We start from the raw sequence: 115,343 nt of genomic DNA on the forward strand, positions 1-115,343 counted from the left end.
ACAAACTTTTTTGGATATTAATATTATTTTTTTTAAGTGACTGGAAACGAGAGACATATTAAAGCTGTTGATTTCTTCTGTTCGGGAGGAGGTATGAGCTGCGGTATGCAACAGGCTGGTATAGAGGTTATAGCTGGGATTGACTTTGACATAACCTGTAAGGATACATATGAGGCAAATATTAAAGGTTCTAAATTCCTTCATAGGGACGTTTTCAAATTGAAAGAAACCGATTTGGAAAAAACTCTTAAATTAAGAAGAAATGACGACAACTTACTGTTAATTGGGTGTAGCCCCTGTCAGTTTTGGAGTATTATTAAAACGGATAAAAGTAAATCAACGAAGTCGAAAGATTTATTGAAAGAGTTTCGCCGTTTTGTAGAATATTTTAATCCCGGATATGTAGTTGTCGAAAATGTACCTGGAGTATTGCGAAGAAAAGGAGAGAGTGGGTTAGAGGATTTTATTGTATGGTTGGAAAATCATAGGTACAGAGTTCATGCAGAGGTACATGAAGTTAGTAATTATGGGGTGCCACAACATAGAAGAAGATTTACTTTAATTGCTAATAGAGTATCCGATATAGAACTTAAACCGATACCGAAAATAGGAGATAAACTCAGAGTACAAGATGTAATTGGCGAGCATAATGGATTTCCTAAAGTACCACCTGGGAATAAAGACGCATCCAAATTTATGCATACTGTGGCTGGGCTAAATAAACTAAATTTAGAACGATTAGCTTTGACAGCAAAAAGTGGTGGAACTCGCATGTCATACGTTTTTGATAAAAAACTTGCGGCCCCTTGTCACTATGGAAGAGAGGACATATTTAGGGATATATATGGGCGAATGTGGTGGGACAAACCAGCGCCAACAATTACAACAAAATTTTTTAGTATTTCTAATGGCCGATTTGCTCATCCCGAGGAAGATCGGGCAATTTCTTTAAGAGAGGGGGCGGTATTGCAATCTTTTCCTAAAAATTATATCTTTATGACGAAAAGTATTGCTACAACCGCTAGAATGATCGGTAATGCCGTTCCTCCAACGTATGCTAAAGCTGTTGGCAAAGCTATTATTTATAACCACAATGCAATTTAGAACTAAAGCAAGAGCTGTCGATTTATTAGGAAAAGGGCAAATAGCAGACTTACCAACCGCAATTACGGAATTGTGGAAAAATGGTTATGATGCTTATGCTGATAATCTAAACGCCGAATTATTTAAAAAAGAATATCGAGGATTAGAGAATGATTATTTTCTCATTTCAGATGATGGGAAGGGAATGTCCAGCTCAGATATTTTAGATAAGTGGTTGGTTTTGGGGACTGATTCTAAATCTAGAGCAGAATTAGAAATCGAATCGGAAGAAACGTTGTGGAAGAAACCTCGTGTTAAGGCTGGCGAAAAAGGGATAGGCCGATTATCAATTGCTTTTGTCGGGAATCCAATGTTAATGTTGACAAAGAAAATTGGGTACCCATTGCAAGCTGTTTACTTTGATTGGCGTTTGCTAGAGAACTATAATCTATTTTTAGACGATGTGATTATTCCTACTCGACCAATGGATGATTTAGAGGAACTTCCTCGTGTCTTTAGAACCTTAAAGGATGAGTTTTTGAAGAATTTCGACAAAGAGTTTAATTTAGATGGACAGCCAATATGGGAGAATAATCAAAAAGAATTACGTGATCAGATAATTAATGAAACTACTAAGACTCTTATCGAGGAACCTATATTAGATTTTGCTGTCAAATGGTTTGAAAAATCAAAGTATAATACTGGTACTATTTTTTTGACTTTTAATCCAATTGATCAAATCATTGATTTATCTGAAAAAGATGATGATGGTTTGGAAGACCGAAAATTTGTAATTTCAAGTTTAACTGGCTTTGTGAATCCTTTTAAAGGGGTTGATTTTCATGTTAATAGCACTTTTTTAATTAACGCTGAGCAAGAATCTTTTGACCTTTTAAACTCTAGGGGTAATTTTTTTAATAGATCGGATTTCGATTTGGCAGACGTTTACATAAAAGGTGAGTTCGACGGAAACGGTACTTTTCAAGGAAGTATAAGAATGTATGACGAAGTCGTTGAGTATTACTACACTAATCCTAGAAAAAAGGATAGAAGAAGCTTCTATGGCAAAGTTCCCATAGAATTAGGATATTCTCAAGGAGAGGAGAAATCATCAGCTCTTACAGAAATGCAGTTCGCAGCATTGAAGAGTAAGGTCGCTGAGTATGGTGGCCTTTACGTATTTAGAGATGATTTTCGAGTTTTACCTTACGGACGTGAAAATGCAGATTTTTTAGGATTTGAACAAAGGAGATCTAAAAGAGCAGGCTCTTATTATTTTTCATACAGACGGATGTATGGTTATTTAGATGTCACAAGAGAACGAAATCCAAATCTTAAAGATAAATCTAGTAGGGAAGGATTAATAAACAATGCACAGTATCGTGCCTTTACTAGCGATGCTATCAATTTTTTTGTAACATTGGCCCAAGATTATTTCGCAACTGAAGCAAAGGAGTCATTATTTTTAAATAAAAAGAAAGAATTAAACGATCAACATGAAGCTCTAAAAGCTGATAAAGCGAGGGAAAAAGCCGAAAAAATAGCATTTACTAAATCTTTGAATGAATATCCTAAAAAGCTAGAGGAACATCAAGCTAGATATGAACGTTTGTTGAGCGAATTGGACGATAAGCTAACGAGTATTGGTGTTACATATTCTGAGGTAGAGCAAATTTTAGATGAGCTTCAGAAGTTGGATATTGATCTTAAAAATTTAATTCCCAAAGTACCGAAAAGGTATAAGCCGACGGAAACTCAGAAAGAAAGACTTTATAAATTTGAAGATCGTCTAAATAATTATATAAATTTAGTAACACCAAAAAGAGAATTAGTTAATAGAAAGGCTCAAGATAAATTAGAAATAAGAGACCTTAAGATTGATTTTACGAAAAGGTATAATTCTTATATTTCATCGCTAGAAAAAGAACTTACTACAAGTCGAGTTGTTTTAGAAAATAAAGTTGATGATTTGATTAGAGAATATAAAGAACGTTCTCGACGGTTAATTAATGCTTTATCTGAAAATAAAGAGAGCATAATTAATCAAATACTCGTAAAAGATCAGGTCTTGGTGTTTTCTTCAGAAGTTGAAAATTTGTATTCTTCCTTGTTGGCTCAAGCTCAGTCAACGTTATTCCCTTTAGTAGAACACATCTATCGTCTATCCTTTGATATTAATGAGGAACAAGTCCAAGGTGCTTACAAAGCTCAATATGATCAAATGAAGTATCAATGGGAGCAAACTAGGGATACGGCTCAGTTGGGAATTGCGGTTGAAATTATAGATCATGAGTTCAATCAACTATACGCCAAGATAAATAATCAGCTTAAACTACTTGCTGACTATAATGACATTTCATCTATTAAAGAGTTTGTATTCCTTGGGAAGAACTTTAAACAGTTGGAAGATAAGTATGCATTATTGTCACCTTTGTATCGAATTTCAGGTGCATTGAATAAAGAGGTTGAATGCTATGCCATTTATAACTATTTGTTACAATTTTTTGAAAACCAGATTTCTGAGTATGACATAAGTTTTGATGTTACAGAATCTTTTAAGAAACATATTATTTACGTTAAAGAGCCTGTTATTCATACTGTATTCATCAACGTCATAAATAATGCTATATACTGGATGCGTAATAAAGAGAGTCGTGTTATTGGGCTTGATTATATCTTAGAAACTAACGAAATTGTGATCGCTAATTCAGGTGAAAAAATACCCGATTATAGACTAGAAAAGATCTTCGAATTATTTTATTCACAACGGCCCAATGGGAGAGGAATAGGACTCTATTTATCGAAGCAAAGCTTAAATGAAGCTGGTTTAGATATTTATGCTACTAACGAAAAAAAATACAATTATTTAGGTGGAGCCTGCTTCATCATTAACCAAATTAATATAGGGGATGTATAGCCAAAAAGCATTTCAAATTTTAGACAAATCAATTAATAACGCTGTTTTTATTGATGAGAAAGCAAAGGATTTCTATTCTGAAACAACAGATGTGAATGCTTTTGCCGAAGAGAAACTTTCTAAAGATTTATACAATACTTTTAAAAGTCACGGAAAAAACTTGACTGTACATAGATTTGTAAAGTCCAATATTACTGAGCCAAAAACTATTGAATATCTATTTAAAGGTAAAGATTTAATTTTATTAGATTGGGAGTTAGATGGTTCATCTGGCGTAGAGTATTCATTGAATCTTTTACATAAGGCGGTTAGTTCACCTAATATTAATTTTTGTTGTGTATACTCAAATTCGCGAAATTTTGATGAAGTACCTATGTTTTTGGATACATACTTTTCTGGCTTATCTAGAGAGCAATTTGAATCTATACAAGATACTTATTCGAATCTTGAACCGCAAGATTTGAAAAATGTAATTAATAAAGATGAAAAAGAAATTTTAAAATTTGCGGAGGAAAATTACATTAATAGCGAAACGTTTCCGATTGTAGAAAATAAGGACAAATCGATATTATATTTAGTGCGTTTAATTTATATCTCATTAGAGATAGATAGGTTTTTTATTGATAACCAATTTGCTAAATACGAAGTTTTAAACACAGGCGAGAATTCGTTTATGATTAATAATACCTTTGTATTAACTTTAAAAAAAGATTTTACAGATGATGCGGATTACGAAAAATTAGTGAAAAGGATATCTGATATCGTCATCACAAATGAAGGAAGTTTTTTTCAGCTGTTAGGACTAGAAATGCAATCTGTTTTTAACGAAAATGAAAGTTTTATTGATAATTCTATTCTAAAATCATCTACCGAAGCATTATTTCAGTTTAGAAATCATTTAGGTAATGATAAAGCGTTTGGTACAATTATAAAAAAGTTATTATTAGAACAAGCAACTTTAAAACTTCGAACTGCTAAACTGGAGCTTCTAAAAAGTGAATTTTTAGACTTTAAAACCAGAGAGTTAATACAAAAGGAGCCTACTCACGAAGCGTTATTTAATCTTAACGTTTTTTATAATTCAGTTAAAGTTAAGAGTTTGCATCCTGACGATATTCCTAACTTAAACTTTGGCGATGTATTTAAAGATTTGAATGGAAACTATCATTTGTGTATTACGGCTTTGTGTGATTGTTTGTACCCAAATGATATTGATCATAATTATTATTTTGTTAAAGGAACAGAATTTACTGATATAGAAACAGCTTTGAAATTAGGAGATACAGCTTTTTTAAGCTTTTTAGATAACGGAAAAGCAGTTTATTGGGGAAATATTAGTAACCCAAACTTGAAAAGCATAAAACAAGGATCACTTTCTAATTCTGAAGATGATATACTAAAATTGAAAAGAGATATTATTGAATTAAATAGAATTATAGATCTATATAAATTAAATTTAGGTAAAATTAGCGATATCTTATATAGACCTTTATATATTAAACCAAAAGTTTATAATGTAGAAAACAATAAAATTATAGATGAAAAAATAGTGGTATGGGATATTACTAATAAACTGAAGAAGGAACAATATGATCATAACTTAAATAGTTATGTTTTAGAGTATGTTTCAACATTGAGAACTGACTATGCTCAACGGATTGCTAATCATGCATTTGGTCATCCATCAAGAGTTGGGGTAGATTTTGTTAAAATTAAATAGAACTAGAATAGTTCTTGGCCCGGAACAAGTACTATTCTGGTTTGACTACTGTTAACCAATTATTACCTTAAATTTAGACAGTTCTATAGTTTGATTATTTGTGTACACGATTTTACTGTCTGGTGGTAGAGGCCTTTTTTGGGGAGACAGCTTTTCTATTTTATTGATGAAATCTAAAATTGGGTCATCAGAAGGTACAACAAACACGGTATCTGCGGCTTCCTCTACCTGAAACCAAGACGCCCATATAGCTCGATCATCAAGTTCTGTATTGGTAAAATGCATATGGTTTCTAGATATTACAAATAGATGAACTTTAGAGATGGATTTTTCACCATTTATTTTTAAAACCTTCAATATGTTATTATGAGATTCAGTTTTAATCCATCCATCCACTTTGTCAATCCATTCAATTGATTTGGCAATGAGGTTTGATATTCTGCTTCGTCGTTCTTTAATGTTCGTGGTAAAATTGTCTTGCCATTTTAATTGAAAAAGTCCTAAACTATTGGAATTTTTGTCATATACGATAGCGTCAATGTCTGTTAGAATTTTACCATTTGGAGCTTTTAGTATGACATTCTCGTATATTTTTATAAAATTATCCTGATTAAATATTTCATATAGCTGATTACGAAATCTAATTTCTCTATTATTTACAGCATTAAAAAAGTCTTCTGGATATCTTCTCTTTAATTCCCGGTTTAAAAAATACACTGGATTTTTTAAACATCCATAAGTAGAGACGATTAATTTATCACCTTTGATTTTGATAAAGGGAGCAGGGATTGGTTTTGGATATCCTAAATGTGTTCCTATGTTGTTTTCATTAAGAGTAAAACAGTCCACTATTTTCATCACTTTTTGAATAGGAAATCCTGTTGTTATACAATATTGATTTATAATGTCTCGTTGATCTAAAATCTGCGTCAGAACTTTACGCATTGAGATTGTGCTGTTGTTGTTGGTTAATGCAACACAACAGTCCCTGTGTACAATGCCTATTTTTTGCACGTAATAGACAAAATCGATAAAATCTTTATATGTGATGTCACCAAACTTGTCATCTTCTTCAAAGTCATCAAGTGTAAAGGTGCTATTTACGAGTAGAAAAGCTGACTCTGTGTAGAATGCTGATAATCGAGTTGGTAAGTCGTAAGTAATTCCATTTTTTTTACATATTTTTACATACTTGATTAATTCGCTTCGAACTTTGGGAGTTTCTTTTTCCACTAGTTGCAAGCGCTCTTCAAATTTTATATTTTTTTTGTAATGGTTATATTGCAGACTTAATAATTCATATTTTTCGTGATCATTTTCGAATAATTTGGTAAATCTAAAGCTATTGTCATTTTCTAACGAAATACTCATTAAACCAGCCTTCTCGAAATTCAAAGCCTGATTACAAAGTTCAATACCACCAGCAAGATAAACTACAGAATCGGCCCAATCAATAATATTTTTCTTTAAGACATTTTTCGATTTTAACTCACCAGCATATTTTTTGTAAAATAATGAAAAGGCATAACCCCACCCGTATTCGTATTTTCCTAATTTTTGAATTGCACCAAGATATTCAAAACCAAAATTAAATTGATATTGGTAATCAATCGTTTTTATAATCTGAATGACAGACGTTAGGTGATTTGCATTTGTACTATTTTCGATTCTTTTTGCTTCAAGCAATAAAAGGCTTTGTAACTTGTTTACCGGCATGATAGGATTTTTTTAGGTGTTAGGCGCATCCTCCAACCGCTTGAACAAATGAGACAATAAACTAAGCATATCTAAACAATCTTTTTCAGAAAAAAGGCCAGAGTCACGTAGGTCCACTATTTCTTCATGAGAAATAGGATTTCTGGCTCCAGATACTATCCCCATGGATAAATACTTTTGACCATCTTCAATACACTTGTAGGTATCTGCATGAAATTTGTCGCCATTAGGTTTATTATAGCTAGCTGCTACTTGAAGAATTTTTTGATGACCGAATTCTGTTCCCATCATTCCTGAATCGCTTTGAATTGTGCTTTTTGATTTTTCCCGGACCTTATTGATATACCTTTTTACTGCTTCGACGAATGCCCGGTAGTAATCTTGTCTTTCATAATCTATTCTAGCAGCTGACTTTATTTCAAGATGTAAGTGCCTCCAGTGTAGTAAAGGATATTCTGGAGCAATATTGTGCACCGCGTTTAGTAAAGACACTTGATCTGAGCTGCTTAATTCTGAATCATTCATCTTACTAATTATTGTGTCAACCTGAGTTGATATAAATACTGGGAGAGTCTTTTTCCAGTTGATTATATTGATTCCTGTATTTTCCTGTACTTTCTTTTCTTTTTTCTCCGACCGTTTGTTTCTCCAGTCCTTTTCGATGGCGGTTAAGATATTATGAAGGAACTTTTTTAATGCTAATGATTTTTCATTTTCCCAATCAATAGATTGTCTGTTTGTTGAAATAACATCTTCTGGCCAATCATCTACGAAGTCTACATCTAGCCATCCAGTTGTATAAGAATAGAAGTGACTGGATTCTGCTTTACCAAAAAACTCTGGAGAGTTGATCATTCTTCCATTAGCGAATAAGGTTACTCCTCTTAGCTCTGGTTTAATCGGTTTTTCTGTCGTTGTGATATTTCCTCTTATACTTCCTTTGTATTCATATGGTTCATTAGATATTTTTAATATATCTTCTTTAGACCATTCAAATTCTGGAGTTATATTTTCATATTTGAGTTTATTGTCAATTTTTATGGTTTGTTTGTCGTCAAGAGAAATTAGAAGCTCGAAGTCATCCGCTCTGAAGTTGAACAACCTTGCTAAGCTTGAACTATAAGAACTTAAGGAGAAGGTTGATTTATGTTTGAGTTCTTTGAGTGTGATTGTTGTGCCGAAAGCTTTTTCTGCTTTTTTTATCTCAAAAGCTGGTTTGTATTCTCCATCAGAATTTAATATTTGATCATAATTCATTGTAAAGGATACTTCGACGTGATCCTGTGTCGTAGATATTTCGACGGTATTTCCCAAGCCAAATAGGGCGAGTTTACCTAGACCTTTTTTCCCCGTTGGATTTCTACTACAATTATTAATTTGATTTTCTTTTCTTCTATTCCTTCCGATTCGTAGAAAATTGTTATTTATCTCATTAAACGACATGCCGATCCCATTGTCTTCTATTACTATTCTCTTCTGAGGATTATTGTAAAGCTTGACGTGAACCAATTTCGCACAAGCATCATAGGAATTAGCGACAAGTTCAGCTATTGCTGGCGGAATGTGGGAATACATTTTCACACCTAAATGTTCAATAGTATTGGGTTCAAATTTTAACTTTAATTCGTTTTCCATATTACAGGTTTTTAAGGATAATTGATTTAAAAATACTGAAATGTAAAGCCAAAGCCTCTTTATTAGGTTTATTTAATGTGTCGTTAAATAAAATGAAACCATCAAACTGGGAGTATTCATCTTTTACTTTAGGATGAAAGTGAACTGTCATCGTATTTGGATCAATAGCAATTAAGTTTAGATCAAATAGAGTATGTATATCTGCCCTTAACAATAATCCATTTGAAGGATGGTTATCATTTTTCACTCTGTATGGTCTTATATGTGCTGCTTCCAAGATATCCACGATTTTGCATCCTGTTATTATGCAGGTATTATTATATCTTTTTAAAAGGGAATCCCTGAATTTTTGTTGTCCTCTTCTTAACTTAATTCCACGCTCTGTAATTTCTCTTTCATCCTCATCGGAAATCTTATATTCTTCTTCGTCTTCCTCGGTATAGCTTTGATAGGGCATTAAGGGGATAGAGTTGTAATGTTCTTCATCGTCGTCCCACGACATGTCAAAGTCGGGGAATAAATCCAAAGCTTTATAATCCAGCCTTTGCATTGACATGTTTTGGTTGTAACCACTGCTATAAAATGGACGTAGTTGCTGCAAGTCATTGTTGAACTGGTTGGAAGAAACAAAATGGTCAAAGTTTGCCTTATATTTTGTTACAGATTTTAGTTCTTCGATTGGTTCATTAAATTCATGACCTTTGTTGCATCTGTATATTGGTTTTTTTGTTTTTCTTTTATCTATGGTGGTGCTAGGACATTCCGGACATCTTCTTATGGTTTTGCCTCCTTTTACGCTGTAAATACTGCTAATACTGACGAATCCAAGAATCATTTTCTTGTCAATAATGATAGCCTGATCACCTGCTTTTATCCGTTGAGAATTAGCTACAAAATTGTCATAGTTATAGTATTCTTTCAAGCTGTCTTGATAATCATCAGTTTGGGATGCTTTATCTTCTTCGGGTACAGTTTTTAGTACCCATAGCTGACTATCATGTTTTTTCAACTGAAAAGTTAAAGGGGCTGATTCTATCGTTTCAATTTTATCATTCTTTTTATCTCCGATAGCTCGTCTTATTTGTTGTTGCGTAATGTAGTTTTCATTATCGATAGGACGGAAAATATTATTAGTTTTTAATTGGTTCTCTATCTCTTTAGCGGTTAAAGGAGATGTTGCTTCTTCTAAAACTTTGATTATGTTTGGTAGTATATATTTCATATCACAATATGATGTTTCGTAGAGGAATAAATCAGACTGAAATTTTTACAAACAGCGATAAGTGTTCATCAAGGATTTAGCTATAGGAATATCAGCAGGAGCAAGCTGCCAGTCCAAAAGGGAAGAGATGAGCACCCATTCCGTTCGATCGTGATCAACTTGCTTTATCTCCGATTGCTCTGTCGAACACTTAAAAGAGATTAGTTCAATATTAGCAGTTTCATATTGATGCGTATTATCCAAAAAGTGACTGTCGATAGTCACTTCGAGACCGAGTTCTTCAAGAAGTTCACGTTTTAAAGACTCTTCGTAAGTTTCATTTTCTTCCACCTTGCCTCCGGGAAATTCCCAATAACCGCCTAAGGATTTACTGGCTTTGCGTCTGCAGATAAGGACACGATCATCTTTGTAAATTATACCACATACGACTTTGATTTTATCCATGTAAATTTTTCGTTATATCATAATTATAATGTCTCTGATAGTGTCCCGTTTTTGTCGTTCGATTCTCTGATAGCAGCAGCGATTTCCTTCAATACATCGGTCTGTATGAGTAGGGAGGCAGTATGTTGACGATTTGCCGTTAGACTACGATTTTGGAGGATGGACAATACCTTGTACAATCCGTAAAATATAGCTAGGATGAAGACACCGTAAACTAGAGGGACGAGAATAAGTATTTCTTGCGTACCAATAAATAATAGGTTCATGATTTTTGGTTGTTTTTATTAGGTGATTGTTCTCAGATTTAATCTCCCGAATCAGAGGGCAAAACTATATCACCATAGATTTCTTTAAATGTTTTTAATACATCTAAACCTAGGCCTTCGATGAAGCAGATTAGTTCAACGGCTAATAGATCTTTAGTCTTCTCATTTACTAGCTTACCTATTTTGTTATCTGCCATACCAATCTTTTCTTCGACTTCATTTTGCTTAAGTGTATGCATTTTTAGAAATCTAATCTCATTGGGCAGATGCTGGAAATTTTCTAAAAGATTGCCTCTTGATCTATTTGGATAAATAGCTTCAATCGCATTTTTAAATTCACCATCGTCATTGCCTGATAATTTGATTGCGAAGTAAACTATTTTATAAAATTCTTCTGGAGAAGATTTTGATGTGAGCTTATTGTTTAAGTCGTTCATTCTTGGCTTCAGTATGCCCGCCAATTGTCTAACTTTCTCTTTCACAACACCTAAATTCTTTAAATATTCTCCTAATAAAGTTGCCATGTTATATTCTTTTTATGTGACTTTTGGTTGTTTTTACTTTTTAAAGTCATATTATTTACTTATATTTGTTTCATAGTTATATGCGACATAGCATAAAGGGAAACCTTTATCAACGATGTCACTCGTTCGAAATCCGCCAGATTTACCCGCGAGTTGACCTTGAAGTCGCCCTATGTGCTGGATTTTTATACCTTTGTATATATCCAGTGGGCGTCTTCCTGTCAGACTTTTGTGGGTAACTCTTTGAACTTCGAGTAAGTTTAAGAGGAGGCTTCTGGCGGAGCCACGAGCAAAAGCATGGAAGACGACCTATTGGTTTTTATACCAATTTGAGTTCTTGAAGCTTTTTGAGTGTCATCGTTTCATAAACTTTTAAAATTATGATGAAACGAGTTAAAACCACCAAAATGAACCACCGAGACACGATCCAGGATCGCAGTCCTTGGTTTGCACAACTATTCCCATAAAGAATGCTATCCGCGCGCCCGAATAGTTTATTAAATCATTAAAAACCAAAATAGGAGAGGGCTGCTATCGCCAATTTTTTATGTGCCGATAGGATACAATAAGTACTCCCTTGTTCAAGGTTTTCCGATCTGTCTGTTTTTACAACATTCCCTTTAGATCAGGTTAATAATAAATTTAGTTGCTTTATTCAAGCGTCAACAACTTAAAATTAGCATTTAAAATTTATTGTTCCAAACAAATCAAAGGAATTTAAGCATAGTTTTCTATTGCTTACAGATCGGTTTTTTATCTTTCCCGACAGGATGCGCCATAATGTCCCCCTAATCAATGCTTTGTAACCGTCTCGGGGCGCTTTTCGGGATTTTGTCAATTCTTAATTTGTGAAACCTGCAAGGATCTAAAATTCCCTGCAATGACACCTCTTTGGAATGCAATTTTTTGCAATGGGGGAAGCTACGTCCAATTAAAAAGGATAGGACATAGCTAAGTCATCTTTATGAACCTTAAAAATGAATCAAAAATATTCAAATGTGCTCTCCCTAGAGCTAGCCATATATCAAGTACATGAACCTGCTTATGATCCGATTAAAAAGATCATCGAATTTTGGAATAAGTATGACATCAATACCATTCAGAATACGATCAATTTGTTATTGAAAAAAGCGGCTGGCCGATCACCAGATGAGAATGTGCTGGAAATCTGCCACAAACAGGTATTTGCTGTCGATTTGATGGCGCTGTTGATAGCTTACTTCCATATCCATAAAGACTTTATGGATATCAGTAAAATAGATATTTCAGAAGCGGAGACTACATTAAGTAGTTTGGATGAGCTGGAGATCACCAAGAGGATACACGAGTTTTTTGGACGCATAGCAGAATAATCTTTAACAATAAGTAGATGAAACACAGGTCAAATCTGATGTCTGCCTTATTGGATAAGGTAGCATATCAGGCATCTATTAAGAATGCCGAAAATAATAATTTAAAAAAAATGCAATACGCATGGGGTAAAAAGCACCCCTTCGATTGTATTGTATATAGCTTGAGGCAGATGATGTCGGCATGTACCCCTGTGCCGATGCCAAAGAGCGTAAAGGGAATGTTTAGCATAAGGACAATTCTAATCCTGTTCCTTATGATGTTCAGTTTTCATATGTTTAGTTTATCAGCTCAGACGCCCCGCAAGGACAGCGGGGCGGAAGGGTTGTTAGCCGTCAGCGGTACCCTTGTATCATCCATTGACGGAAAACCTATCCAAGGAGTATCCATCCAAGTGCAAGGTGAAAAAGGTAGGGCTTCGTCCAAAAATGACGGTTCCTTTTCATTGCCAGTTTCCAATCCTAAAGGCACAGTTTCATTCTCCCACATGGGTTTCAGGCGATTAGAACTTCCTTATGTTGTTGGGGTATCATTGCAAGTAAAATTGATACCGATAGAGAATCAATTGGATGAGGTGGAAGTAGTTTCTACGGGTTACCAAAAGATCCCTAAGGAGCGGGCGACGGGAAGTTTTGTGCAGGTGGATAGTAAGCTTTTAAATAGGAGAGTAAGTACAAACATCCTCGATCGGCTCGAAGGGGTAACAAGCGGTGTAAATTTTAACCGCTCTTCGGGTGGATCGGGTGGCATGCTTCCTCCAAACGAGCAAACGGGCCTATCAATTCGTGGAAGATCAACGATTGATGATAAGGTAAGTGCCGATCCCCTAATTATATTGGATAATTTTCCTTTTGAGGGGGGCTTGGATCAGATCAATCCAAACGATGTAGAAAGTATTACCGTCTTACGTGACGCCGCTGCCGCATCCATCTGGGGTGCCCGATCGGGAAATGGCGTTATTGTTATCTCAACTAAAAAAGCCGCTTTTAACGAAAAAACAAAAGTGGATTTTAATACGGCCACAATAATAGGATTGCGTCCAAATTTCAAGTATAGCCGAAGTTTTATTCCCAGTACGCAATTTATGGTTGTCGAGAAACAGTTATTCGATAAAGGCTTCTATGACGATATGTTTTCCAATACAAGCACTTACCCCGTTGTGAGCCCATACGTAGAATTGCTAAACAGCCATCGCTCGGGTAATCTGACAGACAATGATCTCCAATTAATGGAGAGTCAGTTTGCACGGAGGGATGCCCGCGATGAAACAGCTAAATATTTCTATCAAACTTCAAGGAAAAGCCAGTATGCACTTAATATCAGGTCGGGTGGGCCTAAATCAAATGCTTACTTTTCTTTAGGCTATGATGATAATAGGGAAACAGTACAGCGTGCAAACCTTCAACGTTGGACAATGACCTTAGCTCCACAGTTCAAAATATTATCCAACCTTTCTTTTTCGCCATCGATATGGGTAGCGCATACCAAGCAGTCGTATGGCTACAGCTATAGTGCTTCAATTCCTTACATTTCTTTAGTGCAGGAGGATGGAAGCCCGGCCAGTGTTCCGGGGCCTTATAGAGAGGCATACTTAAAGAACGTGGAAGCGAAGGGATTCAAAGATTGGTCACTTCGCCCATTGGAAGAGAAAGCCCTGAAAGATACTGGCCTGAAAAGACTAAACACCATTTTAAAGGGACAATTGAATTATCAACCCTTGGAATGGCTCTCTATGTCTTCTTTGTTTCAGTACGAACGGCAGCAGGGTGATTATGAGGATGTGAAAAATAGAAATAGCTATTATGTGCGAAACCTTGTCAATCGCTTTACTCAGGTGAATGGAACAACCATGACTTATCCCATTCCTGATGCGGATATACTCGACTATAGCCACGATCGGATGGAAGCTTATAATTTTCGCTTGAATGCCGCTGTAACCAAATCGTGGTCGGATATACATCATCTTGATGCGCTTTTAGGTACGGAGATAAAATCTTCTACAGTCAGCTCGAATACAGGGCGTTACTATGGTTATGATAAGGAAACAGGCACGATTTCTGGAAATCTCAATTTCAATCAATACTATCCTGTTAACCCTGCAGGATTGGGGTCGCAGCTGATAGATGATGGTATCGGCAACATTGGCCTGACCTCCCAACGCTTTATTTCTTATTTTTTTAACGGGGCATATCAATATCGAGGACGTTATACTATTTCGGCATCCGCACGAAAGGACGGCGCAAATCTCTATGGCGTAAAGTCAAATGATAAATTTGTGCCACTCTGGTCAGTAGGTCTGCTTTATGATATTTCCAAAGAAAACTTTTATAAACTGAGCTTTTTGCCGACGCTCAAACTTCGTTTTACGTATGGATTTAATGGCAACTCCTATAATCAGGCTGCATACTTGATCGCCAGTTTCAATCGCAACGCAGTCAATGGTTTTAGACAGGCTACAATCCAAAATCCGCCCAATCCTTCATTGCGTTGGGAACGGGTTCGTAACGTCAATTTAGCGTTAGAGTTTGCATCTAAAAACAATCGGATTTCCGGTTCAGTAGAATTATTTCAGAAGGACGGCATGGACCTGATCGAGGAAGTGCTTCTGCGGCCGTCCACAGGATTCGAAAGTTACAAAGGAAATGCCGCGGCGGTAAGGAATAGGGGAATGGATATTCAGATCAATACAACGAACGTCAAAGGAAATTTTGGTTGGAATACAGTGCTGTTATGGAGCCTCTTAAAGGATCGCGTGCAATCTTTTAGTGAAGATTATCCGACGCAATATCTCGTGTCAAATTCTGCCTCCATCAGCGGTTCTGCTCGTTATGGATTATACATCAAAGAGGGCAATTCACTATACGGTGTTTACAGCTACCGTTCCGCAGGACTCAATGAAAACGGCGATCCCCAAGGCTATCTGAATGGTGAAATTAGTAAAGATTATACGGGTATCATCGCAAGTAATACCATGGATAATGTGATCTATCATGGAAGCAGTCGACCGACTTCTTTTGGTTCTTTGCGTAATAACTTCTCCTACGGGAACTGGTCGCTTTCAGCTAACGTGCTATTTAAAGCAGGTTTCTTTTTCCGTAAGAAAAGTAGTAGCACAAATTTAACGGAAGTATTCGCTGATCCGAATGCCGACTATCTGCTTGCCTTTGACCCTACGCATCCCAATGATAAAACGTCAATGCCGTCGCTTGTTTATCCTCTTAATGTAAATCGGAATACTTTTTATCAAAACTCGGAAGCCTTGGTGTTACCGGGTGATCATATTCGTTTTCAGGATATCTCCTTGTCTTACAGGTTTACTTTTAAACCATTTAAACTGGAGCTTTATGGTTATGTCGATAACATCGGTATTATTTGGCGCAAGAATAAATGGGGGCTTGATCCTGAGGTGAACGACTATTGGGGAGCTTATCCCGTACCGCGGAGTTACTCACTAGGTGCCCGAATTCAATTTTAAGAATTAACACTGATGATTAGGATAAACAAATGAAAAAATATAGCTTTTATCTTGCTGTGATCCTGTTTTGCTGCTCATGCAAAAAAATGGATAATTGGCTCGATGTAAAATCAAAAAATAGTGACGTAATTTTAAATTCCGTCGCAGACTACCAGTCCTTATTGGATAATACAGCTGTCATGAATACGACACCGGGCATTGATATTGTCGCGTCTGATAATATTCAGCTGCTAGAAAATACAGCTTTGACAGCTGGCCTATCGGCTGAGCGTAATGCTTATATCTGGAAAGAAGATATCTATGAAGGAGCCATTGGTGTCGGAACGGGAGATTGGACCGTCCCTTATCGGGCAATTGCTTATGCTAATATTGCCTTGGAAGGGATGGAGAAATTGACCCAAACGAGTGCCGAAAGAGACAATGTGCGGGGTTCGGCCTTATTTTACCGCGGTTTCCACTATTACCAGCTGCTGCAACTTTATGCCCCGCCATATAAGGAGGGGGCAAATGAGCCTTGTGTACTACCGCTAAGGGATGTGTCGGATGTTGGCGTATCGGGCAAGTTGTCGACAGTAGAGGATTGTTATAACCAGGTGATTACCGATCTGAATGCTGCGCTTGCACTATTGCCACTTGTTCCTGCAAACAAGACCAGGCCCTCACGGCTTGCGGTCTTGGCGATGCTTGCAAAGGTGTATTTGCTGATGGAGAAGTATGAACAGGCCAAGGATTATGTAGAAAGGTATCTTGAAAATCAAAGCGAACTGCTCGATTTCTCGACCTTGAATACAGCTGCGACGTTGCCTTTTCCTACGCTAGATGTAGGGAATAAGGAGGTGATTTTTTATGCTGGTCCGATTAGTTATTCCCTGCTATCGTTTGGCAATCTTAGAGTCAATGAATCTCTTTATTCCAGCTATCAAGCCAACGATCTTCGGAAAGCTGCCTTTTTCCGACTAAACGCCGACGGGACAAAATCCTTCAAAGGGCGTTACACAGGTACTGTAGGGCTTTTTTCAGGCTTGGCAACCAATGAAATGCTGCTTATTAAGGCGGAATGCCTAGCTCGTACTGGAAAGTGGCAGGTAGGAGCCGACCTATTGAATACGCTCTGTGGAAAGCGTTATAAAAATTATTCGCCAGTAGTTGATGAAACAGATGAGGCTGCACTCCAACGGATACTTGAGGAAAGGAACAAAGAGTTGGTTTTTACCGGTACCTGTCGTTGGGAAGATCTGAGACGGCTTAATAAAGACCCTCGGTTTGCGAAGACCCTAACGCGGAAACTGGCCGGCAGCGTATATACACTTCCTCCAAATGATCCTCGATACACGTTTCCGGTAATCCCTCAGGAATTAATAACAAAAGCTAAGTAATGATGAAAACGATTAAAACCACACTATTGATGGCTTTTTTAAGCCTAAGCATCGCGTTTTGGAGCAAATTATATGCGCAGACAGCCACCGTCACCGTTAAAACGAAAGTGGCAAGCAAAGGAATAGTAGCCATTAATTGCTACTGGACTGAAGACAATTTTGAGTTTAATAGTCACATACCTTTGCAAAAACAAATAGCCAAGAGAAAAGGTAATCGATACACGATTACTTTTGATAACGATTTAAAGTTTCGCAATATCTCATTTATCGGGACAGATAAGGATAGTATCGACAAATTATTTTGGTTAGATTATTTGATTTGCCCAGGAGATCAGGTTGTCATTTTGGATGATGGTCATGGTGGCCTTTCCTTTAAGGGTAAGGGCTCGGCGAAGTTTACTTTGCAGTATAAACTGGCACAGATTGAAAAAACATTCGTATTGCTCGATAAACAACAAGAAAACAAAATAGTTTTACCTTCGCCCGCAAATCTGTCACCCGTTCTCTACGATAAACTGGTATCAAGCATCAAGTATAATTATGCAAAAAGGGATAGCCAGTTCGTGGTATTAAATGCATATAAGCGCTTGTTAAATAATGAGCTATATTCGCTATTTAAACTAAATGTGATTGGCAGATCCGAATCTAATATATTGACAACGCTGCATATGCAATTTAATTGGTTGAGTAAAAAGTTTCCTGAACTGGAAGATCAAAAGCATTTGTTATTACAGACTTATACGCAGCGGGGAACTGGTTTAGCTAATCTGAAAAATGCTCGTTTTCACTATGCCAATGATATGCAGCTGTACTTTATGCTTCGGTTTAGGTATGCCGACTGGTTAGGATCTATATTCGAAGACGAATGGCATGAAAGTATGATCGACAAAGATTTGATAAATCGGGCATTGTACCGTCATTTTTATACAAGTTACGCCAAAATGGATAGTTTGAAAAGACAAAACGTGATAAGTCAGATTTCTGATGCTAGCTATAAACGGAAGCTGGAATCCTTTTTGAAAAATATTTCCAACGGGGTAGCACTGCCTAATTTCCAGTTTCAAGATAGTTTAGGTAATCCTGTTCATCTAGCTGATTTTAAGGGGAAATATGTTTTGCTCGACTTCTGGTATACGGGCTGCGGTAATTGCCGGATTTTGAATAAAAACTTGAAACCGATCAAAGAGAAACTGAAGGATAGAAAAGATCTGGTTTTTGTGAATGTATCCATTGATGGAAACTTTGCGCAATGGAAGGCATCGGTGGCTAGCGGAGCTTATACCGATGCCACAGATGTAAACTTATATACGATGGGCCAAAAATCAAACCATCCGATCATAAAATTCTTGAACGTGATGAGCTATCCGAGACAGCTGTTAGTTGATAAGGAAATGCGTATAATTTCAACGCAGATACCACGAGTGGGAAATGCTAAAAATGACTCGGAATTTAAAGCTTTGATAGCAAAGTTAAAGTAAAAGAAAGGCGCCTGATAGATCTATCAGGCGCCTTCCATTAAATTTACTCCTTTTATTCCTCGTTCGTCTCAAACTTACCATGATCCACAGTTTGGAAATTGGCTGGGTTTCTAAACTCGTCGTTCATCGGTCCAGGTGCACTTCCAATCTTCTCATAAGAACAGTCAGCCGATGGATTTTCGGTACAATCCCCAAGAGGATAGTTGGATTTCGGCTCCCATGTTCCGCTAATCAGTACATAATCTCCTGAAGGAGGCGTTAAATTATTAGTAAAAGACTGCGTCAATATCGCGCCGCCTATTGTTGCTACACCCAGTAGCAATTGCCCATATTTTTTTAAAGTTCCCATGGGTTTAAATTTTAAAGATGATTAACTTTTGTTCTTACCAGGGCAAAGATTCCCGCAATCAGCCAAATAAGATTAAAGACGATATGCGTTTTCCAGCCCATGGATTCAATCACACCACCACAGTGACAGAGCTTATTCTCGACAAATCGGACCATAAGGCACAAATAAATTGTAAACGTTCCCATAAGTAGTGTAGCGGTCCTCAGTGCAAAGCGCTTAATCCAATATACAGGTACAATCAGCAGGATAGCAAGCACAATCTCCAAAGCGGGGATGCCATAGCCGATCAGTTTCGCATAAGCGCCCAGATAGGGGATCTTACTATTACCGCTGATGAAAGTAGCCATGTTCATAAACTTGGCCCATCCTGTATACATGTACATAAAAGCATAACCATAAATGATCAGATCAGGCAGACGACGATAGATCGAGCGCGCTATCCGGCGGATTAAACTACCGCGTTTTGTGGAGCTTGCAGACTGTTCCTGTTGATGTACCGATATTGTGATGCGCTTTTCCATAAGCTTGTTTGTGTTGTTGTGATTTATTATTGTTTGCTGCGGAGCCAGCTGCCTATCACCGCTGGATTTCCTGATTATGCTCACCTTCACCGGCATCGCGGGAATAGGGCAAATTTTCTTTTATACCGTGTTTTCATACTTTAGTTTACGACGTTAGTTAAATACGTTGATTCAAAGTTAGCCCACCAAAACGCCAAAGAGCTGTAGTTTTGGCGGTGCAAAGATCTATTTTAGGTATGCACACAATTTTTTGTCCAGTATGCGGCGCTAGCCGCTAGGCTTCCTTGTTGCGGTAATCTGTCGGCGAAAGGCCCTTCTTTCGCTTGAATAGCTTGCTGAAATAGTCGGGGTCGGTATAGCCGATCTCCAATGAAATGGCAACAATGGTCAGCTTGCTTTTCTTGAGCAGTATGCAGGCGCGCGCCATACGGGTCTCTTCGATGTAGGCTCGGATGCCTTTTTTGAGCTGTAGCGATACAATACGGTTTAGCTGATGTTTGCTCCAGCCAAATTGCTGACAGATGAAGCTGATGCGCAAGGCCAGGTCATCGTTGTAATTGCGCAACAGGTAATCTTGCAGGGATTGCCCCGCAGCAGCAAGGGAGTCGTTGTCCGCTTGCTGCAGGAGGGCCATTTGCTTATGATACCAGTTGACGCACTGCTCAAAGGTGCTCAGTAGTCCAATGGCATCTTTGATTTTTCGGAACTGGCTGAACCGGAGTTTGTCCAGCAGGTTGCCGACTGTTTTGGATAGGGGGATGTAGGGTAAAAGAAGCGCTGCAGCGCTGGAATTGAACCAGGCCGAGAGCAGATCTCCAAAAGCCGGAAAATGGAGCGCTAAGTTACAGGGCAAATCTTTGTCTATGCTGATGAACATAAAGCGATGACTACCTTCGGAAAATAGAATCATATATTCGCCCGCAGGGTGATAACCCATGCGCATGCCGTTTGGCCTTTCGATTATCGTCTGGGGTAGGCTTCCCTCCCCGTAAAGCTGCAGCCTGCCCTCAAAGAATACAAACAGGCAGCAGCAGGGGGTTGATGCCGAATAGGGAATGCACACCGTTGTGCTGCATGTAATTTCGACAAGTTTGATATGAACGCCAATACAGGCCCGCGACTGTTGCGCAATACGGCAATCGGGCAGGCTGATGAGCTCCCAGGGAACCCCCTGTAGGGGATACTTCACAAAATCGGGCCTGCTCCGTGTTGTCTTGGGCTGAATGCCGTGCTGCGCGACAAATCGGTCGATATGTAGGGGACTTTTCTTCATACAGTTTCATAATTGGTTAATGGGGGCGGTCAGCAACGGTGCCGCTTACGCCGAGGTTAAGCTCCTATCAGCCCCTGCAAAAACTTGGCGTGGATCGGAATAGGAAATTACCGGAGCCTAATTTTTTGGAGATTGCTGTTCTCAAATTGGACCGCTTCCTTGGGCTCACAATAGGCTTCGAACGGATGGTACCTGATCCAGATCTGTGCTGCTCGGGCCAGGCTACTGTTGGTCTGCGATAGGATGATATCCTTGGCATCTTTTTGTGTAAGTGGAATGTCTTTCCAGAAATCGATCGGCAGGCCCAGCCCCCAGCTGTCGGCAATGCACTTGCCCAACGCCAGCGCCTGCGCAGCAGTCATGCTCGCGATCTGCTGGAGCTGCCTTTCGCTAAAGTCAAAATAGTCGCACACAAAGTTCTTGAAATCTTGACGTATACGTTTTATCTGTAGGTGACGGAAGCCTTTGGGAGCGGATAACAATTCTTGCTGGAAGGCATTTACGCCGTCGGTATTAAATGGTTTTTTCATAATCAAGTTCTCTTTTTTTAGGTGAGGTACAAAGAAAAATGCTATTTAAATCACTGTCAAGGGCTATTGGTAGGGGATTTACCGAATGTGCTGTGTTCGGTACATTCGGTATCATTTTTTCTTTTTTCACTGGAGCCAGACCCTAAAGGGGCTAAATTAATAGTTTACACAATTATTAAATCGCTTTAAAAAATTATCTATTGGCTTGCGGGGTGTTTAAGTAAAGGTTACTTTTATTTCTATAGGTATGAGGAAAAATCAAATTTTGAAGATAGGACTATACGGCCTGGGTATATTGATTTACGCGAGTTGGATCAATGTGGGGAGCGCGATCGATCATCCATTGGAACGCTGGAACAGGCCCAATACCCTCTTTTTTATCGGGGCAACCACAGGGCTGCTCGTCCTGTATGCATACTACATCGCCCGGGTGCTGCACTTGCTTTGCTATACCAGATCCGCGATCACCGCTGTTTTTAATCAGCGGCTGCTGGGCTACAGATGGCTGCTTTTCCTCTGTATGACACTGGGCCTGCTAACGGCTCTGCAGCTGCTGCTGGTGACGGTCGTCTTGAGCCAGCACAAAGGTTATACGATTTTCAATACCTATTTTAGACATGATTTTTGGGTGTTCTTTGTGCCCTTGCTGCTCTATTGCTTATACCTGTATCGCCACCCGCAGCAGGCCTTGTTTATATTTAAACGGATGGATCAGCTGCAGGATAGTAAGGACAGGCTCGAAGATCATAATACCGTGCTGCTACAGCGCAAACTGGAGTTAAAACAGGAGAATAAACGCCTTATTGCGGAGATTGAACAGGTACGCAGCACGATTCAGCAGGGAGAGCAACGACAGGCAGACCTGATCGCGCAGCGCAGGAGCCTGCTCACGGCCAATGCCGATCTGCGCAGGCAGGAGCGTACCCTGCAGGAACAGATGGAACAGCTGCTACAAAGGCAGGCTGAACTCGCTGAGGAAATCAGCCTGCTGCAGTCGGGCATGGATAGCCCGGGGCTTCCCGATAGCCACCTGCTGACCGCCTGGCAGGAGCAGCGGAGCATGCCCGCATTACGGGCATATATCCACTCGTTGGAAGCGGCAGCGGGATCTGAGAAAAGTTGTGAGCTTCCAGTTCACCGGGTTGTGCTCTGCTACCGCAAGAACCGTTGTTTTTTTATATTCGGCAGCGATGGCGAGAAGCAGATGATCTCCGACAGGGCCGGCCGGATGCTGATTGCTTCGGACTGGTTGGTGAAGGTGAGCAGCACCCATTACATCAACATGCTTTTTTGTGTCAATCAGCTACAGAAATATGAGGCTGGCCGGGACAAGGAGGGCGCTAAAATGGTGCTCCTGGATCCTGCTGTCCGGGCTTCCATAGAAACTGTGCTGCCTGCCGCACAGCTCAATAGCATGCTGGAGGTGTCGCGTCGCCTGCGCGAAAGATTCTACAGTTTTTGGGAACATAGTAACCTTCTGAATTTGGACGAAAATGGATTGTTTTTAACTTTTCGGATCAACGCCTTATCCTTTAACCAGGGTAAACCAACTATCAAACCACATGATCGGTAGATGGAACAATAGGAGGCGAAAATAATACGTGATGGCATAAATGATAAAAGCGCACTCCTGCAGTGCGCTTTTATCATTTGTTTGGCTTGGGGAGGAAACCAGGATAGTACGATTATCCTTCAGACATGGCTAAAGTGAGGCTAGCCGTAAATTCTAGCCCCGCCGTTGTTACAGCCTTTGTGGTCACCTTATAGTTGCCAGCTTTCAAACTGTCGCTCTTTTTCACGGAAACAACGCCTGTTTGGGCATTTACACTAAACAGCTTTTCGCTATCTGTAAATGCCTGTCCATCTTTTTGTATGGAAACCAGTTCAAAAGCAGATTTATATTTTTCGGGATACAGGGTTGGCGCTGCAGAGACATAACCATTTGAGAGACCGATATGTATCAGACTAAAGTCTATGGTCAAGTTTAGATCGGGATAATATTGCCCAAACAAAAATTTAATCTGTGGAATCAGAATGACCCTGAAAGTAGTGGCGGCGACAGGAAAACCATCTTTTCTAAGTTCGGGAGTCAAATCGAACGACTTTTCAGCTTTTTTTTCCGGATCGCCCGCATCCTTTGCTAATTTGATATGCGTACCCGTTATTGAAGCAATGTTTTCTTGTCCATCCTTTTTAACCAAATTAAAGCTCGCGCCTGCAGTTGGTAGGCCGAGCGGATCGATTTCAAAATCAGTAGATTGGTCGCCATACAGTACATACGAATAAGGTAACTCGTTGCCATTTTTTAGGCCTTTGATAGCAATAGATCCAGCTGTTATCTTGAGCGAAAAACTTTCTTTCCCTACAACTTTGCCCTGAGATTCTTTGGCTATGACAGTGACTTTATAATCATCGGGAATCCGTGCGCTGCTCGATTGAGCTCCGTTTGGATAGAGTAGGGAACTGTTGATCAGTATGTTTTGTTTTTCACTGTCAAATTTGATGGCTTGGTTCAATTTATCACTGAGTTTAACCCCGTTGCCCAAATTGATGTCTGCAATCTGGGAAAAGTCAAAGCTGAACGTAAGTCCTGCTTTTGCAGATAGGTCTTTCGGCAGATTAATTTCCTGTGTTTCGCCATAGCGAAGGCTGACCTGCGATGGTAACGAAAGCGAGATTTCAGTGGGCGTAGGCGCTGTTTCCTTTTTACAGGATGATGCAGCTCCGAGCATCAGAATCAGTGCCCCGGCAAGGACGATTGGTTTGTTGATGTATTTCATGTGCAGTAAATTTTTGACGAAGGTAATGATTGTAAATTATTAATGCAACAATATTGCATTTGTTGTTATCTTTTTTAATTTTGCAGCTCAAACAGAAATAGGCTACAGGATGATACGGTATCAGAAACAAGTTTTTTTAGCATCTCTCGTGCTATTAGCGATCACAAAAACTGCACATGCGCAGCGTAAACCAACAGTGGATACATTGCGAAGCTATACACTTCCGACCGCGGAGACCACTGGCTTTGCACCGGGCTATGGGCAAAAGACGAGGCTGGATCGAAAGCAGCTCAATCGTATACAGGCACAAACGCTTGGTGAAACATTGAGCCATATCGCTGGGATACAAAATGCTTCTTTTGGCCCCAATTCTGGTATGCCCATGATACGGAGTCTAAGTGGTAGCAGGGTAAGTGTGCTGTCCAATGGGCTTTCGATCAATGATTTATCGGGTATCAGTCCAAACTTAAACCCCAATTTCGATATGGACAATCTACGCGAAATAGAATTGTACAAGGGTGCTGCGACTGTATTATTCGGCGGAAAGGCCATTGGTGGAGCGGTCAATGTTAAAGACAACACCATTCCGATGAATCGTCTGCCCAAGCAGATTGCAGGTCAGGCCAATGCGGAGTTAGGAACGAATAATGGCAATAGCCAATCGCTGGCTTTCAATGCAAACATTGGAAAGTACTGGGTGGGACATATTGGCGCAATGAGGCTCAGGCACGGAAATCTCAAGATCCCGGGCAATACAAAAGCAGCCATTGCTTATGATCCAAAGATCGATCATTTGACCGCCGCAATGGCACAGGTAAATGTCGATCGGGAGACCATTCGAAATCTGACGCTATATCCCTATTTGAGCCAGTTCGTGATCGAGCGTATGGGCGATCCAAAGTGGGGCTTATCGGAGGCCGATCTGTATACCTTTGAAGATTATTCATTTATCAATGGATCAAAGGTCCTAAATCCCCACAATGACAAATATGTCGCTGGGCAGGATCCCAACACGCCACTTTACACTGAAGTCGTTCATGGGATTACAGATTACGCACCGGTCAAGCGTGGCGTGATGCCCAATAGCCACGCCGAGAGAAATGCTGTCAACGCAGGAGCCAGCTATATCAGAGACAACTTTCAACTGGGTCTGGGGCTTTACGCGCTTGAAAGCTATTATGGTATTCCGGGTTTTGGGCAGCGCAACAAGCCTGTCCATAGTCACACGACAGTTTGGACCCCGATATATGAACCGATTAATACGCGCAGCTATTCATATGCCTGGCAGGTAGAATCTGCTTTTAAGCCAAAAACACAGTTGATCTCGGCGGTTAAATTTAATTACCGCGGTGAGGTATCAGACGACCGGGAGCTCTTGGGCAGGTACCGTGTCAATAAGTTCGATAGTGAGCGTCATGCGCTTCGATCGGAGATAACGCAACGGTTCAACCGTTTTTGGTTTGGGACGAGTGGGGTTGATTTTTCAGTTGTGACCTTAAAGGGAGAAGGCGATCGGCGTTATATCCCCAATAATCTGAGTCGGGAAGGAGGTATCTTTACCTTGCAGACAATAGAACTTAATCCAGTTGCCCTTCATGTAGGTTATCGGCACGACTGGGTTGCGCGGCGTACATTGAGCGATCCCACTTATCAGCGCAGCAGGGGGATGGCCGGAGGTGATCTTTCAGCCCGAGATTTTAGCTTAAACCATTTTTCGGGAGATATCAAGTATTCAATTTTTGACATGGCCTATGTACAAGCTACATTTTCACACGCAGAACGCGCACCGGGGGTAAATGAACTTTATGCCGGAAATGATCATTTTGCAATCCTGGTAGAAGAAAATGGAGATGATCGACTGAACAAGGAAAGCTCAAATTCCTATGAGTTATCCGCAGGGGTAAAATATGAAGGATTCAAATTATCGGCGACGCATTACCGCAGTTTTTTTAAAGATTACCTCTATTTGGCCCATACAGGCATTTCTCGTTCTGGAGGTTTTTTGGTCAAGGAATGGCGTGCTTCAGATACCGAAATTCAGGGCTGGGAGCTAGAGGGAGGCTATACCTATGCATGGGCAAAAGATTGTCATGTAGCGTTAAATGTTTTCGCTGATCTCGTCAAAAATATAAATACTTCGGATGACAACATGCGCAAATGGGCAGAAGGTGACTTTATGCCCAACCTACCAACCAGTAGGTATGGAATGTCGGCTGCACTTCACTATAAAAAGTTTTTTGGGAACGCCAATTTTGATCAGTACCTGAAACAACGTTATTTGGGTAAAAACATCAATATTGAGCCGCCGATGCCAGCTTATTCTTTGTTAACAGGACAATTAGGTTATAAGGTAAATCTAAAAAAGTATGAGTTTGTCTATTATATTTCGGGAAATAATCTATTGAATGTAGAAGCACGTCCGCAAAATTCCATACTCAAATATCTTGCCCCCCTTCCGGGACGGAATATTTCCATTGGATTGAAGCTAGTACTCTGAAGAATTTGGTTTAATCGTCAAGCGTATGACATTGAAATAGGGTATACCTCTATCTTATATCCGCTTTGCGCAGGCATTATATAACAGACATTCGATATGATCAATACTTGGGGTTGTGTTCGTACCTGCTTCGTACCACCTTCGGAAATGGACGCTAGGGTAACCAATATTGAACCATTGCTGACCAGATATTTCCTGTTCAGGGTCTGTTCAACAACTGTACAGCACCTGTTCAATATCTGTTGCTTGTCCGAAGCAGGTACGAACCTGGTCCGAAGCAGAGGTCAAACTAGGTCCTTATTTTCCGGAGATCGCTTTAGCACTTCAGCACAGGAAGCTGTCCGATCGGACGGCTTAACTCCGGACGGTGTTGCCAGAGCGGTAGAACAGATTGCGTTCTCAAATCAGCTGGAAGTTGAATCGATGAAGCGTGCGATCATTGATCAGTCTAATCCGCACATTCTCCTCCAGCGATTCATTGATCCGCAGGAAATCGCAAACCTGGCTGTTTATCTTTCCAGTCCGCTTTCGGTTGCTACCAACGGATCCAGTCTTAGAGCCGACAGCGGTGTGCTGAAGGTGCTGTAGGTTGGAAGGCCATTTTGGACGGATTGATGTATGGCCACAATAGATTTGCTAATAAAGGACTTTTGCGATATTCTCCCTCTACTTGGGGAGGCGTTAATTTTACCGCTGCTGTTTATAGGTTGAGAACCTTTTATCGACCAATGATTGTGGGGGCTTGACGCTGTTAAATCCATCAAGTTAAAATTATTCTTGAAACACAGACAGACAGGTTTGTCTGTGTTGTTTTTTTGTTATACATTTGTCTATAGCAATTGAGTAATTGATTAGAGAATTAAAGGAAATAAAGATCGGTTGTTCATGCATAACAAATAATTAGCACAATTAAATTTTAAAAAAATGGAACAGAAACACCCGCTACCACCGTTTACATTTGAAACTGCATTGGTAAAAATTCAAGCTGCAGAAGATGCTTGGAACACGCAGGATCCAGTGAAAATTTCAAAAGCTTATACAATTGACAGCGAATGGAGGAATAGAGACAAATTTGTCAATGGAAGAGAAGCCATCGTTGAGTTTCTTTCTGAAAAGTGGAAAAGAGAGTTGAACTATAAACTTAAAAAAGAATACTGGGCGCATACCGATAACCGTATTGCTGTGAGATTTGAATACGAGTATATGAACGAGGATGGTCAATGGTTCAGGGCTTATGGTAACGAAAACTGGGAATTTGACGAAAACGGCTTAATGAGAAAACGCTATGCAAGTATCAACGACTTAGCGATCGATGAAGAGGATCGCAAATTTAAATAGGCATGATTTGTATAAGTGGAACTAGTAACAAAAGTGCTCGGATTATCTAGTTCCACTTATTTCAAATTCCAAAGTCACTTGTTTACCACTATAAGTGACTTTTTTTCTAAACCAAACGGTCGACAATCATCTTTGAACGTTCGATCAATTGATTTGATTTAAACATTTTGCTTTCCATAATGGAGCTTTCAAATAGCAAATAGATATGTTCTGAGATATTTTCCTCACTTATAAGTGAGGAAAAATAGTCCCTCAGATCTTTTTTGTGCTCCTGAATTACTTTCAAGATTTTAATATTATCGTTGGGTATTTCTGCAAGGATATTTAAGAAACTACATCCTCTAAAATCCTCCTTTGCGTTCATATGGATCAAAAAGTCGAAGGAGGAAATAATTTTTGATTTTACGTCAGTTTTGTCATTTGTGAAATTGTACAGCTGATCAAACCAATACTTGTGTCTTGCCTCCAAGAATGCGGCACAAAGGTCCTCCTTAGATTTGAAATGCTGATAAAAACTTGCCTTGGCGACATTTGCTTCAGAAATAATCTGATTTATTCCAGTTGAATTATAGCCCTGATTAGCAAAAAGGTCAAGTGCTTTGTCCAGAATCCTTTCTTTTGGTAATGACATTATGCTTATTATTTAAGTATACAAAGATAACACTTTAAAATCGCAAATAGACAAACTGGTCTGTACTTTTGTCTCATATTGATGATTGGGACTATCGCATTACAATTTTGATTTTTTACATTAAAATGTATAGGCTTTCATTGAAATCTTAATCATACCTTTCCGCGCGGGTCGTCGATATGAATTTTTGAAACGTCGTAGCGAACTCCCTCGCGGTCAAGAATTCTGACGTTTTTCACCACCGTACTCAAAGCTTTCAGAAACGTTTCCGAATTTTCGTGACGTTCGTAAGCTTCTTTATCTTTCCAGCCTTCCAGAAGATGAAATGTATTTTCATCGGTCAAGTCTTGTGAAAAAGCATAATAAATACAGCCCTCCAGTTCGTTTGCGGCAATCATTTCTGGAATAACGGCATCAATGAAAACCTGTCTGTCATCGGGATGTACTTTGTAGTAAGCGCTCACCGTAATTCCTGTGGTTTGTGTTTTATCGTGATTAGTGGATGTTCCAATTTTTTGTGAATGATTCATATTATTTTATTTAAAATTAGTTATTAAAGAAAGGTCACAAACTCTTCAAAGGGTTTGCGTACTTTTTCCAGTTTAAGATTCCAGTCATTTTCCGCATCTCTGTAACCTAAAGCCAATAGCATTGAGCTTCTTAAACCTTTGGATGGAAGTTTCAAAAATTCGTCGAGCGCTAACGGGTCAAAACCTTCCATTGGTGTAGAGTCTATTCCCTCGGAAGCCGCTGCAACAATCGCTAAACCCAATGCAATATTCGCCTGCTTGGCTGCGTGATGAAAGTTGTCCTCGATACTCATATTTCCGAAAAATTGCTTTGAATATTCTCTTTGTTTGTCATATTTAGCAGAATCAACGTTGCGTTTTTCCGTCAGATAATCGAATACATGATCGATTCTCTCTTTAGCATATTCGTCCCAGACTGCAAAAACCAAAAGATGCGAAGATTCTACAATCTGAGGCTGATTCATAGCAATGGGCAATATTTTCTTTTTGATTTCGGGGTCACTGATAACGATGATTTCGTAAGGCTGCAATCCAATTCCAGAAGGAGCCAGGTGAGCCGCTTCCAAAATGTTATTGATTTTTTCAGAAGAAATTTTCTCTCCCGTCATTTTTTTTGTGGCATATCTCCAGTTCAGTAAGTCTATTATATTTTTCATTTGATTTTAGTTGTCAAACAAGGCAAATGATGGGTTATCACTTGCCTTAATGATTTTAAAGTATTTAGAAGATGCCCAATTGACCTAAAAGTATCGTTGCGGCTGTGTAACAATGAAATGATTTTATTTTTCCATTCTCGATTTTGAAAACATCACAACAAGGGGTCTGCATGGTTTTATTTGTCGGGGGAATAGTTCCGGAAGGTAACTCAAGCGGGCCTTTATGAGTTCCGTTTAAAGATAATTCCACGACTACTGTGTTCTCACTTTCCAAGACATATAGATCATACAATTCCCTGTGCATGTCCGGAAAAGCTGTTGCGTAAACATCTACAGTTTTGCCGATGTCTTGTCCATAATACTTGGTTCCTGCAGATACGTCCCAGAAATAGCCGTCTTCTGCAAAAAGATCGACAAAACCTTGTGTATCCTGTTCTTCTGCGATTCTGTACAATTCACGGATTAGTGTTTCGTTGGCTGAATTTGGATTAATTACTGATGATTTCATACTATTTTATTTTAAATGTTAAAAATGGAGTTTGATTAAATTTTTGGATAATTGAACAAGAAGCTTGTTGATGAATCCTCATTCATCGATTTGTTTATATTTAAAGTTTGTTTAAGATTTTAAGAGAGAAAACTATTTTTTGCCGTCTACAAAAACGTATAGTTTTACAGCTTTACCCTTTTCAAAAACGAATAAATCCATTCCTGTTACGGCATCTGGTTTTTCAGGAGTTCCGTTTTGCCAGTAGAGTCTTGCAATGTTATGATTAACCTCTATCGCTTTGATGTGAGAAAATTTAGAATTTGGACTTTTCTGTTGCAATCCGTCCACAAAACCATTGATTTCTTTGTGACCGACAGCGATAAAGTGACTGTCTACCATTTCAATATTGTCCGCATAGATTTTTGCCATCAAAGCTTCACGTTTTTTAAGGTCTCTCTCGTTCCATATCGCTAAATGTCCTTCTACTAAAGATTTAATTTCATTTTCAGAAAGTGGTTTTGAATCTGATTTTTCAGTTTGGTTTTTCAAAGCATCTTTAGGTGACCATAAAATCGTTGCTGGATTTTTTTTCTCGTAGCCTTTTCCGTTCGGGTAAGAAACCAATTCCATTTTAGACCCCCAAGGTGTTACAAAATAGACCCAAGTTTCACCTTCTGTATCTCCTGATGGCATCAAAAACGGTTCTCCCAAGAATTGTACGCCTTTGCTTTTAAGATAAGCTACACTTTTGTTGATATCATTTGTATAAAAAGCAATGTGACTCGCCCCGATATCGTCTCCTCCAGGTTGTTGTGAACTTCCTTTATTGTCCTGATATTCGAATAATTCGATGTTGGCTCCCGTTCCTGCTTTTACCATTTTGAAGGATACTGGACCAGTTTTGGGATTCATATGATTATTCTTTTTCCAGGCGTCATCCAAAGGAATCGGACCTAAGCTTGTTACCGCCGAAAATCCCAAAACATCCGTGAAAAAGTTCACGGCTTGTTTCATATCCGGAACGTTGATGCCCACGTGGTCGATTCCTAGAATTCCTGTTTTTTCCTGCGCTGAAGTGTTTGAAACTGCTGCTGATAATAAAAGTGCACTTGCTACTGCTGCTGCGTTGGCTTTGATTTGTTTTTTTAAATTGCTCATTGTGATATTTTTTTGTCGTTATTTTATAAAGCAAATCTCCGACATTCAGTGGTCTTCTTCCATTGACAAAAGCTTGAAAAAAAAGCAAACAAATGTCAATGAAATTGAACTTGGTTTAAGAGATATTTGAGGTTTGGTTTTAATCTTTAGAAATAAAAAAAGGTTGAAGCGTAAATTCTTCAACCTTAATCTATTTATTTTATGAGTAGTTAATCGCTATATTTAGCGAGCCATTTAGCTTTCAATTCGGCTCTTGCATTGATGAACTCTAAATCTGTTCCCTGTGCTACAGCATCCAGCGGGAAACGTAGCGGACGGGAACCTCCTTTCATCTGAATCAATTCTAAAATTCCGTCTGCAATGGTTTGCGGATTCATATTGAATTCTTTCATCTTACCAAATAATGCTGCTCCGATAGCATTGAATTGCTCAGTTGCCACCGGGTCGTAGAGCTCCGCTATTTCAGGTTTGTCTGCATTGATGCCTATTTTTTCGCCGGTATTCATTTCTGTCGGATAAACTCCGGGCTGGATGGAAACATTGTCGATATTGAACTGTTTTAATTCGTCCTGTAAACCTTCGGTGATACTTTCCACGCCGAATTTCGATGCAAAATAGGGTATCATAAAAGGAGAAGTATGCGCACTAGCACCCGAACTGATGTTGATAATCAAACCGCTTTTATGTGCTCTCATAGTAGGCAGTACTGCTTGATAAGTTCGGATAACGCCATAGAAATTCACTTCAAACATTTGTCGGATTTTGTCCAAACTGTATGCTTCCAACAATCCAAAACCTGAAACGGCGGCGTTGTTTACCAATACATCAATTTTACCATACTTTTGAAGCACTTGTTCGAAAGCATTGGTTACCGAAAAATCATCGGTTACATCGATTTCAACGACTTCTATATTGGGAAGTGTCGCCAACTCTTTGGCTACGGCTTCATTTTTTCCTGAAATGCCTCGCATTCCGGCAATGACGGTGTATCCTGCATTGGCAAGTGTTGTTGCAGTTAATTTTCCAAAGCCTGTGCTTGTTCCTGTGATAAAAACTATTTTGTCCATTTTGTCTTATTTTTAATTTTGTTCTGATAAGACAAAGATGCGGGAACTGCAGGCTTTCTTCCATTGACAAAAGCTCGAAAAAATGCCAAACAAATGTCAATGAAATGAAGCGTTTTTATTTCTTGAACATGTTTCTACGAAGTCTGGTAAGGGTTTCGGGCGTGATTCCAATGTAAGATGCAATCATGTGCTGCGGAATACGGTTGACGATATGAGGGTACTTGTCAAGGAAATTTTGATATTTTTCCTCTGCAGTGAAACTGATGTTCGCTAAAATTCGACCTTGTGAAACGATAAAGCTTTTCTGAATAATTTGATTAACCAGTTGGTTTAACTGCGGAATCTCTGTACACAGTTTTTCAAATGCTAATTTTTCAATCAAAATCACTTCCGTAGGTTCGATAGCGTCAATGTTGAGCCGTGAGGGATTTCCGCTATGGAGGCTTTCCCGGTCGCCTGTCCAATAATTTTCGGGGGCGAAGTTGATGATGTGTTCTGTCCCGTTTTCAGCGATGGAAAAGGTTTTTACCAAACCTCTGCAGATAAAAGCATTATAATGCCAAATATCTCCTTCCTGACAAAGAAACTGTTTTTTGCGGAGTTTTTTTTGTTTGCAGACAGATGCTATTAACTGCAGTTCCTCATCGGAAAGTTCTATTTTATCAGTAAGGTATTTTTGGAAAATCTCGAACATTTATTTCATTGTTATGGAACAAAATTAATTATTATACGCTAATAATTGGTTATAATTTCAAAACGTATTTATGTGCCTTTATTTCTTTCAAAAATGTGCTAAATGATTAGTTACTTTCCATAGTAATTTTGTGGAAGAAGTCTCGCAGAGCTTATTTGCGGGACTTTTTAGAAAACGTATTTTATGTCATTTTGAACGCCTGTAGCCTTATAGCGAGTATCCAGCTCAACCATATTGCGTTAAAACGGTATTCACGCCCGCGCATAGTACGCCTCACTTCGCTATGTTATTATCGGTGGCGTATTTTTTACTACGCAAAAGATGGCTGGCAGCAGGCGTATCATTATGGAACCATAGGGCACTTGATCTGCACTTTTATGGTCGGGCTGATCCTGCTATTGGTACCCGGTAAAAAAACGGTACCAGAATCTGCCAGCGAGGAAGGCTAAACTCTGCTCAAGTCCATAATCAAGTGCGGTAGATAACCAAACCAAAGGCAATCACTGCTGTAAAATGAGATCTCCGTAAATCTGTGCTATTCTTCAGCTCAAATGAGTTAGTCTCCCCGTACCAATAGTGGTAATTTTGGATAAACAAAAAGAATAACGATGAGCAAAATAGTTTTTATAACAGGAGCTTCCAAAGGATTTGGAAAATTATGGGCTGAGGCCTTACTTCAACGCGGCGATAAAGTTGCCGCATCGGCAAGAAATATCACTGCTTTGGCAGAGCTGAAAGCTGCCTATGGCGACAATCTCTTAGCCGTAAAATTGGACGTTAATAGCCGCGAAAACGTTTTTTCCGCTGTCAACAAGATTAAAGACCATTTTGGTCGCATCGATGTACTGATCAACAATGCGGGCTTTGGTTTATTTGGTACCACCGAAGAAACTTCCGAGCAGCAGGCGCGTGATCAGATGGAAACGAATTTTTTCGGATCATTGTGGGTAGCGCAGGCTGTATTGCCGATTATGCGAGCACAGAAGAGTGGTCATATTATTCAGGTTTCCAGTTTTCTTGGTCTGACCACGATTCCGTTACTGGGTTTATATAATGCGTCAAAATTTGCCATAGAAGGGCTCATCGAAACAATCGGTTTGGAAACGGCACACCTGGGCATCAAAACGACCTTGATTGAGCCAAACGGTTTTGCAACAGACTGGGCCGGAGCATCTGCTGTTCAGACTTCTTCGGAGATTACGGATTACGAGCCCGTGCGTGCAGCCTTTGCGGCGACAGGTGACAACCCTGATACCTGGGGCAACCCAGAAGCTACGGTAGCACCGGTGTTAAACATTATCGATAATGAAAATCCGCCCAAGCGCATTCTGTTCGGTAAAATTGCCTATCAGGTCATCAATGATGTGTATACGAAAAGGCTCGAAGATATCCAAAGCTGGAAAGAGGTCAGCATTGCAGCGCATGGGCATTAAAAAACCTCTAATCCGGTAGAATATTTTTTAACTTTGATAAAATGAAAACCGATGCAACATTATAGAACCCTTACAGAATTACATCTGGGCAATCGTTGGGAAGCGCCACAGCATCCGCTCTTCAGCTTGGTCGGCTGTCTTTCGGACTGTAAGCTGGGGGATAGGGAATTTACCAGCGACTGTTATGTGATCGCGTTTAAGAAGATTAAATCCGGCAATCTGATGTACGGCCGTACGCGCTACGATCACGATAACGGATGTCTCTTCTTTGCGAAACCCCGGCAGATCATCGAGATGAAAAATCTGGAGTTCGAAGAAAAGGGCTATATGTTGATGATCCACGAAGACTACCTGCATGGCCATGAACTGTTCAAGGAAATTGAAAAATACAGTTTTTTCGATTATGAAGTGAACGAGGCATTGCATCTTTCCCCGAAAGAGGAGCAGCTAATTTTGGAGCTCTACGCAAAAATCCAGGACGAATACGATACTAATCCGGACGAATACAGCCGTGAAATTATGCTGAGCCATGTTTCCTCCATCCTGAAATATGCGCAGCGTTATTACAAAAGACAGTTTATCGATCGGGCGCAGGTCATCGGCAAAACAGCATCCAAGTTTAACGATCAGCTTCGGAATTATGTAAATCAGGGCCTGCTGGCAAAAAGCGGCCTGCCCAATGTGGCCTTTTTGGCCGATCAGCTCTTTGTGTCGCCACGCTATCTCAGTGACCTGCTCAAGCAGGAGACGGGCAAAACAGCCATGGAGCTGATCCATATTTTTATGATCTCAGAAGCCAAGAACTTACTGCGCTTAGGAGAGAAAGGTGTTGCAGAAATTGCTTATGAACTTGGTTTTGAAAATCCATCGTATTTTACCCGGCTTTTTAAAAAGCAGACAGGAATGAAACCCCTGGAATTCAGAAAGTATCAGCTGAACTGATTGACGCTAATGCTGCGAAAAGCCTGACGGAAGATGAATTGAATAAGCTCGGCGAATTGCGCAATAAAGTATTGACGGCGATAAAAATTGCTGACGATGGTAAAAAAGTAGCCTGTAAACGGAAAAGGCAGCCACCGCTGGCTGCCTTTTCCCGTTTACCTATTTTTATAGTAATCCTGCTTTGTTGGGCATACCCCTAATGGGATAGCGAAACAATACAGTCTTCCGATTGCGTATTGAATAATTGATTGATCAAACCCTATTAATGGCTTAGCTGCAATTTTCCGATGAACGGACGATTATCAATCGTCAGAATAGCTTCTTTAATGGAATAGCATAGCTGGTAGCTTTCGCTCAATGCTTTTTTGCTAGCTTCTATTTTGTCTTTTTCAACCTTGTCGACAATCCAGGTTGGGTTTAACGGATCTGAACTAAATTTGGTGATTAATACGGTAAATCCTTCTTTCTGAGCACTGATTAAAGTGTCTTTTGTGATATCTACTATTTTCATAGTGAGATAATATACAAAAAAAAATACGAAACAGGGTCTGCTTCGTTGAGTTAATGGCCTTGTCAACCTTCTTACAATTGAACGAAAATAGACCCTCTTTAATGGATCCGGGCCGAAAATTAGCAGGTTCAGCGATCGGTTTAGCTAGCGTGAAGCAGATCGCAAAATAAATTAAAATGTAACAAAAGGCGATCCTGCAAAGGTTTACCAATTTATGATCGTGAGGTATCAATAAGGCTTTGCGGAGTATGTAAAGTCTACCTAACAAGCGCACTTTTTCTGCTCAAAATACCATGCACATGCAGGATGATTATGCAATTTGTGTATATTTCATTAGTTTTGGCAGCTGTGAGCTTATAAATTCTCCGCGACTACCTGAAATGAGCATTGAAATAGAAAATAGTGCAGAATTGGACGTGTTCCGCAAATTATCGGAAGGTAGTGAAAGCGCTTTTTCAGCTGTCTATGTCCGCTATAGTCCGCAGATTTTTACTTTTATCGATAGGATGCTCGGTCTTTCGGATGTCACGGACGATCTCGTTCAGGATATTTTTATAGACCTGTGGCAGAAAAGGGATTTTCTGAAAAATATAGAAAACCCCAAAGCCTATCTTTTCCGCATGGCTTCCAATAGAGTGCTCGATTATCAGAAAAAAATTGCCTCCAGGAAGCCGATTCTGGATTTTGTGATCTCCCAGCAGCCAACAATGGAAGCCATGAGTGAGCAACGTGTCCTATACAAAGAAACATTAATTCTCCTTGGTGAAGCCCTGGATACGCTTTCTCCACAACGTCGACGGATTTATGAACTTAGCCGAAATGAGGGTTTAAGTCACGATGAAATTGCCGAAAAATTAAACATTGCCAAAAGCACTGTTGCCAACCAAATGGCGAGTGTGCTCAAGCAAATTCGCCTTTACCTCGAAAAACATGCAGTCATTTTTTCCTTTGCAATATTTTATCTGCTCACACAATCTTAATTTTTTTTAAAAAAATAACGGTGATGCTAAAAATAGCTTAGAATGAGTAGTTTACGAGGCGGGTAATCGTTGTAGGTAACGATTTAGTAATGGTGCTTGCTGCATTCATCTTCTCTCAACTTCCTTGTAAATCAATAGCAAATATAAAAAATATATCAATCAACCACCCTATTTTTTAAAGACTATTTTTGCCAGCCCTATTTTTTCGGCTTCACACTATTTCATAAAATTTCACGAGAAAATCTTTCAAGAGTTGGGTGTGGAAAGCATTTCAAGCAGCTAAAAACATAACTTGCCGTGTTCCGTTGAACACAAAAATCCGCCCTGCGGGACGGATTAAAAGTAACAGGGAAAAACGGCTCGATGCCGTCTTTGTTACCCCCCGATTTGTCAAAAGCCTTTTGCATAAATCCGTTAATAAAAATCATTTTACAAAGTAAAGCCCTCTTTAAGAGAGTATTGCTATAACGTATTCGGACAAACACTGCCTTTGAACGCCAAACACTGCCACATTGATAAACTCCTTTGTTTATCTCTTTTTATTTGTACCAACAAAAGGATGTAAGTGTGTAGATAGTTATGCAGGTAACAACTTAAGTACTTAACTACCGATACAGGTAAATAAGAAAACAGGCACATAGAAAAGTACCTGTTCAGATACCTGGTTATGTTGTTCGATATGCACAAATGCAGGTATTCAGGTAAGCAAGTTTGTTTGTAGCAATCTACATATCTACCTACTGATGCAGGCGTGTATTTAAGTACATAGATAGTTTGGTTTACAGGTAGATAATTACCTGCACAAGTATATCGGTGTAGAGCAACACACCTAAATACAGAGGTGGCTATCTGCGGACATAAGCACTTACGCATATAGGTAATTGAGTAAATAAATAATTAAATAAATAGAAATATGAGTACAAAACACAAACCAGTATTCATCGCTTTTTCTTCTCAAAAAGGCGGTGTCGGCAAAAGTACGTTCACCACACTTGCTGCAAGTATCCTGCATTATCGCTTAGGTTATAATGTAGCCGTATTTGATACGGATTTTCCCCAGCACAGCCTGATGAAAATGAAAGAACGTGACCTGAAAATGGTAATGGAAAACGAAGCCCTGAAAAAACAGGCTTATAATCAATTTATGACCATTAATAAAAAGGCGTATGAGATTATACAACACGGGGCTGATAGCGTATTGGAAAAAGCTCAGGAATATGTAAACGCTTCTCCTGTTCCGATTGATGTGGTATTTTTCGATCTGCCCGGAACTGTGAACATACCCGGCATTCTGAAAGCATTGGCAGGAATGCACCACATTTTTACCCCCATCACAGCAGACCGTGTGGTAATGGAAAGCACACTTGTCTTCACACAACTTTTAAATGACGTGATTATGAAACAAGGAGAAACTTCCATTAAAACCATTAACCTGTTCTGGAACCAGGTAGATGGCAGGGAAAGTACACCATTGTATGAGGTTTATAACACGCTTATCCACCAATTAGGATTTAGCCTGATGAATAGCCAAATCAAGAGCAGTACCCGCTTCCGTAAAGAAAGCGAAGTGAATAGCAAAGTTATTTTTCGTTCTACGCTTTTACCTCCCGATGAACGATTAATGAAAACCTGTCAGTTAGACCTGTTTAAATAAAACAATGAAAAATCATTTAAAAACCTTTTGGGCATTTGCCCTGATACTCGGCTTTGCCGTACAATCTTATGCACAGGGAAGTGCGAGAACTCCGCTTGCGTTAGGCAAGATAGAGCCTTACAAAATGGAAGTAACATACGAGAAAACTTCGCACCTGATTTTCCCGACGGCTATCCGTTATGTGGATTTGGGAAGCGAATACCTGATAGCAGGAAAAGCGGAAGATGCGGAGAATGTTTTACGTGTAAAAGCATCCGTGAAGGATTTTGAAGCAGAAACCAATTTTTCGGTTATTACCAATGATGGTCGCTTTTACAGCTTCAATGTGTATTACAGTTCCTATCCCGAAGCGTTGAGCTATGACCTTTTGACAATGCAGAAAGCAGTAGATAAAGCCAACGGAAACGATGTGCTTTTTGAAGAATTGGGCAACAATTCGCCCTCATTGGCAGGCTTGCTGTTGGAAACCATTTACAAGAAAGACAAACGCATTGTAAAACATATCGGGGCTAAGAGCTTCGGCATCCAGTTTATCCTCAAAGGCATATACATCCATAACGGTAAATACTATTTCCATACAGAATTGAGAAACCGTACCAATGTACCGTTCCAGATTGATTTTGTCAATTTCAAAGTGGTCGATAAAAAAGTTGCTAAACGTACGGTAGTGCAGGAACGCTCTTTAACTCCTTTGAGAACTTACAAGACATTAGATGGTATTGCTGGAAAATCAAGTGAGCAAAACGTGTTCCTGTTAGATCAGTTTACCATTGCTGATGACAAAGTGCTGCTGATTGAGATTTTCGAGAAGAACGGTGGCAGGCATCAAACATTGCAGGTGGAAAATTCAGATTTAATCAAAGCTCGTTTGATAAACGATATGCACCTGAAATTTTAATAACACTTTAAAGCAATAAGAATGAAAAAGTATATCTATACCGTGATGCTACTCTTTGTGGCCATCACGGTTACACAGGCACAACGAATGCTGCCAAAGCAAAAAGGATTGGAAGTAAGCACGGGCATATTGTCCGATGACAAAATTGGTAATGATTATTACATCAATGTAGCAATGACCGTGAACGGCAAAAACGGTAACTACCAGCTTTGGGCATTGGAGTACACGCATCAATACCACGACTACAAAGGTATCCAAATACCACAGGAAACTTATACTGCCGAAGGCGGTTACAGTTTCTTCCTGTTAGGTGATGCCCGTAAGAACATCGCGCTGAATTTCGCCGTAACGGGTGTGGTAGGCTACGAAAGCATCAACCGGGGCGAAGCGATGCTGTACGACGGTGCGAAGATATTGAGCGAAGATAATTTTATCTATGGAGCAGGCGGTCGCCTCACTTTTGAAACGTATCTGTCAGACCGTTTTGTATTAGTTCTGCAAGGACGTACAAAAGTCTTTTGGGGTACAGATCTGGAACAGTTCCGACCGTCTGCCGGTTTGGGGTTAAGGTTTAACTTTTAAAATGTAAATAAAATGATAGCAATATTCAATAAATTCAGAACAGGATTACTGCCGATATTTATACTCTTGGCAATCCTCATAGCTTCAGCAACTTTGGTGTCTTGTAGCAAAGACGATGAGCTCGAAATAGAGAACGATTTTCCTTTTGAAGTTAAGGTAATGCCAATCCCTAAAGATGTTGCCAACGGGCAAACGGTAGAAATACGTATAACCATACAAAGAACAGGGAATTTTAGCAATACGCAGTATTTCCTGCGATACTTCCAGTATGATGGGCAAGGCACATTGCAGTACTACGGTGAACAACCGTATCAGCCCAATGACCTGTATCAACTACCAACTGAGCAATTCAGGTTGTATTACACTTCAACGTCTGCCGTATCACAATCCTTTGATGTTTGGATTTCGGACAGTTTCGGGAACGAAAAACACTTGAGTTTTCAGTTTAATAGTAGTGATTAAAGAAAAACAAATCCTGCCAATACAAGGCAGGATTTGTTTTTAGTAAACTATCGCACAATTATTTTTAGTAAATTTAAAGAGTTCAACTAAAGTGGTTTTGATATGGTTGCATCATTGGTTATAGGTATCATATTTTTGGTTGCAGGCTTGGGACTTAGTTACTGGATTAACCGTAGAAAATTCTACAGACGTGGACCTATGGGAGCAGAGGGTTTCTCATCTTATGAAAGGTCAGTTTTCATTAAATTGGTTGAAAGGATCGGCAAATGGATAGCTTACGTCCTGATTATTTTCGGGCTGTTATCGCTGTGGGTTTACTCACGTGAGAAAAAAGAAATAGTATCCTCAAATACGGAAATACACAATTCATTTTGATAGTAGTGATTGAAGTTAAAAAAAAACTGCCTAACGGCTGGTTTTTTATACTTTTACATAATAAATGTGAGATAAGAATAATGATACCTGATATAAAAAATTATGACTTTAAAACAGGACTTCCGCAAGAATTTGAAATTGTGGATTTAGTAGAATTGTACAATGAGTTTAAAGACACTTTAACTACCATACATCGAACAGGTTTTTATCATATCATTTGGTTTCAAAAAAGCCATCCGACACATTTGGTGGATTTCAATCCTATAAGAATAAAACCTAATAGTTTATTATTTTTGAATAAAGACACGGTGCAACGTTTTGACAATAAAACAAATTTTCAAGGGAAAGCTATACTCTTTACCGACAGCTTTTTCTGCAAAACAGAAGCTGACACAAAGTTTTTAAGAAATAACATTTTATTCAATGACTTGTTTTCAGTTTCACAAATTCAGATAGACAAACAAAGCAATTTATTTTCTGAACTTTTGCAACAAATGAGGGACGAATTGCAGAATGAAAAGGACAATGCCCAAGCCGACATCTTAAAAAATCTGTTGCATAACTTCTTACTTCATTCAGAAAGAGAGAAGCGTAAACAAAACTTTGTTGAACTAAAAAAAGACGCTAACCTGGATTATGTGATGATTTTCAAAGATTTGCTCGAAAGAAACTACAAGACTCAAAAGCAAGTATCTTATTATGCAAAAGAAATGTTCATTTCTGAAAAGCGCTTAAACCAAGCGACTTCAAAACTTTTCGGTAAAACATCCAAAGAAATTATCAATGACAGAGTAATGTTGGAAGCAAAAAGAATTTTGGCACATACCAACGAAAGCGTAAAAGAAATCTGCTACTCTTTGGGCTTTGAAGAACCTACAAACTTTATAAAGTACTTCAAAAAACATTCGGCAATTACACCCATAGAATTTAGAGAAAAGAACTCGGTAGCGTAAAAGTATCATTTAAAGGCACATTACTACCTTTTCCATTTTTACCATTCGTTGCAACTTTGTATTGTAATTAAACACATAGCAAAATGTACAAAATACTAATCGGTGCAACGATGATTTTAGGACTTGGATTATCAACTGCTACTGCTCAAAACAAGTCGATTTCAAAATCTAAAAAATCAGAAAAAATGGAAAACAAACAAAAAGTAGTAAGCCTTTTAAAATCTATTGAAACAGGAGCTTCTGAACCAGTTGGATACATTAATCCCAACAAATACATTCAGCACAATTTAGGAGTTGCAGATGGGCTTGCAGGTTTTGGAGCTTTGCTACAGGCATTACCACCCAATTCAGCAAAAGTAAATACTGTAAGAGCCTTTCAGGATGGCGATTTTGTGTTCACTCATACCGATTATAATTTCTTTGGACCAAAAATTGGTTTTGATATTTTTCGATTTGAAGACGGAAAGATTGTAGAACATTGGGATAATTTGCAAGATACACCTGCAAAACCAAATCCAAGCGGACATACAATGATTGACGGTTTAACTGAAATTAAAGACCTTGACAAGACCGAAGCCAATAAAACATTGGTAAGAAATTTTGTTGATGACATTTTAGTAAACGGCAAAATGGGGAAATTAGCAGGATATTTTGATGGAGACAACTACATTCAGCATAATCCAAATATTCCAGACCAACTTTCAGGATTGGGTGCAACGCTTGAAGCCTTAGCCAAACAAGGAATTTTTATGAAGTACGATAAAATCCACAGAGTCTTAGGGGAAGGAAATTTTGTGTTGGTTGTAAGCGAAGGACATTTCGGAAAAGATCACAATTCTTTCTATGATTTATTCAGAGTTGAAAACGGAAAGATTGCTGAGCATTGGGATGTAATTGAAAAATTGACCACAAAAGAAGATTGGAAAAACAACAACGGGAAATTTTAATAGTTAGGTGTTTACCTAATTGCTTAATATTTAAGAATTTTTTAATGACATATAAGTAAAAAATCGGATAGCCCAAAAAGGGTATCCGATTTTTTGTTTATGGTAAATGTAAAATGCCAAATACTACCTCTCAAAGCCAATCAATTCCACATCTCTCAAACCTATAATAAGCCTTTATAAATTCGAGTTCTACATAAAATTTGAGAAGGCTATGGAAGTTATCGCAATACAAAAATCTGCATTGGACGGAATAAAAAATGAGCTAGGGAAACTTTTGGAAATGACCGAAACAGCTACGAGAAAATACACGCCTATTTTCAAAGAGGAGAAATGGCTTGATAACCAGGAAGTCTGCCTGATGATGAATATTACCAAACGGACTTTACAAACCTATAAGGATAAAGGATTGTTGTCTTATTCCAAACTGAATCGTAAGAACTATTATAAACGCTCGGATGTATAAGCTTTGCTCGAAGCCAGACAGCCGTAAAAATACCAACTACAATGGATTTATTCACGAATGACAATGAAGAAATCATTGCCCATCAGGAAATGATAGCTAAGCTAAGAAACCGTATCGAAGAAATCCTGAAAAACTATCGCCCTGTAATGAATGGAGAGATTTACCTGTCGGGTGAAGATTTATGCCAACTGCTACACATCAGCAAAAGGACTTTGCAGCAGTATAGAGATGATAAAATCCTCCCGTATATACAAGTGGGAGGCAAGATAATTTATAAGGAAAGTGATATCATGACTGTATTGGAAAAAAATTACTGTAGTAATAACACTGATACATAATAACCAAAGTCAGTCAAGATTATGTTTTCTTATAAGGACGAGTTTAGCATCTTTGTTATTGAAAATATAGAAAATCTTAAAGTGTTTTTGCTTTAAGTCCCACATCGAAAACTGGTAATTTTTAGACAACGGGACGCGGATGATCCGCAGGTGAAATTCGTGATACTCAATTCGGGCAGTGGAAACAGCTGGGACGATGCCTACAAATGGGCAAAGGCCAATCCTGAATTTGACTTTCCATTTTATTACAACCAAGATAAAAAGCTCAGTAGTAAATTGGATATCACATCCATTCCGACAACATTGATCCTGGACAAAAAAGGGAACATCCGTTTTCGAAAGGTGGGATTTGAAGGTGAAAAGCTACTGCAGAGCCTCGATGCCATGATCGAATACCTGAAAGAACTGGAGCACTAATACTGGGATTATTTTGTTTTTTTTTCAGGAAAAAGTACCTGCTGCCGTCTTTGTAGGAAACGGCTTCGGGAAATTGGCCGGCAGCACGCAAGTGACGGAATTGGGTAATATTGAAATACCGATTATATTAACGAATACGTTAAATGTGAGCCGGCCAGGTAGTAGATATACAGTTCGTTTTTACTCAGGTTTTAAAGTGAAAGGTGCAAGTTTCGATAGGTCAGATTATTTTAGTAAATTAGTAACCATATGATAGCGTTGATGGAGGACAGGACTGTTGATTTTACCATATTTTTATTTAATGTATCAGTAGCTTTATGCGGGAAATTAATTGTCATGAGGAAAAAATTCACCTGTGTGGAAATATACAGTCTTTTGGGTATCTATTTATCTTTGAAGACGATAAGTGTATCGGGGTAAGCGAAAACTGTTCCGCTATTGCAGGTGAAGAATACTCCGCAATGCTGGGCATGACTGTAGATGATGTTCTTCATCGGATAGTTCCTTCATTTGAACTTCGAGGAGAAAGCATTGAACAGGCTGTTTCCGACAGCATGTTTGCCAGGTATGCCGATCGTGTGACTATCCTTCAAAACGATTATTTTTTAAGTCTCTATAGGTATGATGGCAAAATTTATCTTGAAATAGAGGCCTGCAATCCTCTCGCTATCAAAACGACCAAATTATATTATTATGCAAAGCATTTAGACAACCGTAGTGGCGGCAACTCTTGCTGGCAGGCATTGACTGAATTGATTAAGGACATCATTCATTATGATCGGGTGATGGTGTATCGCTTTTTGGAAGATAATAGTGGACAAGTTATTGCAGAGAGCAAGAGTGCTGAGCTGGAATCTTTGATGAATTACCGTTATCCGGAATTCGATATTCCGGCACAGGCGCGCGAGCTTTACCGTATTTTTCATGCCCGCCATACGGCGGATGTCAATGAGGAAGCGATTCCGCTAATGGGGCGGAGTGCCGATGATCTCGATCTTACACGCTGCAGCCTTCGGGCGCTTTCACCCATGCATTTACAATACCTTAAAAATGCCGGCGTAAAGGCGAGTGCAAGTTTTAGCATTATCGTAGACGATGAGCTTTGGGGGCTTGTAGCCTGTCAGAATCGGGAGCCAATGCATGTAGATCTTTCACAGCGCCATCTATGTACTTTTCTTACACAATACGCTGTAAACAATTATCTAGCAGATTTTCAGAAGAAACAGGTGAAAGTTCAGAAAAATCTATCGCAGCTGAAGCATGATCTAAAAAGTGATTTGTTGGTCAAGCGCAACTTGTATGACGTGTTGGAAAAGTATGCCCTGCGTATTATGGAGGTAATGAATGGACAGGGGCTAATCATTAAACGTGATAGCGCGATCATGGTGGTGGGTGAGGTGCCTGATAAAAAAATGCTCCGAGAAATTGATAAAAAAATAGCCACTGCGGAGTTTTTTGCGACAGATAGATTTAAGTGCGATGGTCCTTCCGAAGATGTTGAAATGTTTCCCGGTGTACTACGCATCAGTATTCTGCCCGCAAATAATTGGTACTTATATGTTTTTAGGAAAGAACGCCTGATAGAAGAGACCTGGGCAGGGAAGCCGGAAAAAGTGATGCAGGTAGACGAAGATAGAAAGATTACCTTTCCTTCGCCACGTTCTTCTTTCGAGGCATGGAAAAAAATTACAAAAGGAAAAGCCGAAAAATGGCAATTTTCAGAACTCGCTTTTATCGAAAATATTACACAGATTATACAACAAGCGATAGCACAACGTGGGGGAGAGATTGATGAATTGAACAAGAAACTGGTGCGCTCTAATAATGCGCTTGATACTTTTGGCTATACGCTGACCCATGATCTTAAAAATCCGCTGACGACGATACAACTCACTGCGCAAATGTTGCTCCATAAAAAAGACATCTCTGACGAACTGCTTGCAAAGTCAATGAAAAATATCTTGGAGGGGACGCAGCTGATGCGGGATATGATGGATAGAGTTTACCAAATGTCAAAGGTAAATCATGTAGACTTTGTGTTCGAACCAATTAATCCGCAGTCCAAGATTGTCAATATTGTTGAAAATTGCAAACAGCAATACCAAGTCCCGCATTTAGAATTTATAATGGGTGAAACACTGCCTGTATTGGGGGAGAGAACATTGATCTATCAATTATTTCTGAACCTTGTTGGCAATGCCATAAAATACAGCAGTAAGAGGCAAAACCCGCAAGTATCCGTTGAGAGCATGCGGCAGGGAAATACGATTCGGTATGATATCAAGGATAATGGAATCGGAATTGATTTGAAGGAGGGCGACAAAATTTTTGAAATCTTTGCCCGAATGGCCAACTCAGAAGGTTTTGAAGGTTCGGGGGTGGGCCTTTCCATTGTTAAACAAATTGCGAATAAGCTCAACGCAGCTATTCACGTGGAAAGCGAATTAGACGTCGGTACTACATTTTCGGTCGTCTTCAAAGATATACCTGAAGCAGATCGTATGCATTTAGTATCTTAAACAAAGGAGCGTAGACTTTTATCCAATAAATTGTCTATCTTGTAAAATCTCAAAGAAAGATTATATAAACGGTTTGGTAACCAACAATCTGCCCAGCTTAGGTCTATATTTTAAATCCCCCCCACAAGACCATATTTTTCAATCATTGCGGTGTTTTTAAACAATCAAAAAATGAAAAAGAAAATTGTTGTTTGTGATGATGAAACCATCATCCTTAACGTTTTGGAGCTGGCTTTAAAGAATGAATTTAGAGAAGTTTATTTAGTTTCAAAAAGCAGAGAACTTATTGCATCTGTCGAAGAAATTGACCCTGATATTATACTATTGGATATTGAAATGCCATGGTTGTCAGGAGACGATATCCTTCGTGAACTCCGAAGTTCGGAAAAACATCAAAATATTCCGGTGATCATGATGTCTGCGAGTTCCCGTGGGAAGCAGATAGCTTCTGAGTGTGGAGCTGACGCTTTTTTGGCCAAACCATTTGAACTGGACGATCTATTACTTCTCGTGGATAAATTGGGCCAAGCGTAAGCGATTGTCCTGAGATGATCACATCAGCTGCATAAAAGCACTTTTTTTAAAAAGTGCTTTTATATGTGCCTAGTCAGCGTGTACTTGGGGACTAGTTTTTCAGTATGCTATTAATTTTATCGGTGATATCGGTTAAATCAAAGGGTTTGGCGATAAAACCATTTGCTCCTAAGTTCCCTGCTATTTCAGGTCCATCGACGCTCGCTGATAGCACAATGATAGGAGTTTCTTTAATTTCGGGTGTACTGCGGATAATTTTAATCAGCTGGTCACCAGAAATTATTGGCATCCAGAGGTCTAGCAGCAAGAGGTCCGGCTTATGCGAAATTAATTGCTTTGTCAGGTGCGTGCTATTTATTTCGCAGATGACATGATATCCTTCTAGTTCTAAAAATAGCTCCAGCATCTCGAGTATTCCTCGATCGTCATCACAGATCATTATCTTTTTAGGCTGCATATTTTTTATTTGTTGATTACAATGGGTAATGTGAAATTAAATGTGGACCCTTCTCCTGGCTCGCTTTCGACCCACAGTGTTCCTTTGTGGTGTAAGATAATCTCATGCGAAACATAGAGCCCAATACCTAAACCGGGAAACTTTTTCTGTATATGACTGACGCGAAAAAAACGCTCGAAAATTTTTAGTCTATCCTGATAGCTTATGCCCATGCCATAATCACGTACGGAGATTTTAATAAAGTTGGCGACCTTGTGGATACTAACTTCAACTTTTTTCGACTCGGGTGAATATTTTATAGCATTGGAGAGCAGATTGTTCAGCACTTGGATAATCTGGAGCTCGTCGCCCTCGACGATACTACCTGTATTTCCTGTAAGGTGGATGTCAGAATCAGGTGCCGCCAATCGCATGCTTTCAACGGCATCCTGAATAGTCTTATCGATCTCAAAAGGCTCCATGTGCAGTTCAAGATTGCCAGATTGAATTTTTGACGTATCTAAGAGTTTTGCTATCAGCATGTTCAAGCGATCGATATAAGCTGTGATTTTATCTAAAGTTGAGACATATTTCGGATCGGTGTTTTCGGCACTCAATCGCTGTAAAATCTGGAAGAGACCCTTGATTGTTGTAAGCGGAGTCTTCAGTTCGTGGCTCGCGATGGACAGGAAATCATCTTTACGCCGATTCTGCTCCTTCTTTTCCGTAATATCTTCGATGGCGATCAGGATCCGGTCTTTGTACTGGCCCTCGAATTCAATACGATAAGCATTTAGCAGCATGACTTTTCGACCAATATGAGGAAAGATATGATCTACCTCATAATCGATAACCGGGTTATTGGTGGGCAGTATCTGAGTGAGCATCTCTTTTAACGAAGAAATATCCCACTGCTGATTACCGAGGTCAAATAATAAATTTCCTACCGTTTCTTCTGTGGTGACTTTAAACGAGTTTAAAAAATGCCTATTGGCGCTCAGGACGATGTAATTGGCATCGAGTACCAAGAGACTTTCTCGTACTGTTTCAATAATACTGGACAGAAAGCTTTCTTTATCTTGCAGTTCTTTGGTTCTTTGCTGTATTTTGAGCTCCACATGGGACTTCTCTTCCCGAAGATCATGCTCTGCTTTTTTTCGATCACTGATATCATTTTGAACACCAATGAAATGAGTTACCTGACCTTCATCATTCTTCACTGGTGAAATAAAAAGTTCGTTCCAAAAAAGGGTTCCATCCTTACGATAATTTCGAATTTCAACCTTACATTCTTCACCGCGCTCAATAGATTCTTTGATCATATTACGTTCGGCTTGCGAACGGTCCTGAGCCTGTAAAAATCGGCAGTTGTGGCCAATAATTTCGTCATGCGCATAACCACTGATGGTTTCGAAAGCTTTATTGCAATAAATGATGGGATTATCATACTGCAGATTGTCTGTAATTATAATACCCGAATAGGCAGAATTCAATGCTTTTAGATAAAGATCTAAATCATTGTTCTTGTTTTCAGTACGTTGCGTTGAATTGTTGATGCCGGAAGCATTTTTTTTCATATATTTTAAACTCCCATATTAATTAAGGTGTCCCAATTTAGTCGATAATTTTGAAATTGACGCGGATTTTGGCATGTCTAAATTCAAAACCCGTATAAATCCCTGCTGAAAATATAAGAAAATATAATCAGTGCAAATGATATCAGGACACCTATTTTTGATCTGACTGAACCGATGTAATTGGAACGCGGAACTGCGGGCATTTATTGTTGCGGTTCAGCGCTGTATACTGACCTTGGGCACTTTTTCAGCTGTAGAAATCGCTTATACTGCAAATATTTCCGTATCACTGCCTTATTGATGTCTATTGCCTTTATGGTAATACGAAATGTGTTTGTTGATCCCTTGCGCCGCATTATTTCTGTCGGGCGATACCCTGACGGGGGCATATTGCAACGATACAATATCCATGCTGTCGATTTCGGGCATGTTAAGCGGGCGGTACCAAGAAGGTGGGTTCGTTAGATTGCCCGTCTCTTTGCGATCTGTTTGTTCTGTTGATTCTTGTACAGAACGCTGTTTCCAGTGTCTGTAAATGAGCAGTGCTGCTCCGGCAACTGCCGTGATAACGAGTCCGATTTGTGCTTTCATACGTTCTTGTTTAAGAATTGAACCATTTCCTTTCAAATTGAACAATACTCAAATCAAAAAGTTCAATAAAAAAAGAATCTTGGTGGAGCTTTCCAATGGATTGGCCGGTAGTTTCCTATTGGAGCGGTTGGGAAGAGATACCTTGTTGTTTTGATTTGGAGTATACGACCTGTGATGGTTTTCTCAATTTTTGGCGAAAACTTCGGTGGGGAGCTGTTTCTTAAACAAACTGAATTTAATCACAAAGGGTACTCATTCATGAGCACCCTTTGTGATCAATTAGAAGAGACGTTATTTTGCAGCAGGAGGGAGCTCAACCTTGCCCTCAACCTGTTGTGTAACCAGCTGGTGAAAATAATCAACAATGTCTGCATACTGCTGATCGTTCGCGAGATTAATCAACTGATGGGGATCGCGAACCATATCTGTCAGCGTTTTTCCGGCGCCATGTCCGAAAAATTCCGCATATCGCCATTGTTCAGTTCGAACGGTGATCCCCGTAACACCTTTTCCATTTTCGTTCCAAACGGTATAAGCAGGTCTTTCCCAGCTTTTATCGGGTTCATAAAGCAATGGCTTTAAACTTTTTCCTTCTAAGTTCTTATAGCTGGGTAGTCCACATAAGTCGACTAAAGTTGGGTAAATGTCCAGCAGCTCTACCACACGAGGGGAGGACTGCCCGTTACCTTGTGCCCGTGGATCGTAAATAATAAAGGGCACTCGGGTACCCTGTTCCCACAATGAACCGGCTTTAGACCATTTCCCTTTTTCGCCAAGTTGATAGCCATGATCGCTCCAAAAGACCACAATGGTGTTTTCTTTTAATCCTGATTCTTCCAGTTTCTTTAGCACCCGGCCCACATTCCAGTCCATGTAACTTATGCAGGCAAGATAGGCCCTGATATATTCCTTGGCTTCCTGTGTCGACGCTGTGCGGTTGACGAAGAAATCGGCATTTCTCCGGCGGATGGATCCAGCCGGAAATCCCACCGGTATGCCGGGCATCGATGAAAAATCAGGAGGGAGCGCAATACTGTCCAAATCGTATAGATCAAAGAACTCCTTGGGAGCTACAAAGGGTGTATGCGGTTTTGAAAAACCGCAGGCCAAAAAGAAGGGTTCTTTGGCATGTTTGAGGTCTTCCAAATATTCAATGGCTCTGTCCGCCACTTTCGTGTCGCCTATTTGCCTGGCATCTTCGCCTGTGAGGGCTGCCCATTTATCTGATGATGCTGTCGCTGCATAGGGTGCTATACGGGGAGCTGAATTGCTGTAGGCTTGCCAATACGATTGTGAGTCCACCGCAGACGGAGCCGAAGCATTGATCACCGTACCGTATTGACGGTTTTCCCCGCCAATATCCCAGGCCTCGGTGTCATCTATTCCGCCATGAAAGACCTTGCCACTCCGAATAGTCGTGTAGCCGTTTTGCTTAAAATATTTTGGTAGGCTGATCCAATCCGGAAAAGATGCATTAAACCATTCTCTATTTCCATAAAGACCACTTGTGGTAGGGCGTTTCCCTGTTAACAACGATGACCTGGAGGGGTTGCATAGTGGATATTGACAATAGGCACGTTCGAACCATACGCCCTTTGCCGCGAGCTGATCTAGGTGGGGGGTATGTGCCAAAGAATGGCCATAGATGCCCATATCTGTTCGCAGGTCGTCCGCAATCAGAAACAATACATTGTATTTTTTAGGAACTGAATCTACAGCTTTCTGGTGTTGTGCTTGCCCCTGTAGACATAGAGCAAGTTGCAGGAAGCATAGTGTAAGGTTAAGATATAGTTTCATGTTGATTTATTTTTTGTTATCAGGGTCTTGTTATTCAGCTATTGGTTTTGCGGTAGTTTGGAAATGGTCATCCATTTGATCACTTGCCGGCTTGCGGTAAGCCGCAGCCCAAAATAGCCTTTGGTATTTTGGATTCCTTCTTCAACAAATAAAGGCTTGCCGTTCATCCAGACTTCTGTTTGTCTCTTTGATGCACGTACGAAAGTACAGATTGTGTCGGAGCGGCCTGCCTCCAGCAAAAAAGGTTTTTCATTTTTCTCGGCCAAAAGTATCCTTTCGCCAGATCCGTCGTAGCGGCGAAACCGGGTTGTACTGTTGTTGTTGCCCCCAATACCCACATAGAAAAGTATAAGGTCATTATAGCTGTCTAAACGACCATCTCTGGGTTTTAGTTTTATTTCGTTGTGTGGCTCCTGCGCGAGCCAGAACTGGTTCAGATCAGAGAGCCGTTTGTTCTCCCCTTTGTCAAGACTTATTTCCCGCTCGTATTGGATAACATAGTCTCCAGTTAATAAGCTGTCCAGCCATAATGTGGCTCCGCCATAGGAGTCAATGACTAGTCCTTCGCTGGTCGCTTCAATAGTCGACTTTTCGGGGTACTCCAGCTCGATGATCCATCGGTTTATTTCGTTTAATGGCACGTTCCATGTTGAATTTTCTTGTGCTGGACTAATAAAATGAATCGACAGCAGCCAAGATAATGTTAAATAGCACCTTTTAAAAAAATTGGGCATAACGTATTATTTTAGAAACTTACCTACGTAATGTAGGCACTGAACCGTACTTAAGCTCCATTGGGCCGCTTCGTTTGTTGATATATTTTTCCATTCCTGCTGATTGTTCGCTAGCCTTACCAGTGGTATAGTGGTGGTCTGTACGAAGGATCCGGTCTTGGTTCCAAGAAGTTCCTGCCATGTCCGTTCTGCCAGCAAATGATCACTCAATTTGAAGGCGGCATAAGCCGTGAGCCTGGCATGGCTGCTCCGTAGGTTAAATTTGCCTTCTCTGGTACCCAGTGCATGTAGCCGCTCCTCATCGGATGCGTTGTATAAGCGACAGTATTGCAGCCAGGCTGTTTCAAATCTTTTGTCGGGAATTACAAGCAGTATTTCCTGACAGATTTCAACAAGTCCAAACACAGCATTCAGATGTGATACCCGCACAGTTTTATCTTTTTGGCGGTCAAATTTTCCGGAAGCAATATCCAGCAAGCTCAAACCTGTGAAAAATCCCTGCGGTTGGTCGGTGATGCTTTGCATGCTGGCTTTGAGACGGACCAATAACTTGGGATCGAGGGTCCGTTCCCATTCGGTAAACCACGCTGCCTCAATCGCTCCCCAATCGGTACCAAAGCCTACCAAAGCTTTGCCTTTTTGTGTGACAACAGGTTCATCCACTCGTTTACGGAGAGCGACGATATCTTGAAGCCTATAAGCAGCTTCCACCTGCTCACGCAATAGGTCACCGGTACGTTCATCTGCTGTGAGGTAGTAATAAAATCTTCTGTTGAGCGCCGTACTGATACGGAGCTGCTTGGCACTACAGCCCCAATGCATCACATTGTGGCGGCTTCCTAAAGGGGCAAACCGCCCAAGATGATGCACATCTACTTCTCCCGTGTGTCTGCACATGGCTTCGGCAAAGCGAAAACAATCCCTATTGCCCGAACGTAGGTAATAATACCAGAGCCAAAGATCGGTGCCAAGTTCGGAGTTATCCCAGGCAAAACCCCCCACATCGTACTTCCACACATGTCGATCCGCATCATAACTATGCATGACATCTCCGTAGTTCCAGAATCCGTACCAACCTCGACGATCAACCTCGCCCTGATAGAAAGTAACGAGTGCATCCAATTTATCTTCCAGCGCCGCTTTCAAAGGCGAACTTCGGTCTGGAAGCCCCCAGTTGCCACCGAATACGTTCTGCTCGAAGAGATACGATGGGCTGGCTGATAGGAGTGGGGGGTGCTGATAAGCCTGTGCCAGTTGCCCTAATTTTTCAGGCGAAGGGCTCTGGTCAAAGATTGACAAATATAATTCAGAAGTCCGTGCTACACCGATTGGACTACCGTATCCTGCTTCGTAGTCTTCGTAGGTTATTTCCAGGCCTTCCCATTGTTTTTCATAGCTGTCCTGGCCCATGCCATCGTGGTAGAATCGTAGGTCCATTGCCTCGGCTTTCGGGGCCCATAACCAGGCTGTCAATGTAGCTTCATCGGATGCGGCACCACGGATATCAAGTTGGCCCGGATAACTCTGCCAGAAATTACGGATACCCAAAGCGACTCCAGCGAAAGGTGTCCCTAAGTATACGGTTCCCTTAGTACGGCCGCCATCATGGCTATGAATCCAAGCACGCCCGGGCTTGGTCCGTTTTTCGATACTACTGGCAGAGGGATGGGCCTGCAGCAAGGTATAATCGCCAAATTCGGGAATATAGGGTAGTCCTTTTTTTACAGCTTCAGCAATGTTCTCCCATTTGACTTCCTTTCCTTCCAGCTGGTGCTTACGTACCTCCTTGCCAGGATCACGGCGAAGTCCCGTAAGTCCTTTTACCGCCTCGGAGAAGACTTTCCCGTCTTCCCCGACAAAACGAATGTAACGATTGTAGGTGGGCGTATCCAGCAATGGCATGACAACTGACATACCTATTCCCTTGATAAAATCGCGCTGTTCATCGCCGTCATATAAAAAGGTGTGAATTACCTTTATTGTGGGCGACTTGTCGTAAAGATAAAAACGGACGATAAACGGAATTTTTTTAAGCTCGCCATACCGATGTGTTCCTTCAACGCGGACAAGGACACGCTGGCTGCCACTGTTTTCGACCTCTGCTTTTTCGATATGGGACTGCCATGTTGTCCTATTTAAATTTTCTCCAGGTTCTGCGTCAGGAGCATCCTGCAACAAAATCTGCAAGATAACAGCGTTGGCAACGAGCCGGCCATTTTGTCGAATTTCCTGTAGCAACTTAGTCCCTTGCTTTCCGAAGCTCACTTTTAAAAGCCCATTATCGACTGTGATGGACTCATCGCGCTCCTGCACTTGGATCCCTGGCTGTATGCGCTCACTCGTTGTCAAAAAAAGTTCTTCCTGGATCAGTGTCGATGGATTAGCAACGGCGCATGCAGACCATTTCACGGAACCATCCGGCCAGAAAGCCAAGGGCCAACTTTGGATGGGGACCGTATGGCCGTGATTATCACGCAGCTCGAATTTCTGCTGTTCCCTTACCTTTCCTTTTGGCCAGGGGACACCGAAAGTTGTCCCTAAAAAGGGTGCTCCCTGTTGCCGGTCGATCCAGTTCAATGGAATGGCCAAAGCGGTTTTTGATTGGTCATCACCATTTTGATCTGTAGTCCGGCTTGAAGCGCCATACAAGTTCAGACTGGCGAGCGGTCCGATGCCCAAACCGAATAGGCTGGTGTTTTTTATAAATTTTCGTCTGTTCAATTTCATGTTAAAAGGGTTAATATCCCGGATTCTGATAGGCCCGGCGGGCTGTTTCATCAAGGAGCACACCATCTTTATCGGTTAACATACTGATATACGATTGCGGAAAAGGTTTGAATGTATGGGTTGCTGAAAAGGTTCCCTTTCCATTTCCGTCCTGACCATTCAATCCCGATGGATTATCCGATTTGGGCCAGCCCGCACTTCGGCTCGAGGCAAGTTGTGCATGTTGCAGCATACGCTCCAGCTGTATACCTGCATGGTGTATCCCTTCGTATAAGATCTGCTCCGTATTAAACTCGCGCGAGTATTCATTGTAGATAAAATGGACAAAACGTTTCAATTCGGTATTTGCCTCAGACGGGTATTGTTCGGCTTTGGATTTCGTAGAGGTTCCGTCCCAATAGGAAGCGTCGACGCTGATTTTATCAAAAGTTGCCGTCGCGGAGCTGTAAGGATAGGAGCGTTCTTCTGCGTTCAATGATTCGGCTCCAGGGTATAAGCGGGCCAATACCTCGGCTCGGTTTTCTCCGGCTTTGTAAGCGGCTCGGTTTCGTAATTTATTGATATCGGCAATGGCATTGGCATAGTCTCCTTTTCGGCCATACGCTTCTGCACGGATAAGAAAAGTTTCGGCGAGTCGAAAAATTGCGACATCACGCGTACCAAAATGGTTGTCTACCGTACTACGATTCGGATCGATAAATTTACGTGAAGATGGACGGACCTTACGGTTCAATAGGAGCCCAGCGTTACCGCTGTACCTGTCTGCACCTGTCTTTCGGTAATAATATTTTCCATTGTCCTTGATCCATCGCGGATAGAGTACATAGGGTTGTGCAAGGGCCTCATTGATATCAATGGCCGTTTCTTTACTGTTTTCAAGGAAAACAAGTCCCAGATCGGCTGTTCCAATTTTCCGCTGTCCGGCCTGCGCTTTCCGTCCATTCCAGGAAGGACGTGTATAGCTGGGCTTGATATTGACATTAAAGAAATCGGCTTCATTAGCTTGCCAGGCCAGAGAAGCATTCTTCGCGTCGGTATAGGCAAGACCGGGGCCGTCCGATTGGGACGCATTATCGAAAGAAGCACTCTGATATTCGAGCTGGAATGATTTTTCAAAACGAGAATCATTTATTTTATCCGTAAATACATCATAACCCCAGTCTGAGGGTAAAAATCCCTGACCTTTTAGCAATCCATAAGACCAGGTCCAGCTTGGGATATTCCAGGCCGCATTGCGATAATCGGCGGTAAAGGCTGCATTGGTGCGCATGCCGTAACGACCATTGTCCAAATTATTACCATAGGAGGCCTGTAGGATGATCTCTGGATTTGTTTCGTTCGTCCAATTTCCTTTCTCAATGGCGAAAAGGTCCCAATAATTTGAGGCAAGACTGATTCCGGAATTTATGACCTGAGAGGAATAATAAATGGTGGAATCCAAATCCGCTATTCCTTCCCCTTTATATAATAGCCCCTGGTAGGCATTGGGACTTGTGGGGTCTACAGTGCCGTCTGCATTCCGGTAGGATTTAAAGGCTGCAGCCTGATGGCGCTGCAGGTAAAGTTTAGCCAGGAAATGCAGGGCAGCATTGCGGGTAATACGACCGCGCTGTGTCTGTCCGGCAGTAGGTAAATGCTGTTCGGCAAATCGCAGGTCTGAAATTAATTTGGCATAAATGGTCGCCGAATTTGTTTTAGGTAAATAAAAATTGGCCGGAAGACTGTTGTTGCTTTTCAGCGGAAAAGGAACATCACCCAATTGGGTAACAAGCAAGTAATAGGCATAAGCCCGAAGAAAATAGAGTTCGGAAAGCTTTTGACTGGCATATGCCGCGTCACTTGCATACTTCCCTGGTGCTCTTTCGGTAATGATTTCGATGGCTTTGTTGCAGTCATTTATAAGGGGATAGGCCCCCAATAATTGGGTTTGATAATAGCCGATCAGATTATTGGCATATTCGCCTGCTGCTCCTGATGGCGACCACACTGCGGGGCTGAAGGTAGCCCAGGCATTATCAAGTGGTTCAACGATATCGTTGCCTGTTTCAAAAAGAAAGGGGCCTTCCATAAACCCATATTTAAAACGTAAGATGTTGTAATTTGCAACGACCAGTTCGTCAAGTCCTTTTTCAGATTCAAAATAGTCTTGGGTGATCGTAGAGACCATTTCTTCTTTGAGAAAGTCTTTACAGGAACTTAATCCTATTCCTGTCGACAGTGTAGGTATAGCCCAAAGGGCAATTGTTTTTATAGTATTTTTTCCAAGTCTCATGTGTTGTTGATGCTATTGATTTAAAGACCGATTCTTAAGCCGAGAACGGCACTGCGCAATAAGATGGTATTGGCGGTCTGACCACCACGCTGGGCTGCAGCAGCATTATCCCAGCCATTCACATCGTCCGGATTGAGGCCTATTTTTACAGCTTCGCCGCCCCAGATCACGGGATTTAGGATCTGTGCATATACTTGAAGGCTTCCGATATTGAGCCGATCCAACAGGGACTGTTTGAACGTGTAGCCCAATGAGATATAGCGCAAAGAGACCAAACTGCCATTGGTATAATTCCGTGCGGCATTGTAGTTGGTAAAGGTTGCGGTCGTCTGCTGTGGGAAAGAAGCCGCGGTGTTTTCAGGACTCCATACATCGTTTTCAATCCGTCGTCCGTACGTCTGAAGTGCACCATAATAACGGCTACCGATGCGCGCATAGACAAAGAAAGAAAGATCCCAGTTTTTGTAACGGAAAGCGTTGACAATACCGCCGCTCCATTTGGGCCTGTTGCTGCCCAATAGCTCTTTATCACTGTCGTTTATGGTTCCAAAACCATTGTCAAGATAGGTCACGGTTTCTCCTGATGCAAGTGTCACGGATTTTGCGCCTTCAGTACCGGGCTGTACTTCCACCAGTTGCTGATCCTTAATCTTTACTTGCCCCGGCAGAGCAGTGATGTTGCCGATTTTTCTATAAAGTTCGATAAGACGGAGATCTTCGGGAGTTTGCTGCCACAAGCGGTCATATACATAGTCTCTAAATACCGCTATAGGTTGCCCGATAAACCAGCCATTGGCTACATCGTCTACCTTACCATCGACCAGTTCGACTATCTTCTCGCGATTTCTGCTCCAGGTCAACGTTGTATTCCAGGAGAAATCCGGTCGGTCGATATTTTTACTTGATACAGAGATTTCGAGCCCGCTATTACTTGTTTTTCCGATATTGCCCAGTATACTGTTGTAGCCTAATACTGGGGGAATGGATCGATTGAGCAAGAGATCTTTGGTATTCGCCCTATACCATTCGAGCGAACCCGATATCCTGTTGTTCAGAAATCCAAAATCTAGTCCGACATTATGCTGAACAGTTTTTTCCCAGCCAAGATCAGCATTTGGCATCGAGGATGATTTATAGCCCGGATATTGGGTTTCGTCAAAAACATAGGCTGCCCCTGCGATTGTTCCCGAGGTGGTGTAGGGAGATACAGAAGAATTTCCCGTTACACCAATTCCATAACGGAATTTGAGTTGATTAATCCATTTGACCTGTTTCAGCCAGGGTTCTTCTTCCAATTTATACGCTACTGCCAAAGAGGGGAAAAAGTCAAACTTGTGCCCCTGCGCAAGTACCGATGCCCCATCCCATCGTCCAGTAGCTGTAAGGAGGTACTTATTTTTCAGGGCGTAATTAGCGCGTAGCATATAGGAAAGTAGCGTGTATTTGTTATAGGATGTGCCATAGCTCATGGGGCGCCCCAGATCATTTGCCCCCAAGTTGTACCAGAGCGAGGAAGGAAAGGTGATATCCTGTGCCCGGATATTAATACCATTGGATCTATTTTCCTGCGATGACTGCAAGGCATCCACTTTCAGCGATTGATCAGCCCATTTCTTATCGAACGTTAACATATTCTCAAACACCCAGGAAAATCTTTTGCTATGGGAATTATAACCAATCAAAGGAGCGGTACCCACTGCCGAGAATGGGTTTGTGTAGTCAGGGCCATAGAAGGAACCATTTTCTACCCCGGTATACTGTACCCCAAATTTGAGCTGATATTTTAGCCAGGGGGTAAAATTGAGCTGCGCAAAGGCATTGGAAAGTATACTGTACTGGGTGTACTCATTTTTGCTGTTTTCAATATTCAGCAATACATTATGAGCTGACAGTCCGGTACGATTGGTGTTTAAGAGAAGGCCATTTTCGTCATAGGCAGGCGCATAAGGCATGAGTGCAAGGGCTTGGCTATAGGAATCTTTTCCACCCGAATTGGCGGAATTGTCGGCCATTCCATAGTTTTGGACTGCGTAACTGCCTATTGTCGATATGCCCAGCTTCAACCATTTTCGCGGTGAAACATCACCTTTTAATGTTGTGGTATATCGTTTGTAATCTTGATCAATCATTGCGCCCTGTTGATCGAGAAGCCCTGCAGACAGATAAAGACTCGATTTTTCATTGCCCGAAGAGAGGGAGAGGCTATGATTATTGGTTTTTGCCAGGCGTGTGACTAAATCTGTCCAATTCTGATTGAGGAGATTGTCGCCATTGTATAAGGGGACTTGTGCTGCATATCCTTTTGCAATTTCCTCCGCGGTAGCATCACGGAGTAGCGGTTTGCCGTCTGTTCCCCAGCCAAAGGCATTTCGGATTGACTCGATACCATAAGTTTCGCCACCACCGAAATTTTGAATATAAAAATCGGGATCGGGTGCAGTACCATATTTTCCGGTATAGGTGCCTCCATTAATGTGACTCTGCCGTTGCCAGTCCAAAAGCGCTTTTGAATCCATCCAATCTGTGGTCGAATGGATCTGATCGAAAGATATTGACCCATTGTACTGCACGGAGACCTGGCCTTTTTTTCCTTCCAAAAGTGAAACCAGTATAACGCCGTTTGCACCACGTGAACCGTAGATTGCCGTTGCAGAAGCGTCTTTTAGAATCTCAATGGAGGCAATGTCTTTCGGGTTAATAATAGCGGCTTCACTAGCGGATATCGGAATTCCGTCGACTACATAAAGTGGTTCATTGGAAGCATTTATGGAGCGGTTGCCGCGAATGCGTATGGTTCCTATGCCGCCGGGACGGTTATTTGAGGTGATGTCCACACCGCTTGCTTTACCTTGTATCCCCTGAACGATATTTGCAATTGGCCGATCATTTAGATCCTGCCCCTTGATCTGGGAGAGTGCCCCTGTAATATCACCTTTTTTTGTCGTTCCATAACCGACAACTACAATCTCGTCGAGTTGCCGATCATTGGGTTGCAATCTGATTTCTACGGGCGAGCGTTGTACAACAAGGGTGTCCGAGGCATAGCCGAGATGGCTCACAATAATTTTAAAAGGTAATTTTTGGCCAGTTCGGAAAGAAAAACGGCCCCAGGTATCGGTTTGTCCGCTGTGTGTGACGGCGTCTAGTTGCACGGTTGCCCCAGCGATGGGCTTATTGGTTCGTGCATCAAGCAGTGTACCAATAAGATCTGCATTGATTATAGGTGAAACTGGTTGCTGTGCAACAACTATACTTGCCTGAAATGAGGCAAATAGGGCCACAGACAATCGTTTCCAATTGTTTATGCTCATGATTAAAACAGTAGATTAGGTTGATTTTGAATTCTAAAAAAACGAAAGCTTTTCAGCTAGCCTGCATCATGCCATGCACATTCGTTCTTTCTTGAAAAAGAAGGTATTCGATAGGGAACTGTTTTTGGGAGAGATCGCTTTTCTAAAATAATACTTGCTCATAGAAATTTAAATTGTTAAAACTACATTTAAAAAAAAACGTTACCAACGCCAATTGAGAAACGGTGAGCAAATATAAAAAATAGAAACCAATAAAGTCTACTGTTTTTGTAGATTTTTTTTGATTTCTATTCCATATTGACCAATTTATTGGGCCGCTAGGGTATTCCTAGCAATCAACCAAAATTTAATCTACGAGCGTCATAAGCATATCGGCCAATTTTTTCGGTTCTGTGAGCATGGCATCGTGTCCCGTAGCGATCTCCCGATAGTGCCAGTTGAACTTGTGGTCGCTTTGCACCTTCTTACTCATCTCCTTCATAATGGGCAGTTGCGGATCTGTGCATGCGATATAAACCAAGGGTAATCCATTGCCATATGGATTTTTTAGGCACAGCTGCTGTGCGAATGTGCCAAAGGGCTGCGGACTGAGCCTATCTTTGACCCAGGAGACCATGTTGGGTGCTGTAACACCGAACAAAGCAACATCAAAAGGTGCAAAATTTTCTTTCCGCTGAATGTTTTTGAGCTGGACTTCTTGCACAGCCTTGGGTTGCAATGAAATGGGGCTCTGCCCATCTTCAATAATCATAGCATCCAGAAAAATCAATTTGTGCAATCGCGACGGAATACGATCGGCAACTCCTGCAATCACGGCACCGGCATAACTGTGGCCTACAAGATACACATCGTGCAAATCTTCCATCTCGATCAGGTTTATAATGTCCTGGATATGGGTGTCAATATCGACCGACGGATCGATCAGGTGTTTGCGCTCTCCAAGTCCTGTCAGCGTAGGGGTATAGACTATGTTGTGTGCATCAGTTAGCCTCTGTGCGACGAACTGCCAGCACCAGCCGCCATGCCAGGCACCATGCACCAGCACATAGGTCGGAAGACGGCTTTGCTTTTGAGCATAGCTAGATAACACAGCACTGAATAGCAGGATAAGCAGAAATAAAGTTCTCAGTTGTTTCATTTTTTTATAATTTTATACTGTTTTTAATACCTGACAAAGGTAGACGCGAGCTTTTGTCCGCACAATAACTCATCCTGAAGTGAGAGGCTATAAATTGATAGTTAAAATGGCAACACCCCGAAAAGAACAATCGACAAACACCGAGAATCTGCAGACTTTGGCACAGGCATGCGATGTGAACGAAGTATTGTTGCAAATATCATTGCGTTGGAAAATGCAGATCTTATATTGTATTGCAGAAGATGTATCGCAGTTCAGTACATTGAAAAAAATGTTTCCAACACTTTCCGATCAGGTACTGAGTAAACGTTTAAAGGAGCTGAAAGAAGAAGCGCTTGTCATCACCGAAGATATTGAAAATACAATACCGCCTCAGATTCGTTATAGCCCCACGGAAAAGGGGAGAGAACTGCTGAAAATTATCCTTGACCTGCATCACTGGGGGCTAAAATGGAAAATTACTGGCAATGCTTATTGCCAGCTAAATGTGGTAAGCGGAAAGCTCTAAGGATCATTTTTGTTAACGCTATTTAAATCTCATGGAATCACTCTTTCGCGCATGGATAACGAGCCGGATGGCTTACCTCAAATTCTTTGAAAACTATTCTTTGGAACAGCTCAATCGCATTCCTGATGGCTTCAGTAACAACTTGATCTGGAATATCGGGCACATCATTGCCACACAGCATAAATTAATCTATATCGGATCTGATGTAGAAGGACATACCCCTGAGGAAATCTTCAACAGCTATCAGTCCGGAACAAAGCCTTCAGCAGCGGTATCGCAGCAGGAAGCTGATCTGCTGAAAAGATTGCTCCTCGAACAGATTGAACCGACCATCGGTGATTTTAACAACAAGAAGTTTGTGACCTATCAGCAACGCACAACGGGTACGGGCTTCCATCTCACTTCAATAACGGACGCCTTCGAATGGAACAACTTTCATGAAGGCCTGCATTTGGGTTATATGATGAGTATAAGAAAGTTTATTGCTACAAAAATTCCAAGATGACCAGATTGTTTTTATTGTTAATACTTTTATTTTCTTCGAAATATGCGTTTCCGCAAACGTTTAAAAATGACAGTGTAAAATCATTTGTTGATAAATCCATTGAACTTATATCGGCCAATTCAATTCATAAAGAAAACCTTGAGGTTATTAAACGTGAACTATACAATAAAGCCCAAAATTTAAACTCGATTGATGAAGCCGCAATATTATATGAAGCCGTATTTAGGCAGCTCAACGATTATCATGGCGGTCTTAAATACAAAGGAAAAACCTACGGATGGAATAATCCTAATGTGATGACCAATATTTATCTGAAAAATAGGCTTAACACGGAGAAGAGTACGTTCAGTGAGGTGATTGATCATAAAGTAGGATATCTCCGAATAGTTGGAAACAGTGACTTTGCATTTAAAAAAGTCGATAGTATCGCTGATGATATTGTGGCCCATATCGATCGGATCAATTCAGCAGAAATTAAAGGCTGGATTATAGACCTGAGATTAAATACCGGAGGAAATATGTATCCAATATTACTCGGATTGAAAGAGTTTATCGGAAACAATGTACACTTTGGAGGTTTTAGGGACGCTGGTAATCAATCTACAGGCGACTGGGAAATTAAGGCGGGAAAGTTGCTGATAGATGGAAATATGCTGGACAGAAAATCAGCGTTGATTTATCCGATTGCAAATGATGTTCCATTGGTTGTTTTGACCAGCTGCTATACGGCAAGCGCGGGTGAAATGACCGCCATATCCTTTATTGGGCGAAAAAATACGTTTATTGTAGGGGAAAAGACCGCAAATTATACAACCGCGGTGCAGGGATTTAAAATAAATGATCATGCGGGCATTAACTTGTCAACAGATTATGTGGTGGATAGGAATTTAAAAGTTTATAAATCCTATATTTCGCCTGATTTTGAAGTCGTGGGTGGCGATAACCTCACAGCGCTGGAAAAGGATCGTAAAATAATCAAGGCCCTGGAACTTTTGGGCCAATAGCAGGCGTATGAGCTGTTCTCGGAATCTGCCGCTATTGGAGCAACGTATTTATTTTATCTTTTGCGGTTAGTGGTCGCAGGTGGTTTCCTGTTTCTAGAATTGTGCCGTCTCGGTCTATCAAAAGGTAAAATGGTATGCCACTGACCTTGAATAGGTCTCGAATGGAGCCGCTCTGTTTGGCTGATAGGAAATAATGTTGTCCGCCCAGATCATAGCTACTAACCGTTGCCTTGTACCTGTCCTGATCCGAATCAAGACAGAGGTATACAAATGAAACGTCTTTGTTCTGAAAATCGGCTTCGATTCGCTTGGAGTTGGGAAATTCACTCAAGCAGGGGGCACACCAGGTCGCCCAAAAATCGACGTAGATTACTTTACCCTTGTTGCTTTGTAAGATATCTTCCATGATCCCATGGATCGGAGAGGACTGCATATCCTTTAGAATAGCCCGGCTATTGAGTTCAGGATGCTCGACTCGGGCTTTTGTAGCGAGGTATTCCTGCTGCAGCGGATCCCGCAGAAAGGGAGAAGTAATATGCCGGGTGACAATTGTAATAAATTTTTCGTAGGTTTTGAAATCTTGTTTTCGAAAACTTTTTGAAAAGTGATGGCTCAGCATGATTTCACGTAAGAGCGGATCGCTCACATAATTAACTATCCCGTGCAATTGTAGTGAGTCAGCAATAGTAGTGGACGCAAACCGTTCCCCACTTGCTGTAATTCCCCAATTTGCGTCGCTCGTTTCCTCAAATCTCCGTCTTTCGTTAATATAATAATCATAAAATGAGGAAAATGTAGATACCGCATTTGTGTTCATTAAATGGCTTTTTTCGAGTGGAAGACGCTTTGCCAACTTGTCGTAAAATCCTATGGGGATAACAAAGGTGGTATCCATGGGGCCTAGATTATTGGCTCTTTTGTGATCTATGGAATAAAACTGGATGTTATCGTAATAAGGAGTTTCTGTCTCAAAAAGAGCCCAATTTTTACTTTCAGCATTTGGGCTATAGGTATGGACAAACTCGTCATACAACGCTTTGCCTTTTTGGCGTACGGTATCGTTGAATCGCATATACTGCACGGGATCGTAATTTTTTACGGCATAAAAATTCTTATTTTGGTCGTAGAGTTCACTAGCAAAATAAAGATTTTGGAATTGTGCGATCTGGGTATTGGTGGCGGCGGAAGTCCCGGCAAATTTGACTGTGCGCAAAAGGGAACTCCTTTGGTCAGAATTACCATCAAAAGAGACCCAAAGACTGTCTCGGGGATGAAGTACAATGCTAAAATTCGTCCGATAGCCTAGCCAAACCTGCGTAGGTATATATAAATCCACCTCCGCATAAAAATCACCTTTATCGTTGACCTTGGGGTAAATGGTGATCGCAGAAAGTCCCAGCCGATTCAGGGTTATATTCAAGGGGATCAAAGGATCATAATGTATAATCTTTCCTTGCACAATTGCTTTTTCGGCCCTTTCTTGTGCACTACTGACCGAACAGACTATACATAATAGGATGAGTAGAAATTTGGAAAAAAGATGTATTTTTTGCTCTTTTAAAGGTTTTTTAGGTTTTGGGATTGTGGCAAGCATACTTAGGTTATTTAATTAAAGATAAAAAAAAATCGGATCTTTAGATGATGCTCATCCTATTTTCCTATGCCGGTATTTTTTTTCACTATCCTTTAGGGGCGCAACTGGGAATAGTTGCTATTTGATATCCATTATATTTTACATGCTTTTTTCATTATTATACATGTTTATTTGTACTACTTTTAATATATTGGTCCGAATTTTACAATTATAAATCAATTGGCTGGCAATCGGGGATCGATCTGATGGAATTGCCAAACTTTCGTTAAGCATAGATGACAATGAATATCGATGAAGAAAAGGAAAGGTTATTGGAATTAGTTCAGGGAAATAGAAAAGCTTTCGAACTATTTTATGGCTTTTACCGTCCGCAGCTTTACGGTTATGTGTTCAAAATGGTGCGTTCCCATGAAGTGAGCCAGGAGATATTTCAGGATATATTTATTCGTGTCTGGCGCCAACGCAAATATATTGATCTAAATCAATCCTTTAGAAGCTATCTCTATACCATTGCCCAAAATTTGGTGTACGACTACTTCAAAAAAGTGGCCTCAGACCGCAATAAGATCGAAGCTTTTAAATTGCACTATGCAAAATCGTCTGCAAATAATATTGAGGAAAATATCGGTTTTAAAGAGGCTCGCGATCACCTCGAAGATATCCTCGCCATGATTCCCGAAAAATGCAGGCAGGTGTATGTGCTTTGTAAACTGGAAGGCCGGAGCTACCAGGAAGTGGCTAAACTCCTCAATATTTCCATAGCCACAGTCAATAACCATATCGTAAAGGCCACTGGTATCATTAAAAGCAACTGGAAATCAGATGTTTTCTATCTTTTTATATTTTTTTTTATTTTTCAATAGTTGGTTTTTTGTTACGATTCGTATTACCCCATAGAATCAATAGAAAACCAAAGTGAACCAAGAAAACTTTAACGAGTTATTTGAAAGATACCTGAAAGGAAACTGTACACCAGCGGAACTGGAATTGTTCTTTCAGTTTGTCCGTGATAAAAATAACGAATCCATACTGCTCGATCTGATGCATCAGCATGAGCTTGATGCCGATCTGCGTAGCGAAGAGTTCAGGCAACAGATGCAGCAAGCTTTTGATAAGACGGATGAAACGCTCGCGAAGGAGCTCTCGCAACTTCCTCTTAAAACCAAAACAGTTTACCTGAGATGGATACCTTATGCAGCGGCGGGAATTCTGCTCGTTGGAGCGACATTTTTTGGTTGGCAAAGATGGCAGGAGCACGGCCTTCAAGAAAATACAACTAAACTCGTTAATACTAAAATTGATCCTCAGGCCCAAATGACATTACCCGGTGGTGAGGTTATCTTGTTGGCCTCGGATATTAAATCTCCTAAGCTATTATTGGAAAAAGATCAGGTACAGTTGGTGCAAAAGAGCGGTAGCCAGCTTGAGATAAGAGGTCTTGGGCGTGGGCAAATTGTTCATGAACTGCTGGAACTGAAGGTCTTCAAAGGAAAGCGTATGCAGATTTCTTTTGCCGACGGTAGTTCGGTGATGCTTAACTCGATATCACGTTTTAAATTTTCCATGGAATTTGATGCACATGAACGAAAAACCGAACTTTTAGGGGAAGGGTATTTCGAGGTAGCGCATAATCCAAAAAAGCCTTTTTTCGTTAAAACACCAACGCAGCTTGTGCAGGTGTATGGTACCAAATTCAATATTCGCGAATATCCGGATGAAAATCTGGCGAGCACAGCGCTATTTGAAGGAAAGGTATCGGTACGCAAACGTCATGGGGATAGCTACGGCAAAGCAGATTTCTTAACCCCTGGAAAGAAAATCATCCTGGCAAAAGATCGTCCTGTCAATGAAAAAGTGGAAATAAAAAATGACAAGGAGATCAGGGGCTGGATCACAGGGCGCCGATACTATAATGGCGTTGCATTAAAGACTATTTTGCGCGATCTGTCGCATGATTTTGATATCCTGATCGATTGGGATAAAATACCGGATCTGCGGTTCCAGGGTACCATTCCACAGGATTTTGCATTGAATCAGATTATCGAATTGATCAATCAGACTGCAAATATCAAATTATACAAAAAGGATAACCTAATAACCATTCAATAATAAATTTATGAGAAACAAAGAGAAACCAAGCTGAGAAAAAAGCAAAATCGGACGTGGTACCAGCACATCCGATCGTTGCTAGGAGTAAAAAACAAATTTTCTAAGAACCTAACATGACAAAAGTATGAATTTTAAAGTTCAATACAAGCAATTGTATTGCCTCGTCTACCGATTAAGAAAAATTAAACGTAGACCCCTGATTTATGGTATCCTGCTTATGAAACTAATTGTCTTATTGACAGCGATGGGAACATTGAATGCATATGCTGCGGTATATGCGCAAAAAATCAATCTCAATCTGAAAAGTGCGACCTTAAAGGAGGTCTTGGATCATATCGGCGAACAGTCAAAGTACGACATGTTTTACAATATCGACTTTGTCGAAAAACTGGGCAAATTAGATGTTAAATTGGAAAACATGGAGCTTGAGAAGGCTCTGGAAAGCCTGAGCCGACGCTTGCCAATAGACTACAAGATCAATGCACATATGATCACCTTATTTCCGAAGGATGAGAATTCCATGCAGCAGCGCACTGCAAAGGGTAAAGTTATCGATGAAGAAGGTAATCCACTACTTGGCGTCACGGTGGTCGAAAAGGGGACGACTAACGGAACGACTACAGACCAAGAGGGAAATTTTTCTTTAAAAACCACCAAATCGGATGCGGTATTGACGATCAAGATTTTGGGCTATAAAGATCAGGAAATTCTAGCCAAAGAAAACTTCATGACCATTATCTTGGCTAAAGGTATAGCCCAGCTTGATGAGGTAGTGGTACAGGCCTATGGTACCACGACAAAACGAAAAACCACAAGTGCTATCGCGACTTTAGATATGGCCACTGTCGCCACCATACCGGTGCAATCGATCAATGATGGGATTGCAGGCCGGTTGCCCGGTGTAATTGTAACAGCAAGCAGTGGCGCACCAGGATCCAAAAGCAGTATTTCTATCCGCGGCGGCCTGACACCCTTGTATGTGATCGATGATGTGATCCGATCAGCTAATGACTTTTCCAACCTGAACCCTAACGATATCGAAGACCTATCTATTTTGAAGGATGCAGCAGCGACTGCACTTTACGGGGTTTCCGCAGCAAACGGGGTGGTTGTGGTGCGTACCAAAAAGGGGAAAGAAGGCAAGATGAGTCTCAACTATGCTTACAATCAGATCTTCTCTCAGCCAACCTTATTTCCAAAGCGGGTAAGTTCTTATGAACGCGCAGCTGCGATCAATCGAATTTACCTGGATGAAACGGGCAAAAGCTTCATTTCGGATGAAGATCTGGAAAAATACCGCACTGGTTCGGATCCACTAAATTTCCCGAATACAGATTGGCGAAAATTAATGATGAAAGATTTTGCGTCCGAAATGCGCCATGATCTTTCGGTTACTTCTGGTACCAAACTGCTTAAATACTATGCCGGCGTATCGTATTATGATCAGGGATCCATTCTCAAAACAGATAAGAATTACAATAAACGGATGACCTATCGTTTGAATACCACGAGCACCTTTGAAAAATTAAATTTAACTGCGACAACGGGCTTTGATGGATTCATTGAGAATAATTCTGTTCCGGCACAGGGAAATGTGTCCTTTGATGATCCCAATGGTGCTTATTATACAATCTATTCCCATATCCAAAATACGGCGACCAACGTCTTGGCAATGAATGAATTTGGTTTGCCTACTACGCATCCGGATAATCCCTTCCGGGAACTCGACCCCAAGTCGGGCTATAATAAGGCCAAGTCTAAGGTGATGACCGTCAATTTGGGCTTGGAGTATGCCGCACATTTTTTGGATGGACTGAAGTTTAAATTTAACGGAACTTACAATTCCTATTATAATACACGCAAACTGTGGAGCTACCTTGCTCCGGGCTATACGATTGGAAGTACGACACCGGTCAATGCCAATGCGCCTAGCCTAACTGCTGGACAGGCTGAAGGGGGAATGCTGACCCTGCAGGGTTATGTCTTGTACAATAAGAAATTTGGCGATCATCAGATTGACTTCACAGGTGTATATGAGCAGCAAAAGGGCGACGCTTCGAATGTCAGGGGCGGCCGTGTCAATTATCAGATTATCTACGATCAGATGGTGGCCGGTCCGGCGACGGATCAGACCGTTCAAGCGAGTGAGGGCAAGGAAGCAAGATCTGCATTTTTGGGCAGGCTATTATACGGTTACAAATCCCGTTATTCGGTTGAACTTTCCTTGCGTAGAGACGGCGATTATCTGTTTCCGCCAAAGAGCCAATGGGGTAATTTCTACGCCGTTTCCGGAAACTACATTATTTCAGACGAACCTTTTATGCAGTCGCTAAAAGACAGGCATATCGTTGATTTCTTAAAATTAAGAGGTTCCTATGGTGTATTGGGCGATAAAAAAGATTTTGCTTCAGGAAATAACATTAGCGCTTTTCAATATGTACCAGCCTACTCCATTAATCCGACAGCCTGGGTAGTCAACGGCAATCTGGTACAGGGGACTTCCGAACCGGCCAGTCTACCTAATGCGACCTATTCGTGGCAGAAAATCAATAGTCGGGATATTGCCATAGAATTTGGAACCCTCAATAACAAGCTCAATGCTTCGCTTGATTATTATTACACCGAACGGAAGGGCTTTATCGTTGGTGATCCACGTTTTGCACAAACCCTGGGTATAGGTTTGCCGCGCATCAATTTTGAAGATGCACAGTACCGTACCGAAGGGTATGATTTTAACATCAATTGGAGCGATAAAATTCAGGATTTTAGTTACCGTTTGGGCTTTAACTATACCTATTCCAACTCATTGTGGGCACGCACTGCAGATGAGAGCGATGGTGATCTAAAGAATCCATATACAAGATGGTCCGGAATTCCAGGAAGTTTTTATGGTAGTGGCTACCAAAATTTGGGATTCTATACCAATAATGCGGATTTAATGTATGGAGCACATATCGCGGGATCGGGATTTGCGGCCGGAGATTTACGCTATATGGATGCCAATGGTGATGGTCAAATCAATAGTGCTGATAATCGGAGAATCGGAAACAGTACTTTTCCGCGTAGCAATTATGGACTTACAGTCGATTTGGGCTATAAAGCCTTTTCATTGAGCACTGTCGTGCAAGGTGCAGGTAATAGGGATCGATATTTAGGCCCCGTTATCCAGGGAGATATCGCTATCGTGAGCAGATTGCCATACGCGTTTCAACAAGATTATTGGCGTCCAGATAATACCGATCCGTTGTTTCCGAGAGCTGTCACTGATGCTAGTGTGAATAGCCGTAATAATCTGGCGATGAGTGATTTTTACTTATTGAAATCAAAGTATCTACGTTTAAAATATGTTCAGGTAGGCTATGATTTTAAACATAGTCTGTTAAAACAAGCGCCATTTCAACAATTGAAGCTGTTTTTATCAGGAACCAACCTGTTGACATTTTCGAACAGTAAAAAGTTTTTTATTGACCCCGAATCGGATTCGAGTAATTATCAATATCCAATTCAACGAACATTCGCTGTTGGTCTAAACGCAACATTTTAACTGGAATCGGGCTTAATGAATGAACGTCAAGGTCGGCAGCTGTGACATAGACTTTTGTTGACCTGAAAAAGTTCATGCTGATTGAAAAAAATATAAACCAATGAAAAGAATAAATAGATATATATTGGCAGCGAGCAGCTTGCTCTTCGTTGCTTCGTGTAAAAATGTGCTGGATGTCGAACCCTATGATCGTGTTAGTGAGGACGTGATCTGGAGTACCAAGGCAAATGCTGAAACTTTTGTTTATGGATCGTATGGCATTATGGAACGCTACAATAGTGGACCGGGCCAAGATGTCTATACGTCCAATATTCAGGCAAATGATGGTACAGCACGAAACGCTTTTCAGGTATTTCGTGAAATAATCGACAATACCTTTGATGCGGGATTTAATAACTGGGGGCAGGTGCGTCGAAGCAATCTGATCATAAAAAAAGTGGGTGAGTCGCCGGGTATTTCGGACAACGACAAAAAAGCACTGATTGCAGAAGGTAAATTTTTACGGGCTATGAGCTATTATGATGTAGCCCGCAAAATTGGACGCATTGTATGGATAGACCGTGTATTGACCGAAAAGGATGAACTGTTGTTGCCTACGACAGCATCACCGACTGAATCATACAATTATATTATCAAGGATTTGGAGGACGCTGTAGCAGACCTTCCGGCCACAAAAATAGCTGGAAGAGCCAACAAATACACAGCTGCGGCATATTTGACGGAAGTTTGTCTACAAGCGCTGGCATATAAAAATTACCCCAATGCAGCGAATGTTGACGCGAATGATCCCCTATTGGAAAAAGTTATCAAATATGCCAATCTCGTGATCAATGAGGGCGGCTATGTCTTGGAAACGGACTATGAGGGGATGTTCAACCAGACCAAGAGCACTTCGCCCGAAATTATCTTTGCTGTTTACAAAAAAGGTATCAATACGATCATTCAAAGTACCCCGATGCAAAATAGTATTCCGAATATCTCTGTTGACAAAATCAAAAAGTTTGAAGGCTCACCTTTGTTTAATAAACCCGTGCCTTTTGAGTGTTGGCCGGAGCAATTTCCTGCGCAAAACTTGGCTGACGCCTACTTGACCATCGACAAAGCAGACCCAACGAAAGTGTTAGCCTGGAATCAGACTTCGCAGTACAAAGTGGCTGTTGAAGAAGGCGTGAGTGTGATGCATCCGCACAGCCGCACTAATTTTCCATTTGATAAAGTACCCAAAGCCAATGATGAAAGTGTATTGGTGCAGGGCAAAATCAAATCGGGAAGTAAGGAAACCTTGTGGACATTGACCAATGAAAATAGGGATGCACGCTGGAAAGCAAGTATCATCAGTGATTCGACTTCCTTCTATGAACAGACCGTAACGACAACCATGCGCGGTAATGCCGGACGATGGATCAGTATCAATGGTGGCGACTGGGGAGCTGGATCGACCAATATGTACTGGCGAAAAGGCATGTATACCAATGTATCACCATCCTTTTTAAATACCGTGATGACCGATTATCACTTTGTTTCGATGCGCCTGGGCCGTGTGTATTTGAATCTCGCGGAAGCCTACCTCCTGAAAAACGACTTGACCAATGCACGCCTCAATCTGAACAAAACACGTGTTACACATGGTCAGCTGCCGCCATCCACGGCCAGCGGAGCCTTTGAAGCATGGAAAGATTATAAAATAGAACGCCGTGTTGATCTGGCGGCAGAAAATGATTATTACTATAGTCTCTTACGTTGGGGAAGATATGGTGGCAACGCCAACAATGGCACGCCTTCTGGTGGAACAATTGTTGAACTGACAGAACCCATGCGTGTTATGGACATATCAAAAGACCGTAAATCATTCGCTATAGTAACGGGACCGTTTAATAGTGCTTATAATCAGCGTCTATTTAAGCCTGAACGCCGCTATCTCTTTCCGATTCCGCAATCATTTATCGACAACAACCCAAATTTTGCACCACAAAATACCAATTGGTAAGTATGAAAACACTGAATATGACCCGAAAAAAGAGCAAGTACGCGGCGCTAGTCATCATTGCAATGATCAGTATGTTGATCTCGTCTTGTCTAAAAAAGGATTTACCCGATTATCCACTATTTGATGGGAACTCCATCACTGTGGTAAATGCCGAACATCGTTTCAAAAGTAGAATAAAAACCATGCATGGTGAGCCTATCGTCGTGATGAAGGGACTCACTGTAAGTAGTCAGGTCGACGACGCGAATTCAGTCATTAATGTTTCCGTCACAGTACCCGCTGCAGAAACGGGTAGTGGTGCTGATTTTACCGCGGATGAGAAAGCTAGTGTCAAGCAAAATGCCCTCTGGTTCTATTATACCATATCGACAGCCGCTACACTAGCTCCACTCGATGGGACAGCCAAACCCGGAGATCCTGCCGATGGTACCAAACCATTGAAATATCGCGTCACCGCTGCCAATGGCAAAACGCGCGACTGGGTGATTAATGTGGTAACCTTTAAAAACTAATGCAATCACGGAAATAGGGGTGCTATCGGCCTAGTTTCGAAGGTTCTTAGCATCTCCTGTTTTCTTATATCAAATGCCTGGCATTTGAAATATTCCAAAACGGGTTGTTTGAAGGCAACTCCTAACTCTAATCGTAAGCGTACTTACATGAATTCCAAAAGAAGAAATTTTTTGAAACTGGCCGGGCTATCAAGTTTGAGTGTCCTGTCCGGTAAAATATTTGCCGAGCCCCAAGCCTTGCTGGACAAGGAAGCTTTAGCCGCGGTGCCGGCTCCAAAGCAGAAGTTTAATATGTGCGGTTATGCGGCACCCAAAATGGACAAGGTACGTGTCGGATTTATCGGTGTCGGCAATAGGGGCGCATCGGCCGTATATCGAATTGCGCATATTGATGGCGTCGAAGTCAAGGCCATCGCCGATATCCGCCGCGGGGTGGCCGAGCGTGCCACTAAACACATCAAAGGGGAAGCTCCCACCATCTATGCCGATAAGGAAGATGAATGGAAAAAATTATGCGACCGGTCCGATATTGACCTCGTCTATATCTGTACCCCCTGGCATCTGCATACGCCCATGGCGGTTTATGCCATGAAGGCCGGAAAGCATGTTGCCGTAGAAGTACCCATTGCAACGACAGTCGAAGAATGCTGGCAGCTGGTCGAAACCTCCGAAGCAACAAAAAAACACTGTATGATGCTGGAAAATTGTTGTTATGATTTTTTTGAGCTCATGACATTGAATATGGCAAGACAGGGATTATTTGGCGAAATCCTGCACGGGGAAGGGGCTTACCTCCATAATTTGTTGCAGGAAAATTTTGCCAAGGACAGTTATTACGAGATGTGGCGCCTAAAAGAAAATTTTCGCAATGGAAATTTGTATCCCACACATGGTCTGGGGCCTATCTGTCAGTTGATGGACATCAATCGTGGGGATAAAATGACCTATTTAACTTCAATGTCATCCAATGATTTCAGTATGCATGCCAAAGCAGTTGAACTTGCTGCGAAAGATCCTTTTTATGAACCGTATGCGGGCAGGAGTTTTCGGGGAAATATGAACACGACTACCATCCGCACACAGCGGGGTAGAACCATCATGTTGCAGCATGATGTCTCTAGCCCAAGACCCTATTCACGCATACACCTGGTTAGCGGCACCAAGGGAATGGCCCAAAAATGGCCCGAACCCGAAAGGATAGCCTTTGGTCATGACTGGATCTCCGCCGAAGACATGAAAAAGCTCGAACAGCAATATACGCCCGAGATTGTGCTCAAAGTGGGCGAGATGGCCAAAAAGGTGGGCGGCCATGGTGGGATGGACTTTATGATGGACTGGCGCCTGATCGATTGTCTCCGCAACGGTTTGCCGCTCGATCAGGATGTTTACGATGCAGCATTGTGGAGCGTCATCGCGCCGCTAAGTGAACGTTCGGTTAAGGATAGATCCAATAGTGTAGATATTCCCGATTTTACAAGAGGGGCATGGGCAACCAACGCCAAAATAGAACTCTCCTTAAAAGGTGGTGGAAATACAGGAATGAAATAAAAATTCAAAGACTAAAAATGAAATATCGTTATATAGCCCTCGCTAGTTTACTGTGCTCGACCGCGGTGCGTGCCCAATATCAAATGGATTTGCAGCATGTCGGAACAGTTCCATTGAACTACCTGAATAAAGAAAGTATCGGACCCAAAGGCAAGGAAATCCGCGTCAATAATATTTACATGGAAGAAGGTGGGAAGCCCGTCCTTCCGGTAATGGGGGAGTTTCACTATGTCCGTATGGATCATCGTTACTGGCGGGATGCCTTGCTCAAAATGAAAGCCTCGGGAATCAATATGGTGTCTACCTATGTCATGTGGAGTCTCCATGAAGAAACGGAAGGGCAGCAAAATTGGTCTGGCAATCATGACCTACGCCGTTTTATCCAGTTATGTGATGAACTTGGATTGAAAGTGCATCTTCGTGCTGGTCCCTATTGCAACGCCGAAATGCAACATGGGGCACTTCCCGAATGGATCATCAACAATAAAGCACTGGTGACCCGAAGCAACGATCCATTGTACCTTAATTATTCCAAAAAATGGTACGATGCCGTTTTTCAGCAGATCAAGGGATTATTGTACAAAGATGGTGGACCCATTATGGCTTTGCAATTGGAAAACGAATTCGTCAAGAAGGGACTTGTGGTTTCCCACCTGATGAACTTAAAAAAGCTGGCCCGTGAAGCTGGATTTGATGTGCCTTTGTATACCATGACACACTGGATGGATAGCGAATACCCCAAAGGGGAAGTCGTCCCTTATGGTGGTTTCTACATCGAGACTCCCTGGGTGACCAATCATGGTAAAATGACTCCACCGACAAATTTTGAATATTTTACCTACAATAGGCTCTCGGATAATATTGGTACTGATATTATAAAGATTGAAGGGGATGTGGAGTCTTTCGACGGTTCAAAAAATGATTCGCCGTTTTTTACCTGTGAAGTTGGGGTTGGGGCACCTACTTTTTATCAGCGTAGGGCTGTTGTTTCGGAGGGAATGGCTGGTGAAAATATCAACCTGCGTCTAGGGACCGGTGTCAACCTCATGGGCTACTACATGTATGTCGGGGGGACAAATCCACGGGGTGAAAAGAATACCTATGGAAATGGGCCTTATTTTGGCTATGATTATCAGGCGCCAATCCGCGAATTTGGAACCCTGGGTGCCGTAATGAAAGAAACCAAAAAACTCAATTATTTCATGAACGACTTTGGATCCCGACTGGCACCTATGCTTGCTTACCTTCCCCTGAGCAACAAAAACAAAGATAATTTGCAATGGGCTGTACGATCTGATGGTGAGTCGGGCTATCTTTTTGTATCCAATTACCTCTACCGTTATGATCGGCCCCAGTACGACCAAGTGCAGTTTAAGCTAAAGCTTCGTCAGGAAGAATTGACATTTCCACGAAAACCAGTCTCCATTGTCAATAAATCCTATTTTCTTTGGCCTTTTAATCTCGATTTGAAAGGTGTAAACCTTAAATATGCGACCGCCCAGCCTATTACCAGTCATCAGGATGGTAAGGTAAGCAGCTATTTCTTTTTTGAAGATGACGCGATTCCGGCAGAGTACTTAATCGATGCGAGCAACATCAAAACAATTCAGGCCAAAGGCGCGAAAGTAAGCAAAGAAAAGAACCGGTATTTTATTTCGGAGCTTGTAGCAGGAAAAGAATCTGTGATTACCATTACAAGGAACAACGGCGAACAGGTGAAGCTCGTGACGCTTACTGAAAAGCAATCCGATGATCTTTGGAAAGGTAAAACTGGGCAAAACGATGTTGTTGCGCTGACCAAATCAAGTCTGCTAGTCGATGCAGATAAGGTTTTTATTACCGCCGAAGATGCAACGCAAAAGATCAGTTTATACAAGTCACAGGGACTGAAGGCTTTTGAAGACAAGGTCTATCAGGGGCAAAAAGTACAGCAACTGGAGGCCGCAGCGTTGGAACTGGGGCCTATGCACGATGCGACACGCATACAGGTAAAAACAGGGAAGGTATTGACAAAAATAGTTGATTCGAGTTCGCTGGCTGAGGTTTCGGAGGCTACCCTGCGTTTTAGTTCAGACAAAACGATGAAAATCTATTGGAATGGCAAGGAGCTTTCTCCAAAAACGGTAGGCGAGTATACAATAGCTGATGTTAAAGCAGCTATCCGTTCGGGCAAGAATGAAATTCGTTTTGAATCTGCAGATGATGGCGCAAGCCTGATCGCTGAGGTTGAGCTGCTGTACAAGAACGGTGTTCGAAAAGTATGGAATACAGATAATACCTGGTTGAGTGAAGACCAAAAACCTGTCGAAAACAGTGAAAACCAACATAAGCCGGCCCGCTATGCTGCAGCAGAAAGATTGGGTCTCTTTGAGTTTACCCTACCTGATTTGACAAGGGGCAAAGATGAGGTCCGGTTGGAACTGAGCTACTTTGGTGATAAGGCCACAGCCTATATCGGTGAAGAACCGTTTACGGATAGCTACAACGACGGTACGCCCTGGATTTTGGGTCTAAGTCGAAAAAAAGAGGAGCTGGCGAATGATAAGTTAATTGTGCGCATCACAGGATTTGGGGCCGATACGCAAGAGATCTTTTTGGAAGACAATTTTGATCGTATTAAAAGCCAGTTCCCAGCAATTAAAAACGCCAAGGTGGTTAAGGACTATACCTATAGCGTCAACGAATAGTATTCGAATAATTAGGGCACCTTCCATTGGAGGTGCTTTTATGCAGCTGATCCGATGGCGGCCACGTAACAAGCAGGAAGCTTTGCTTATGGATTAGCTGTTAATTTGTGAAAATCGTTGTGCTGTTACCAAGAAGTTGACTGTCTGATGGAAAATTTCTGGTACAGTGTGATGAAAAAAGGCTATATCGTGCTATAAAAAGGCTATATAGTATTATTAAATGTGACGATAATTATAAATTTTTGATAGCATAATGAGGCTAATAATTATAAGTATATGGATACTGATTTTTTTTCAGGTAAATGGCCAAACCATTGACGTAACTCAATTTGGTGCCCATCCCAATAGTTTCGCTGACGCGACCCTTGCTGTAAAGAAGGCGATTGAAGCGGCAAAAGGGCAATCGGATGTGATCTTAAATTTTCCAACAGGGAGATATGATTTTTGGCCAGATCATGCCACCGAGACCAATTATTACATTTCGAACAGCTCGTCTGAAAGTGAATTTCCAGTAAAAAGGCAGCGCGTGGGCCTATTTTTTAAAGGCCTCAAGAACATCCGCCTCGAAGGGAACGGGTCTACCTTTGTATTTCATGGAAAAATGATTAGCTGGGTATTAGATAGTTGCGAAAATATAACATTACGCAATTACACAGTAGATTATGAGCGGCCCGGCATGTCCGAAATGACCGTCCGATCAGTATCGCCTACCGAAGTAACTGTTGCTGTCCATCCCGACAGCAGATTGACAATAATGGATGGAAAAGTACAGTGGTACGGTGAAGGCTGGATTCCGAATCCAAAAGGTTTCTTTCTGGCTCGGGTTAATCCACATGAAGATCGGATTTTTTACAGCAACTGGGGGCCTTTTCAGGCGAGCAGCGCTGAAAGAATCGGATCTACTGGCATTAGATTTAAGGGTGACTTTTCGAAGTTTAAGGCCGATACGGGTGATGTCCTTACGCTCAGGGATGCCATAAGGGATTATGTCGGTGTGTTTCAAAATCGAAGCAAGAATATCAGTCTGCAGAATGTGCATATGAATAGTATGCACGGTTTGGGTATTGTATCCCAATTCTGTGAAAATTTAAACTATGACCATATTTATGTGGAGCCGGCCAAAGGTAGCGGTCGGGTGATCGCTTCATCGGCCGATGGTATGCACTTTTCGGGCTGTCGAGGGCAGATTACCATTAACAACTGTCGCTTTAGCGGGATGCATGACGATCCCATCAATGTGCATGGAACACATCTGAAAGTGAAAGAGATTATCTCACCAACGCAGTTGAAATTAAGGTTTATGCATCATCAGAGTTACGGTTTTATGGCCTTCAGCAAAGGCGACACCATTGCTTATCTCCATGCCAAAGCGTTACAGATCTATGGGCAAGGGGTTGTGAAATCGGCCCGGTTGGTCAGCGAGCGTGAGCTTATTGTCGAATTGGAAAAACCTATACCCAGCCAGCTCCAACTGGACGATGCCCTGGAGAACATCACCTGGACACCGGCGCTTACCTTAACAAATTCAAGGTTTGAACGCACCATTTCAAGGGGGACCTTAGTGACAACGCGACGGAAAGTCTTGATCGAAAACAACGTCTATTACCGAACGGGTATGCATGCTATTCTCATTGAGAATGACGCCATGGGCTGGTATGAGTCTGGCCCTGTGAGCGATGTCACCATCAGAAACAACCAATTTATAGCTTGTGGTTTTAACAGTGCGCCAGAGAGTTATGCGATTAAGATCAATCCAGAAAACAGCGAACGCGTGAAAAACTATTATGTACACCAAAACATCCGAATCGAAAATAATAGTTTCAAACAGATTGATTCCCCGGTGCTGTCGGCGAAAAGTACCAAAGGTTTGTTTTTTGTCCATAATAAAATCTATAAATCGGATGCGGCAGCAAAGAGCAAAGGCCTAGCGGCATTCAATTTTATAGCCTGTACGGGCGTGCAAATCATTGGAAATGAATTTCATGACGAGGAGCCCGTAATACAACTAAAAGAAATGGGAAAAGTAGCTATTAAATCGGATATCAAATTTGAAATATCAGACCTGAACTAAGAAGATATTGATTTTTAATCAGGTATTTATAGAATAACTAAATGAATGATGAGAGTTTTTTTTATTGCGCTTTTGGTAAGTGTTTACACTGTTGCTACTGCACAGGAGAACAATGCCCTAAAATTATGGTATACGAAACCAGCAACACAGTTTGAAGAAGCTTTGCCTCTTGGAAATGGCCGCCTGGGAGCAATGGTTTACGGTGGAGTTGACAAGGAACGTATATCTTTAAATGAAGCTACCTTATGGTCAGGTGGCCCTATTGACGCCGCAAAGGTCAATCCAGATGCAAAACACTATTTGAAGCCCATCCGGGAAGCATTATTTGACGAAGACTATAAAAAGGCGGATTCCCTAGCACATTTTATGCAGGGGCCTTACTCGGAGGCCTTTATGCCACTGGGTAACCTTTTTTTCGACTTTGACAACAAGGGCAATATGAGCGATTATTGTCGGGAGCTGGATATTCAGCAGGCGATTTCAAAGGTGAGCTACCGCATTGGGGAGACTAGGTATACCAGGGAAACATTTGTGTCACATCCGCAGCAAGTAATTATCTTTCGTTTAACTGCGCAAGGAAAAGATAAACTAAATTTCTCCTGTCATTTTGATAGCAAATTGCTTTCCAGAAGTTCAGTAAAACAAGGGATGCTCCAAATGAAAGGTTGGGCACCAGTGCATACCGAACCAAATTATAGGGGTAATATCGCGAATGCTGTTGTCAATGATACTGCAAATGCGATGCGCTTTGTATCCATGCTCAAGGTGCTGAAAACGGATGGCAGGCAAAAACTGCTAGATTCGACCCTGAGTGTGAGCGGTGCAACAGAAGTTGTGCTGGCTTTGTCTATGGCGACCAGCTACAATGGCATTGATAAAAATCCGGGCAAAGAAGGTAAATCCGAGGATAGCTTGGCGGCTGGCTATCTTGCAAAAATCACCAATACCGATTATCAAAGTTTAAAAAACACGCATTATGCTGACTTTCGGAAATATTTTAATCGGGTGTCCTTAGCATTAGGCGATAGTGAAAACGAAAAGCTTTCGACAGTAGACAGGCTTAATCGCTTTGCAGCCGGCCATACGGACAATAGTTTGATCGCTCTTTTTTATCAGTTTAGTCGCTATTTATTGATCAGCTCTTCGCGGGAGGGAGGTCTCCCTGCCAATTTGCAGGGAATCTGGAATGAATCGGTACGTCCGCCTTGGAGCAGCAACTATACAACGAACATCAATGCCGAAATGAACTATTGGGGAGTAGAGACCGCAGATCTACCTGAAATGCACCGACCATTATTTGATTTTATCGCCCGATTGGCAAAACCGGGCCATATTACTGCCCAAAACTTCTATAATGCCAGCGGCTGGGTATGTCATCACAATAGCAATATGTGGGCAATGACCAATCCCGTGGGGGATAGCGGTGAAGGCGATCCATGTTGGGCCAACTGGCCAATGGGCGGCGTCTGGTTGAGCACACATCTATGGGAGCACTATGCCTTTACCAAAGACGAGGCTTTCCTGCGCGATCAGGCTTATCCTTTAATGAAAGGCGCAGTACAGTTTTGCCTCGACTTTTTGACGGCGGATAAAAAAGGTTATTTGGTAACTGCACCATCGACCTCCCCGGAGAATGTGTATATCACCGACAAAGGATATGTTGGTCAGACCTTGTACGGCAGCACGGCTGATCTTGCGATGATAAGGGAACTATTTGTTGATTATTTAAAATCTGCTGCCGCCCTCAATATCGATAAAGAAATACAAGCTCAAGTGAAGAAAGCTTTAGTAAGAATGTATCCTTATCGGATCGGTAAGGCGGGAAATTTGCAGGAATGGTACCACGATTGGGCTGACAACGAACCTCACCATAGGCATTTGTCTCATCTGTTTGCGGCTTATCCAGGTTATACGATTACAACGGCCGAGACTCCTCAGTTGGCCGATGCGGTGCGAAAATCGCTTCAATTAAGGACAAATGAAGGAACGGGTTGGGCAATAACATGGAGAATAAATTTGTGGGCCAGGATGCAAAATGGCGAACGTGCATACGATGCCGTTAAAAAGTTAATGCGTTTTGTGGGACAAGATGCCGCTATTAAATATGGCGGTGGTGGTGTGTACGCCAATTTATTTGGGGCACATCCACCTTTCCAAATTGACGGAAATTTTGGTGGTGGCGCGGGCATCTCAGAGATGTTGCTCCAAAGTCATCAGGGTTATATTGAACTGTTGCCTGCGCTCCCTAAGGAATGGCAGACCGGAGCGGTCAAAGGTTTTGTTGCACGTGGTAATTTTGTCCTTGACTATGCTTGGGAAAAGGGGCAATTAAAAAAGGTAAAGCTTCTTTCCCGTAAAGGAGGTACCTGCAAAGTCAAGTATAAAGATCAAGTGAAAACCCTCCGTACACAAGTGGGGAAAAGTTATGAGTTGAAGTTCTAAAAAAAAGCTCATCGTCAGATCTGAGGATGAGCTTTTTTAAATTAATAATCTTTTTTAGCAGATTTCGTTCCGAAAAGATAGTGCTCACACCTTTATTTGAAGATCTCGGTAGGAGCAGTTCCCGACCAGGATTTTGGTAGATTCTTTAATCCAAATAGGCGGGCCAAGATCCACGAGGTATTTCTATTGCTATTGAAGAAGGCGTTGGTGCGGCCTAGGTTTTTGATTTTTTTGCCCGTAATGCCAAAAGGGATCTGCATTTCGTTCATGCTTGTGCCACCGTGCCCCTTTTTGATGCCACCATGGTCGGTCAATAGTAGGAAATAGCAGTCCTCATAGAGATTTTGTGCTTTCAAAGTCTGTATAAAATTCCCGATGGCGACATCTGCTTCTTCGATGGACGCTATATATTCTGGCGACATCCAGCCGTGGTCGTGGCCGGCATGATCGGTATGCACACTGTATAGAAACAACAACATCGGATTGTTTTTATTATCACCGATAAATTTTAAGGCTTTTGCATAGTTGGTCTCATATTTATCATCCTGCTCAAAGGAGACTTCATCCAGGTATTTTTTGTTGATGGGATTGATAAGCTCAGCCCAATTATAATAGAAAGCCGTTTTTATATTTGGTTTCTGCTCCTTCAATAGTTTGAATATGGATGGCGAATAACCCTCTTGATCCACTTCCAAAGCTTGCAAGGGATGGTTGTCCAGCGTCCAGTTATTGGCCGTGATGCCGTGTTCTTCGGGGCCCTGTCCGGTTAGATGGCTCGTCCAGTTGGGGAGCGTGACGGATGGAAGGACGGGTCTGCTGGATAGTGTCAGTAGTCCTTTTTCAAACAACTTGTCGATATTAGGGTGTTTTGAGGCCCCAAAGCCTTCGGAACTAAAACCGTCCAGTCCGATGATAACAATACGCTGTGCATTTACAGCGCTGCATACAGCTAGAAATAATAAGATCAATAGGATTTTCATGCGTATCATCGCATAATGATTGACGCGGTTAAGTGGGCTGCTGCCACTAATCAAGTGATAGGTTGCTGACTTTTTCATTGAATATAAATATACGTAAGTTTTGTAATACTAAACAAAGTTTATTTATACTGTTTTTTTATGCGGTTAAATTTTTGTGAAATCGTCAGATGTTGTAGTAGGCCATGTATTACTTTACTTATGATAACATTTATTACTTATGATAAATGGATGAAAACCCATTCCAATAATGCCAATATTCCGTTTGCACTGGGCGAAGCTTATGAAAATGAGGAGAGCCCAAGGGCTAAAACATACCTGCTCAAGGCTGTTGATATCAATTCCAAATTTACTGAAGTCTGGGGTGTGTCAAATGTAAATTTAATATGCGTAAAATCCAACCAGCTAAAGGATTGGAAAGGTGATTTACTTCGATGGAGATACCCATTCACTAAGCGGTATGGTACTGCAGGGTGTACATTAATGGAGATAATAACATTTTTTAACTTCTGACTATTGTTATATAATGGTCAGAAGTTTTTATATTTACGACAGTTTAGCGAACATAGGGCTGATGACATGAAAAATCTGGCTTTAATTTCGGAATGCGCAATTATTAAAAAACTTATACGGAATATGAAATATTACTTACTGACCTTTTCTGTTTCGGCTCAGGTGCTCACCAAACGTACTGAACTGATTAATTACCTTAGTCGGCATATCGCTGATCTGAAATACATTTCGGCAGATCTTCAGGATAAACTATGCACCATTACCATCCGGACATTACGACGTGACGAAGGGGTTGTTCTTAATCTTTTGGCCATAAGAGGTTTCAAGGCATCTTTTCTATCAGCGACCGAAGGTCCCTAACCTGGGATTGGCAAATTTCTTCGGCCCTGAATAGTGGGCCGGCTTAAAATTATCTGTTCAAAATGTTCGTTCGTTCGATTACAGCGATTTCCTCTTTCGCGGCAATCTGTCGTTTTTTTGAAGTTCTGCAGTAGGTATACTGCCGTGAACGGCTAAAGCCACGGGGTAGGACTTTCCGCTCCAGATAACCGTCTGCCACATATTTACGGAGTAGTGAAGTAATGCGTTCAGCCTTAAAAGTAATCTGATAGGCTTTTTCCGCAGCAGCAATAACCTGTTCAATGGTGCGGGGATCCTGAAAATAATCCGAGTCGAAAATCAGATGCATGACGGATTCCCGCTGATGACGATGATCCAGTTTTTGCGTCGTTTGGAGTTGATTTTTATCCGTGACCTCGTCTGTAAAGAACTTTTTGCCTAAGGGAAAGAATTTAGTCCTAAATCGGCCGAAATTACTGTGGGTACCCGTAGCTATCCGTAATGGCATTGATTCATCAAAAAAATGGGCCATCGGAATTGACAGTGAATCACAGAGCTTTGCTACAGCTTCCACAGAAATCGTTGAATTTTTGTGGAAGTAGCTCTGAAGTCGGCTTTCTGATATCTCGCTAAAATTAGCCAAGCCGGCTAATGTCATTGAAGTGTTGTCAAGGATTTCTAAGATCCGCATGGATATCCATTCCGCTAAGGTCATATTTGTGATTTTTCCCATATTAATTGCAGGATTCCGTAAGGAATTTAATTGATTGTATTGTATACTCAGGATTATTTTATAATGATGTTGTTTTTCTTTCTTTATCTGGCCAGCATATCGTTTAATTATGTTGATATCCAAATCGTGTATTCTCTGTAGATGGATTTTTATGAAGATTGCTGCTTTTTTTTGAAATTCAACTGATTATCTTGATAAAAACAACACGAGGTCCGTGTTAAATAATTTATTAGGCGATATTACTAATTTTTGTTGAAAATTGAAGGATTTTTTAAGATAGATGGTGGTGTTTTTGACATAAGTATGTTTTTTATTCAATTGACTGCCCTAAATAATTTAATTCCTTCAATTGACCGCTTCAAATAATTTAAGTTCTTCAATCGTCTAGGTGAATGCATTAAAATTGCGGAGCACTAGACTTGGGCTCCGCAATAAGAAGTTTTTTTTAGGTAATCTTGCTGAAGATCTCCATTAGAACGTCAGTAGGCCTAAGGATAAACTAGCCGAGTAACGGGATTTTCCGTTGTCACCATATCCACCAGGTGTAGACAGCGCTGTTTCCAGGCTGCCCGATCCCTTCAGATAAAGTTGATTGCTTTTCTTTCCGAAGTTGGCAAGCCGGTATTGTATGCTCAGGGCATTGACTACCCGATCGCGTGTTAAATACTGGTAGATAGGCAGGGCAATGCTGTTTGCAACAAAATTGCTCGAATAGCTTTTATCTGTATAACTCCATTCGTTTTTTACGCCAAAATTGTAGTTGGATGCCACATCAAAGACCCAGCGCGACAGGACTTTGTTAAAGCGGATGCCGATATCCATGCGGTCGACGATTTCTTTTCCCTCCGGTAGGGCATAGCGATTGTCCCAGCCGGAATAACTTACGGTGGCCTTTGCAAACCAGTCGGAGCGGTAGGCGCTGGTTTCTTTGGCCAATATATACCCCAAAGAAGCCTGGCTGCGTAGTGCCGTATTCAAGCTGCCTTCAAAAATAGTTTCATAACTGCGGTCGTCCGTGCGCTGCAATTGCTGGTATTCGGTATTGGAAATATCACAATACAGCAGGTTTAAATCGAAATGATGATTGTAATCGCCACGTTTTAGATCAATGGCCGATAATACGGTGTACTGATCGTATTGATGTTTGCCAGCCTTCATCGGATAAGTGCTGCCATCGGTAGCCTTTTCCTCATTACGTAGGTAGCTTCCGGACAGCAGCCAGCTGAACTGATCGGCGGTATAACGAAAGCTGAGTTCGCTGCCATACGCATGCGCAAGATAGCTGCGGTCCATATCTGCCGTCATAATGAAAGGTGATGCCCCGAGGTATTCGGCTAAGCCCAGAAGTTTATATACGTTGTATTGTTGACTTCCGTTGGCACGTACCAGATTAAGATCATTTTTCTGATAATTATAAATGGCTGCAATCCCAAGCTGATGCCGCTTGCTGATTTTGTAGGAAATATTTGGTGCTAGCTGGATTTTATTTTCCGTATCGAGAGAACGTGGGTCCATTTGTCGCGCTCCTGTAGCGGCCTGATAGGAGAGGTCGAGGCCGGCACGCATGCGGCCACCAGCAAAGCTGGGGCTCGCTACTTTGAGCCCCATTGTATAAAACTGTTTATTCCAGTCGCCCTTTAGTGAGTCGACTAGCTGATAGGGATTGTCAGTAAATGGATTCACAAGGGATGCATAGGCCAGCTCCTTCTCTTTCAATGTGGTAAAGTCAAAGCGACCATAGAGCGTCCAGTCGCCGGAACGCTGAAATTTCTCTGTCGAAAAATTGAGTCCCTGTTTCGATTTGCCTGTAAATGGATGTCTAAAATCTCCGCCTTCATAGAAGTAGCCTAAGGTGGTGTTTCCCACAGCCGGTAGGTCAAGCTCCCCCAGTAAAGCGCTGCTTTTGAGTTTTAACAGGCTTTCCTTTTCTTTGGAGTAGCTGATATTCGGATTTTCCTGTGCTTGCAGCTGCATGAAAGAGGCTGTAAATGCCAGGGAAAAAATATATTTTATGTTCATGATGCGCCTGCTTATTTAGAATAACTTTTGGGACTCGGGGTATCGTTTATCGTAAAGTCGCCGGAGGAATTGTTGGTGTCCATCAATACTTTGATGCCATTGATTTCTTCCCTTACTTTCCGGATAACCGATTTTCCGGTGCCGGCTCCGCCGCCAACAAAGGCTACTCCAGCATCAATGGTGAGCGGTAAACGCTTTTTGTCCAGTGTAATGGTGCTGTTGGCAACGCAATCCACGCCGTCGATAACTTTGTCTGTGGCAACTTTTACATAACGTGTTGAAGCAGTCGCTCCGGGTTCGGTGACAGTTTCGTAGCTGGCATAGTCGTCGGGCGAAAGGATAACGAGTCCAGAGCCGTTGACGCCAGGTAGCCAATCAAAAACGGTCAGCGATGAGCTATAGATCAGCGTTACGTTGGGTACGTCTGGCGAGTCGGTATCATTGGAATTTCCGGGCGGATTAAAATAGGTCTCAAAATCGGCTATTCCCGCCCCTAAATCTGTGGGTGCATTGGGATTGCCTTTTGGATCTGTCTTATGATTAATGCCGTCGACAGCAATGACAATGGATTTGCCCGGCGCTACAGGATGATCTACACCTGCGGTACCCGGAATGGTCCAGAGGGAGGCAAGGTATACGTTTTGCTGGTCGTCGATAAATTTGGTGGCCACCGTTGAACCCGCTTTTGTCGCTCCGAAGGAGATTCCGCCGGCGTATAGGGTGTCGGTCGAGTTGTTGTAGATTTCCACAAAACCATCGTATAAATAAGAAGAATTATTCGGGGTGCGGCTACCGGTATAGTAAAATTCCTTGATGACAAATCCACCGATGGCACCGCCGCTCAGCTGAATGTCTGTCTTTCCGGATTCCTGAATACGCAGGGAGGGGATGGAGGCATTCAAAAATGCTTTGCCCAGGCGTCCGCTGATGCTGATGCTTTCCTCTTCGGTCACCTCCCGGCTTACCGTTACAGTGTAGATACCAGGTATAATATCCTGCAGATCGACTTCGCCCTTTGCATTGGTGGTCAATTGGGACTGTTGACCTGTAAATGTGTTTTTAAGGGTTACCGTAGCATTCGCGGCAAAAGATTCAATATAATTGCTGGGGTAGCGGACAGCCAGGGTGTAGGAAAGCGTATTGACCGTCGCAAAATCTTTGCGGCAGCCACTCAATAAACAGAGCAACGCAACCAGGTAGAGATAACAATTGATTTTCTTCATTTTTTTAGAATTTAATAGACAGTTCGGTTCCAAAAAAGATATCAATATTTCGTTTTGTGAACTGTTCGGGATTGCGTGTACTCCGTACCAACGGTCTGTTGTTGATGAAGTTGTTGGCATAGAACGAGAAGCCCATATTTTTGGCAAACTCCTTGGTCAATTTCATGTTGAACAGCCAAAGTGGTTTCCAGCTTTCGGTGCGGAAGGTTGCGTCGCTGAGACTGAGGTAAATATCGCGGTCGGCCGAGGTGATCTGCTGGCGCTCTGCCTCTGAAAAATAGACGATGTCCATGGGTTTGTCAGATCCCACAGGGATATAACCGATCGGCAGGCTGGAGTAGTCGACATTACGCTCCTTATCGATCCAGATGGTCTGTGCCGTCAGGGTCAGGATAAACCGTAGTTCGGGAATATGGTGTATGGCTCTTAAAGTGGTCATGAGTCGCTCGCTGTCGGTCCCGCGTGGCGCAAATACACCGACACGTGTCATCGTTTTGTTGGGCACCTCCTGTGCAAGGATATAAGGTATGGTGGTGGTTGATTTGGTCGACTGATAGGCTCCGGTGAGCTGAAAAGAAGTGCGGATAGCGTCGAAGCGGCCCATATCAAAATCAAATTCAGCCCCCTTGTTGATGATCTGCCTGCCGTTTGTAGGTGTGGCATAGGTAAATACATAAGGGTTATTGGTCACAACATCACTCAAAATCGGTTTTCCGCCCGCTACTTCCTGCTGCACGGTATACGTCGGAATAAGCGCATACTGCAAGCTGTTTAAGGTGGTCATATAGTCGTAGGCATTGTCGATCTTATCGTGATAAGCGGTAATGCTCAAACGCTGACCTTTGCCGACTTTCCAGTCGATACCCAATTCTTTTTTATAGGATTTGGCCAGCTTGAGCTGATCGTTGCCTGTTTCATACACGCGTGTGGTCAGGAGCGCTAGTGCCTCGTTGGGATCCTGCTTGTAATAGTTTAAGCTGAAAACATCGAAATAGGCATTTTCGGGATACAGCATGTTCAAGGTAGGTGCCTTAGTGGCGATGCCATAGCCTCCGCGTAGGGTAAAGGCAGGCAGGAGATCGTAGCTCACATTGATCCGTGGCGACACGGCGGTCTTTCCGTCGCTGCTGAAAGGCTGTAACTGATCCATACGCACACCGGCCTGTATAGCCAGTTCGCGCTTTCCAAATCGGGCCGTCATACGGTCCTCGGCATAAGCGCCGAGCTGATTCAGTGCGGGTATATCTTTGTAGGCCCGCGCACGGTATCCGTTCAGGTTATTGGTGCGGTAGGGGAAGTTGGGGTCAAAGATCTTTCCCTTTCCACTATTGGCATCCATTCGATAATCTGTACCGACAAGGACGCGGTGTGTAAAAAGGCCTGTTTTGGCATAAAACTCATCCGCTATCTTGGCAAATAAATTGATCGGTTTTCCCTCTACCCAGGCTTTATTGATATAGCTGGCAGGTAGATAGGGGGCCTCAAATGTACCATCGGTATACGAGCTTCCCACAGCTGAAATACCAGCAGTTCCAGCATTTTCCATGTATGATTTCTGAAGCGAGTAATTCAATGACACGGTATAGTTTAACTGTCGGGCCAGGGCCTTATTGACCTTCCATTTTCCATTTGTCGAAAAGCGGTAACTGTATTCCTGCGACTTGTTGAGCTGCGGAACAGCATTGGCATCGGGATCAATTTTGACATTATCCAGGTTGCTACCAAAAGAGAAATAGGTATTGGTATACAATGGTTTTTCCTGACCAAAGGTTTTGCTGTACTGCGCTGAACCGGTTACGCGGTTATAGGCGGCATAGGCCGATGTCTGCTTGTCATTGGCCCGGGTGTAGTCAAGGTCGACAAACAAAGTCCCCTTGTTTTTTCCGAGATCAAAACCCTGGCCTGCCCAGAATTGGGTAAGCTTCGGGTTTATCCGTCCTTTGATCTGCAGGTCTTCTTTTCCGGCTTTTGTCTGCACGATAATGGCGCCCGAGGTCATGTCGCCATATTCGACCCCGGCAATGCCGCGGATGACTTCAACGGATTCGACATTATCGGCCGTGTACTGCCGCATATCGGCACCCAAACCCTGGGAAGTCGAAAAACTGCCAGCCGAACCGCTTGATCCCGAAGTACCCGTTAATATCGCCGCAGAACCCATAGACTGCAAATTGGCATTGTTGGATGTTGGTGCCCCGTTGATGATTAGCGAAGTACCCAGGGAGCTCATATAATCCGAAGAACGGTTGGTCTGGTTGCTATTGCCTACATTCCGTATGCCGGTTTTATTGACATTGGTGAAACTCGGATTCGTTGTCATTCCACCGGGTAGCAACTGTAGGACTTCACCCAGGTTGGTCGCCTGCATATGTTCAATGGCCTTGCGGTTGATGATGGTCGAGGTGGCACCTTCTTTTCGGTTTTCCTGACCAACGACCACAACGTCTGCCAGGGCAATGGAGTTTTCGGCCAATGCTATCACAATAGGCTGTTTGCTGGCAGTCACGTTCTGCTCCACGGTCAGCATTCCGAGGTAGCTGACAACGAGAGTGTACTGTCCGCTTGGAGTGCGGTCGAACGTAAAATGGCCGCTTTCATCGGTTTTGGCGTACAGACCCAGCTCCCTGATTTGTACGGTAGCTCCTTTGAGTGCCTTGCCGGTGCTTTTCTCTGTGATTATGCCACGGATATCGCCGTCCTGAAAAGAGCATTCAGTCAACGGTTTTGTGTTGGTGGTTGTAGCGGCGAACGTAGTTGCTGATGCTGATAAGGTCAATAGGGCAAAGAATAGTATAGATCTTTGCCGTATCAATACTGGTTCGTTATTTTCCATGGCTATGGCCCATATTTTCGGGGTTAATCATGATGTGTGCTTTGTAAGATCCCTCGTCCATTAACCAGGGAATTCCAGGTAAACCCGGTTTGCTCGACAAGCCGATATCGGCTGCTTTCGCATAAGGAACATAGATCACATAACGTCGCTGTGCACCTTCGATTTCTCCGGTTGTGTTGTTCAGTTTGGCCAATGGTCCCCAATAGCCGTACAGTATGGTTGGTGTCTGCGGGATGGGTAATTTGCCCGCTTTGTGTTCGGCTTCGCGGATTTCATCGCGTTGTTTGCGTTTGCCTTCGGCGATTAGTTCGCGCCCGCGGGCCATAAAAGGATCCAAACTTTTTGGATAGGCATAGGCATATAAAACGGAAGATTTGTAATCCGGTGCAAGACAGATCAGGTTATTGGTGGCGGTGCCTTCCTGTAAGGTGACAAACTCGCCTTTTTCGTTATAACCCAATACTTTGGCGCCTTCGCGTTGGTCTGCCGGGGCTGCCTGTAATGCAATTTTTATCTGTAGATCTTTTGCGAGTGGGCTGCGTTCTTGTTTTTGTCCAAACACAGCCAGGGTACCCCACGATAGCGCAAGGGTGATGATAAGATGTTTCATAGATATTCGTTTAGCGATTAATGACTAATTGTTTTTGCTTGTTGATGCTAACATGTTGCAAATATATGTATTTAGATTTATTATAAATAAGTGAATTTTAAAATATTATTTCAGTTAAATCCGATTAATACGCTGTTAAATAATATATTTCAGTATAAAATATATTATTTTTAATCGTTTTAAATAAAGTTACTGTACATTTGTGTGCATCTTTATGCGTATTTTAATACATCTTAATATGAAGCATACTACGTTTACCGGTTTATCCCTCGCATTGAGTCTATTGGCTGTGAAGCAGCTCCATGCGCAATCCATACAGGAACCTACTGTAAAAAGTCCAACCAGCTTTGCGATCATTGTGGATCAGCATACCTACGATCAGGCAAAGCCTGAGATCGATGCTTATCGTGCCGCAGTGGAAAAAGATGGATTGGGCACTTATATTATTTCGAGTCAATGGGCCAAACCGGACGAAATCCGGACGTTATTGAAGAGCCTGTATGCAAAAAAGCAGCCCCTGGAGGGTACAGTGCTGATCGGTGATATTCCAATTCCTATGCTACGGGATGCGCAGTTTTTGACTTCGGCCTTTAAGATGTCGCAAAATATCCGCTGGGATAAGTCATCGGTGCCATCCGATCGGTACTACGATGATTTTGACCTGCAATTTGACTTTATCAAACAGGATACGGCCAAGTCGAGGTCCAATTATTTTTATTATAGCCTAAGTGCTGCTTCGCCGCAGTATATACAGATGGATATCTATTCGGCGCGGATCAAGCCGCCCGTGGAAAATGGCGAAGATCCTATTGCGAAAATCAAGGCATATTTAAAAAAGGTCGTTCAGCAGAAAGCACAGGCAAGCCCCTTAAATGATATGATCGCTTCAACCGGTCACGGCTATAATTCCAATTCGGTCAACGCGACAATCGGTGATGCGCTGGCACTCAGATCGCAGATGCCCGCTTTGTTTCTTCCGGGAAATTCAGTCAAGTTTATCAATTTTCGCTCCGACAACTTCATTAAGTTCAATATATTGAATGAACTGAAGCGGGAGGGGTTGGATTTTGCGTATATGACCGGACATGGTACGGCCACGCTGCAGCTGTTAAATGGTTATCCATTGGCCTCCAATCCGCAGCCTTCCATGGAGAATGTGGCACGTTACCTCCGCTCCAAGCTTCGATCTGCAAAAGAGGATGGCAGGGATGTGGAAGCGGTCAAAAAATCGTTTATGGAATCCCTTGGTGTAAACGAGAAGTGGATGCTCGATGCCTTTGACCCCAAAAGTATAGCGGCAGATTCCCTGTTCAATGACGATATGGATATGCAGATCCACGACATCAAAGACGCGCATATCAAAGCGCCTTTGGTCTACCTCAACTCCTGCCTGACGGGCTCCTTTCATCTGCCCAATTATCTGGCGGGCTATTATCCGTTTTCGGATAATGACAATATCGCAGCGGTGGCCAATTCGGTAGGGGTGCTACAGGATTTGTGGCCCGGTGAGCTTATGGGTTTGCTGCAGCATGGTGTTCGTGTAGGAAATTGGATGAAACATATGGCGTATTTGGAAACGCATATTCTGGGTGACCCAACCTTTCATTTTGCAGGTAAGGCTGATCAGCGGCTGAAAATCAATACAGCGATCGGTTCACACGATCGGAATGCAGACTACTGGCGCACGCTGCTGAAGGAAAATGATGCCGACCTGCAGGCGTTGGCCCTGGTCTATCTTTCGCGTATATTGCCTGAAAAAGAAGTAAGCCCTTTATTGAAAGAGTATTACTTTAAATCGGCATTTGAAACCGTACGTACACAGGCTTTTATACAATTGCGTCAATTGGAAAATCCGGATTATTTTGAGGTATTGCATGCCGCCAAATCCGATTCGTATGAGTTTATCCGCCGTTCGGCAGTGTATGATCTGGCGGAGTTTGGCGGAAATGATTTTGTCAAAGATATGATCCAGCTGTATCTGAGCGACCCACACTCCGAACGGGTGGGATACCGTCTGCGTACCTCCCTTAGCTTTATGGAGCCAGCGCTGGTCAAACAGGAAATCGATCGGCAGATTCGACAAAATCCTGGCTTGAGCAATGCGAAGCTTTTGGCGGACAAACTGGATCAGATCGTTCTTTCTGGCGAGAAAACAACTCAGACCTTGACCAAAAAGATCTTGGACAAGGAAGAAAAAGAAAAGGAGCGCCTCAATGATATCCGTACCATGCGTCTGTACCGTTATCACCGCATGGTGCCGGTGCTGATTGAGACCGTTCTGGATAAAAGTAACTCGGCGGATATACGTGTAACAGCGCTGGAAGCGCTGAGCTGGTTCCCACTTTCGTATCAGCGTCGCGCCATATACGATGCCTGTGAACAAATAATAAAATCAGATGCTCCAGAAACGGTAAAATACCAAAGTCTGAAAACAAAGAACATCATGGAAGGTTATTCGAAAAAATAGGGCATAGGCCTATCGTTTACCTATCGGATTATTTGTTGTTATTTTGAACATTGGATTATTTTTCCATAGTCTGTTTCAAACCGTACAAAGCCGCCTTGGACTACCCAGGCGGCTTTTTATAAAAGATTCTTTTACGCGTTATTTTGAGTAGCTATCGCTGCGTACTGCGTCTCTTTTATTCCACGAAAGTGGCGATTTCCATGTTTTTGATCAGGTTGATTCGCATTTCGCTTGATGAGATTTCGGATTCGCGTTTATTGCCCCTATACAGCGCATACTGTACCTTGTTTTCATTGGTAAACTTAACTTGCTCGACAGTTTTGATCAACGCCGGGACATTGGCACCAAACCATTGTTTGTCGGCTTCCGATTGCCAGGTGACGTAATACAGTACCGCTCCGGCAGGGTAGTTGCCGGCTCCCTGTGTATGGGCATGGTCGTACGCGATGGTATTGCCATAGAGCGTGGACAGGGTACCATCTTTGGGTTGAATGCGGCTCGTAATGCCGTGGAGCAATAGCGGATTTTCGGGTAGATCGGCCAGTTCGTGGATGGCGGCGCTCTCATTGAGCCCCAATGCGGTATCTGTGGCCGGGTTCTGTTGTGCGCAGCCCACCAGTAATGTCAGTAGCAGGGCTACTACGATATAGCTTGTATTTTTCATGACTTAGTGATTTCTAACAGTTAATTTTTTTAGATCCAGGGGTCTGGTAAAGACCAGGTCATTTGCTTTGACAGGTTGGTGACAGGCAATACATTCTGCTGTAAATAGGGCTGTGCCACCATAGGGCTTCAGATCGTTACCGCGCCAGCGCGCCCAACCCCAGCCGGATGTCGCTGCATACTGCTTTGCTTCCTTGATCATAAACTCGACCTGTACAAAATCGCCCGTTGATAGGCTTCCATCTGCATTTGCGACTTGCTTCCACGCGGCCTTGGCGAGGATGGTGCCATCGGGCCAGGGATTTGTCTGCCGCTCCTGGATAGCCTTGATAGCGATGTCATTGCCGTAGATCATGCGTAGCGTACCATTGTCGAAACGGTCGGTTATGCTAATGATAGTCCAATTGCGGTAGCCGGAAATATAGCGAATGCCATTTGGTGCGGGTTGTACAGTTTGGTCGGACTGCCCCATTTTCTGCTGTACGAAATCGGCAAACTGCTGTTTGATTTTGTCCGTTTTGATCGTATCTATCCCAATGGCTGCCTTACGGCTGCGCACAAAATCCTTTAGGGTATGGATCTCTTTTTCGGACAGTGCCGCCTGTGGATGTGCCAGCAAATAGGAAGGCAATGGCATCTGGCCCCATAGGATTTTATTGAGTGAATAATAGAGCTTGGTATTTTGTATAGCTGGCGGGAGCTGGCCCCAGTTTGAAAAATCCAACGCCTTTCGGCCGCGTGTGATATGGTCATTGACGAGATAATTGACCGGTGTCAGTTGATCATACCAGCGTAGGTTCGTCTGGCTTGAATGGCAATCGAAGCAGGAGCTTCGGAGGATTGCATTTACCTCCTGCGGAATTCCAGGAAGGTCGCTGCTGGGGGTATTGCTCGGCTGTTTGGGTCTGATGAGTTGCATAAGTGCAATAATGACCGCGATAGACAATAATACGAATCTGATTTTTTTCATTGTTCCATTAAGATTTATCTACACAAACATAGCGTTGGTGAATCGGTATGACGATAGACATGTTGATGAGAGGGGGAAAATAGCTCCTAAAAGGGAATAATCTAGCTTGAATGAATGCCCTAAAAGCACTATTTTAGTCTTATTGATTTTTTAAGGTGAACAAAACGAAATTATATATCCTCACTTTTGCGGTGATTGCGCTGCTATGCTCGCTGGCAACCATGGCCACTCTGCATTATTTCTATACGCAGGCCAAAGAAACGCTTAACGAGCAGAAAATACAGTCGGGACAGCGGGAGATCCGTGAACTGGGTATGCTGTTGGAACAGCAGCTTGAGGTCGGTCTGCCGCCGGAGAAAGTGATCGCCAATTTGCAGCAGAGCATATTAAATACCGATGTGCAAAGTGAATTTGTATGCATGTACAACAGGACGGGAATCGAATTATGTCATCCTGATCCGGCATTTGTCGGTAAGAAAATTGATGCGGGGAATTCTACTTTTTCGAATACTGCAAATGAAAAGCGTTTTCAGCAGGTACTGGAATCGGGGCAACAAAGCTCGGGTATACGTGCATTTCCTGAAAAAATGAATCGTAGCTCCGAAATTGTGAGCGTATATCCCGTCAAGGGAACGGACTGGATGCTGGCTAGCCATACCAATATCGATGTGATGCAAAAACAGCTGAAAAACCTTTACAGCCAGTTTTTGACAGGTGCAATCGTATTGATTGTGCTCATAACCGCAGGCTGCTATACCTTGATCCGATTGCTTTACCGTAAATATGAGCTTGCCATCGATTTGAAGATAGGAGGACTAAATGCTGAGGTTAACAGCCTTACCATACTGAATAAACAGCTGGAGCTAAGACAAAAGTCTGATGTACCTACAGTTTCTCTGGAGGAAAAAATCAGAAAACGACTGATAACCTACGTAAAAGACGAGATTATAAGGATTGATACAGCAGACATTGCCTATATTGTTTTGAATGAAAGCATCGTTACGGTGCTTACCTTTGAAGGGAAGGAGTATACCGTCAACAGTAGTCTGGACGACTTGATAAAAGAGCTGGACAACCGGATCTTTTACAGGGCCAACCGGCAGTATGTTATCAATGTCAATGCCATTGAAAGTATATGGATATACGGTCGCAATCAGCTTCGTATTCAAACAAAACCGCAAAGTACAGCGTCTATCCTGATCAGCAAAAACAAAGTGGCGGAATTTAAGAAATGGCTCGACCGATGATTAACTAAATTTTGAATTTATGCCGCCGAATTTTGACTGGCGCATACACTTATTGTTGTGATTGAGCGGAAAAAATTAGACCTGTTTATTTTGAAATCCTACTAAATTCGAAGGGAATCTGGAGACTGTCGCCAGCGACATTGGCCTTCAGCTTTTCACCTTCACGCCAGTAAGTGATTTTTTTAGGAAAGGGCAGCGAATCATTATTACACTCGAACAGGCCGTCTTTTAGCATGGTTATCTCAAATGCGATAAAATCTTTCTCATCGGGTGTTTTAACCAATAAATTCCAGTCGCCATCGGATTTTAATAATTGCATTTTTTCCTGATGGATGGTATCCAGGTTTTGTAGGGTAAAAGCAAAACCTGCATATTCAGTGTCTTTGATTTTCTGCCAATATTCAAAAGTCCGTTTATCTTTGGCCTCATTGGAACGTTGCCATTTTCCCAATAACCAGTCGAAGTTTTCGGATGGCTCATTCTGAATTCCTAGGCATTGCACAAAAACGAGCAGAATGAATACTGAAATCCAAACGTTGATTAATTTTGCCATCTTATATTTCGTTTTAAAGGTTTATCAACTGATGATTGTAACTTGTGAAACAGGTATGCAACGTCAACAAGGGGTTCTGTTGTCCCTATGCGAATAAATTTAATGAAAAAAATCGGAGTTTGAAAAGTGTTATCTTGGTAGTCACTTTGTTAATTTAGCTTAATGTTTGTTAAATCGGATCTACTCTAAGCAAACATTTATAAATAATTCGTTATTTAGGTATAAAAGGAAACAGGATGATGTCCGATTTTAAAAAAAATATGCACCTGGCAAATCGCGCCGGATTTGGGATGAGCCTACAGCAGATTCCGGCTTTTGAACAGCAGTCTACCGCAGTACTCTGGAAGCAATATGCTCAGGAACATGAATTTCATCCGATCAGTTTCAATACGGAGCAGACCGATGTCGACTATACCGCGCTTTCCAAGTTGAATGCCGCAGACAAAAAGCAGGTGCAGCAGCTTAATCGAAAGCGTAATATTGAAATCAACCTTAATTTCCTGAATGAAATGGTGCATAGCGAAGATCAACTCCGGGAGAAGATGGCTTTTTTTTGGCATGGTCATTTTGCAAGCCGGGTTATCAATTCCAATTTTAGCGCTCATATCCTCAACGAAATCAGGAAAAATGCACTCGGAAATTTCCGGGATCTGCTGTTTGCCGTTTCCAAAGCTCCGGCTATGCTCAATTTCCTCAACAATCAACAGAATAAGAAAGGCCATCCCAATGAAAACTTTGCCCGGGAAGTGATGGAGCTCTTCACGATGGGACGTGGCAACTATACTGAATCGGATGTCAGGGAAGCTGCGCGCGCATTTACGGGCTGGTCGTATGACAAGGATGCCCAGTTCCTGGAACGTAAAAAGTTTCATGACTCCGGCAGCAAAACATTTTTGGGGAGAACCGGAAATTTCGACGGCAATGCTATCTTGGACATTATCTTGGAGCAACCCGCTACGGCCCGATTTATCACCGATAAACTCTACCGTTTTCTGGTCAACGAACAAGTGGATCAGAAAATCGTCGACACGCTGAGTAAGGATTTCTTCGATTCAGGATATGATATCAGGCGGTTGCTAGACCGAGTATTTACGGCAGCCTGGTTTTACGACTCTAAAAATGTAGGCAACAAAATAAAGTCACCTGTGGAACTCATGGCCGGTATCATGCGCATGCTGCCCATGGAGATAGCGAATCCCGAAAACCTGATTGTTTATCAAAAGTTGCTGGGGCAGATGCTCCTGTATCCGCCGAATGTGGCGGGATGGCCATCTGGAAAAGCCTGGATCGACAGCTCTACCTTGTTGCTCCGGATGCAGATACCACAGATATGGACAGGCCTGCGGCCGCTGGACCTTGATGCACAGAATGACGACGACCTCGATATGGGGCTGAAGCAGTCGCGGGCGCTGGCTAAAGCCTACAAAAATCCCAAAATATCCATTGACTGGGATGGGGTCGAGGCTGCATTTGCAGATCGGGATCCCTTTGAGCTCTTGCTGCAGCAGCAACCTTCCTTTGGTAAAACACTCCGCGATAGCTACGCTGGCGGAAGCCGTCGTAGGACTATTATTGAAGTAATGAGTATCCCCGAATATCAACTCTGTTAATCGTAAATAGGAAGCTATGATCATCAAAAGACGCCAATTTCTCAAAGCAGGTTCACTCGCAACAGCATCTCTACTGCTGCCCAATTTGTTAAAAGCCATGTCCTTGCCTGAAGCGCTGGAAAGGGGACATAAGGTGTTGGTCATCTTGCAGCTTAGTGGCGGCAATGACGGGCTGAATACTATTGTTCCGATGCGCAATGATATCTATTTTCGGGAAAGGCAGACGATTGCGGTCGATAATGCACTAACGCTCACAGATGAAGCAGGTATTCATCCGGCTTTACCTTTTTTCAAGACACTTTATGATCGTGGCGAACTGGCTATACTCAACAATGTCGGTTATCCTGAGCCCAATAAATCGCATTTCCGCAGCATGGATATATGGCATAGTGCGAGCCGAAGCGACGAATACCTGGAGAGCGGCTGGATAGGCCGCTACCTCGATCAGGCCTGTTACGACTGCGGTCATCCGACGCAAGCTCTGGAAGTGAATGATATGCTGAGCCTTGCCCTCAAGGGAAAACAGAAAAAAGCGTTCGCGTTTAAAGATCCCAAGAAGCTTTATCAGACCAGCCGTGAAGAGTACTTTAATACACTCTATCAGGAACATAAGCATCAACATGAAGAGGAAACAGTAGCCTATCTGTATCAGACCTTGGGTGATACGATCAACAATGCCGACTATATTTTTGAACAGAGCAAAGCCAGGAAGACCGCAGCAGCGTACCCCGATTCGGTGCTTGGAAAGGATCTGAAGACGGTATCGTCGTTGATTAAATCGGATATCAATACACAGGTATACTATCTGCAGATCGGTAGTTTTGATACGCATATCAATCAGCAGCAGCGGCAGGAGAGTCTATTCCACACCATCAACGATGCCGTGGAGGCTTTTGTGGATGACCTCAAGAAAAATGGTCTTTTTCAGCATGTCATGCTGATGACCTTTTCGGAGTTTGGTCGCAGGGTAGCCCAGAATGCCAGCAATGGCACTGACCATGGTACGGCCAACCAGCTTTTCTTTCTATCCGGAGGCCTAAAAAAACAGGGGCTGCTCAATGCCTTGCCCGACCTGACCCAGCTCAATGAAGGGGATCTCCGCTACACGGAAGATTTTCGAAAAGTGTACGCAACGCTGCTGAAAAACTGGCTTGATGCGGATTCCAACAAAATATTGGGCTGGAAAAATGGGATTTATGATTTTATCTAGCGAACTGCGGTGTCTTTCTTGTTTATTTTTCTTGTCACAGATTCCATATACGGAGTGATACAAGACCATATTGTTTGATTTTCCTACGAACAATTCTACTATTTAGTTGTTTAAATTAGAGAAAATGTAATTTAAAGTGCTTTAAATTAGAATAAAAGCAACATAATACCCTTTTTGTTTCTAACCCTTACATTTTTAATAAAATAAATAGTGCTATGAACAATTTAGAATTGAACGATGTCCAGCAACATTGGAATAATTTTATTTCCTCTGCCATTGCCTGGGCGCCCCGTATTATTACTGCCGTAATTTCTGCTTTGCTTATTTATCTGATCGGATCCTGGATTATCCGCTTAATCAAACGGATGATAGACAAGGCATTTGAGCGGCGACAAATGGATGTCTCCTTGCAGCGATTTTTAAGCAATCTCATCAGTTGGATTTTAAATATCTTATTATTTATCGTTGTCGTTACACAATTGGGGGTGCAGACCTCGGCATTTGTGGCCATTATCGGTGCAGCAGGTCTGGCCATAGGTCTGGCCCTGCAGGGATCCTTGTCCAATTTTGCCGGCGGTATACTGATTTTACTCCTCAAGCCTTTCCGCGTGGGCGATTACATAACTTCCACTACAAATATCGCGGGTACGGTGACAGAAATTGATATCTTCAATACCAAGTTAAATACACCGCAAAATCAACAGGTGGTTGTTCCAAATGGGGTGTTGTCAAATAGTAGCATCACCAATTATACAAAACTTGGAACACGTCGCACATGGTTTGACATTGGCGTTGCCTACGATGCTGATCTGAAACAGGCAAAAGAAATACTCCTCAACATCGTTAGAAACAATGAATTTGCCTTTAAAGAGCCTGCGCCACAGGTGGTGGTGACAGAACTTGGCGACAGTGCGATCAATCTTTCTGTACGCGTCACGACCTCCAACGAAAACTTCTGGACCATGCAGGAACAGCTGATCATTGACTGTAAGGAAGCTTTGGATAAGGCCGGGATTGAAATACCATTTCCGCAGCGCGATGTGCATATCCGAAATAATTCCTAATTGAGGAGGGGCTATCGACTGGTAGGAGAAATCCGCGCTATGTTGACTTTTTTCTCCATGCTGAAGTGCAGCACAAAGCCGTTTGAGCGAACTCAGACGGCTTTGTTTATTGAAACGTAAATGAATGTTACCCGGTCGACTTTGGCCGTCTTGTTATATTTATCAGAATATGGATTGCTATTTAGAATGGCTTATGCAGCTATAAGCAGATTTTTTTGAGGAAGTATCGTTGTCTCCTGTTGAATACAACGGGAAATAAAATGGGGACTTGATAACGATTTAAAAGAAGTATTTGGCTTCGGTAAAAATAGCGGCAGAACTTTTATATTAATTATTTAGAATTGTTATAAATAATAATATATTTGTGCATGATGAAAAACAACCGAAAATCTATTTCATTCGATCTAACCGATAGCAAGAATAGCCTTCCTTCAAATAACAGTAAAATAATTTCTTCTTTAGCACTGATCCTATTATCGACAACTACTTTGTATGCGCAGGACGGTCATCTGTCGGGAACTGTCCGCACTTCGGAGGGAGAAGCAATTTCACATGTAACGGTGAGAATAGATCTTACAAAAAAACTGCAGACCGATTCATTCGGTAAGTTTTCTTCGTCATTATCTGCGGGAACACACCGGTTTCAGTTTACTGCAATCGGTTATCAGATGCTCGATACAGTACTCACTATTCAACCTAATGATAGCCTCGATATTGCACCTGTGCTTCGGTCGAATAACCGGATCAATGAGGTGATTGTATCTGCTTCCAGGCGTATTGAATCCTTGGATGAGGTACCATCTTCGGTAACAGTGCTTTCGCAAAAGCAACTGGAATCACAACGCAGTATCAGTAATAATCTAAGTGATATCTTGGCAAATACCATACCTGGGCTTGGTTTTTCGACCAATCGTACGCAAAATTTGGGACAGACACTTCGGGGTAGACGTGTGCTTATTATGATTGACGGCATTCCCCAATCTACACCGCTGAGAGATGGAGCCCGCGATATCCGTTCGCTCGATCCAAGTGTAATCGAGCGGGTTGAGGTAATAAAAGGCGCAACGGCCATCTACGGTAATGGTGCCGATGGTGGACTCATCAATTATATCACTAAACATGCAGATGTAGACCAAAGGTTTGGTGGAACCACCGAAATAGGTAGTAATTTTTCTTTGGTGAAACCGGGGCAAACGGGAGGCTTTAATATTAGCCAGCTTTTTAACGGAAGTCAGGGGCATTGGGATTATGTCGTAAGCGGAAGGTACGAACAAACGGGTCTTTACAGGGACGCTGACGGTGTAGTATTGTCGCCCGAATATGGCATGAATGATCTTAAAAATTGGAATGCTTTTGCCAAGATAAGTTATCGTATCGATGCTAAAAATCGTCTGGAACTGATGTACAACTTCTTTAAAAGCACGCAGTATACTGATTACATTGCCAAAGCTGGGAAATATGGCGATTTTAATTCGCCGACAACCGGTATCCTGGGGAAAAGACCGGGAGAGCCGGAAGGTACGCCATATAACCATAATGCCAGTTTAAAATACACTGCACAGGAATTAATTGGGCGAACAGATTTCGATGCGAATATTTATTTTCAGGATTATGAGACCTTGATCAACTATAGCAATTTTTTTGAAGGAGACGGTCAGCCGGGTACCAGGAGTAAAAAGCTAGGCTTACGCCTAAATTTCAATAGCCCTTTTAAGTGGTCTGATGTGGTATCCAGTGAGATTACCTACGGCTTGGATTTATTATCCGATAAAACCAACACAACGCTTACAGATGGACGCACGGTTATCCCGAATATGGATATGCGTAATCTTGCCCCTTACTTTCAGTTGAAGACAAACATCGGTAAAGATCTTATATTGAAAGCCGGTAGCCGATTGGAAAATGTACATATTCAGGTGCCGAACTTTACAACGATAGGAATTTTAAATGCGGTTAATGGAAATTACGTAGGCGGTGGAGTAGCAGTCAATGGTGGGAACCTGAACTTTACGGCATTAATGCTCAATGCAGGACTGCGTTACACCAAAATACAGTTCTTTAAGCCATTTGTGAGTTTTTCTCAAAGTTTCAGTGTCGCCGATCTGGGACTTGTATTGCGTGCAGCAAAGGAAAATACAGTCAGTAGTACGTCCATTAAGGCTGTTAAAGCCAATAATTATGAGTTCGGATTTTCAGGTGATATTGGGCGATTCTCCTATGAAGCGGCAACATACTATAGTACTTCGACATTGGGTGCATCTTATGTTTTCGTTGATGGAAATCCGCAGATTGCGCGTTCTCCGGAGAAAATTTACGGTTTTGAGCTGTCTGCAAACTATCGCGTACATCCGATCCTGGATTTTGGTGCGAGCTATTCATATACGGAAGGAAAAAGAGAATTAACGGACGGAAGTCGTGTATATCTTGGTGGGGATCGCATCAATCCGCCTAAGATAACGGGCTCTATTACCGTAAATCCAATGAAACAATGGTCGCTTACAACACAAATGATCGCTACTTCGGGCCGAAATCGTTTTGAACCTGTTAATGGATTGTTCAGCTATGGAACAGGACCTATCCGATCATTCACAACCTTCAATTTCTCCAGTAGATATCAGATCAACACACGATCGCTAATACGCCTGGGAATCGAAAATATATTCAATAAGGATTATTACACGGTGATCTCGCAATGGCAGTCAAATAATATGAATTATGTGAAAGGCAATGGAACTCGTCTCAATTTGAGTCTGTCGCATTCCTTTTAGTCAATTTTTGATGGGTTTGCACAAGTGTGCTTACTACCTCGGAAAATTTCTACATTTTTCTATACGCGAACGGAGACAATCCGACTGATCGCTTAAAGTATCTGCCGAAAAAAGATTGTGAAGGGAAGTTTAGCTCACTACTGATCTGCTGTATAGTCATATGCGTAGATTTTAACAGTGCTTTAGCTTCCCACACAACATAGTCATCAATCCATTGCTTAGCAGACAGGCCATTGTGTTCTTTGATCACCTTGGATAAGTACTTTGGAGTTACACATAGCTTATCTGCGTAGAATTCTATGCCCCGCTCTTGTTTGAAATTGTCCTGTACCTGATTTAGGAAGTTTTCAACCAGTTCTTCCAATCGGGGCTTTTTTTCCTGTTGTGTATGACGTTCGATGTTATGGGCATTGTAACCAAACCCGTAAAAATAGGCTTTTGTTAGGTGTTGAAGAATTTTTGTGGTATAAGGATTATCTGTTTCCAGCACTTTTTGCACTGTTTTAAAATAATCAGCCAAGCTCGTTAGTTCTGCATCTTTTAATGCAATAAAAGGTTGATTATGCAAAGAAAGAAAAACGGGTAGATGCTCTTCGATATTAAGACTTGAGGTAAATGTCTTTGACATGACTATAAAAAGTGCAGAAAAATCGGCACTCACATTTTCTATGGTTACAGTATGCCCCGCGAGGAGTACAATAAGAGAGGGGGCACCCGTTTCAAAGTAGCGCATATTTGAATGCCCTTTCAAATGACCTTTAAAGCAAATAATACTTATGGTGACATCCAATTTCACCGGAAAATTAAGCCGTTCAATCGTGGGTGTCTCCAATAAAATGAAATCCTCATTATGGTTATGCTGTTTCAAGTTTTTATTGTGCGTAAATGGCAACGTCATTTCCATAATAGTCAAGTATTGTTATCCAAATGTATTGTTTTATATTGAGAAAACGACTTTTTGGACAATTTCGTCTTCTTATTGAGCTTTCCAGCCTCTTTAAATGCATCTACATTTGTCACATAAATTTTAAATGAAATTATTCGTGATGAAAAAACTATTATTAATTGGATTGGTCTTGGCAATGGCACAGGTATCCTTTGCTCAAGGTTTGGGCGGAATTTTTCAAAGGCTTTCTTTTGGTTTAAAGGCTGGGGGAAACTACAGTAACTTTACAGGTGCGAACTTCGGTACCGAAGGACTCGCAGGATTTAATGGGGGGCTTCTAGTCAATTTTAAGCTTACAGACAAGTGGTCTTTTCAAGAGGAATTTTTGTATTCCATGCAGGGTGCAAAAATCACAGACAATGTGTTCGGAACGCATAAGGACCTGAAGTTATCCTATATCTCCGTTCCGATCCTCGTAAAATATCGATCGGCTATCGGTCTTTATGCGGAAGTTGGGGCGCAGGCCAATCTATTGATGAAAGATGCAAAAAATACAGGCTTTGTGGATTTTGCAGATAAGATTGATGCGGGTGCTGTTGCAGGTTTGGGTTATGAATTTACGAAAGGTCCAGCTAAAGGTTTGGGCTTGGGAGCGAGATACTACCAAGGTTTTACGGATGTAGGTAAGTTTAATTCTACGACGCTAAAAACTGATTTTAAGAATAGCGTGGCGCAGTTAAGTATCTTTTATATGTTCTAATCGGCTCGATAGGTCGTTTAGCGGTTAATTTATAAGTTAAGGCTCAATAAATGCGCATTAAATTGTTTTTTGAGTCTTAACTTTTTTGCGTATTCACGTGATATCCAAGCGATGGCTTGATTCCTATATGAACTGACATTTTTAATCCTTATTAAACGTAAAATATTCGCTTTAAAGAGATAGCTAATCTTTCGGTGGAGCTTTCCGGATCGGGGGGATGCATAAATAACAGGTTTTTGTTGTTAATGTATTCTTTACCTGTCCTTAATATTGTAGTTGTATTAAAGCATGATCTTTACAGCTGACGAAGAATTATTGATCTAGAGAGTATGCTTGTGAAAACGATAGACGCCATCCTATTAGAACGTCTGGTAAATGCAGATTACAGTGCTTTTGATGAGATTTATGAGCATCATTGGAGCACACTTTTCCGTGTTGCAGTTAAGAAGTTAGGCGATGTGGATGTGGCTATGGATCTTGTTCAGGATCTCTTTGTGGACCTGTGGCAAAGAAGAGCCATGATCAATATTCATAGTGGATTGCGAGCCTATCTTATTTCGGCCTTATACCATAAGTTGTTTCAGTATTTCAGAAAGAAAGGTGTGCATGAAAAACATATAGAGCAGTATAGCTTAATGGTACAAGATGGTCTGCATGATATTTTTCCTATCGTGGACTATGAAGAGAATTACACAGACGTACTGATTGCGATTGAACAGTCTGTAGTAGAAATGCCCGACCGTATGCGCGTGGTTTTTAATTTGAAATACCAACGTAGTCTCAGTAATCATGAAATTGCGGAACAACTTGGCATATCGCTTCAAACTGTAAAAAACCAATTAAGTAAAGCGTTGAACCTTGTGCGCCAGCACATGCAGCAGCAACAGCTAAATCCGACAGTCTTCGTGTCCTTATCTCTTCTCCTCTTTTTTTAATCCTTATCCAAGGTGTTTTTAACTAAATTTTTTAAAATAAACTTTACATAAACTTAACGGTTTTTCGATGGTACGATCACCCAATTGGAGCAACTATAGGGTGTATGCAAGACAGAAAAAGGGAATTGGAGGAATTGATCCAAAAGTATTCATCAGGACAGATAAAGGATGAGGAACGGGCACATTTAATGCGTTGGTTGCAGGAACTTGATGTCTTAGAAGGGTACAAAGCTGATATGGAAGGGGTTCAAACGCGGATGAAAGAAAAGATAGACCTCCGTTTGCTAGCCACCGAAACACCTACTAAAATCGCGCATCCACCTTGGCTCTTATGGGGTAAGGTGGCCGCAGTTGTTCTTTTTTGTTTTTCATTCGGATGGTACCTACTCGATCGGAATAGTGGCGGGGATGCCAAAGGCAAGCAGTCCGTTAAGGTCGAAAAAACGGTCGATAAGTCCAAAATGATAACCTATACTGTTGTACGGGATAGCACGATTTTATTGCAAGATGGCAGTAAAGTCCGCCTTTTGGCAAATTCTTCAATCTCCTTGATGCAACCCTTTCCAGAAAAACAGCGCGCGATTCAATTGCAAGGAAAGGCTTTTTTTGAGGTGTCACACGATAAATCGCGCCCATTTACAGTTCTATCGGGCAATATCCTGACAACGGCTTTAGGAACTTCTTTTTGGGTTGTGCAGGAGGCCAAAAACAGGAAGCCTAGTGTGCGCCTGATCACAGGAAGAGTTTCCATTAAGGAGCGTGGCGAAAATGGGGAAGAAAAGCTTCTTGCCTATTTGACTCCAGGGCAAATTTGGGCGGAAAAAGTTGTACAACCAAGAAAAGAACCTGTTTTGAAACTGGAAAAACCAGTGGAAGAGATCGTACAAATGACATTGGAATTTCACCACAAGCCTTTGGCGGAAGTGCTTCCTGCCTTGGCGTCTTTCTACCGCATAACGATTCTCTTTTCTCCGAACGATGTATCAGGACTATCATTCTATGGTACATATACAACAGAAAATGAGGTCGCGCAGATTCTGCAAACGATCTGTATTGCAAATGAGCTCGAACTCAAGTTTAATACCGAAACAAATACCTATACGATCGTAAAAAACAGTCAATAAAATCCATAAAAAAACACTATTGAGCCTCCCTTTTTAGGGAGGCCTAGGAAAACTATGCTCAATTATTAATGAAAACTATGCAACAATTTTCAACAGGTAAAAGGCCAGCCAAGGGGGCTTTATTACTGCTACTAGCAATTGCTTTTGGCCAAAAGGGTTTTGCCCAACAAAGCGGGGAACTTGTTGTCATCGTGCAGGATGCGAAGTCAAAAGGTTTGGCCAATGCAACGGTGACCATAAAAAACAAGAGTAGCAACCTGAAGCGATCCGGTCAGGCTGATCAGCAGGGGAAAGCGGTGTTCAACAATCTGCCAGTGGACAGCAACTATTGTATCCTGGTGACTTATACGGGACTATTGCCCAAAGAGGAATGCCAGTATATCGTGAGCTCGGGCAAAAGATCGAGTGTGGTGTTTCAATTGACCGCAGAAGCAGCCAATCAGATGGAAGAAGTGGTGGTTGTGGGCTACGGTACACAGAAAAAGACCAACCTTTCGGGTGCTGTGGATCAGATTAGTGGTGATGTGCTCGAAAGCCGCCCTATCTCGAATGCAGCACAGGGGCTTCAGGGGATTTCTCCCAATCTGAATATACAGTTCAATTCGGGCGAGCCGGGGGCGGCTCCTAAAATCAATATCCGGGGTATTACATCGATCAATGGTGGTGATCCCTTAATTTTGGTTGACAACGTACCGATTTCGGCAGCTGAATTAATCCGTATTGCTCCGCAGGATATCGAATCTTTTACGGTCATCAAAGATGCTTCTGCGGCGGCAATTTATGGTGCACGGGCGTCCTTTGGGGTACTTATTATTACCACGAAAACTGGAAAAGGGGATGTGAAAGTGAGCTATTCAAATAACTTTACATGGAATACCCCGACAGTAATGCCCGATAAAATAACGGATCCGTATGTGTTTTCACGGTTATTGGAAACCTCAACGGACAATACACCTTGGGACAATGTCAATTATTCGGACCAGTTTTACCAATATGCAAAAGAACGATCTGACAACCCTTCCATTGCCGGTGTGCGTATCAACCCCTCAGATTCCAAGGTCTGGGAATATATGGGCAACAGGGATTGGACGCGTTATTTCTTATCCGACTGGAATGCAACCAATTCACATGATCTGTCCATTTCGGGCTCCAACGAAAAAGTACAATATTATATCAGTGGTAGCTACAACCGACAAAATTCGCCTGTTAAGCTCACGGAAGATTATTTTGACCGTTACAACCTGCGTTCGAAAGTAAACTATAGGCTTTCGGATTTTATCTCATTCGGCAATAATACCGTGATCGGAAGCATTCGCCGCCTTCAGCCTTCACAAATGAGTTTGGCTGATATCTACAATATTTTTCCGACATCCTTTGATAAGAATCCAGATGGAACATGGGCCAATTCGTCGGCGGGTATTATTGCTGCCCAAATGGTCGACGGTGGTAAAAAGGACTCAAAATACCTGGACGTACAATCTACCTTCAATACTGAACTCCGGTTCTTTGGTAATAAATTTAAAGTCAATGCCGATTATACATTTCAGCGTAATTCCTTGAATCGGAATTGGTATACCAAGCAATACGAGATCGGTTACGGACCGGATGATGTCCGCAAAGAAGGGAATACGGGGTCTTACCGTGACCTTGGTTTTTCGTACTACAACGTGTACAATATCTTTGGTACCTATATGCAGTCTTTCAACAAGCATCATGTCAATGCGGTATTGGGCTTCAATCAGGAGGATTACCGCTATGAATTAATCAAAGCGGAGCGTGCGGGTTTGATCTCAGAATCCTTTCCAACCATTCAGTTTGCAACAGGGACAATGAAAATAGGTGAAGCGATAGATACCTATGCGCTTCGCGGCGCTTTCTACCGCTTGAACTACACGTATGATGATAAATATATTGTCGAATTCAATGGTCGTTATGATGGTTCTTCGCGCTTTCCGAAAAGCAAGCGTTTTGGCTTTTTCCCTTCGGGATCAGCGGCATGGCGTATCGATCGTGAAAGCTTTATGTCGGATATAAGCGGTTTGGATCTCTTAAAGCTTCGGGCATCATATGGTCAGCTGGGCAATCAGTCCGTCTCGAATTACGGATACCTTCCTTCGATGGAAAAAAAGGATACCGAATACATATTCGGAAGTGAACGGGGTATCTATATTGATGTTCCACCTTTGGTTTCTCCAAATTATACCTGGGAGAAGGTAAATACCGTGAATTTTGGTTTGGACGTTGCTGTACTCAAGAATAAACTTTCGGCAAGTTTTGATTATTATTCAAGACGTACGCTAGGTATGTTGACGCTAGGCAAAGATCTGCCCAATATCTTGGGGGCAGATGAGCCACGGGAGAATGCAGCGGATCTGAAGACCAATGGCTGGGAATTGACGGTAAACTTTCAGGATCGTTTCGAAGTGGCCAATGCGCCCTTACGCTTCAATGCTAAATTGTTACTTTCGGATTCACAATCCAAGATTACACGTTTTGACAACCCCAATAAAAGCATTCTGCAATATTATGAAGGCATGCAAATGGGGGAGATCTGGGGTTTGCAAAGCAACGGACTTTTCAAAGACGAGGCAGAGATTGCCAAGTTGGATCAGACTTCGATCATTCCCTGGGGCGCCTTGTCGATTGTTCCGGGATGGCCTACCTATGTGGATCAGGATGGTAATGGTAAGATTGAAAAAGGATATATACTTGGCGATACCAAAGACCTCAAGATCATTGGTAACTCGACGCCACGTTATCAATTTGGTATAGACCTGTCTGCAGATTGGAAAGGTTTCGATCTTAGGGCATTTTTTCAAGGCATTGGTAAACGCGATTATTATCCGTTGGACTACCTGTATTGGGGGACATACCAACAGCCTTATGGTAACTTTTATGGGCACTTGCTCGATTTCTACCGTCCGGGAAGTGATTCGGATATCGACCGTGCGAAACATTCGCAAGCTTATTTGAATTTGGGACTGGCCGATCAAAATCTCAATGCGGCTTATCCGATCTTACAGTCATGGCTTGCGGACCGTAACTTGGGTACCCGGATTGATCAAGCTCAAGGGCTGGCCATTCCACAGACCAATTACCTGTTGAATGCCGCATATTTGCGTCTTAAAAATCTGACCATTGGATATACCTTGCCGAAATCAATCGTTTCTCGCGCCAAGATCAGTAACCTACGTGTTTATCTGAGTGGTGAAAATATCCTAGAATGGTCTGCTGTAAAGCGCTATTTTGATCCAGAGACGTTGAACGAAAATACGTATACCAATCCAACAGCTGGTTCGGACCGCGTGGGGAATGGGTTGACTTATCCATTCCAACGAAGTTTTTCTGCTGGTATTCAAGTGACCTTTTAATCGCCTATCATGAAAAATAAATATCTAAAATTAGCTTTCTTATGTTCGGGACTTTCTCTGCTTGGGGGCTGTAACGACAACTATTTGGATCGTGTTCCCGAGACTGCGATCAATAATGAAAATTTCTTCAATACAGCGACAGACCTGGAGCTGTACATTAATGGCCTATATAATTTCTCAGGAATTGGGATCTATCAATCGGATGCTACGACAGACAATGCGAGTACAACGGGAAATACGGAGATTAAAACCATTATGGCCGGTAATGCCTCTGCGGCGACGATCTCAGGCGGCTGGAGATGGGACGATCTCCGCAAAATTAATTTCTTTCTACAGCACATGGGCAAGGCAAAGATCAGCGATAGTGAGAAGGCTCATTATGAGGGCTTGGGCCGGTATTTTCGGGCACGCTTTTATGCCGAGAAGGTACAGCGTTTTTCAGATGTGCCCTGGGTAGACAAAGCCCTGGAGGTTGGCGATACGGACTATTTATTTGCCAAGCGTGATCCGCGTGCGACAGTTGTGCAGAAAATCATGGAAGATTTTGAGTTTGCCGCACAAAACGTACAGCCGCGTATAAAATTAGGAACTGTCAACAAGTGGGTTGTGCTGCAGGAATACGGACGCTTTGCCCTGTATGAAGGAACTTACCGGAAATATCACAACGAACTGGAATTGAAAACTTCGGCGACTGAATTTTTGAACAAAGCACAAGCGTTGAGTGATCAGCTGATGCGTGAGGGTGGTTTTACCATCTACAATACTGGTAAACCTGATCAGGACTATGGCAGCTTATTTTTCAGTGAAAACCTCGAAAATAACAAAGAGGTGGTAATGGGGCGTTTTTATGCCAACAATGTACTTAACGCAGATTCATGGCCGGGCATGTTTGGTAATTATGAATACTATCCATTGCGGGATCTTGTGCAGGCTTATTTAATGAAAGATGGTTCATTTTATGCAGCACAGCCAGGTTATGAAAAAAATACTTTCGTCAAAGAGTTCGAAAACCGCGATCCGCGTTTGGCACAAACCTATGCTTATCCGGGATGGCAGCTGGTTTATTCGCATACCTATGCGCAAGGGGCGGGACTGTATGTGCAGCAATTGGCCAAAAATTTCTCGGGCTACCACCAGATTAAAGGATTTCAGAATACACTCAGTCTAGAAGCGCGCAATAACCTCGATATTCCTTTATACCGCTATGCCGAGGTTTTATTGAATTTTGCGGAAGCGAAGGCCGAGCTGGGGCAGCTGACACAAGCCGATCTTGATCGTAGTATCAATCTGTTGCGTAGACGAGCGGGTATGCCAGATATGGTCGTCGGTGTAGGTATTGATCCCCTTATGGCGGCGCGTTACAGCAATGTCGAAAGCAACCAGCGTAACCTTGTGCTGGAGATCCGAAGAGAACGTCGCGTTGAATTGGCTTTTGAGGGATTCCGTTTCACAGATCTGATGCGCTGGAATGTCGGTGAATTGTTGAAGAACAAACGTGAGGGCATTTACTTCTCCGGATTGGGGCAACATGATATGACTGGCGACGGTATTCCGGATATCGTACTGTTGGCTTCCTCATCGTCTATTCCGGCAGTGAAAGAGAAAAACAGTTTAGGCAGAGAATTGCAATACTACCGTGTGGGACGCTTTGGACAGGATGTCGGTGTATTTCTCTCGGATGGAAATAGCGGAACTGTCGAAACCATCGAAAATACGGGGACTTTTGAAGTGCCCAAATTCTACTATCGCCCGATACCGCAAGGGGAGATACTTTTAAATGATAATCTTAAACAAATATTCGGATGGTAATGAAGAATTCAATCACAAGGACTTTATGTTTGCTGTTCCTCACATTATGTAGCCTTGAGACGATCTGTGCACAGGAATTTAAGTTTGCGTTTTTAACAGACCTGCATGTGCATAGCGATTCTACACTGGGGCAAGTGGAGCAACGGTTAAAATCACTTTCGCCTGGGGTAGAGCTGCTACTAAGCGGTGGCGATAATGTGGATATTGATAATTTGAAATCGGCTAATCTTGCTGCTGGCGAGCAACGACTTAAGTCGTTGAAGGGGCTTTTTGACCGCACTAAAAAGCCTTACCACATGGCTATAGGCAATCACGACCGTTTGCCGCGCGATCTGCGGGACGGCAAAGATGATTTTGCGCTCTTTGAAAAGACTTTTGGGCAGACCTATTACAGTTTTGACCATAAGGGCTGGAAATTTATCGTGCTAAATAGCGTGGAAACAAAAGATAATCAGTATGTTATTGGTGGTAAGCAGCTGGCCTGGCTGAAGGATCTTGTCGAAAAGACAGGCAAAGATCAGCCATTGGTGATTATCTCGCATGTCCCTTTTTTATCGGTTTATTATCCGGTTTTGGAGGGTCGTTATACAGCTGCAGATACGTTTACAAACCAAAAGCAGGTGTTTGATCTTTTTAAAGACCACAGCCTGAAGCTGGTGTTGCAGGGACATATGCATTTGTATGAAGAGATTAAAGTCAAGGGCGTACAGTTTATTACAGCAGGAGCAGTGTCGGGCAATTGGTGGCATGGAGCTTTTGAGGGAACTGCACCCGGGCATCTCGAAGTGGATGTGCACGGGAAAGCTTTTAGCTGGAAATATGTCAACTAAAAAAGACCTCAAGTTGGACTAGCCAACAACGAGAAAGCCGCAAAGAAACACTTTGCGGCTTTTTTTGCTAATTCACGTTAGCAACTCAATACGTATAGGATTGAAAAAGTTATTTTTTAGCTTCTGGAAGTTGCACAATCTTGATGACGTTTTTGTCATTTATAAAGCGTTGAGCAACTTCTTTAACAGTAGCAGGATTCAAATGATCGCGCAAAGCTGAACGTTGAAAAATGCGGTGCATATCATCTCCATTGTAAAGATTGCTATAGAGATAGTTGGACCAGAAGTCGTTGGTTTTCAAGGCTGACTCATAGTTTAGCTTGTCGTTTGCTTTAAACTTTTCGAGATTTTCAGCCGAGGGGCCTTCTTTTTTTAGTTTTTCAATTTCCTCGATGGAATATTGCGCAAGCTTGTCGGCATTGGCCACTGAGCAGCTGAAAGCTACCGTAAGCGTATAGCGGGCATCCGGTAATTTGTTGTAGTCCATTTGGATGGAAGGCGAGTACACACCACCTTCTTCTTCACGTAGTCTCTCCAGCAAACGAATTTCCAGGACTTCTCTAAATGCCTGTAAAGCGATGTTATGCTGTTCGTTGTAATCGTATTCATCCGATAGAACGAGATAAACCATGGCTTTGTCTTCCTTGCTTAGGGCAAACTTTTTATCAATTTTTCCGGCTGGAATATTGATATGTAGGTTGCGGTAGGCCGTTTCTTTCTGTCCGGTGCTTGGTAAACCACCGATATACTTGGCGATGAGCGGTTTTATTTTTTCAATGTCGAAGCTGCCAACAAAAGTAAACTTGTAGTCGGAAGCATCTGCGAATCGTTCTTTATAGATGGCCAGTGCACGTTGTGGATCAATTTGGTTGATTTTATCGGCTGTTAATCCGGTGCGGCGGATGTTATTACCCGATAATAAAGCCATGACCGAATCCTGAAATACAGCGTCGCCATTTTTGTCGCGGTCTTTAAGACCATCTTTGGCGTTTGCCAAGATGCCGGCA

The 115,343-nt window shown here is 42.0% G+C and carries 94 protein-coding genes (1 of these 94 cut by a window edge); 54 read left to right on the forward strand and 40 right to left on the reverse strand.

The window, feature by feature from the left end:
• Positions 1-36 precede the first annotated feature (36 nt).
• From ACHWSC_RS24190 to ACHWSC_RS24200, 3 genes are read left to right on the forward strand one after another with little or no spacing between them, the layout of a single operon-like run.
• On the forward strand, positions 37-1,104 hold the full coding sequence (locus ACHWSC_RS24190; protein ID WP_394678489.1) for a DNA cytosine methyltransferase: 1,068 nt from the start codon (positions 37-39) through the stop codon (positions 1,102-1,104).
• On the forward strand, positions 1,094-4,000 hold the full coding sequence (locus tag ACHWSC_RS24195) for an ATP-binding protein (protein WP_394678490.1): 2,907 nt from the start codon (positions 1,094-1,096) through the stop codon (positions 3,998-4,000). The genes ACHWSC_RS24190 and ACHWSC_RS24195 overlap by 11 nt, the downstream gene beginning before the upstream one ends.
• A complete protein-coding gene (locus ACHWSC_RS24200; RefSeq protein WP_394678491.1) occupies positions 3,993-5,720 on the forward strand; it encodes a response regulator receiver domain in 1,728 nt (575 codons plus the stop codon). The genes ACHWSC_RS24195 and ACHWSC_RS24200 overlap by 8 nt, the downstream gene beginning before the upstream one ends.
• A gap of 51 nt (positions 5,721-5,771) precedes the next feature.
• Here the strand turns inward: ACHWSC_RS24200 and ACHWSC_RS24205 are convergent, their stop codons facing one another.
• Genes ACHWSC_RS24205 through ACHWSC_RS24230 form a run of 6 tightly spaced genes read right to left on the reverse strand, consistent with a single transcriptional unit; the run spans position 5,772 to position 11,527 of the window.
• Positions 5,772-7,436 (reverse strand): hypothetical protein, encoded by a 1,665-nt coding sequence (locus ACHWSC_RS24205; RefSeq protein ID WP_394678492.1) that lies wholly within the window; start codon positions 7,434-7,436, stop codon positions 5,772-5,774.
• 12 nt (positions 7,437-7,448) lie between these two features.
• Positions 7,449-9,071 (reverse strand): TIGR02391 family protein, encoded by a 1,623-nt coding sequence (locus tag ACHWSC_RS24210; protein ID WP_394678493.1) that lies wholly within the window; start codon positions 9,069-9,071, stop codon positions 7,449-7,451.
• Position 9,072: 1 nt separating this feature from the next.
• A complete protein-coding gene (locus tag ACHWSC_RS24215; RefSeq protein ID WP_394678494.1) occupies positions 9,073-10,293 on the reverse strand; it encodes an HNH endonuclease in 1,221 nt (406 codons plus the stop codon).
• Between the two features lie 45 nt (positions 10,294-10,338).
• On the reverse strand, positions 10,339-10,737 hold the full coding sequence (locus tag ACHWSC_RS24220; RefSeq protein WP_394678495.1) for a (deoxy)nucleoside triphosphate pyrophosphohydrolase: 399 nt from the start codon (positions 10,735-10,737) through the stop codon (positions 10,339-10,341).
• A gap of 23 nt (positions 10,738-10,760) precedes the next feature.
• Positions 10,761-11,003: a hypothetical protein gene (locus ACHWSC_RS24225; protein ID WP_394678496.1), complete on the reverse strand. Its 243-nt coding sequence runs from the start codon at positions 11,001-11,003 to the stop codon at positions 10,761-10,763.
• Positions 11,004-11,041: 38 nt separating this feature from the next.
• Positions 11,042-11,527 carry a hypothetical protein gene (locus tag ACHWSC_RS24230; RefSeq protein ID WP_394678497.1) on the reverse strand — a complete coding sequence of 162 codons (486 nt, stop codon included), beginning with the start codon at positions 11,525-11,527 and terminating at the stop codon, positions 11,042-11,044.
• A gap of 977 nt (positions 11,528-12,504) precedes the next feature.
• Here ACHWSC_RS24230 and ACHWSC_RS24235 point away from each other — a divergent pair.
• From ACHWSC_RS24235 to ACHWSC_RS24250, 4 genes are all read left to right on the forward strand, one after another.
• Entirely contained in the window at positions 12,505-12,879 is a 375-nt protein-coding gene (locus ACHWSC_RS24235; protein WP_394678498.1) for a hypothetical protein, read from the forward strand.
• Positions 12,880-12,896: 17 nt separating this feature from the next.
• Entirely contained in the window at positions 12,897-16,352 is a 3,456-nt protein-coding gene (locus ACHWSC_RS24240) for a SusC/RagA family TonB-linked outer membrane protein (RefSeq protein WP_394678499.1), read from the forward strand.
• Positions 16,353-16,438: 86 nt separating this feature from the next.
• Positions 16,439-17,728, forward strand: a complete 1,290-nt coding sequence (locus ACHWSC_RS24245) for a RagB/SusD family nutrient uptake outer membrane protein (RefSeq protein ID WP_394678500.1) — start codon at positions 16,439-16,441, stop codon at positions 17,726-17,728.
• Positions 17,728-19,206, forward strand: coding sequence for a TlpA family protein disulfide reductase (locus tag ACHWSC_RS24250; protein WP_394678501.1), 1,479 nt, complete (start codon positions 17,728-17,730; stop codon positions 19,204-19,206). Before ACHWSC_RS24245 ends, ACHWSC_RS24250 begins: the two co-directional genes overlap by 1 nt.
• A gap of 52 nt (positions 19,207-19,258) precedes the next feature.
• Here ACHWSC_RS24250 and ACHWSC_RS24255 read toward each other — a convergent pair whose 3' ends face one another.
• From ACHWSC_RS24255 to ACHWSC_RS24270, 4 genes are all read right to left on the reverse strand, one after another.
• Positions 19,259-19,555 carry a hypothetical protein gene (locus tag ACHWSC_RS24255; protein WP_394678502.1) on the reverse strand — a complete coding sequence of 99 codons (297 nt, stop codon included), beginning with the start codon at positions 19,553-19,555 and terminating at the stop codon, positions 19,259-19,261.
• An 11-nt stretch (positions 19,556-19,566) separates the two neighbouring features.
• Positions 19,567-20,076, reverse strand: a complete 510-nt coding sequence (locus tag ACHWSC_RS24260) for a MauE/DoxX family redox-associated membrane protein (RefSeq protein WP_394678503.1) — start codon at positions 20,074-20,076, stop codon at positions 19,567-19,569.
• A gap of 274 nt (positions 20,077-20,350) precedes the next feature.
• A complete protein-coding gene (locus ACHWSC_RS24265) occupies positions 20,351-21,349 on the reverse strand; it encodes a helix-turn-helix domain-containing protein (RefSeq protein WP_394678504.1) in 999 nt (332 codons plus the stop codon).
• A 107-nt stretch (positions 21,350-21,456) separates the two neighbouring features.
• The gene (locus tag ACHWSC_RS24270) at positions 21,457-21,879 is read right to left on the reverse strand and encodes a hypothetical protein (RefSeq protein ID WP_394678505.1); all 423 of its coding nucleotides are present in this window, start codon (positions 21,877-21,879) and stop codon (positions 21,457-21,459) included.
• Between the two features lie 247 nt (positions 21,880-22,126).
• Here ACHWSC_RS24270 and ACHWSC_RS24275 point away from each other — a divergent pair, with 247 nt between their 5' ends.
• Positions 22,127-23,452, forward strand: coding sequence for a hypothetical protein (locus ACHWSC_RS24275; RefSeq protein WP_394678506.1), 1,326 nt, complete (start codon positions 22,127-22,129; stop codon positions 23,450-23,452).
• 112 nt (positions 23,453-23,564) lie between these two features.
• On the opposite strand, the gene ACHWSC_RS24280 is transcribed toward ACHWSC_RS24275, so the two are convergent.
• Positions 23,565-24,659, reverse strand: coding sequence for a hypothetical protein (locus ACHWSC_RS24280; protein WP_394678507.1), 1,095 nt, complete (start codon positions 24,657-24,659; stop codon positions 23,565-23,567).
• 109 nt (positions 24,660-24,768) lie between these two features.
• Here ACHWSC_RS24280 and ACHWSC_RS24285 point away from each other — a divergent pair, with 109 nt between their 5' ends.
• The 3 genes from ACHWSC_RS24285 to ACHWSC_RS24295 all read left to right on the forward strand — a co-directional run bounded on the left by ACHWSC_RS24285 (position 24,769) and on the right by ACHWSC_RS24295 (position 28,494).
• Positions 24,769-27,156 (forward strand): TonB-dependent receptor, encoded by a 2,388-nt coding sequence (locus ACHWSC_RS24285; protein ID WP_394678508.1) that lies wholly within the window; start codon positions 24,769-24,771, stop codon positions 27,154-27,156.
• Positions 27,157-27,303: 147 nt separating this feature from the next.
• The gene (locus tag ACHWSC_RS24290; protein ID WP_394678509.1) at positions 27,304-27,744 is read left to right on the forward strand and encodes an SDR family oxidoreductase; all 441 of its coding nucleotides are present in this window, start codon (positions 27,304-27,306) and stop codon (positions 27,742-27,744) included.
• Positions 27,745-28,080: 336 nt separating this feature from the next.
• Complete coding sequence (locus ACHWSC_RS24295; protein WP_394678510.1) at positions 28,081-28,494, forward strand: DUF1348 family protein; 414 nt, start codon at positions 28,081-28,083, stop codon at positions 28,492-28,494.
• A 106-nt stretch (positions 28,495-28,600) separates the two neighbouring features.
• Here ACHWSC_RS24295 and ACHWSC_RS24300 read toward each other — a convergent pair whose 3' ends face one another.
• The 7 genes from ACHWSC_RS24300 to ACHWSC_RS24330 form a co-directional block, all read right to left on the reverse strand.
• Entirely contained in the window at positions 28,601-29,125 is a 525-nt protein-coding gene (locus ACHWSC_RS24300; RefSeq protein ID WP_394678511.1) for a TetR/AcrR family transcriptional regulator, read from the reverse strand.
• A 152-nt stretch (positions 29,126-29,277) separates the two neighbouring features.
• On the reverse strand, positions 29,278-29,655 hold the full coding sequence (locus tag ACHWSC_RS24305) for a putative quinol monooxygenase (RefSeq protein WP_394678512.1): 378 nt from the start codon (positions 29,653-29,655) through the stop codon (positions 29,278-29,280).
• 23 nt (positions 29,656-29,678) lie between these two features.
• Complete coding sequence (locus tag ACHWSC_RS24310) at positions 29,679-30,311, reverse strand: NAD(P)H-dependent oxidoreductase (RefSeq protein WP_394678513.1); 633 nt, start codon at positions 30,309-30,311, stop codon at positions 29,679-29,681.
• Between the two features lie 64 nt (positions 30,312-30,375).
• Positions 30,376-30,819: a nuclear transport factor 2 family protein gene (locus ACHWSC_RS24315; RefSeq protein WP_394678514.1), complete on the reverse strand. Its 444-nt coding sequence runs from the start codon at positions 30,817-30,819 to the stop codon at positions 30,376-30,378.
• Between the two features lie 132 nt (positions 30,820-30,951).
• The gene (locus ACHWSC_RS24320; protein WP_394678515.1) at positions 30,952-31,959 is read right to left on the reverse strand and encodes a VOC family protein; all 1,008 of its coding nucleotides are present in this window, start codon (positions 31,957-31,959) and stop codon (positions 30,952-30,954) included.
• A gap of 209 nt (positions 31,960-32,168) precedes the next feature.
• Positions 32,169-33,026, reverse strand: a complete 858-nt coding sequence (locus ACHWSC_RS24325; RefSeq protein ID WP_394678516.1) for an SDR family oxidoreductase — start codon at positions 33,024-33,026, stop codon at positions 32,169-32,171.
• Positions 33,027-33,141: 115 nt separating this feature from the next.
• Positions 33,142-33,720 carry a Crp/Fnr family transcriptional regulator gene (locus ACHWSC_RS24330; protein WP_394678517.1) on the reverse strand — a complete coding sequence of 193 codons (579 nt, stop codon included), beginning with the start codon at positions 33,718-33,720 and terminating at the stop codon, positions 33,142-33,144.
• Positions 33,721-33,875: 155 nt separating this feature from the next.
• Between ACHWSC_RS24330 and ACHWSC_RS24335 the strand changes: the two genes are divergently transcribed.
• The 3 genes from ACHWSC_RS24335 (at position 33,876) to ACHWSC_RS24345 (ending at position 36,095) form a co-directional block, all read left to right on the forward strand.
• Positions 33,876-34,169, forward strand: a complete 294-nt coding sequence (locus ACHWSC_RS24335) for a hypothetical protein (protein WP_394678518.1) — start codon at positions 33,876-33,878, stop codon at positions 34,167-34,169.
• A gap of 159 nt (positions 34,170-34,328) precedes the next feature.
• On the forward strand, positions 34,329-35,153 hold the full coding sequence (locus ACHWSC_RS24340) for an SDR family NAD(P)-dependent oxidoreductase (RefSeq protein ID WP_394678519.1): 825 nt from the start codon (positions 34,329-34,331) through the stop codon (positions 35,151-35,153).
• A gap of 51 nt (positions 35,154-35,204) precedes the next feature.
• Complete coding sequence (locus ACHWSC_RS24345; RefSeq protein ID WP_394678520.1) at positions 35,205-36,095, forward strand: helix-turn-helix domain-containing protein; 891 nt, start codon at positions 35,205-35,207, stop codon at positions 36,093-36,095.
• Positions 36,096-36,357: 262 nt separating this feature from the next.
• Here ACHWSC_RS24345 and ACHWSC_RS24350 read toward each other — a convergent pair whose 3' ends face one another.
• Positions 36,358-36,606: a hypothetical protein gene (locus tag ACHWSC_RS24350; RefSeq protein WP_394678521.1), complete on the reverse strand. Its 249-nt coding sequence runs from the start codon at positions 36,604-36,606 to the stop codon at positions 36,358-36,360.
• A 380-nt stretch (positions 36,607-36,986) separates the two neighbouring features.
• Here ACHWSC_RS24350 and ACHWSC_RS24355 point away from each other — a divergent pair, with 380 nt between their 5' ends.
• The 14 genes from ACHWSC_RS24355 to ACHWSC_RS24420 all read left to right on the forward strand — a co-directional run bounded on the left by ACHWSC_RS24355 (position 36,987) and on the right by ACHWSC_RS24420 (position 47,728).
• The gene (locus ACHWSC_RS24355) at positions 36,987-37,586 is read left to right on the forward strand and encodes an RNA polymerase sigma factor (RefSeq protein WP_394678522.1); all 600 of its coding nucleotides are present in this window, start codon (positions 36,987-36,989) and stop codon (positions 37,584-37,586) included.
• Positions 37,587-38,499: 913 nt separating this feature from the next.
• The gene (locus ACHWSC_RS24360) at positions 38,500-39,240 is read left to right on the forward strand and encodes a ParA family protein (RefSeq protein ID WP_394678523.1); all 741 of its coding nucleotides are present in this window, start codon (positions 38,500-38,502) and stop codon (positions 39,238-39,240) included.
• A gap of 4 nt (positions 39,241-39,244) precedes the next feature.
• Positions 39,245-40,138, forward strand: a complete 894-nt coding sequence (gene traN / locus ACHWSC_RS24365) for a conjugative transposon protein TraN (RefSeq protein WP_394678524.1) — start codon at positions 39,245-39,247, stop codon at positions 40,136-40,138.
• A 21-nt stretch (positions 40,139-40,159) separates the two neighbouring features.
• Complete coding sequence (locus tag ACHWSC_RS24370; RefSeq protein WP_394678525.1) at positions 40,160-40,720, forward strand: conjugal transfer protein TraO; 561 nt, start codon at positions 40,160-40,162, stop codon at positions 40,718-40,720.
• 12 nt (positions 40,721-40,732) lie between these two features.
• Entirely contained in the window at positions 40,733-41,182 is a 450-nt protein-coding gene (locus ACHWSC_RS24375) for a DUF3872 domain-containing protein (protein WP_394678526.1), read from the forward strand.
• A 102-nt stretch (positions 41,183-41,284) separates the two neighbouring features.
• Entirely contained in the window at positions 41,285-41,557 is a 273-nt protein-coding gene (locus tag ACHWSC_RS24380) for a molybdenum ABC transporter permease (protein WP_394678527.1), read from the forward strand.
• Between the two features lie 5 nt (positions 41,558-41,562).
• Entirely contained in the window at positions 41,563-42,510 is a 948-nt protein-coding gene (locus ACHWSC_RS24385; protein ID WP_394678900.1) for a helix-turn-helix domain-containing protein, read from the forward strand.
• Between the two features lie 83 nt (positions 42,511-42,593).
• Entirely contained in the window at positions 42,594-43,457 is an 864-nt protein-coding gene (locus ACHWSC_RS24390) for a nuclear transport factor 2 family protein (RefSeq protein ID WP_394678528.1), read from the forward strand.
• 211 nt (positions 43,458-43,668) lie between these two features.
• A complete protein-coding gene (locus ACHWSC_RS24395) occupies positions 43,669-43,920 on the forward strand; it encodes a helix-turn-helix domain-containing protein (protein WP_394678529.1) in 252 nt (83 codons plus the stop codon).
• A gap of 41 nt (positions 43,921-43,961) precedes the next feature.
• Complete coding sequence (locus tag ACHWSC_RS24400; protein WP_394678530.1) at positions 43,962-44,258, forward strand: helix-turn-helix domain-containing protein; 297 nt, start codon at positions 43,962-43,964, stop codon at positions 44,256-44,258.
• Positions 44,259-44,375: 117 nt separating this feature from the next.
• A complete protein-coding gene (locus tag ACHWSC_RS24405) occupies positions 44,376-44,675 on the forward strand; it encodes a TlpA family protein disulfide reductase (RefSeq protein ID WP_394678901.1) in 300 nt (99 codons plus the stop codon).
• A gap of 13 nt (positions 44,676-44,688) precedes the next feature.
• Positions 44,689-44,928 carry a P1 family peptidase gene (locus ACHWSC_RS24410; RefSeq protein ID WP_394678531.1) on the forward strand — a complete coding sequence of 80 codons (240 nt, stop codon included), beginning with the start codon at positions 44,689-44,691 and terminating at the stop codon, positions 44,926-44,928.
• A gap of 64 nt (positions 44,929-44,992) precedes the next feature.
• Complete coding sequence (locus ACHWSC_RS24415; protein WP_394678532.1) at positions 44,993-47,194, forward strand: ATP-binding protein; 2,202 nt, start codon at positions 44,993-44,995, stop codon at positions 47,192-47,194.
• Between the two features lie 171 nt (positions 47,195-47,365).
• Positions 47,366-47,728 carry a PleD family two-component system response regulator gene (locus ACHWSC_RS24420; protein ID WP_394678533.1) on the forward strand — a complete coding sequence of 121 codons (363 nt, stop codon included), beginning with the start codon at positions 47,366-47,368 and terminating at the stop codon, positions 47,726-47,728.
• A gap of 91 nt (positions 47,729-47,819) precedes the next feature.
• On the opposite strand, the gene ACHWSC_RS24425 is transcribed toward ACHWSC_RS24420, so the two are convergent.
• From ACHWSC_RS24425 to ACHWSC_RS24465, 9 genes are all read right to left on the reverse strand, one after another.
• Complete coding sequence (locus ACHWSC_RS24425; RefSeq protein ID WP_333621470.1) at positions 47,820-48,185, reverse strand: response regulator; 366 nt, start codon at positions 48,183-48,185, stop codon at positions 47,820-47,822.
• Between the two features lie 5 nt (positions 48,186-48,190).
• A complete protein-coding gene (locus ACHWSC_RS24430) occupies positions 48,191-49,741 on the reverse strand; it encodes a PAS domain S-box protein (protein ID WP_394678534.1) in 1,551 nt (516 codons plus the stop codon).
• Between the two features lie 294 nt (positions 49,742-50,035).
• Complete coding sequence (locus tag ACHWSC_RS24435) at positions 50,036-50,332, reverse strand: hypothetical protein (protein ID WP_313239838.1); 297 nt, start codon at positions 50,330-50,332, stop codon at positions 50,036-50,038.
• Between the two features lie 291 nt (positions 50,333-50,623).
• Entirely contained in the window at positions 50,624-52,129 is a 1,506-nt protein-coding gene (locus tag ACHWSC_RS24440; RefSeq protein WP_394678535.1) for a sulfatase, read from the reverse strand.
• Positions 52,130-52,167: 38 nt separating this feature from the next.
• Positions 52,168-52,863, reverse strand: coding sequence for a DUF6250 domain-containing protein (locus ACHWSC_RS24445; protein WP_394678536.1), 696 nt, complete (start codon positions 52,861-52,863; stop codon positions 52,168-52,170).
• A 6-nt stretch (positions 52,864-52,869) separates the two neighbouring features.
• Complete coding sequence (locus ACHWSC_RS24450; protein WP_394678537.1) at positions 52,870-55,590, reverse strand: hypothetical protein; 2,721 nt, start codon at positions 55,588-55,590, stop codon at positions 52,870-52,872.
• Between the two features lie 10 nt (positions 55,591-55,600).
• Positions 55,601-57,862 (reverse strand): RagB/SusD family nutrient uptake outer membrane protein, encoded by a 2,262-nt coding sequence (locus ACHWSC_RS24455; protein ID WP_394678538.1) that lies wholly within the window; start codon positions 57,860-57,862, stop codon positions 55,601-55,603.
• Between the two features lie 20 nt (positions 57,863-57,882).
• Positions 57,883-61,173, reverse strand: coding sequence for a SusC/RagA family TonB-linked outer membrane protein (locus ACHWSC_RS24460; RefSeq protein ID WP_394678539.1), 3,291 nt, complete (start codon positions 61,171-61,173; stop codon positions 57,883-57,885).
• 346 nt (positions 61,174-61,519) lie between these two features.
• Positions 61,520-62,311, reverse strand: a complete 792-nt coding sequence (locus ACHWSC_RS24465; protein WP_394678540.1) for an alpha/beta fold hydrolase — start codon at positions 62,309-62,311, stop codon at positions 61,520-61,522.
• Positions 62,312-62,417: 106 nt separating this feature from the next.
• Between ACHWSC_RS24465 and ACHWSC_RS24470 the strand changes: the two genes are divergently transcribed.
• The 3 genes from ACHWSC_RS24470 to ACHWSC_RS24480 are packed head-to-tail and all read left to right on the forward strand — an operon-like array spanning position 62,418 to position 64,328.
• A complete protein-coding gene (locus ACHWSC_RS24470; protein WP_394678541.1) occupies positions 62,418-62,819 on the forward strand; it encodes a winged helix-turn-helix transcriptional regulator in 402 nt (133 codons plus the stop codon).
• A 31-nt stretch (positions 62,820-62,850) separates the two neighbouring features.
• Positions 62,851-63,324 carry a DinB family protein gene (locus tag ACHWSC_RS24475; protein WP_394678542.1) on the forward strand — a complete coding sequence of 158 codons (474 nt, stop codon included), beginning with the start codon at positions 62,851-62,853 and terminating at the stop codon, positions 63,322-63,324.
• Positions 63,321-64,328, forward strand: a complete 1,008-nt coding sequence (locus ACHWSC_RS24480) for a S41 family peptidase (RefSeq protein ID WP_394678543.1) — start codon at positions 63,321-63,323, stop codon at positions 64,326-64,328. The genes ACHWSC_RS24475 and ACHWSC_RS24480 overlap by 4 nt, the downstream gene beginning before the upstream one ends.
• Positions 64,329-64,359: 31 nt before the next feature.
• Here ACHWSC_RS24480 and ACHWSC_RS24485 read toward each other — a convergent pair whose 3' ends face one another.
• Complete coding sequence (locus tag ACHWSC_RS24485; protein ID WP_394678544.1) at positions 64,360-65,922, reverse strand: TlpA family protein disulfide reductase; 1,563 nt, start codon at positions 65,920-65,922, stop codon at positions 64,360-64,362.
• A 281-nt stretch (positions 65,923-66,203) separates the two neighbouring features.
• Between ACHWSC_RS24485 and ACHWSC_RS24490 the strand changes: the two genes are divergently transcribed.
• The 9 genes from ACHWSC_RS24490 (at position 66,204) to ACHWSC_RS24530 (ending at position 82,822) form a co-directional block, all read left to right on the forward strand.
• The gene (locus ACHWSC_RS24490) at positions 66,204-66,785 is read left to right on the forward strand and encodes an RNA polymerase sigma factor (protein WP_394678545.1); all 582 of its coding nucleotides are present in this window, start codon (positions 66,204-66,206) and stop codon (positions 66,783-66,785) included.
• 52 nt (positions 66,786-66,837) lie between these two features.
• Positions 66,838-68,031 (forward strand): FecR family protein, encoded by a 1,194-nt coding sequence (locus tag ACHWSC_RS24495; RefSeq protein WP_394678546.1) that lies wholly within the window; start codon positions 66,838-66,840, stop codon positions 68,029-68,031.
• 124 nt (positions 68,032-68,155) lie between these two features.
• On the forward strand, positions 68,156-71,575 hold the full coding sequence (locus tag ACHWSC_RS24500; RefSeq protein WP_394678547.1) for a SusC/RagA family TonB-linked outer membrane protein: 3,420 nt from the start codon (positions 68,156-68,158) through the stop codon (positions 71,573-71,575).
• 100 nt (positions 71,576-71,675) lie between these two features.
• Positions 71,676-73,562 (forward strand): RagB/SusD family nutrient uptake outer membrane protein, encoded by a 1,887-nt coding sequence (locus ACHWSC_RS24505; RefSeq protein WP_394678548.1) that lies wholly within the window; start codon positions 71,676-71,678, stop codon positions 73,560-73,562.
• A gap of 2 nt (positions 73,563-73,564) precedes the next feature.
• Positions 73,565-74,074: a DUF5018-related domain-containing protein gene (locus ACHWSC_RS24510; protein WP_394678549.1), complete on the forward strand. Its 510-nt coding sequence runs from the start codon at positions 73,565-73,567 to the stop codon at positions 74,072-74,074.
• A gap of 147 nt (positions 74,075-74,221) precedes the next feature.
• Positions 74,222-75,622: a Gfo/Idh/MocA family protein gene (locus tag ACHWSC_RS24515; RefSeq protein ID WP_394678550.1), complete on the forward strand. Its 1,401-nt coding sequence runs from the start codon at positions 74,222-74,224 to the stop codon at positions 75,620-75,622.
• A 17-nt stretch (positions 75,623-75,639) separates the two neighbouring features.
• Positions 75,640-78,309: a beta-galactosidase gene (locus ACHWSC_RS24520; protein ID WP_394678551.1), complete on the forward strand. Its 2,670-nt coding sequence runs from the start codon at positions 75,640-75,642 to the stop codon at positions 78,307-78,309.
• Between the two features lie 253 nt (positions 78,310-78,562).
• Positions 78,563-80,380 (forward strand): right-handed parallel beta-helix repeat-containing protein, encoded by a 1,818-nt coding sequence (locus ACHWSC_RS24525; protein ID WP_394678552.1) that lies wholly within the window; start codon positions 78,563-78,565, stop codon positions 80,378-80,380.
• A gap of 45 nt (positions 80,381-80,425) precedes the next feature.
• Entirely contained in the window at positions 80,426-82,822 is a 2,397-nt protein-coding gene (locus ACHWSC_RS24530; protein ID WP_394678553.1) for a glycosyl hydrolase family 95 catalytic domain-containing protein, read from the forward strand.
• A gap of 92 nt (positions 82,823-82,914) precedes the next feature.
• Here ACHWSC_RS24530 and ACHWSC_RS24535 read toward each other — a convergent pair whose 3' ends face one another.
• Positions 82,915-83,880 carry an alkaline phosphatase family protein gene (locus ACHWSC_RS24535; protein WP_394678554.1) on the reverse strand — a complete coding sequence of 322 codons (966 nt, stop codon included), beginning with the start codon at positions 83,878-83,880 and terminating at the stop codon, positions 82,915-82,917.
• A 120-nt stretch (positions 83,881-84,000) separates the two neighbouring features.
• Between ACHWSC_RS24535 and ACHWSC_RS24540 the strand changes: the two genes are divergently transcribed.
• Both ACHWSC_RS24540 and ACHWSC_RS24545 read left to right on the forward strand, forming a co-directional pair.
• Positions 84,001-84,312, forward strand: coding sequence for a hypothetical protein (locus ACHWSC_RS24540; protein ID WP_394678555.1), 312 nt, complete (start codon positions 84,001-84,003; stop codon positions 84,310-84,312).
• A 123-nt stretch (positions 84,313-84,435) separates the two neighbouring features.
• The gene (locus ACHWSC_RS24545; protein ID WP_046676052.1) at positions 84,436-84,672 is read left to right on the forward strand and encodes a hypothetical protein; all 237 of its coding nucleotides are present in this window, start codon (positions 84,436-84,438) and stop codon (positions 84,670-84,672) included.
• 49 nt (positions 84,673-84,721) lie between these two features.
• Here the strand turns inward: ACHWSC_RS24545 and ACHWSC_RS24550 are convergent, their stop codons facing one another.
• From ACHWSC_RS24550 to ACHWSC_RS24570, 5 genes are all read right to left on the reverse strand, one after another.
• Complete coding sequence (locus ACHWSC_RS24550) at positions 84,722-85,384, reverse strand: hypothetical protein (RefSeq protein ID WP_394678556.1); 663 nt, start codon at positions 85,382-85,384, stop codon at positions 84,722-84,724.
• Between the two features lie 471 nt (positions 85,385-85,855).
• Positions 85,856-87,403, reverse strand: coding sequence for a DUF6850 family outer membrane beta-barrel protein (locus tag ACHWSC_RS24555; protein WP_394678557.1), 1,548 nt, complete (start codon positions 87,401-87,403; stop codon positions 85,856-85,858).
• A gap of 11 nt (positions 87,404-87,414) precedes the next feature.
• Positions 87,415-88,626 carry a DUF4876 domain-containing protein gene (locus ACHWSC_RS24560; RefSeq protein WP_394678558.1) on the reverse strand — a complete coding sequence of 404 codons (1,212 nt, stop codon included), beginning with the start codon at positions 88,624-88,626 and terminating at the stop codon, positions 87,415-87,417.
• A gap of 4 nt (positions 88,627-88,630) precedes the next feature.
• On the reverse strand, positions 88,631-91,459 hold the full coding sequence (locus tag ACHWSC_RS24565; RefSeq protein ID WP_394678559.1) for a TonB-dependent receptor domain-containing protein: 2,829 nt from the start codon (positions 91,457-91,459) through the stop codon (positions 88,631-88,633).
• Positions 91,449-92,069: a hypothetical protein gene (locus ACHWSC_RS24570; protein ID WP_394678560.1), complete on the reverse strand. Its 621-nt coding sequence runs from the start codon at positions 92,067-92,069 to the stop codon at positions 91,449-91,451. Before ACHWSC_RS24570 ends, ACHWSC_RS24565 begins: the two co-directional genes overlap by 11 nt.
• Positions 92,070-92,307: 238 nt before the next feature.
• On the opposite strand from ACHWSC_RS24570, the gene ACHWSC_RS24575 reads away from it, so the two are divergent.
• Positions 92,308-94,536 carry a HEAT repeat domain-containing protein gene (locus ACHWSC_RS24575; RefSeq protein WP_394678561.1) on the forward strand — a complete coding sequence of 743 codons (2,229 nt, stop codon included), beginning with the start codon at positions 92,308-92,310 and terminating at the stop codon, positions 94,534-94,536.
• Between the two features lie 175 nt (positions 94,537-94,711).
• Here ACHWSC_RS24575 and ACHWSC_RS24580 read toward each other — a convergent pair whose 3' ends face one another.
• Both ACHWSC_RS24580 and ACHWSC_RS24585 read right to left on the reverse strand, forming a co-directional pair.
• Entirely contained in the window at positions 94,712-95,200 is a 489-nt protein-coding gene (locus ACHWSC_RS24580; protein WP_394678562.1) for a hypothetical protein, read from the reverse strand.
• Positions 95,201-95,203: 3 nt separating this feature from the next.
• Entirely contained in the window at positions 95,204-96,169 is a 966-nt protein-coding gene (locus ACHWSC_RS24585; RefSeq protein WP_394678563.1) for a cytochrome P460 family protein, read from the reverse strand.
• A gap of 155 nt (positions 96,170-96,324) precedes the next feature.
• On the opposite strand from ACHWSC_RS24585, the gene ACHWSC_RS24590 reads away from it, so the two are divergent.
• A complete protein-coding gene (locus tag ACHWSC_RS24590; RefSeq protein WP_394678564.1) occupies positions 96,325-97,416 on the forward strand; it encodes a LytTR family transcriptional regulator DNA-binding domain-containing protein in 1,092 nt (363 codons plus the stop codon).
• Positions 97,417-97,501: 85 nt separating this feature from the next.
• Here ACHWSC_RS24590 and ACHWSC_RS24595 read toward each other — a convergent pair whose 3' ends face one another.
• Positions 97,502-97,969, reverse strand: coding sequence for a hypothetical protein (locus ACHWSC_RS24595; protein ID WP_394678565.1), 468 nt, complete (start codon positions 97,967-97,969; stop codon positions 97,502-97,504).
• A 236-nt stretch (positions 97,970-98,205) separates the two neighbouring features.
• Here ACHWSC_RS24595 and ACHWSC_RS24600 point away from each other — a divergent pair, with 236 nt between their 5' ends.
• From ACHWSC_RS24600 to ACHWSC_RS24615, 4 genes are all read left to right on the forward strand, one after another.
• Positions 98,206-99,579 (forward strand): DUF1800 family protein, encoded by a 1,374-nt coding sequence (locus ACHWSC_RS24600; protein WP_394678566.1) that lies wholly within the window; start codon positions 98,206-98,208, stop codon positions 99,577-99,579.
• A 16-nt stretch (positions 99,580-99,595) separates the two neighbouring features.
• Positions 99,596-100,789, forward strand: coding sequence for a DUF1501 domain-containing protein (locus ACHWSC_RS24605; RefSeq protein ID WP_394678567.1), 1,194 nt, complete (start codon positions 99,596-99,598; stop codon positions 100,787-100,789).
• Between the two features lie 215 nt (positions 100,790-101,004).
• Positions 101,005-101,853, forward strand: a complete 849-nt coding sequence (locus ACHWSC_RS24610) for a mechanosensitive ion channel family protein (RefSeq protein ID WP_075992398.1) — start codon at positions 101,005-101,007, stop codon at positions 101,851-101,853.
• Positions 101,854-102,221: 368 nt separating this feature from the next.
• The gene (locus tag ACHWSC_RS24615) at positions 102,222-104,621 is read left to right on the forward strand and encodes a TonB-dependent receptor (protein WP_394678568.1); all 2,400 of its coding nucleotides are present in this window, start codon (positions 102,222-102,224) and stop codon (positions 104,619-104,621) included.
• A gap of 49 nt (positions 104,622-104,670) precedes the next feature.
• On the opposite strand, the gene ACHWSC_RS24620 is transcribed toward ACHWSC_RS24615, so the two are convergent.
• Positions 104,671-105,525: a helix-turn-helix domain-containing protein gene (locus tag ACHWSC_RS24620; protein ID WP_394678569.1), complete on the reverse strand. Its 855-nt coding sequence runs from the start codon at positions 105,523-105,525 to the stop codon at positions 104,671-104,673.
• A 142-nt stretch (positions 105,526-105,667) separates the two neighbouring features.
• Here ACHWSC_RS24620 and ACHWSC_RS24625 point away from each other — a divergent pair, with 142 nt between their 5' ends.
• The 6 genes from ACHWSC_RS24625 (at position 105,668) to ACHWSC_RS24650 (ending at position 114,336) form a co-directional block, all read left to right on the forward strand.
• On the forward strand, positions 105,668-106,267 hold the full coding sequence (locus ACHWSC_RS24625) for a porin family protein (protein WP_394678570.1): 600 nt from the start codon (positions 105,668-105,670) through the stop codon (positions 106,265-106,267).
• 335 nt (positions 106,268-106,602) lie between these two features.
• Positions 106,603-107,202 carry an RNA polymerase sigma factor gene (locus tag ACHWSC_RS24630; protein ID WP_394678571.1) on the forward strand — a complete coding sequence of 200 codons (600 nt, stop codon included), beginning with the start codon at positions 106,603-106,605 and terminating at the stop codon, positions 107,200-107,202.
• Positions 107,203-107,306: 104 nt separating this feature from the next.
• Positions 107,307-108,326 carry a FecR family protein gene (locus tag ACHWSC_RS24635; RefSeq protein ID WP_394678572.1) on the forward strand — a complete coding sequence of 340 codons (1,020 nt, stop codon included), beginning with the start codon at positions 107,307-107,309 and terminating at the stop codon, positions 108,324-108,326.
• Between the two features lie 77 nt (positions 108,327-108,403).
• Entirely contained in the window at positions 108,404-111,697 is a 3,294-nt protein-coding gene (locus tag ACHWSC_RS24640) for a SusC/RagA family TonB-linked outer membrane protein (RefSeq protein ID WP_394678573.1), read from the forward strand.
• Positions 111,698-111,706: 9 nt separating this feature from the next.
• Positions 111,707-113,506: a RagB/SusD family nutrient uptake outer membrane protein gene (locus tag ACHWSC_RS24645; RefSeq protein WP_394678574.1), complete on the forward strand. Its 1,800-nt coding sequence runs from the start codon at positions 111,707-111,709 to the stop codon at positions 113,504-113,506.
• Complete coding sequence (locus tag ACHWSC_RS24650) at positions 113,506-114,336, forward strand: metallophosphoesterase family protein (protein WP_394678575.1); 831 nt, start codon at positions 113,506-113,508, stop codon at positions 114,334-114,336. Before ACHWSC_RS24645 ends, ACHWSC_RS24650 begins: the two co-directional genes overlap by 1 nt.
• 109 nt (positions 114,337-114,445) lie before the next feature.
• Here the strand turns inward: ACHWSC_RS24650 and ACHWSC_RS24655 are convergent, their stop codons facing one another.
• Positions 114,446-115,343, reverse strand: the final stretch of a protein-coding gene (locus ACHWSC_RS24655) for a M16 family metallopeptidase (RefSeq protein WP_394678576.1). Its footprint extends 1,949 nt past the window's final position; 898 of the gene's 2,847 nt are visible here — the last part of the coding sequence; its start codon lies beyond the right edge, outside the window — the gene reads right to left on this strand; the stop codon is at positions 114,446-114,448.

Source organism: uncultured Sphingobacterium sp., from assembly GCF_964277905.1.
GTDB classification, from domain to species: Bacteria; Bacteroidota; Bacteroidia; order Sphingobacteriales; family Sphingobacteriaceae; genus Sphingobacterium; species Sphingobacterium siyangense.

Coding starts and splice junctions, on each gene's coding strand:
- ACHWSC_RS24195 (WP_394678490.1), top strand. CDS start 1,094: ATGCAATTTAGAACTAAAGCAAGAGCTGTCGATTTATTAGGAAAAGGG.
- ACHWSC_RS24200 (WP_394678491.1), top strand. CDS start 3,993: ATGTATAGCCAAAAAGCATTTCAAATTTTAGACAAATCAATTAATAAC.
- ACHWSC_RS24205 (WP_394678492.1), bottom strand. CDS start 7,436: ATGCCGGTAAACAAGTTACAAAGCCTTTTATTGCTTGAAGCAAAAAGA.
- ACHWSC_RS24210 (WP_394678493.1), bottom strand. CDS start 9,071: ATGGAAAACGAATTAAAGTTAAAATTTGAACCCAATACTATTGAACAT.
- ACHWSC_RS24215 (WP_394678494.1), bottom strand. CDS start 10,293: ATGAAATATATACTACCAAACATAATCAAAGTTTTAGAAGAAGCAACA.
- ACHWSC_RS24220 (WP_394678495.1), bottom strand. CDS start 10,737: ATGGATAAAATCAAAGTCGTATGTGGTATAATTTACAAAGATGATCGT.
- ACHWSC_RS24225 (WP_394678496.1), bottom strand. CDS start 11,003: ATGAACCTATTATTTATTGGTACGCAAGAAATACTTATTCTCGTCCCT.
- ACHWSC_RS24230 (WP_394678497.1), bottom strand. CDS start 11,527: ATGGCAACTTTATTAGGAGAATATTTAAAGAATTTAGGTGTTGTGAAA.
- ACHWSC_RS24235 (WP_394678498.1), top strand. CDS start 12,505: ATGAATCAAAAATATTCAAATGTGCTCTCCCTAGAGCTAGCCATATAT.
- ACHWSC_RS24240 (WP_394678499.1), top strand. CDS start 12,897: ATGAAACACAGGTCAAATCTGATGTCTGCCTTATTGGATAAGGTAGCA.
- ACHWSC_RS24245 (WP_394678500.1), top strand. CDS start 16,439: ATGGATAATTGGCTCGATGTAAAATCAAAAAATAGTGACGTAATTTTA.
- ACHWSC_RS24250 (WP_394678501.1), top strand. CDS start 17,728: ATGATGAAAACGATTAAAACCACACTATTGATGGCTTTTTTAAGCCTA.
- ACHWSC_RS24255 (WP_394678502.1), bottom strand. CDS start 19,555: ATGGGAACTTTAAAAAAATATGGGCAATTGCTACTGGGTGTAGCAACA.
- ACHWSC_RS24260 (WP_394678503.1), bottom strand. CDS start 20,076: ATGGAAAAGCGCATCACAATATCGGTACATCAACAGGAACAGTCTGCA.
- ACHWSC_RS24265 (WP_394678504.1), bottom strand. CDS start 21,349: ATGAAGAAAAGTCCCCTACATATCGACCGATTTGTCGCGCAGCACGGC.
- ACHWSC_RS24270 (WP_394678505.1), bottom strand. CDS start 21,879: ATGAAAAAACCATTTAATACCGACGGCGTAAATGCCTTCCAGCAAGAA.
- ACHWSC_RS24275 (WP_394678506.1), top strand. CDS start 22,127: ATGAGGAAAAATCAAATTTTGAAGATAGGACTATACGGCCTGGGTATA.
- ACHWSC_RS24280 (WP_394678507.1), bottom strand. CDS start 24,659: ATGAAATACATCAACAAACCAATCGTCCTTGCCGGGGCACTGATTCTG.
- ACHWSC_RS24285 (WP_394678508.1), top strand. CDS start 24,769: ATGATACGGTATCAGAAACAAGTTTTTTTAGCATCTCTCGTGCTATTA.
- ACHWSC_RS24290 (WP_394678509.1), top strand. CDS start 27,304: ATGGACGCTAGGGTAACCAATATTGAACCATTGCTGACCAGATATTTC.
- ACHWSC_RS24295 (WP_394678510.1), top strand. CDS start 28,081: ATGGAACAGAAACACCCGCTACCACCGTTTACATTTGAAACTGCATTG.
- ACHWSC_RS24300 (WP_394678511.1), bottom strand. CDS start 29,125: ATGTCATTACCAAAAGAAAGGATTCTGGACAAAGCACTTGACCTTTTT.
- ACHWSC_RS24305 (WP_394678512.1), bottom strand. CDS start 29,655: ATGAATCATTCACAAAAAATTGGAACATCCACTAATCACGATAAAACA.
- ACHWSC_RS24310 (WP_394678513.1), bottom strand. CDS start 30,311: ATGAAAAATATAATAGACTTACTGAACTGGAGATATGCCACAAAAAAA.
- ACHWSC_RS24315 (WP_394678514.1), bottom strand. CDS start 30,819: ATGAAATCATCAGTAATTAATCCAAATTCAGCCAACGAAACACTAATC.
- ACHWSC_RS24320 (WP_394678515.1), bottom strand. CDS start 31,959: ATGAGCAATTTAAAAAAACAAATCAAAGCCAACGCAGCAGCAGTAGCA.
- ACHWSC_RS24325 (WP_394678516.1), bottom strand. CDS start 33,026: ATGGACAAAATAGTTTTTATCACAGGAACAAGCACAGGCTTTGGAAAA.
- ACHWSC_RS24330 (WP_394678517.1), bottom strand. CDS start 33,720: ATGTTCGAGATTTTCCAAAAATACCTTACTGATAAAATAGAACTTTCC.
- ACHWSC_RS24340 (WP_394678519.1), top strand. CDS start 34,329: ATGAGCAAAATAGTTTTTATAACAGGAGCTTCCAAAGGATTTGGAAAA.
- ACHWSC_RS24345 (WP_394678520.1), top strand. CDS start 35,205: ATGCAACATTATAGAACCCTTACAGAATTACATCTGGGCAATCGTTGG.
- ACHWSC_RS24350 (WP_394678521.1), bottom strand. CDS start 36,606: ATGAAAATAGTAGATATCACAAAAGACACTTTAATCAGTGCTCAGAAA.
- ACHWSC_RS24355 (WP_394678522.1), top strand. CDS start 36,987: ATGAGCATTGAAATAGAAAATAGTGCAGAATTGGACGTGTTCCGCAAA.
- ACHWSC_RS24360 (WP_394678523.1), top strand. CDS start 38,500: ATGAGTACAAAACACAAACCAGTATTCATCGCTTTTTCTTCTCAAAAA.
- traN (WP_394678524.1), top strand. CDS start 39,245: ATGAAAAATCATTTAAAAACCTTTTGGGCATTTGCCCTGATACTCGGC.
- ACHWSC_RS24370 (WP_394678525.1), top strand. CDS start 40,160: ATGAAAAAGTATATCTATACCGTGATGCTACTCTTTGTGGCCATCACG.
- ACHWSC_RS24375 (WP_394678526.1), top strand. CDS start 40,733: ATGATAGCAATATTCAATAAATTCAGAACAGGATTACTGCCGATATTT.
- ACHWSC_RS24380 (WP_394678527.1), top strand. CDS start 41,285: ATGGTTGCATCATTGGTTATAGGTATCATATTTTTGGTTGCAGGCTTG.
- ACHWSC_RS24390 (WP_394678528.1), top strand. CDS start 42,594: ATGTACAAAATACTAATCGGTGCAACGATGATTTTAGGACTTGGATTA.
- ACHWSC_RS24395 (WP_394678529.1), top strand. CDS start 43,669: ATGGAAGTTATCGCAATACAAAAATCTGCATTGGACGGAATAAAAAAT.
- ACHWSC_RS24400 (WP_394678530.1), top strand. CDS start 43,962: ATGGATTTATTCACGAATGACAATGAAGAAATCATTGCCCATCAGGAA.
- ACHWSC_RS24415 (WP_394678532.1), top strand. CDS start 44,993: ATGCGGGAAATTAATTGTCATGAGGAAAAAATTCACCTGTGTGGAAAT.
- ACHWSC_RS24420 (WP_394678533.1), top strand. CDS start 47,366: ATGAAAAAGAAAATTGTTGTTTGTGATGATGAAACCATCATCCTTAAC.
- ACHWSC_RS24425 (WP_333621470.1), bottom strand. CDS start 48,185: ATGCAGCCTAAAAAGATAATGATCTGTGATGACGATCGAGGAATACTC.
- ACHWSC_RS24430 (WP_394678534.1), bottom strand. CDS start 49,741: ATGAAAAAAAATGCTTCCGGCATCAACAATTCAACGCAACGTACTGAA.
- ACHWSC_RS24435 (WP_313239838.1), bottom strand. CDS start 50,332: ATGAAAGCACAAATCGGACTCGTTATCACGGCAGTTGCCGGAGCAGCA.
- ACHWSC_RS24440 (WP_394678535.1), bottom strand. CDS start 52,129: ATGAAACTATATCTTAACCTTACACTATGCTTCCTGCAACTTGCTCTA.
- ACHWSC_RS24445 (WP_394678536.1), bottom strand. CDS start 52,863: ATGCCCAATTTTTTTAAAAGGTGCTATTTAACATTATCTTGGCTGCTG.
- ACHWSC_RS24450 (WP_394678537.1), bottom strand. CDS start 55,590: ATGAAATTGAACAGACGAAAATTTATAAAAAACACCAGCCTATTCGGT.
- ACHWSC_RS24455 (WP_394678538.1), bottom strand. CDS start 57,862: ATGAGACTTGGAAAAAATACTATAAAAACAATTGCCCTTTGGGCTATA.
- ACHWSC_RS24460 (WP_394678539.1), bottom strand. CDS start 61,173: ATGAGCATAAACAATTGGAAACGATTGTCTGTGGCCCTATTTGCCTCA.
- ACHWSC_RS24465 (WP_394678540.1), bottom strand. CDS start 62,311: ATGAAACAACTGAGAACTTTATTTCTGCTTATCCTGCTATTCAGTGCT.
- ACHWSC_RS24470 (WP_394678541.1), top strand. CDS start 62,418: ATGGCAACACCCCGAAAAGAACAATCGACAAACACCGAGAATCTGCAG.
- ACHWSC_RS24475 (WP_394678542.1), top strand. CDS start 62,851: ATGGAATCACTCTTTCGCGCATGGATAACGAGCCGGATGGCTTACCTC.
- ACHWSC_RS24480 (WP_394678543.1), top strand. CDS start 63,321: ATGACCAGATTGTTTTTATTGTTAATACTTTTATTTTCTTCGAAATAT.
- ACHWSC_RS24485 (WP_394678544.1), bottom strand. CDS start 65,922: ATGCTTGCCACAATCCCAAAACCTAAAAAACCTTTAAAAGAGCAAAAA.
- ACHWSC_RS24490 (WP_394678545.1), top strand. CDS start 66,204: ATGAATATCGATGAAGAAAAGGAAAGGTTATTGGAATTAGTTCAGGGA.
- ACHWSC_RS24500 (WP_394678547.1), top strand. CDS start 68,156: ATGAATTTTAAAGTTCAATACAAGCAATTGTATTGCCTCGTCTACCGA.
- ACHWSC_RS24505 (WP_394678548.1), top strand. CDS start 71,676: ATGAAAAGAATAAATAGATATATATTGGCAGCGAGCAGCTTGCTCTTC.
- ACHWSC_RS24510 (WP_394678549.1), top strand. CDS start 73,565: ATGAAAACACTGAATATGACCCGAAAAAAGAGCAAGTACGCGGCGCTA.
- ACHWSC_RS24515 (WP_394678550.1), top strand. CDS start 74,222: ATGAATTCCAAAAGAAGAAATTTTTTGAAACTGGCCGGGCTATCAAGT.
- ACHWSC_RS24520 (WP_394678551.1), top strand. CDS start 75,640: ATGAAATATCGTTATATAGCCCTCGCTAGTTTACTGTGCTCGACCGCG.
- ACHWSC_RS24525 (WP_394678552.1), top strand. CDS start 78,563: ATGAGGCTAATAATTATAAGTATATGGATACTGATTTTTTTTCAGGTA.
- ACHWSC_RS24530 (WP_394678553.1), top strand. CDS start 80,426: ATGATGAGAGTTTTTTTTATTGCGCTTTTGGTAAGTGTTTACACTGTT.
- ACHWSC_RS24535 (WP_394678554.1), bottom strand. CDS start 83,880: ATGAAAAAGTCAGCAACCTATCACTTGATTAGTGGCAGCAGCCCACTT.
- ACHWSC_RS24540 (WP_394678555.1), top strand. CDS start 84,001: ATGATAACATTTATTACTTATGATAAATGGATGAAAACCCATTCCAAT.
- ACHWSC_RS24545 (WP_046676052.1), top strand. CDS start 84,436: ATGAAATATTACTTACTGACCTTTTCTGTTTCGGCTCAGGTGCTCACC.
- ACHWSC_RS24550 (WP_394678556.1), bottom strand. CDS start 85,384: ATGGGAAAAATCACAAATATGACCTTAGCGGAATGGATATCCATGCGG.
- ACHWSC_RS24555 (WP_394678557.1), bottom strand. CDS start 87,403: ATGAACATAAAATATATTTTTTCCCTGGCATTTACAGCCTCTTTCATG.
- ACHWSC_RS24560 (WP_394678558.1), bottom strand. CDS start 88,626: ATGAAGAAAATCAATTGTTATCTCTACCTGGTTGCGTTGCTCTGTTTA.
- ACHWSC_RS24565 (WP_394678559.1), bottom strand. CDS start 91,459: ATGGAAAATAACGAACCAGTATTGATACGGCAAAGATCTATACTATTC.
- ACHWSC_RS24570 (WP_394678560.1), bottom strand. CDS start 92,069: ATGAAACATCTTATCATCACCCTTGCGCTATCGTGGGGTACCCTGGCT.
- ACHWSC_RS24575 (WP_394678561.1), top strand. CDS start 92,308: ATGAAGCATACTACGTTTACCGGTTTATCCCTCGCATTGAGTCTATTG.
- ACHWSC_RS24580 (WP_394678562.1), bottom strand. CDS start 95,200: ATGAAAAATACAAGCTATATCGTAGTAGCCCTGCTACTGACATTACTG.
- ACHWSC_RS24585 (WP_394678563.1), bottom strand. CDS start 96,169: ATGAAAAAAATCAGATTCGTATTATTGTCTATCGCGGTCATTATTGCA.
- ACHWSC_RS24595 (WP_394678565.1), bottom strand. CDS start 97,969: ATGGCAAAATTAATCAACGTTTGGATTTCAGTATTCATTCTGCTCGTT.
- ACHWSC_RS24600 (WP_394678566.1), top strand. CDS start 98,206: ATGATGTCCGATTTTAAAAAAAATATGCACCTGGCAAATCGCGCCGGA.
- ACHWSC_RS24605 (WP_394678567.1), top strand. CDS start 99,596: ATGATCATCAAAAGACGCCAATTTCTCAAAGCAGGTTCACTCGCAACA.
- ACHWSC_RS24610 (WP_075992398.1), top strand. CDS start 101,005: ATGAACAATTTAGAATTGAACGATGTCCAGCAACATTGGAATAATTTT.
- ACHWSC_RS24615 (WP_394678568.1), top strand. CDS start 102,222: ATGATGAAAAACAACCGAAAATCTATTTCATTCGATCTAACCGATAGC.
- ACHWSC_RS24620 (WP_394678569.1), bottom strand. CDS start 105,525: ATGGAAATGACGTTGCCATTTACGCACAATAAAAACTTGAAACAGCAT.
- ACHWSC_RS24625 (WP_394678570.1), top strand. CDS start 105,668: ATGAAAAAACTATTATTAATTGGATTGGTCTTGGCAATGGCACAGGTA.
- ACHWSC_RS24635 (WP_394678572.1), top strand. CDS start 107,307: ATGCAAGACAGAAAAAGGGAATTGGAGGAATTGATCCAAAAGTATTCA.
- ACHWSC_RS24640 (WP_394678573.1), top strand. CDS start 108,404: ATGCAACAATTTTCAACAGGTAAAAGGCCAGCCAAGGGGGCTTTATTA.
- ACHWSC_RS24645 (WP_394678574.1), top strand. CDS start 111,707: ATGAAAAATAAATATCTAAAATTAGCTTTCTTATGTTCGGGACTTTCT.
- ACHWSC_RS24650 (WP_394678575.1), top strand. CDS start 113,506: ATGAAGAATTCAATCACAAGGACTTTATGTTTGCTGTTCCTCACATTA.